General features: G+C 38.4%; 98 protein-coding genes, 7 tRNA genes, 1 riboswitch and 2 other annotated features (1 of these 108 running past the window's edge). Of the genes, 37 read left to right on the top strand and 68 right to left on the bottom strand.

From position 1 onward, the window contains the following. Window positions 1–78 carry the 3' portion of a tyrosine-type recombinase/integrase gene (locus tag ACIQXI_RS00525; RefSeq protein ID WP_402920303.1) on the top strand. Its footprint begins 1083 nt before the window's first position, so 78 of the gene's 1161 nt are visible here — the last part of the coding sequence; its start codon lies beyond the left edge, outside the window; the stop codon is at window positions 76–78. A gap of 355 nt (window positions 79–433) precedes the next feature. On the opposite strand, the gene ACIQXI_RS00520 is transcribed toward ACIQXI_RS00525, so the two are convergent. Then, window positions 434–991: an integrase gene (locus ACIQXI_RS00520; protein WP_402920300.1), complete on the bottom strand. Its 558-nt coding sequence runs from the start codon at window positions 989–991 to the stop codon at window positions 434–436. A 200-nt stretch (window positions 992–1191) separates the two neighbouring features. After that, window positions 1192–1485, bottom strand: a complete 294-nt coding sequence (locus tag ACIQXI_RS00515) for a KGG domain-containing protein (RefSeq protein ID WP_402925600.1) — start codon at window positions 1483–1485, stop codon at window positions 1192–1194. Window positions 1486–2274: 789 nt separating this feature from the next. Here ACIQXI_RS00515 and ACIQXI_RS00510 point away from each other — a divergent pair. After that, window positions 2275–3480 carry an iron-containing alcohol dehydrogenase gene (locus tag ACIQXI_RS00510; protein WP_402920297.1) on the top strand — a complete coding sequence of 402 codons (1206 nt, stop codon included), beginning with the start codon at window positions 2275–2277 and terminating at the stop codon, window positions 3478–3480. Window positions 3481–3601: 121 nt separating this feature from the next. After that, on the top strand, window positions 3602–4411 hold the full coding sequence (locus ACIQXI_RS00505; RefSeq protein ID WP_402920294.1) for a cobalamin-binding protein: 810 nt from the start codon (window positions 3602–3604) through the stop codon (window positions 4409–4411). An 82-nt stretch (window positions 4412–4493) separates the two neighbouring features. Here ACIQXI_RS00505 and tyrS read toward each other — a convergent pair whose 3' ends face one another. Then, on the bottom strand, window positions 4494–5762 hold the full coding sequence (gene tyrS, locus ACIQXI_RS00500) for a tyrosine--tRNA ligase (RefSeq protein WP_402920291.1): 1269 nt from the start codon (window positions 5760–5762) through the stop codon (window positions 4494–4496). Between the two features lie 69 nt (window positions 5763–5831). Continuing rightward, window positions 5832–6034: a binding site (T-box leader), on the bottom strand. Window positions 6035–6136: 102 nt separating this feature from the next. Here tyrS and ACIQXI_RS00495 point away from each other — a divergent pair. Then, window positions 6137–9232, top strand: coding sequence for a transglycosylase domain-containing protein (locus ACIQXI_RS00495; protein WP_402920288.1), 3096 nt, complete (start codon window positions 6137–6139; stop codon window positions 9230–9232). Window positions 9233–9322: 90 nt separating this feature from the next. After that, window positions 9323–10204 (top strand): NAD-dependent epimerase/dehydratase family protein, encoded by an 882-nt coding sequence (locus ACIQXI_RS00490; protein ID WP_402920285.1) that lies wholly within the window; start codon window positions 9323–9325, stop codon window positions 10202–10204. Window positions 10205–10277: 73 nt separating this feature from the next. Here ACIQXI_RS00490 and ACIQXI_RS00485 read toward each other — a convergent pair whose 3' ends face one another. From ACIQXI_RS00485 to acsA, 5 genes are all read right to left on the bottom strand, one after another. Continuing rightward, window positions 10278–11408 carry an acetylornithine transaminase gene (locus tag ACIQXI_RS00485; protein ID WP_402920282.1) on the bottom strand — a complete coding sequence of 377 codons (1131 nt, stop codon included), beginning with the start codon at window positions 11406–11408 and terminating at the stop codon, window positions 10278–10280. Between the two features lie 38 nt (window positions 11409–11446). Further along, window positions 11447–12232: an acetylglutamate kinase gene (gene argB / locus ACIQXI_RS00480; protein ID WP_402920279.1), complete on the bottom strand. Its 786-nt coding sequence runs from the start codon at window positions 12230–12232 to the stop codon at window positions 11447–11449. Beyond that, window positions 12195–13427 (bottom strand): bifunctional glutamate N-acetyltransferase/amino-acid acetyltransferase ArgJ, encoded by a 1233-nt coding sequence (gene argJ / locus ACIQXI_RS00475; RefSeq protein ID WP_402920276.1) that lies wholly within the window; start codon window positions 13425–13427, stop codon window positions 12195–12197. Before argJ ends, argB begins: the two co-directional genes overlap by 38 nt. A gap of 94 nt (window positions 13428–13521) precedes the next feature. Then, the gene (gene argC / locus ACIQXI_RS00470; protein WP_402920273.1) at window positions 13522–14556 is read right to left on the bottom strand and encodes an N-acetyl-gamma-glutamyl-phosphate reductase; all 1035 of its coding nucleotides are present in this window, start codon (window positions 14554–14556) and stop codon (window positions 13522–13524) included. A 233-nt stretch (window positions 14557–14789) separates the two neighbouring features. Then, entirely contained in the window at window positions 14790–16517 is a 1728-nt protein-coding gene (gene acsA, locus ACIQXI_RS00465; protein ID WP_402920270.1) for an acetate--CoA ligase, read from the bottom strand. Window positions 16518–17019: 502 nt separating this feature from the next. On the opposite strand from acsA, the gene ACIQXI_RS00460 reads away from it, so the two are divergent. The 3 genes from ACIQXI_RS00460 to ACIQXI_RS00450 are packed head-to-tail and all read left to right on the top strand — an operon-like array spanning window position 17020 to window position 19483. Next, entirely contained in the window at window positions 17020–17652 is a 633-nt protein-coding gene (locus ACIQXI_RS00460) for a GNAT family N-acetyltransferase (RefSeq protein ID WP_402920267.1), read from the top strand. A gap of 23 nt (window positions 17653–17675) precedes the next feature. After that, window positions 17676–18323, top strand: coding sequence for an acetoin utilization AcuB family protein (locus ACIQXI_RS00455; protein WP_402920264.1), 648 nt, complete (start codon window positions 17676–17678; stop codon window positions 18321–18323). After that, window positions 18323–19483, top strand: a complete 1161-nt coding sequence (locus ACIQXI_RS00450) for an acetoin utilization protein AcuC (RefSeq protein ID WP_402920261.1) — start codon at window positions 18323–18325, stop codon at window positions 19481–19483. The genes ACIQXI_RS00455 and ACIQXI_RS00450 overlap by 1 nt, the downstream gene beginning before the upstream one ends. A gap of 228 nt (window positions 19484–19711) precedes the next feature. Here ACIQXI_RS00450 and ccpA read toward each other — a convergent pair whose 3' ends face one another. Continuing rightward, complete coding sequence (gene ccpA, locus ACIQXI_RS00445) at window positions 19712–20716, bottom strand: catabolite control protein A (RefSeq protein WP_402920258.1); 1005 nt, start codon at window positions 20714–20716, stop codon at window positions 19712–19714. A 182-nt stretch (window positions 20717–20898) separates the two neighbouring features. Then, on the bottom strand, window positions 20899–21984 hold the full coding sequence (locus ACIQXI_RS00440; RefSeq protein WP_402920257.1) for a bifunctional 3-deoxy-7-phosphoheptulonate synthase/chorismate mutase: 1086 nt from the start codon (window positions 21982–21984) through the stop codon (window positions 20899–20901). Window positions 21985–22156: 172 nt separating this feature from the next. Here ACIQXI_RS00440 and ACIQXI_RS00435 point away from each other — a divergent pair, with 172 nt between their 5' ends. After that, window positions 22157–24313 (top strand): cell division FtsA domain-containing protein, encoded by a 2157-nt coding sequence (locus ACIQXI_RS00435; protein WP_402920254.1) that lies wholly within the window; start codon window positions 22157–22159, stop codon window positions 24311–24313. A 221-nt stretch (window positions 24314–24534) separates the two neighbouring features. Here the strand turns inward: ACIQXI_RS00435 and ACIQXI_RS00430 are convergent, their stop codons facing one another. The 9 genes from ACIQXI_RS00430 to ACIQXI_RS00390 form a co-directional block, all read right to left on the bottom strand. Then, complete coding sequence (locus ACIQXI_RS00430) at window positions 24535–25044, bottom strand: YtxH domain-containing protein (RefSeq protein WP_402920251.1); 510 nt, start codon at window positions 25042–25044, stop codon at window positions 24535–24537. A 129-nt stretch (window positions 25045–25173) separates the two neighbouring features. Next, complete coding sequence (locus tag ACIQXI_RS00425) at window positions 25174–25680, bottom strand: DUF948 domain-containing protein (protein ID WP_402920248.1); 507 nt, start codon at window positions 25678–25680, stop codon at window positions 25174–25176. A 113-nt stretch (window positions 25681–25793) separates the two neighbouring features. Continuing rightward, window positions 25794–27107, bottom strand: coding sequence for a UDP-N-acetylmuramate--L-alanine ligase (murC, locus tag ACIQXI_RS00420; RefSeq protein WP_402920245.1), 1314 nt, complete (start codon window positions 27105–27107; stop codon window positions 25794–25796). A 222-nt stretch (window positions 27108–27329) separates the two neighbouring features. Further along, a complete protein-coding gene (locus ACIQXI_RS00415) occupies window positions 27330–30905 on the bottom strand; it encodes a DNA translocase FtsK (RefSeq protein WP_402920243.1) in 3576 nt (1191 codons plus the stop codon). A 209-nt stretch (window positions 30906–31114) separates the two neighbouring features. Continuing rightward, window positions 31115–31729 carry a YtpR family tRNA-binding protein gene (gene ytpR / locus ACIQXI_RS00410; RefSeq protein WP_402920240.1) on the bottom strand — a complete coding sequence of 205 codons (615 nt, stop codon included), beginning with the start codon at window positions 31727–31729 and terminating at the stop codon, window positions 31115–31117. Further along, complete coding sequence (locus ACIQXI_RS00405; protein WP_402920238.1) at window positions 31726–32550, bottom strand: DUF1444 domain-containing protein; 825 nt, start codon at window positions 32548–32550, stop codon at window positions 31726–31728. The genes ytpR and ACIQXI_RS00405 overlap by 4 nt, the downstream gene beginning before the upstream one ends. 73 nt (window positions 32551–32623) lie before the next feature. Next, a complete protein-coding gene (locus tag ACIQXI_RS00400) occupies window positions 32624–33142 on the bottom strand; it encodes a hypothetical protein (protein ID WP_402920236.1) in 519 nt (172 codons plus the stop codon). A gap of 94 nt (window positions 33143–33236) precedes the next feature. Then, window positions 33237–33758, bottom strand: a complete 522-nt coding sequence (locus ACIQXI_RS00395; RefSeq protein ID WP_402920233.1) for a DUF84 family protein — start codon at window positions 33756–33758, stop codon at window positions 33237–33239. 59 nt (window positions 33759–33817) lie between these two features. Next, complete coding sequence (locus ACIQXI_RS00390; protein WP_402920230.1) at window positions 33818–34894, bottom strand: M42 family metallopeptidase; 1077 nt, start codon at window positions 34892–34894, stop codon at window positions 33818–33820. Window positions 34895–35060: 166 nt separating this feature from the next. Here ACIQXI_RS00390 and ACIQXI_RS00385 point away from each other — a divergent pair, with 166 nt between their 5' ends. After that, entirely contained in the window at window positions 35061–35375 is a 315-nt protein-coding gene (locus ACIQXI_RS00385) for a hypothetical protein (protein WP_402920227.1), read from the top strand. Between the two features lie 397 nt (window positions 35376–35772). Here the strand turns inward: ACIQXI_RS00385 and ACIQXI_RS00380 are convergent, their stop codons facing one another. The 8 genes from ACIQXI_RS00380 to pepV form a co-directional block, all read right to left on the bottom strand. Beyond that, window positions 35773–36999 carry a carboxylate--amine ligase gene (locus ACIQXI_RS00380; RefSeq protein ID WP_402920225.1) on the bottom strand — a complete coding sequence of 409 codons (1227 nt, stop codon included), beginning with the start codon at window positions 36997–36999 and terminating at the stop codon, window positions 35773–35775. Window positions 37000–37098: 99 nt separating this feature from the next. Next, window positions 37099–38127, bottom strand: a complete 1029-nt coding sequence (locus ACIQXI_RS00375) for a PTS sugar transporter subunit IIC (RefSeq protein WP_402920222.1) — start codon at window positions 38125–38127, stop codon at window positions 37099–37101. A gap of 500 nt (window positions 38128–38627) precedes the next feature. After that, window positions 38628–39491 (bottom strand): YtnP family quorum-quenching lactonase, encoded by an 864-nt coding sequence (locus tag ACIQXI_RS00370; RefSeq protein WP_402920219.1) that lies wholly within the window; start codon window positions 39489–39491, stop codon window positions 38628–38630. A gap of 15 nt (window positions 39492–39506) precedes the next feature. Continuing rightward, window positions 39507–40154: a tRNA (guanosine(46)-N7)-methyltransferase TrmB gene (gene trmB / locus ACIQXI_RS00365; protein WP_402920216.1), complete on the bottom strand. Its 648-nt coding sequence runs from the start codon at window positions 40152–40154 to the stop codon at window positions 39507–39509. Between the two features lie 77 nt (window positions 40155–40231). Next, entirely contained in the window at window positions 40232–41185 is a 954-nt protein-coding gene (locus tag ACIQXI_RS00360; RefSeq protein WP_402920213.1) for a diacylglycerol/lipid kinase family protein, read from the bottom strand. A 3-nt stretch (window positions 41186–41188) separates the two neighbouring features. Next, complete coding sequence (locus ACIQXI_RS00355; protein ID WP_402920210.1) at window positions 41189–42196, bottom strand: nuclease-related domain-containing protein; 1008 nt, start codon at window positions 42194–42196, stop codon at window positions 41189–41191. A gap of 178 nt (window positions 42197–42374) precedes the next feature. Beyond that, window positions 42375–43229 carry a D-amino-acid transaminase gene (gene dat / locus ACIQXI_RS00350; protein ID WP_402920207.1) on the bottom strand — a complete coding sequence of 285 codons (855 nt, stop codon included), beginning with the start codon at window positions 43227–43229 and terminating at the stop codon, window positions 42375–42377. Between the two features lie 128 nt (window positions 43230–43357). Next, window positions 43358–44761: a dipeptidase PepV gene (pepV, locus tag ACIQXI_RS00345; RefSeq protein WP_402920204.1), complete on the bottom strand. Its 1404-nt coding sequence runs from the start codon at window positions 44759–44761 to the stop codon at window positions 43358–43360. A 358-nt stretch (window positions 44762–45119) separates the two neighbouring features. Between pepV and ACIQXI_RS00340 the strand changes: the two genes are divergently transcribed. Next, entirely contained in the window at window positions 45120–45341 is a 222-nt protein-coding gene (locus tag ACIQXI_RS00340) for a DeoR family transcriptional regulator (protein ID WP_025220342.1), read from the top strand. A 139-nt stretch (window positions 45342–45480) separates the two neighbouring features. Then, complete coding sequence (locus ACIQXI_RS00335; RefSeq protein WP_402920201.1) at window positions 45481–46653, top strand: MDR family MFS transporter; 1173 nt, start codon at window positions 45481–45483, stop codon at window positions 46651–46653. 76 nt (window positions 46654–46729) lie between these two features. Here ACIQXI_RS00335 and ACIQXI_RS00330 read toward each other — a convergent pair whose 3' ends face one another. From ACIQXI_RS00330 to asnB, 4 genes are all read right to left on the bottom strand, one after another. Next, on the bottom strand, window positions 46730–48229 hold the full coding sequence (locus tag ACIQXI_RS00330; protein WP_402920198.1) for a diguanylate cyclase domain-containing protein: 1500 nt from the start codon (window positions 48227–48229) through the stop codon (window positions 46730–46732). Window positions 48230–48394: 165 nt separating this feature from the next. Next, a complete protein-coding gene (locus ACIQXI_RS00325; protein ID WP_402920195.1) occupies window positions 48395–49108 on the bottom strand; it encodes a pseudouridine synthase in 714 nt (237 codons plus the stop codon). An 8-nt stretch (window positions 49109–49116) separates the two neighbouring features. Further along, window positions 49117–50730, bottom strand: a complete 1614-nt coding sequence (locus tag ACIQXI_RS00320; protein WP_402920192.1) for a putative polysaccharide biosynthesis protein — start codon at window positions 50728–50730, stop codon at window positions 49117–49119. Window positions 50731–50951: 221 nt separating this feature from the next. After that, entirely contained in the window at window positions 50952–52799 is a 1848-nt protein-coding gene (asnB, locus tag ACIQXI_RS00315) for an asparagine synthase (glutamine-hydrolyzing) (RefSeq protein ID WP_402920189.1), read from the bottom strand. 197 nt (window positions 52800–52996) lie between these two features. Here asnB and ACIQXI_RS00310 point away from each other — a divergent pair, with 197 nt between their 5' ends. Beyond that, window positions 52997–54247, top strand: coding sequence for a BaiN/RdsA family NAD(P)/FAD-dependent oxidoreductase (locus ACIQXI_RS00310; protein WP_402920186.1), 1251 nt, complete (start codon window positions 52997–52999; stop codon window positions 54245–54247). A 206-nt stretch (window positions 54248–54453) separates the two neighbouring features. Here the strand turns inward: ACIQXI_RS00310 and ACIQXI_RS00305 are convergent, their stop codons facing one another. Both ACIQXI_RS00305 and ACIQXI_RS00300 read right to left on the bottom strand, forming a co-directional pair. Continuing rightward, the gene (locus ACIQXI_RS00305; protein ID WP_402920183.1) at window positions 54454–55146 is read right to left on the bottom strand and encodes an AIM24 family protein; all 693 of its coding nucleotides are present in this window, start codon (window positions 55144–55146) and stop codon (window positions 54454–54456) included. A 322-nt stretch (window positions 55147–55468) separates the two neighbouring features. Beyond that, window positions 55469–56740 (bottom strand): L-lactate MFS transporter, encoded by a 1272-nt coding sequence (locus ACIQXI_RS00300; protein ID WP_402920180.1) that lies wholly within the window; start codon window positions 56738–56740, stop codon window positions 55469–55471. 947 nt (window positions 56741–57687) lie between these two features. Between ACIQXI_RS00300 and ACIQXI_RS00295 the strand changes: the two genes are divergently transcribed. The 6 genes from ACIQXI_RS00295 to ACIQXI_RS00270 all read left to right on the top strand — a co-directional run bounded on the left by ACIQXI_RS00295 (window position 57688) and on the right by ACIQXI_RS00270 (window position 64137). Beyond that, on the top strand, window positions 57688–59175 hold the full coding sequence (locus ACIQXI_RS00295) for an ATP-binding protein (protein WP_402920177.1): 1488 nt from the start codon (window positions 57688–57690) through the stop codon (window positions 59173–59175). After that, on the top strand, window positions 59172–59840 hold the full coding sequence (locus ACIQXI_RS00290; RefSeq protein ID WP_402920174.1) for a response regulator: 669 nt from the start codon (window positions 59172–59174) through the stop codon (window positions 59838–59840). The genes ACIQXI_RS00295 and ACIQXI_RS00290 overlap by 4 nt, the downstream gene beginning before the upstream one ends. 250 nt (window positions 59841–60090) lie before the next feature. Next, window positions 60091–61134, top strand: coding sequence for a DctP family TRAP transporter solute-binding subunit (locus ACIQXI_RS00285; protein WP_402920171.1), 1044 nt, complete (start codon window positions 60091–60093; stop codon window positions 61132–61134). Window positions 61135–61190: 56 nt separating this feature from the next. Then, on the top strand, window positions 61191–62237 hold the full coding sequence (locus ACIQXI_RS00280) for a DctP family TRAP transporter solute-binding subunit (RefSeq protein WP_402920168.1): 1047 nt from the start codon (window positions 61191–61193) through the stop codon (window positions 62235–62237). Between the two features lie 153 nt (window positions 62238–62390). Next, window positions 62391–62888, top strand: a complete 498-nt coding sequence (locus ACIQXI_RS00275) for a TRAP transporter small permease (protein WP_402920165.1) — start codon at window positions 62391–62393, stop codon at window positions 62886–62888. After that, window positions 62869–64137 carry a TRAP transporter large permease gene (locus ACIQXI_RS00270; RefSeq protein WP_402920163.1) on the top strand — a complete coding sequence of 423 codons (1269 nt, stop codon included), beginning with the start codon at window positions 62869–62871 and terminating at the stop codon, window positions 64135–64137. Before ACIQXI_RS00275 ends, ACIQXI_RS00270 begins: the two co-directional genes overlap by 20 nt. Before the next feature lie 34 nt (window positions 64138–64171). Here the strand turns inward: ACIQXI_RS00270 and ACIQXI_RS00265 are convergent, their stop codons facing one another. The 4 genes from ACIQXI_RS00265 to ACIQXI_RS00250 form a co-directional block, all read right to left on the bottom strand. After that, a complete protein-coding gene (locus ACIQXI_RS00265; RefSeq protein ID WP_402920160.1) occupies window positions 64172–65062 on the bottom strand; it encodes a DMT family transporter in 891 nt (296 codons plus the stop codon). A gap of 246 nt (window positions 65063–65308) precedes the next feature. Beyond that, window positions 65309–66520 (bottom strand): amidohydrolase, encoded by a 1212-nt coding sequence (locus tag ACIQXI_RS00260; RefSeq protein WP_402920157.1) that lies wholly within the window; start codon window positions 66518–66520, stop codon window positions 65309–65311. Next, window positions 66517–67767 (bottom strand): amidohydrolase family protein, encoded by a 1251-nt coding sequence (locus ACIQXI_RS00255; protein WP_402920154.1) that lies wholly within the window; start codon window positions 67765–67767, stop codon window positions 66517–66519. The genes ACIQXI_RS00260 and ACIQXI_RS00255 overlap by 4 nt, the downstream gene beginning before the upstream one ends. A gap of 60 nt (window positions 67768–67827) precedes the next feature. After that, entirely contained in the window at window positions 67828–69384 is a 1557-nt protein-coding gene (locus ACIQXI_RS00250) for a glutathione ABC transporter substrate-binding protein (RefSeq protein WP_402920151.1), read from the bottom strand. Window positions 69385–69567: 183 nt separating this feature from the next. Between ACIQXI_RS00250 and nikC the strand changes: the two genes are divergently transcribed. The 7 genes from nikC to ACIQXI_RS00215 are packed head-to-tail and all read left to right on the top strand — an operon-like array spanning window position 69568 to window position 76201. Then, window positions 69568–70470, top strand: coding sequence for a nickel transporter permease (gene nikC, locus ACIQXI_RS00245; protein ID WP_402920148.1), 903 nt, complete (start codon window positions 69568–69570; stop codon window positions 70468–70470). Window positions 70471–70484: 14 nt separating this feature from the next. Beyond that, on the top strand, window positions 70485–71405 hold the full coding sequence (gene nikB / locus ACIQXI_RS00240; RefSeq protein ID WP_402920145.1) for a nickel ABC transporter permease: 921 nt from the start codon (window positions 70485–70487) through the stop codon (window positions 71403–71405). 12 nt (window positions 71406–71417) lie between these two features. Continuing rightward, window positions 71418–72431, top strand: coding sequence for an ABC transporter ATP-binding protein (locus ACIQXI_RS00235; RefSeq protein ID WP_402920142.1), 1014 nt, complete (start codon window positions 71418–71420; stop codon window positions 72429–72431). Further along, a complete protein-coding gene (locus ACIQXI_RS00230; RefSeq protein WP_402920139.1) occupies window positions 72428–73420 on the top strand; it encodes an ABC transporter ATP-binding protein in 993 nt (330 codons plus the stop codon). Before ACIQXI_RS00235 ends, ACIQXI_RS00230 begins: the two co-directional genes overlap by 4 nt. Before the next feature lie 42 nt (window positions 73421–73462). Then, window positions 73463–74206, top strand: a complete 744-nt coding sequence (locus ACIQXI_RS00225; protein ID WP_402920137.1) for a sensor histidine kinase — start codon at window positions 73463–73465, stop codon at window positions 74204–74206. Between the two features lie 27 nt (window positions 74207–74233). Beyond that, window positions 74234–74929, top strand: a complete 696-nt coding sequence (locus tag ACIQXI_RS00220; protein ID WP_402920134.1) for a response regulator transcription factor — start codon at window positions 74234–74236, stop codon at window positions 74927–74929. A 6-nt stretch (window positions 74930–74935) separates the two neighbouring features. Then, on the top strand, window positions 74936–76201 hold the full coding sequence (locus ACIQXI_RS00215) for a permease (protein WP_402920131.1): 1266 nt from the start codon (window positions 74936–74938) through the stop codon (window positions 76199–76201). Window positions 76202–76260: 59 nt separating this feature from the next. On the opposite strand, the gene ACIQXI_RS00210 is transcribed toward ACIQXI_RS00215, so the two are convergent. The 4 genes from ACIQXI_RS00210 to leuS form a co-directional block, all read right to left on the bottom strand. Beyond that, on the bottom strand, window positions 76261–77211 hold the full coding sequence (locus ACIQXI_RS00210) for a hypothetical protein (protein WP_402920129.1): 951 nt from the start codon (window positions 77209–77211) through the stop codon (window positions 76261–76263). Beyond that, entirely contained in the window at window positions 77198–77719 is a 522-nt protein-coding gene (locus tag ACIQXI_RS00205) for a sigma-70 family RNA polymerase sigma factor (RefSeq protein WP_402920126.1), read from the bottom strand. The genes ACIQXI_RS00210 and ACIQXI_RS00205 overlap by 14 nt, the downstream gene beginning before the upstream one ends. A 135-nt stretch (window positions 77720–77854) precedes the next feature. Continuing rightward, a complete protein-coding gene (locus ACIQXI_RS00200; protein WP_402920124.1) occupies window positions 77855–79600 on the bottom strand; it encodes a methyl-accepting chemotaxis protein in 1746 nt (581 codons plus the stop codon). A 227-nt stretch (window positions 79601–79827) separates the two neighbouring features. Further along, window positions 79828–82245 (bottom strand): leucine--tRNA ligase, encoded by a 2418-nt coding sequence (gene leuS, locus ACIQXI_RS00195; protein WP_402920122.1) that lies wholly within the window; start codon window positions 82243–82245, stop codon window positions 79828–79830. Window positions 82246–82336: 91 nt separating this feature from the next. After that, window positions 82337–82548, bottom strand: a binding site (T-box leader). Between the two features lie 255 nt (window positions 82549–82803). Here leuS and ACIQXI_RS00190 point away from each other — a divergent pair. Further along, entirely contained in the window at window positions 82804–83364 is a 561-nt protein-coding gene (locus ACIQXI_RS00190; RefSeq protein ID WP_402920119.1) for a transposase, read from the top strand. Window positions 83365–83397: 33 nt separating this feature from the next. On the opposite strand, the gene ACIQXI_RS00185 is transcribed toward ACIQXI_RS00190, so the two are convergent. The 3 genes from ACIQXI_RS00185 to ACIQXI_RS00175 form a co-directional block, all read right to left on the bottom strand. Further along, on the bottom strand, window positions 83398–85167 hold the full coding sequence (locus ACIQXI_RS00185) for a SulP family inorganic anion transporter (RefSeq protein ID WP_402920116.1): 1770 nt from the start codon (window positions 85165–85167) through the stop codon (window positions 83398–83400). 78 nt (window positions 85168–85245) lie between these two features. Further along, entirely contained in the window at window positions 85246–85593 is a 348-nt protein-coding gene (locus ACIQXI_RS00180; protein ID WP_402920113.1) for an ArsR/SmtB family transcription factor, read from the bottom strand. 134 nt (window positions 85594–85727) lie between these two features. Then, window positions 85728–86918, bottom strand: a complete 1191-nt coding sequence (locus tag ACIQXI_RS00175; RefSeq protein ID WP_402920110.1) for an MDR family MFS transporter — start codon at window positions 86916–86918, stop codon at window positions 85728–85730. Window positions 86919–87202: 284 nt separating this feature from the next. Between ACIQXI_RS00175 and mnmL the strand changes: the two genes are divergently transcribed. Next, entirely contained in the window at window positions 87203–88159 is a 957-nt protein-coding gene (mnmL, locus tag ACIQXI_RS00170; protein WP_402920107.1) for a tRNA modification radical SAM protein MnmL/YtqA, read from the top strand. Continuing rightward, window positions 88156–88734 carry a tRNA 5-(aminomethyl)-2-thiouridylate-methyltransferase MnmM gene (gene mnmM / locus ACIQXI_RS00165; RefSeq protein WP_402920104.1) on the top strand — a complete coding sequence of 193 codons (579 nt, stop codon included), beginning with the start codon at window positions 88156–88158 and terminating at the stop codon, window positions 88732–88734. The genes mnmL and mnmM overlap by 4 nt, the downstream gene beginning before the upstream one ends. 399 nt (window positions 88735–89133) lie before the next feature. On the opposite strand, the gene ACIQXI_RS00160 is transcribed toward mnmM, so the two are convergent. Both ACIQXI_RS00160 and ACIQXI_RS00155 read right to left on the bottom strand, forming a co-directional pair. After that, window positions 89134–90642: an alanine/glycine:cation symporter family protein gene (locus ACIQXI_RS00160; RefSeq protein WP_402920101.1), complete on the bottom strand. Its 1509-nt coding sequence runs from the start codon at window positions 90640–90642 to the stop codon at window positions 89134–89136. 129 nt (window positions 90643–90771) lie between these two features. Next, on the bottom strand, window positions 90772–91578 hold the full coding sequence (locus tag ACIQXI_RS00155) for an alpha/beta hydrolase (RefSeq protein ID WP_402920098.1): 807 nt from the start codon (window positions 91576–91578) through the stop codon (window positions 90772–90774). 135 nt (window positions 91579–91713) lie between these two features. On the opposite strand from ACIQXI_RS00155, the gene ACIQXI_RS00150 reads away from it, so the two are divergent. Further along, the gene (locus ACIQXI_RS00150) at window positions 91714–92226 is read left to right on the top strand and encodes a gamma carbonic anhydrase (protein ID WP_402920095.1); all 513 of its coding nucleotides are present in this window, start codon (window positions 91714–91716) and stop codon (window positions 92224–92226) included. Between the two features lie 323 nt (window positions 92227–92549). On the opposite strand, the gene metK is transcribed toward ACIQXI_RS00150, so the two are convergent. Further along, a complete protein-coding gene (gene metK, locus ACIQXI_RS00145; RefSeq protein ID WP_402920092.1) occupies window positions 92550–93746 on the bottom strand; it encodes a methionine adenosyltransferase in 1197 nt (398 codons plus the stop codon). 255 nt (window positions 93747–94001) lie between these two features. Continuing rightward, window positions 94002–94119, bottom strand: a riboswitch (SAM riboswitch). A 201-nt stretch (window positions 94120–94320) separates the two neighbouring features. On the opposite strand from metK, the gene pckA reads away from it, so the two are divergent. Both pckA and ACIQXI_RS00135 read left to right on the top strand, forming a co-directional pair. Further along, window positions 94321–95907: a phosphoenolpyruvate carboxykinase (ATP) gene (gene pckA / locus ACIQXI_RS00140; protein ID WP_402920089.1), complete on the top strand. Its 1587-nt coding sequence runs from the start codon at window positions 94321–94323 to the stop codon at window positions 95905–95907. Window positions 95908–96000: 93 nt separating this feature from the next. Continuing rightward, a complete protein-coding gene (locus tag ACIQXI_RS00135; protein ID WP_402920086.1) occupies window positions 96001–96957 on the top strand; it encodes an alpha/beta hydrolase in 957 nt (318 codons plus the stop codon). A 211-nt stretch (window positions 96958–97168) separates the two neighbouring features. On the opposite strand, the gene ACIQXI_RS00130 is transcribed toward ACIQXI_RS00135, so the two are convergent. The 3 genes from ACIQXI_RS00130 to ACIQXI_RS00120 all read right to left on the bottom strand — a co-directional run bounded on the left by ACIQXI_RS00130 (window position 97169) and on the right by ACIQXI_RS00120 (window position 99025). Further along, on the bottom strand, window positions 97169–97945 hold the full coding sequence (locus ACIQXI_RS00130; protein ID WP_402920083.1) for an alpha/beta hydrolase family protein: 777 nt from the start codon (window positions 97943–97945) through the stop codon (window positions 97169–97171). After that, complete coding sequence (locus ACIQXI_RS00125) at window positions 97929–98396, bottom strand: NUDIX domain-containing protein (RefSeq protein ID WP_402920080.1); 468 nt, start codon at window positions 98394–98396, stop codon at window positions 97929–97931. The genes ACIQXI_RS00130 and ACIQXI_RS00125 overlap by 17 nt, the downstream gene beginning before the upstream one ends. Before the next feature lie 311 nt (window positions 98397–98707). Next, complete coding sequence (locus ACIQXI_RS00120; protein ID WP_402920077.1) at window positions 98708–99025, bottom strand: transposase; 318 nt, start codon at window positions 99023–99025, stop codon at window positions 98708–98710. 132 nt (window positions 99026–99157) lie between these two features. Here ACIQXI_RS00120 and ytzI point away from each other — a divergent pair, with 132 nt between their 5' ends. The 4 genes from ytzI to ACIQXI_RS00100 all read left to right on the top strand — a co-directional run bounded on the left by ytzI (window position 99158) and on the right by ACIQXI_RS00100 (window position 100884). Continuing rightward, on the top strand, window positions 99158–99304 hold the full coding sequence (gene ytzI, locus ACIQXI_RS00115; RefSeq protein ID WP_402920074.1) for a YtzI protein: 147 nt from the start codon (window positions 99158–99160) through the stop codon (window positions 99302–99304). 64 nt (window positions 99305–99368) lie between these two features. Then, a complete protein-coding gene (locus tag ACIQXI_RS00110) occupies window positions 99369–99530 on the top strand; it encodes a hypothetical protein (protein WP_402920071.1) in 162 nt (53 codons plus the stop codon). Continuing rightward, window positions 99527–99760 carry a membrane protein insertion efficiency factor YidD gene (gene yidD / locus ACIQXI_RS00105; protein ID WP_402920068.1) on the top strand — a complete coding sequence of 78 codons (234 nt, stop codon included), beginning with the start codon at window positions 99527–99529 and terminating at the stop codon, window positions 99758–99760. The genes ACIQXI_RS00110 and yidD overlap by 4 nt, the downstream gene beginning before the upstream one ends. Window positions 99761–99867: 107 nt before the next feature. Further along, window positions 99868–100884, top strand: a complete 1017-nt coding sequence (locus ACIQXI_RS00100) for a metal ABC transporter solute-binding protein, Zn/Mn family (protein ID WP_402920065.1) — start codon at window positions 99868–99870, stop codon at window positions 100882–100884. On the opposite strand, the gene ACIQXI_RS00095 is transcribed toward ACIQXI_RS00100, so the two are convergent. The 6 genes from ACIQXI_RS00095 to ACIQXI_RS00070 all read right to left on the bottom strand — a co-directional run bounded on the left by ACIQXI_RS00095 (window position 100826) and on the right by ACIQXI_RS00070 (window position 108650). Continuing rightward, complete coding sequence (locus tag ACIQXI_RS00095; RefSeq protein ID WP_402920062.1) at window positions 100826–102058, bottom strand: transglutaminase domain-containing protein; 1233 nt, start codon at window positions 102056–102058, stop codon at window positions 100826–100828. The two genes, ACIQXI_RS00100 and ACIQXI_RS00095, sit on opposite strands and share 59 nt — an antisense overlap. Before the next feature lie 239 nt (window positions 102059–102297). Next, window positions 102298–103734, bottom strand: a complete 1437-nt coding sequence (locus ACIQXI_RS00090; RefSeq protein WP_402920060.1) for an o-succinylbenzoate--CoA ligase — start codon at window positions 103732–103734, stop codon at window positions 102298–102300. A gap of 133 nt (window positions 103735–103867) precedes the next feature. Beyond that, window positions 103868–104686 (bottom strand): 1,4-dihydroxy-2-naphthoyl-CoA synthase, encoded by an 819-nt coding sequence (gene menB, locus ACIQXI_RS00085; protein WP_054767225.1) that lies wholly within the window; start codon window positions 104684–104686, stop codon window positions 103868–103870. 64 nt (window positions 104687–104750) lie between these two features. Further along, entirely contained in the window at window positions 104751–105560 is an 810-nt protein-coding gene (gene menH / locus ACIQXI_RS00080; RefSeq protein ID WP_402920056.1) for a 2-succinyl-6-hydroxy-2,4-cyclohexadiene-1-carboxylate synthase, read from the bottom strand. After that, window positions 105548–107272, bottom strand: coding sequence for a 2-succinyl-5-enolpyruvyl-6-hydroxy-3-cyclohexene-1-carboxylic-acid synthase (gene menD / locus ACIQXI_RS00075; RefSeq protein ID WP_402920053.1), 1725 nt, complete (start codon window positions 107270–107272; stop codon window positions 105548–105550). The genes menH and menD overlap by 13 nt, the downstream gene beginning before the upstream one ends. Then, window positions 107265–108650, bottom strand: a complete 1386-nt coding sequence (locus tag ACIQXI_RS00070; protein WP_402920050.1) for an isochorismate synthase — start codon at window positions 108648–108650, stop codon at window positions 107265–107267. The genes menD and ACIQXI_RS00070 overlap by 8 nt, the downstream gene beginning before the upstream one ends. 364 nt (window positions 108651–109014) lie before the next feature. On the opposite strand from ACIQXI_RS00070, the gene ACIQXI_RS00065 reads away from it, so the two are divergent. Then, entirely contained in the window at window positions 109015–109935 is a 921-nt protein-coding gene (locus ACIQXI_RS00065) for a 1,4-dihydroxy-2-naphthoate polyprenyltransferase (protein ID WP_402920048.1), read from the top strand. 144 nt (window positions 109936–110079) lie between these two features. On the opposite strand, the gene ACIQXI_RS00060 is transcribed toward ACIQXI_RS00065, so the two are convergent. The 12 genes from ACIQXI_RS00060 to ACIQXI_RS00005 form a co-directional block, all read right to left on the bottom strand. Continuing rightward, window positions 110080–111006: a dipeptidase gene (locus ACIQXI_RS00060; RefSeq protein WP_402920045.1), complete on the bottom strand. Its 927-nt coding sequence runs from the start codon at window positions 111004–111006 to the stop codon at window positions 110080–110082. Between the two features lie 63 nt (window positions 111007–111069). Beyond that, window positions 111070–111507 (bottom strand): TraR/DksA C4-type zinc finger protein, encoded by a 438-nt coding sequence (locus ACIQXI_RS00055; RefSeq protein ID WP_402925597.1) that lies wholly within the window; start codon window positions 111505–111507, stop codon window positions 111070–111072. 85 nt (window positions 111508–111592) lie between these two features. After that, window positions 111593–112354: a MerR family transcriptional regulator gene (locus ACIQXI_RS00050; protein WP_402920042.1), complete on the bottom strand. Its 762-nt coding sequence runs from the start codon at window positions 112352–112354 to the stop codon at window positions 111593–111595. Window positions 112355–112467: 113 nt separating this feature from the next. After that, window positions 112468–113241: a DUF7683 domain-containing protein gene (locus ACIQXI_RS00045; protein WP_402920039.1), complete on the bottom strand. Its 774-nt coding sequence runs from the start codon at window positions 113239–113241 to the stop codon at window positions 112468–112470. A 93-nt stretch (window positions 113242–113334) separates the two neighbouring features. After that, window positions 113335–114546 carry a diaminopropionate ammonia-lyase gene (dpaL, locus tag ACIQXI_RS00040; protein ID WP_402920036.1) on the bottom strand — a complete coding sequence of 404 codons (1212 nt, stop codon included), beginning with the start codon at window positions 114544–114546 and terminating at the stop codon, window positions 113335–113337. A 188-nt stretch (window positions 114547–114734) separates the two neighbouring features. Then, window positions 114735–114806, bottom strand: a tRNA-Glu gene (locus ACIQXI_RS00035). A 2-nt stretch (window positions 114807–114808) separates the two neighbouring features. Next, window positions 114809–114899, bottom strand: a tRNA-Ser gene (locus ACIQXI_RS00030). Window positions 114900–114908: 9 nt separating this feature from the next. Then, window positions 114909–114985, bottom strand: a tRNA-Asn gene (locus ACIQXI_RS00025). A gap of 4 nt (window positions 114986–114989) precedes the next feature. Further along, window positions 114990–115066 (bottom strand) — tRNA-Ile (locus tag ACIQXI_RS00020). Window positions 115067–115069: 3 nt separating this feature from the next. Next, window positions 115070–115143: transfer RNA gene (locus ACIQXI_RS00015), tRNA-Gly, on the bottom strand. A 5-nt stretch (window positions 115144–115148) separates the two neighbouring features. Beyond that, window positions 115149–115224: transfer RNA gene (locus tag ACIQXI_RS00010), tRNA-Phe, on the bottom strand. Window positions 115225–115252: 28 nt separating this feature from the next. Beyond that, window positions 115253–115328 (bottom strand) — tRNA-Asp (locus tag ACIQXI_RS00005). Between the last annotated feature and the right edge of the window lie 15 nt (window positions 115329–115343).

Genomic DNA, 115343 nt, shown 5'->3' with positions numbered 1-115343 from the left:
GAAACATATGCTCACGTCATTGAAGATGATAAAAAGAAGGTTACAGATGTGTTTGCTGAAGCATTAAAAAATGGGTGAAATCCCCCCTATTTTGGGTGATTTGGGGGAAGAATTGGGGGAACGCTTTTCAAAAGTACCCTTCGTTCTTAGAGGCACAAGGGTTTAAGAAACTATTGAGCACTTCTCTCGTTAATTTTTTAACGTTAGAATGTTTGCGTTTCTTAAACCCCGCAACCTTGATTATTCAAGTGTTTGCGGGGTTTTTGTGTATAATAGCAACTTAACATTAAACATCGATCGTTCCAAGTCAACTTCTGCTAGGTAAATAAACCTAATTAACTGACCATTTTCTATACAAAAAAAGAAAGTCACTCATGATTCAGATGAGTGACTTTAGATGTCAGGCAATCAAACAATCTTGAATGCAGAGTATCTATGCCAACTGCAAAACAGGTTGGCTTACAAGGTTATGGTACGACTGTAAATCTTGTTGAAATAATTTATTATAGGTCGCTAAGCTATGTTGCTTTATATAGTCAAAGTCCTTTTTATCTATTAAATGACAGGTATTATTAAGTTCCCATGCGTTGTTCCATGCCGTTTCCTCGAATTCGATATTCATTTCATGCTCTTCTATAATCATAGATAAAAGGTGCTCGTTACGGTAAATTTCTTTTTTAGTATGTTGTCTTTTCATCTGGAAAATCTCTATTGTTCTTGGAAGGGATGCTTGTAGTGCTTCGCGGTCAACAGCATGACCTAGTTCATGTAAAGTAATAGTTTTTACATAAACATCCAGCGGAAGTGGTATCATTAGCTCATTTCCCGCTTCTTTTAGTCGTTTGGCATCAAATCCTATATAATCACCAATAAAGTTATAACTCATATTAATACCAGAATGATCTTCTTTTATTGCCATCGTTATCCCTACTGTTTGCATAACGGAATGTATTACACTATATAGTTCTTGTTCAATGTTCAATGTTGTCATTATCTCTTTCCTCTTTTCCTCTGAAAACAAGCTAATGATAATTTATTAGAAGCGGATTAAATATATACTAAAATTAGGAGAAATACAACATATTTATCCTGCATTTTTAGAGGAAAGAGTTATTCATCATCAAAAAAGACGTTTGTAGTTTTAAACTACAAACGTCTTTTAGCTTGTTTAGGCTTTTACCTACTATTCAATTAGTTGTTATTATTGTTATTTTTATTACGTTGATTGTGGTTGCCATTGGAGTTATTGCTACGCTGGTTGTTGCGTGCTTCTCCACCTTTACGGCCTATTTCTTCATAAAAATTGTCATCGTGGTTGTCAGCTGTCGCTTCTCCACCCTTACGCCCAATTTCTTGATAAAATTCCTGACCATGATTTTTAGACGTAGCTTCTCCGCCTTTACGTCCAATTTCTTCATAAAAATCATGATCATGATTTTTGGAGGTAGCTTCTCCGCCTTTACGTCCCGCTTCTTCTACAGTCATGTTGTCATTGTTGTTTCTGTTGCGATTGTTTTGCTTGTTAGCCATTATTAATTCCTCCTAATTAATTTTTTTAAGCTATTGACTAGCTCACTATTTATATTCCCAGTCTCTACATGGCTAAACATAGTTTTTAAAAAAATCTATTATTTCCTTTCTTTTTATTAAAAGATTGCTCATTTTCTAATAGCATTACCTATCGCGCAATCGTGATAGAGAGGACGTTTTGACGGAGCGTCAATATTCTAAAGCAGTTTTAATATTTATCAGTTACAGACTATCGTTCGGTTATACGGCGTTCAATGGTTGTCATCATTCATCCTCTATCCTATAAGTTCTTTCTTCTATTAGAAAAAACCTGTTATTGGTAATCTATAAGTTAATTTGAACATGTTCATTCATTACATGTTAATTCATTGTAAATTTTACTGTACATTAAAATAGCAATTCCTCATTTTTTTCACACCATTTACACTATCATTATATTAACAACTAAATATCAGTTATTTACTATTCAACTTATCATGAAAATAGAACACATTTCCAAAAAATATATTTTGTTTTCATACAATAACATTTATTTAAACGTATTCAAATCAACAATCTTACTCCTTATTAACTTTTACTAACCTATAACTCTAGTTACTTTTTTGTGAAATAATAACAGTAAAAATATTTACAATTTTAATAAAAATACTGCTTGAACTTTCAAAAAAAATAGAATAATATGGATTTCGAAAGGTGGTACGCCATCATTCAAGCAATAACAATTTTCTTAAAGGGGTTGGAAATATGTCAGACGTTCTAAAGCAATTTGTAATGCCAAAAACAAACTTATTTGGACCTGGAGCAATTCAAGAAGTTGGTAAACGCTTAAATGATTTAGAAGTGAAGAAGACATTAATCGTAACAGATGAGGGCTTACACAAATTAGGTCTCTCTGAGCAAATTGCTAACATCATCACAGCAGCTGGAATTGATGTTGCAATTTTCCCTAAAGCAGAACCAAATCCAACAGATCAAAACATTGAAGATGGAATCGCTGTTTATCATGCAGAAAACTGTGATTCAATTGTATCCCTTGGAGGCGGAAGTGCACATGATGCAGCAAAAGGTATCGGACTTATTGCTTCGAATGGTGGACGCATTCATGATTATGAAGGCGTTGACAAATCAGAAAACCCGCTGGTGCCATTAATCGCGATTAACACAACTGCTGGTACAGCAAGCGAAATGACACGCTTTACAATCATCACGGATACTGCACGTAAAGTAAAAATGGCGATTGTTGACAAAAACGTGACACCGCTTATTTCGATTAATGATCCAGAATTAATGATTGGCTTACCGCCAGCTCTAACAGCTGCAACGGGTGTAGATGCATTAACGCATGCTATCGAAGCGTTTGTATCGACAAATGCAACACCTATTACGGATGCATGTGCCGAAAAAGTACTTCAGCTAGTTCCTGAATATTTGCCACGTGCATATGCAAATGGTGCAGATTTAGAAGCGCGTGAACAAATGGTCTACGCACAATTTTTAGCAGGTATGGCGTTCAACAACGCTTCCCTTGGCTATGTACACGCTATCGCCCACCAATTAGGCGGCTTCTACAACTTACCGCATGGTGTATGTAATGCAATTTTATTACCGCATGTATGCCGCTTTAACTTAACAGCACGAACTGAGCGTTTTGCTCAAATCGCTGAGCTATTAGGTGAGAATGTTGAAGGCATCAGTAAACGTGATGCTGCTGAAAAAGCAATTTGTGCCATTGAAAAACTGTCTAAAGATTTGAATATTCCAAGTGGCTTCCGTGAATTAGGTGCGAAGGATGAGGATATCGAAATTTTAGCTAAAAATGCAATGTTAGACGTTTGTGCTGCAACAAACCCTCGTAAAGCTACATTAGAGGACATTAAGCAAATTATTGCAGCTGCCATGGGACCTGTTGTCAAATCAGCACAAACACTTGAAGCTGTTGCTCTTTCTTAATATATGGATGAAAAGACGTGTCTCTCTGAGACATGTCTTTTTTTGAGCATACAACAATCGCTTATTGTATGTATGCCTAGTGAAAGCTATACTTTTCTTAAAAAGATATTGGGGGAAAGATATGCGTTTAATTTCAATTTGCCCAAGCAACACAGAGCTTGTTGCCTATTTAGGGTTGACTCATCAGCTTGTCGGGGTTGATGATTTTTCAGATTGGCCGTCAGCTGTGCTGGATTTGCCTAAGTTAGGACCCGATTTATCAATTAATATGGATGCATTAGAGGCATTGCAGCCCGACCTTGTACTCGCATCGCTAAGTGTACCGGGAATGGAAAAAAATATAGAGGCGCTACAAGAAAGAAACATTCCCCACATCGTCTTTAATGCCAACTCATTAAACGAAATTGCACAAGATCTTCTAACACTAGGTATTGCATGTGGCGTAGAAGAGCAGGCAAAAAAAATTGCTGAAGAATATTTACACTTTATCGCACAGCTTGAAACGATTGCCCAAAGCATTCAAAATAAACCAACATTGTATTGGGAGTGGTGGCCTAATCCTATTTTTACTCCAGGTAAAGTCAATTGGCTCACAGAAATTAGCAGTCTAGCAGGGGGACAAAATCTGTTCCACGATATCGAGTTAGCCAATGTCCAAACAGATTGGCAAGAGATTATTCGCCGTAATCCAGATTATATTTTAATGGCATGGGTAGGCGTTGCCTATGAGCGCATTAAACCTGCTCACTTATTGAAGCGCCCAGCTGCCAACGAGTTACTGGCAGTTCAAATGCAACACATCCATGTCATGGAAGAATGGTTGTATTGCCGCCCATCACCTCGATTAGTAGAAGGCGCGCTGAAGCTTGCGCAACTGCTACACCCAGAAAGTTATCAACGAGTAGCACTACCAAGCTTTTTACAATGCTAAAAATCAAAACATCCCCTCGAATATTATGAATTCGAGGGGATGTTGAATTGTGTGGGAATTGTGTGAGTGCCTGGCACCCAAACTACACGAATTTTACCATATGGTATTTTTTCTTACCGCGACGTACAATGCTAAATGCATCTTCTAGGCGATCTTTTGCATCAACCGCATATTCTAAATCCATGATTTTTTCGCCATTTACGCTAATTGCACCATTTGTTACATCTTCACGTGCTTGACGTTTTGAAGATGAAATGCCTGCTTCGACAAGTAAATCTACGATGTTTTTCGCTTCTTTCGCCATTTCAATAGAAGGAACATCTTTAAACGCATCCTTCATTTCCTCTGCAGAAAGTGCTTTTAAATCACCAGAGAATAATGCTGCTGTAATACGAATCGCTTGGTCTAATGCTTCTTGACCATGAATTAAGCGTGTCATTTCCTCTGCTAACGCTTTTTGCGCCTTACGTAAATGTGGCTCTTCTTCAACCGATACAGCTAATGCTTCAATTTCTTCGCGTGTTAAGAATGTAAAGATTTTTAAGTATTTAATGACATCTGCATCCGCTGCGTTAATCCAGAATTGGTAGAACTCGTACGGAGAAGTTTTCTTACTATCTAACCACACTGCCCCGCCAGCTGTTTTCCCGAATTTTGTACCATCTGCTTTTGTTACTAGAGGAATTGTAATACCAAATGCTTTCGTTTCTTCCTCATGTGTTTTACGAATGACCTCTAAACCAGTTGTAATATTGCCCCATTGATCTGAACCACCTACTTGAATGCGACAGTTGTAATGATTGTATAAATGATTGTAATCAATACCTTGAATTAATGTGTATGCAAATTCAGTAAATGAAATACCTGTATCAAGACGGGATGCAATCGTATCTTTCGCTAACATGTAATTAACATTAATTAATTTCCCGTAATCTCGTAAAAATTCAATTGTGCCAATTTCGCCAATCCAATCACGGTTGTTGACTAATTGCGCGCCATTTCCATCTTCTGCAAACTCAAAAATGCGCTCTAATTGGCCTCGAATGGCTTGCACGTTTTTATCAATTTGCTCTACTGTTTGTAGTTGACGTTCTTCAGAGCGACCAGATGGGTCTCCAATCATCCCTGTCGCACCACCAACAAGTAAAATTGGACGGTGACCTGCTTTTTGGAAGCGACGAAGCGTTAATAAAGGCACGATATGACCGATGTGCATAGAGTCAGCTGTTGGATCTACACCACAGTACAAAGAAACAGACTGCTCTGCTAACAGTTTGGCCATGCCTTCAGCGTCTGTTTGTTGGTACAGCAAACCACGCCATTCTAAATCTTGTAATAATTCGTTTGTCATTGTTTCTTCCTCCTAAAATGTTTTTAGAGCGTGTAGACACAAAAAAGTCCCTACACGCAAAATATTGCATGCAGGGACGTTATTAACTAACGCGGTACCACCCGGCTTGAAGATGTCATCCATCTTCCTCTCATTCAATCGCCTTTATCGCAGGCGCGCACGTCTAAGCTCCAAGTACGTAATTCGTCTCTACATTATGACCAGCTTTCACCAACCGCCGGCTCTCTAAACAGGGAATATAGACACTACTGCAAACTCTTCATCACTAGAAAACTATAAGCATTATTCTAAACGATTCTTTTTCAATGTCAATAACTATGTTCGAGACAATTCATTATATGCTATAATAAACAAGATTTTAGGAGGTCGATACCTTGAAGGATTGGATTGAGAAAATCAATGCAAAGATCGATGCATTACTCGAACAAAAATGGATGAAGACATTACGTATTTCAGGCAGCGTTGTCTGGAACTTATTTTTACTATTTTTAGTCTTTGCATTGCTAGGCACAGTATTTGTTGGTTCTGTTGGCGCCGGCTATTTTGCCTCACTTGTTAAGGAAGAGCCTTTGCGCTCAAAAGAAGAATTACGCGACCTTATATTCAATTATGAGGAAACAAGTGAACTTTATTTTGCCAACGATATTTATATTGGGAAATTACGGACAGATTTAGAACGTCGTGAAACGTCTCTGAGCGCTGTAGCACCCGATTTAATTAATGCAGTACTCGCAACGGAAGATGAATATTTCCGTGAGCATAATGGCATTGTTCCAAAAGCCGTTATTCGAGGGCTACTGCAAGATGTCACAAACTCTGCCACGCAGACAGGTGGCTCTACATTAACACAACAACTTATTAAAAACCAAGTGTTAACAAATGAAGTATCCTATGAGCGAAAAGCAAAAGAACTACTACTTGCTATGCGCTTAGAGCACTTTATGACAAAGGAAGAAATATTAGAGGCTTATTTAAATATTATTCCTTATGGTCGAAATGCTACCGGGCGTAATATCGCCGGAATTGAAACAGCAGCTGAAGGTATTTTTAATGTGAAGGCAAAGGATTTAACACTTCCGCAAGCCGCTTACATAGCTGGTATTCCTCAAGCACCTTATACTTACACACCATTTACCAACACAGGTGTGCTAAAAAGTGAAGAAGCTTTAAAACTAGGCATCGATCGTATGAAAACGGTACTCTATCGTATGAGAGAAGCAGGCTACATTACTGAGAAGCAATACAAAGAAGCCCTCGCTTACGATATTACAAAAGATTTCCGTTCGCCAGAAGCACGTCCAGAAGATCGTTATCCTTGGTTAACGTTTGAACTGGAAGAACGCGCGAAGCAAATTATTGCTGAAAAGTTAGCGCAAGAAGATGGCATCGATCCAGAACGCTTAAAAACAGAAAGTAAACTAGAAGAGAAATATTCAATTTTAGCTGACCGCGATGTTCGTTCAAAAGGCTATCGTATTTATTCCACAATCAACAAAGATATGTACGATGCCATGGAAAAAGCGGCTGATAACTTTAAATATTACGGACAAACGTATACAGGCAAAGGCAAAGATCCTGTAACAGGTGAAGAAATCGATGTGCAAATGCCTGTACAGGTGGGCAGTATTTTAATCGAAAATAACACAGGACGAATTTTAAGTTTCCTAGGTGGTCGTGATTTCAAAACGAGTCAAGTAAACCACGCAACTCGCTCTACCCGTTCAAATGGTTCAACAATGAAACCTTTACTTGTATATGCACCAGCAATTGAATACGGTGTGATTGGTGCAGGGAGTCCATTAGTAGACGTCAAATTCTCTATTGGCACTTGGAGTCCGAAAAACTACTCGGCAACCGATGAACGCGGTCTTGTTCCTGCGCGTGAAGCGTTAGCTGACTCTCTAAATATTTCAACCCTACGCCTATATTACGACATCTTAAATAGACGTCCTGCTGAGTTTTTAGCAAAAATGGGCTTCTCGGATTTACAACCTGAAGATTATACAAACCTTTCAACAGGTATTGGTGCTTTAGAAGTAGGTACAACTGTTGAAGAAAATACAAATGCTTATGCAACTTTTGCGAATGGTGGTCAGTTTGTTGATGCCTATATGATTGAAAAAATAGAAGACCAAGATGGTAATCTTATTTATCAACATGAAGCAGAACCTGTACAAGTATTTAGTCCTGAAACGTCTTATATCGTGACAGACATGTTGCGAGATGTATTATCAAAAGGTACAGGGACAGTTGCAAAAAATACATTAAAATTCAATTCTGATTTTGCAGCTAAAACAGGTACTTCACAAAACACGAATGACGTTTGGTTAGTTGGTTATAATCCAAATGTTTCCCTAGGTGTCTGGATGGGCTACGATAAACAACGCTCACTGGATGCATTTAATAATACGTACTTGCAACCGAGTGCCCGCATTAACAAACTATGGGGTACATTAATGAACTCAGTCTATGACGTAGATCCACAACAAATTGATGCCCCAACAAACTTTAAGGCACCAAAAAATGTAGTGACTGCTTCATTCTGTGGTATTTCTGGTCTAGCACCTTCAGCAGCATGTGCGAGTGCAGGACTGGTTCGCTCAGATTTATTCAATGCGAAAGTCTTTTTACCGTCACAACCCGATGATAGCTTAGCGGCTTCGAGCGTTGTAACAATTCAAGGCAAAACATATAACGCACATCCGAATACGCCTGCAGAGTTTGTAAAAGCTAGTGGGGCGGGTATTAACCAAGCCTTTATAAAACGGATGCTAGGTAGACTAGGTGGTAACCCAGCAAGTCTACTGCCTAAAAACTCATCATTATCAAATTCATCTGTATCAGCTGTCGACTTCCCTGCAGATTCTAGTGCACCCGCAGCTGTCACTGCATCTATTCATGGCAACACCCTTTCTTGGAGTGGCTCTTCCAATGATGTAGTAGGATATCGAATTTATAATGTCACAAATGGCGGCAACACCCTTGTTTCTTCGGTATTAGAAGCGACTCAAAGTATGACTGTAGCTAGTGGACAAGCTTATGCAGTTGTCGCTGTAGATATTACAGGTTTAACTTCAGCACAATCCAATGTTGTTTCAACAGGTGGTAGCGAGACAAAACCTGACGAAGACAAAGAAGATGATGGCGATCACCCAACATCGCCAAATGTGCCAATTCCACCGGCCAACGGCAATAACGGCAATGGCTCAAATGGTGGCAACGGTTCCGGTAATAACGGCGGTGGCTCGAATGGCGGCAATGGTTCCGGTACTGGTGGCAACGGCGGTAACGGTGGCAGCGGATCCGGCAATGGAGGCAGCGGCGGTAACGGCGGTAACGGTTCCGGTAATAACGGCAACGGTTCGAATGGCGGTAACGGTTCCGGCAATAACGGCAATGGCTCAAATAACGGGAATGGTTCTGGTAATAATGGAGGGACAACACCTCCAACCGAAACCCCAACCGAATAATCAAATAGGCTTACTACAACGAAATTTCAATTGTAGTAAGCCTATTTTTTTGTCATTATTAAGAGGACAACTAAACAAAGGGGAGATAAAATGAAAATTTTAGTTTTAGGTGGCACTCGCTTCTTCGGAAAAAAATTAGTAGAGCTATGCCTTCAAAATAACCACGATGTGACGATATTAACGCGCGGTCAAAGCGGCAATCCATTTGGCGAACAAGTACAACAGATTACTGCAGATCGCAATGATGCGCAAGCATTAACTCAAGCTCTAGCTAATACAACATGGGATGTCGTTTACGATAATATTTGTTATTGTCCAAACAGTGCTCATGAAATGTCCCAAATATTAAAAAACAAAACGAAAAAGCTTGTGTTCACTTCAACGCTAGCTACATATGAAGCAGATGGTCATATGAAAACAGAAGCTGATTTTAATCCGCATGAATACGAGATTCGTATGGGCGATATTAATGATTTCACATACGGAGAAGGTAAACGTCAAGCAGAAGCTGTCTTTTATCAAGAAGCAACATTTCCTGTTGTCGCTGTGCGTTTCCCTATTGTAGTTGGTGAACATGATTATACACGCCGATTGCATTTTCACGTAGAACACATATTAAATGAACAACCTATTACATTGCCAAATGTTGACGCAAAAATGAGTTTCATTACCGATGAGGAAGCAGCAGCATTTTTATATTTTGCAGGCGTTGCGCCAATTGAAGGTCCCTATAACGCTACAGCAACAGGTACTATTTCATTAAAATCATTACTAGAATTAATTGAAAATGAAACGAACAAACGCGCAAAAGTGTCACTCATTGGTGGTGACGAACATTCTAGGTCACCTTATGGAATTCCAAATCATTGGTATATGTCCAACGCTAAGGCACAAGAGGCAGGCTTTACATTTAGTCAATTAAACGATTGGCTCCCTACCCTTGTCCATACATTGGTGAAACAACTGCAATAAAATATCTTGGGGATAAAAGGAAAAAGTGTTAGATTAACAGTAGTCAACCTAACACTTTTTCTAGTAATCTCAATTATTGCAATATCGTTTTTAGTATTTCTACCGCCTCGTCAATCTCTGTTTTAGACACTGTAAGCGGTGGTAACAATCGAATGACATTTGGTCCTGCCCCTACAAGAAGCAAGCCCTTTTCTTCGGCAGCCATAATATAAGATGCTACCTCTGTATCGCCACAACCAATTCCAAGTAATAATCCTTGCCCTTGCACCGTATAGTTTGTCGGTAAATTAGCTTGTAACTGTTTTACAAAAAACGAAGATATCTCTTGCACATTTGCTAAAAAACTTGGCTCAAAAACGTGATCAAGAATCGTTTCAGCTACACGCATCGCTAAAGGATTTCCACCAAAAGTAGTACCATGAGTGCCCGGACCAAACGTATCATACAAGTCCGCCGTGCCTAGCATTGCTCCTACAGGGAAACCTCCCCCTAAACCTTTAGCTAATGTCACGATATTTGGCTTCAAAACAGTTTGTTCAAATGCATAACGAGTTCCCGTTCTGCCAATTCCCGTTTGCACTTCATCAACAATTAATAAAATGCCTTTGTCATCACATATGTTTGCAATTGCTTCTGCAAATTGTGGTGATACACTATTCACACCACCTTCACCTTGAATCATTTCGAGCATGATCGCTGCAACTGAATCGTCTATCGTTGCTTCTAACGCTTCTACGTCATTAAATGGCAACACTGTAAACTTTTCAACAAGCGGACCAAAGCCATTATGTATTTTGCTTTGACCAGTTGCTGACATTGCTCCAAACGTTCGACCATGAAATGATTTTTCGAAGGTAATAATATGATGTTTGCCTGTATGCTTACGAGCCATTTTAATGGCCGCTTCATTTGCTTCCGCACCACTATTACAGAAAAATGCATACTTTAAATGTGTATTTGCCACTAATTTTTGAGCAACAATCTCCTGCCCAGGAATATCAAATAAATTTGACATGTGCCAAAGCTTTTCACTTTGTTCTTGAATAGCTTTTACGATGGCGGGATGTGCATGCCCAAGACTCACAACGGCAATACCACTTGTAAAATCTAAATACTTCTTACCTTGCGTATCTTCTACAATCGTTCCTCGCCCTTTTACAATTTGTGCACGGCGTTTGCCGTAATTGCCAAATAAAGCGCTCATCCTATCAACCCCTCTTTATCATTATTAAGGATGCCACCTTACAGCATGGCGTCTTCTAATTTTCGTATAATTGTTGTTCCTTCTAATGAATCACCTACGATTTGGACAGAAGGAATACCTGCGTTTAAGCATTCAATTGCTCCTTGTACTTTCGGAATCATACCACCGTAAATATGACCTTCCTCAATCCATTGTGCTATTAACGCAGCTGTTGCTTCCGTTTGATATTCATCTTGAATACGAATACCTGCAACATCCGTCACTAGCAGTAAGCTTTCTGCGCTAATAGCAAGTGCTACTTCACTTGCCACTATATCGCCGTTAATATTTAGCCCTTGCCCTTTTAGATTAACCCCGACACACGCAATAACGGGGACAACTCCAGCCGCGATAATTGATTCTAATAGTGTTGTATTCACCGATTGTACAGAACCTACAAAGCCGTAAATATCTTTGTCTAAAAAATCCGCTACCAGCAATTGTCCATCAAAGCCATTTAGTCCAATTGCAGTAATACCAGCCGTTGTTAACTCATGTACAAGCGCAGGATTCACATGTCCAAGTAATGTAGATTGGACAACCTCCATTGCTGCCTCAGTCGTTACGCGAATGCCATTTAGTGCATAGGATTCAATTTGTCGGGCAGCCAGTTGTCGATTAATAGCAGGGCCTCCGCCATGTGTAATAATCAGTTCGACACCACTATCCTGTAGTTTTTTGAAATTCTTAAAAAATGCCTCGTTTAAGCCTTCCAACGTACTACCGCCAAGCTTTATTACCATGCGTTTACGAGCGGTATGATGCATTGATTTGAACGTAGTCATACGTTAAGTCACATCCCCAAGCATGCCCCTTGCCTTCGCCAATACCAAGTGACACAAAGATTTTCACTTCATGCATCTTTAAAATTTGAATTAATTCATCTTCAGAAAAAGCAATCGGTTCACCGTTTTCTACCATTGTTGCGCCACCAATTTGAATGGTAATTTTGTCAGGGTCAACAATTGCCCCACTGTAGCCAACTGCTGCAATAATGCGTCCCCAGTTTGCATCACATCCAAATACAGCGGTTTTTACTAGTGGCGAACCAACAACTGTTTTTGCAATTTTACGCGCCTCCTCATCTGAAATCGCACCCGCTACTTCAACTTCAATTAATTTCGTTGCACCTTCACCATCTTTGGCAATCATTTTCGCTAAATCTTCTGCTACTGTTTTTAATGTATAGTAAAAGTTATGCCAATCAGGATGTGCAGATGTTAAAGAATTATTGCCAGCTAGACCATTTGCCATCACGACTACCGTATCATTTGTCGATGTATCACCATCTACCGTAATTGCATTAAATGTCTGGTTGGTAATTTCCGATAATGCCGCTTGTAAGACATCTGATTCAATATTGGCATCTGTTGTAATAAAACCTAGCATCGTCGCCATATTCGGTTCAATCATTCCTGAGCCCTTTGCTACACCGGCAATGATAATCTCTTTGCCATCTACCAATGTGCTATAGCTCGTATTTTTCATTACTGTATCCGTTGTTAAGATTGCCTGCGCAAAATCGATAGCACTCTCCAAGTTATCCTTAGGCTCTAATTGTGAGATCCCACTTGCAACTGGCTCCATATTCATAATTTCTCCTATGACACCAGTGGAGCAGACACCGACAAGATTTGCAGCCACTCCTAATTTGTCGGCTGCTAAAGCTTGCATGGATTGTGCATCTATGACGCCTTGCTTCCCTGTGCATGCATTGGCATTGCCAGAGTTTACAATCATCGCCTGTATTTTTTTTGTTGTGTAGACAACCTCTTTTGTTATTTTTAACGGTGCCGCTTGCACCGCATTTGTTGTAAATACACCAGCAACACTTGCAGGTACATCACTAACTAAAATCGCTAAATCTTTTTTCTTATGCTTTAAGCCGCAATGAATACCTGCCGCTTTAAAGCCCTTTGGTGATACAATATTTTTACTCGATAATTTTTTCATTACGTTCGTTGATACCGTTAATGTCATAATCATATTCCTCCTTTAATTGTTTAGGTGCCTTGTTTAGGTGCCTGGCACTCACACAATTCGCAATATTCAAAATTGTTTAGGTGCCTGGCACTTATATAAACAACGGTACAATGTCTAGGCCCGTTGTTTGCGGTAAATCAAATTGCACATTCATATTTTGAATAGCTTGCCCTGCTGCCCCTTTGACTAAATTATCAATAACTGCCACAATCGTGGCACGATTTGTACGGCTATCGACTTTGACGAACATATCGCAATAATTAGAGCCTTTTACACGGTTGGTAGCAAGGCTATTAACATCCGTCACTACCCGTACAAATGGATGATGTTCATATGTTGCCTGTAGGCAAGCAACAAGTTGTTGCTCTGTAATTCCCGGCATTAATGGCGCATAAGCAGTCGATAATATACCACGTGTCATTGGCACTAAATGGGTATTAAATGTAATGGCTGTGTCGACACCTGCAAACATAGAGATTGCTTGCTCAATTTCAGGAATATGTTGATGTCTGTTAGTTTTATAAATAGAGAAGTTTTCATTCACTTCACTAAAGTGTGTCGTTTGCGACGGTTTATTGCCAGCTCCAGAAATGCCACTTTTCGCATCTATGATGAGATAATTTGAATCAATCAGTTGCGCTTTTACTAGTGGTAATAACGAAAGCAGGACCGCTGTTGGATAGCATCCCGGGTTCGCAATAAGAGAGGCATTTTTCACATTCTGAGCATTCCATTCAGTTAAGCCATAAACACTTTGCTGAATAATTTCTAACGGTGCAGCTTTTTTTCCATACCACTGCTCATAGCTAGTTGGATCCTTTAATCGGAAATCCCCTGATAAATCTATTAACCTCGGACCTTTACCAATTAAAGGTGGTAACAGTTCACTTGTTACACCTGAAGGCGTACTAGTAAACACTACATCCAATTTCGCTAATGCATCGTAATCGATTTTTTGTAACGGCCAATCTGCCATCGTAACTAAATGACCATACTTGGAGGAAAATAAGACACCTTCCTCAGTCGATGTAAATAAATCAATATGCTCTACCGCCGGATGATTATGTAAAAAGCGGATAAGCTCCAATCCTCCATATCCTGTTGCGCCAACAATTCCTACTTTCATTACACTCACCTCTAAAATAAGTTAAAAACAGTATACGTCTGCATAATTATTAAGTCAACTGAATTTTTATTTATTACTATTATTTTCTCAATTTTCTGTTACAAGTGTTATAATTTCAAATTTATTCCCGCTAAATAAGAAAAAGAAGGTAGGAACTCTCTCCTTAAACGAAAGAATCCCTACCTCCTATTTATACATGAATTGAATAAAAATAAATTATGTGTTAAAGTCTCTTAATCTTCCATTGTAGAAAGATCACCAGTAGGTAAATTTAACTCCCACGCCTTTAACACACGTCGCATTATTTTGCCGCTTCGTGTTTTTGGCAATTTTTCTTTAAACTCAATTTCCCTCGGTGCTGCGTGAGCCGATAACCCTCTTTTGACAAACTCGCGAATATTTTCACTTAAAGCATCAGACGGCTCCACGCCTTCCCGTAAAGAGACAAATGCTTTAATAATTTCACCACGCACAGGATCAGGTTTACCTATAACCCCTGCTTCAATAATGTCTGGATGTTCTAGTAGCTTACTCTCTACTTCGAAAGGTCCCACACGTTCACCAGCTGTCATAATCACATCATCCACTCGACCCTGGAACCAGAAATAACCTTCATCATCCATGTAAGCCGAATCACCAGATACGTACCATTCACCTTTTAAAAAGTACGATTCGTAACGCGCAGGATTACCCCAAATTTGACGCATCATCGCTGGCCAACCTCTACGTATAGCTAAGTTGCCCATTGTAAATGGTGGCACTTCATTACCGGCATCATCTACAATTGTCGCATGTATGCCAGGTAAAGGTTTGCCCATTGAGCCTGGCTTAATATCCATGCTCGGATAATTACAAATCATATGCGCACCTGTTTCTGTCATCCACCAAGTATCATGAATGCGATGCCCCAACTCTTCACTACCCCAACGGATAACTTCTGGGTTAAGCGGTTCCCCAACAGATAATACATGGCGCAATGATGATAGATCATAATTTTCCAACATGCCACTACCAGCACCCATTAACATACGGAATGCTGTTGGCGCACTATACCAAACTGTGACACTGTAGTCTTCAATAGCTTGGTACCATGCTTGCGGAGAGAATCGCCCACCAACAATGAGCATTGTGACACCGTTTAACCATGGTCCAAAAATGCCATAAGAAGTACCCGTTACCCAACCTGGATCAGCTGTACACCAATAAATATCATTGTCACCTAAATCAAGTACCCACTGCGTTGACTGATATTGTTGAAGCATTGCATTATGAACATGTAATACTCCTTTTGGTGCACCTGTCGAGCCGGAAGTGTAATGTAAAATCATCCCGTCTTCACGATCTACCCACTCTATATCAAACTTAGCAGATGCCTCTTTCATCCGCTGATTAAAGTCTAAAATTTGAGGTGATTCTTCGATATCCGATCCTACTAAAAATACATGTTGCAAGTTAGGAAGTTTAGCTAATGGTACTCGTTCTAATAATTCAGGCGTTGTAACTAGCACTTTCGCATCGCTATCTAAAAGTCGATCATACACAGCACCTTCCATGAATGCTTCGAATAACGGCCCTACAATCACACCCATTTTTAAAGCACCTAATAATGAGAAGTACAGCTCAGGTGAGCGAGGCATAAAAATAAATAAACGATCGCCTTTTTCCAAGTTCGTCGCTGTTTTAAACACATTTGCTGCTTTGTTCGTCAGCCTTTTCATTTCATTAAAAGAAAATGCTTCCTTACGCTTACCATCATTATAATAGAGTGCAACTTTATTTTTCCGAGCAGTTTCGGTATGACGATCAATTGCCTCATACGCCATATTGACTAATCCTGTTTCATGCCAGCTAAATGCTTTTTCAGTTTCTGCCCAATCATGATTTGCAGCTGCCTCCTCATAATTTGGCAAATGATAATGCCCTGTTTTTGCTTTTAATTTCTCCATCGTTTTCATCCCCATGAAATAACCCCTTCCTTTTTGCTTTAGTTCATAAGTAAGCAAATTTCCAACGTACTTACGCTTTCTCTCTGCAATTACGCCCCAACGTAATCGTAGCTGCCTGCCACTTCGTCCGCACTTTGCTTGCGCTACATTAATTCCCCTGAAAGCTCACTATAAAGGACAAAAAAGTGAGCCCCATCCCCTAAACGGAAAATTAAGTTAATAAATGGCAATTGAAACAATTTCGCCATATATTAAAATTCGCTACTTTCTCCAAAGACAAATACGTTATGGAGCATTTGTTATAGAACAGTTTATGCTATCACCTTAACTACAATGCTTAATATAACAACATTTATCTGTTAAATAACAGTTGCAATATAAATCTATTTTACACGAAAATATCCAGAATGTCTCAATATTTTTATTTTTCCAAAAGTATAGTTATAATTCGTAAATTTAAGCGTATTTCCGCTTTAAATCAGCTATAATGGAATTATTAAACTCAGGTGGTGTAATTATGGAACATAAAAAGACTTTTTTTTCTGTTACAAAGGAGACAAAGCATGGTACTGTTTATGTGGAAGGGCCTGTTTCTCCAGAAAAATTAGCTACATATACATTCCACGAGGGATTAGTTGCCTTTAGACCTCCTAAACAACAACAGCAGGCTATTATAGAAATCGCAGGACTCCCTGAAGGCCGCATTATTATCATTCGAAATGACAACATTATCGTAGGCTACGTTACCTATCTATATCCTGATCCGCTTGAACGATGGGCAGAGGACAGAATTGATAATATGATAGAGTTAGGTGCCATTGAGGTCATTCCTGATTATCGTGGGACTGGTGCGGGCAAAGCCTTGTTAGCGGTGTCCTTTATGGGGGATGAGATGGAAGACTACCTCGTTATCACAACCGAATATTATTGGCATTGGGATTTAAAAGGTACAGGATTAAATGTCTGGGATTACCGCAAAATGATGGAGCGAATGATGAGTTCTGTTGGCTTCGAATATTTTGCTACAGATGATCCTGAAATTACATCACACCCTGCTAACTGCCTAATGGCTCGCGAGGGCAAACGAGTGCCTCCTGAAACAATGGAAAGATTCGACCGACTTCGTTTTAGAAATCGCTTCATGTATTAAACCAACACAAAGGGGATACGTATATGATTGTTGAAGAAATAATGAATGATGAGCCTTACACATTGGCTCCGACAAACACTGTTCTAGAAGCGTTGAAATTGATGCGCGAGAAAAAAGTGCGACATTTACCCGTTATCGATAACGAACGTCATGTGCTAGGTGTCATTACGGAGCGCGATATTAAAGAGGCATTACCTTCCTCATTGAAAGATGAACCGGATTCTCCCGTGTTTCGGGCAAAGGTAGAAGATATTATGGTTAAAAACCCACTTGTCGGACACCCACTTGACTTTGTAGAAGAAGTAGCACTAACTTTTTATGAGGCAAAGGTAGGTTGTTTACCCATTGTCTCTGGTGGAAAACTCGTCGGGATTGTGACTACAACCGATTTACTTTACACATATATAGAATTAACGGGTGCCACTGAACCTGGCTCCAAAATTGAAATTCGTGTTAGTGATACACCCGGTGTATTATTCGAAATTACAAAGATTTTTAATTTGCATCATGCAAATGTCCAAAGCGTCTTAGTATATCCTGATTCTGAAAATACCCAAAATAAAATTTTAAGCGTCCGAGTAAAAACACTAAACCCACTTGCTATCATTGAAAATCTTCGCCAAGAAGGCTTTGATGTGTTATGGCCGAATCTACCAGGTGTTTCATTATAATGAAAAATGCTGTCTTTGTTTATTCACCTGAGCAACTGGGTTATAAATTTTCAGATACACATCCTTTTAATCATAAACGCTTGACGCTAACAATGGATTTGCTAAAAAATATAGGGGCACTCGATGAGGTGGATATCGTCCCTGCTCGCATTGCCACTGAAGAAGAGCTTTTGCTTGCACATGATCCGAAATACATCGAAATTGTTAAAAATGCTGGTCATGGTAAACTGAGCGAGGCACAATGTGCAAGCTATGGTATTGGCACTGAAGATACACCAATCTTTCAAAATATGCATGAAGCAAGTGCCCAGCTTGTCGGCGGCACATTAACAGCTGTCGATTATGTAATGGAAGGAAAAGCTCAGCATGCGCTAAATCTTGGCGGTGGGCTACATCATGGTTTCCGTGGGCGAGCATCTGGTTTTTGTATTTATAATGATAGTACTGTTGCCATTCGTTATTTGCAGGAAAAATACAAAGCTCGTGTACTCTACGTGGATACGGATGCCCATCATGGGGATGGTGTACAATGGAGTTTCTATGAAGATCCGGATGTTTGTACTTTATCAATACATGAAACAGGACGTTATTTATTTCCTGGCACAGGTAATATAACTGAACGTGGCAATGGTCAAGGTTATGGTACTTCCTTTAACTTTCCAATTGATGCTTTTACCGAAGATGACAGTTTTTTAGAAATATATGAAAAGGCGATGCGTGAAGTTTTCGAATATTTTAAACCTGATGTTGTGTTAACACAAAATGGAGCCGATGCACATTATTTTGATCCATTAACACATTTGTACGGCACTATAAATATATATAAGGAAATTCCAAAACTTGCGCACAAGCTAGCACACGAATATTGTGACGGAAAATGGATTGCTGTTGGTGGTGGTGGTTACGACATATGGCGTGTTGTGCCAAGGGCATGGTCGATGCTATGGCTAGAAATGACTGATCAACCAATACCAACAGGTGCTTTACCACAAGCATGGTTAGACCGTTGGCAGCCAGAGGCACCCGTACCTTTTATCCCAACATGGGAAGATCCAAATCCTCTCTATGAACCTATCCCGCGAAAAGCGGAAATTGAAGAAAAAAACGCCCAAATGCTAGAAAAAGCGTTACATATTATCCGCACTGAAAAACGCAGTTAGGTGCCAGTCACTTAATCAATTACACTAGTTGTTGGTAGCGGAGGCGGCGACTCCTGCTAAGAACAGCACACATAGTAAGACGCGGGAATTCCTAGCGCGTAAGCGAGGGTTGCGGCTTACTGTGTGCTGAGCGGAAAGCATCCGCCGTAGCGGACAACAACGTTTGCAAGCACATATTTTCCCATAAAAAAACACGCAAATCCTACCATGAGATTTACGTGTTTTTTGTTATTTGCTTTTCACAGATTGTCGATGTTCGATACGGTGCGGTAAGATTACCGCTTCGTCTTCTACAGGCTCTTTATTCATAAGCTTTGTCAGTAATCGCATCGCAACAGCGCCAATGTCATATAGCGGCAGTGCAACACTTGTCAGCTGTGGACGCACCATACGAGCCAACTTCGAATTTTCAAAACTAATGACTTCTATATCCTCTGGCACATTTTTACCAGCATCTTGCGCACCATGAATCAAGCCAATAGCAAGTTCATCGCTACCTGCAAAATAAGCAGTAGGAGGGTTGTCAAGAGCAGATAATGTTTCCCAAGCCTCTAAGCCCATATCATAGCTAGATTCTTCAGCGGCAATTAGTGATTCATCTATACTTATGCCTGCATCTTGCAGTGCTTTTTTATAAGCTTCAAGCTTGAATTTACCATTAATTGTATAAGTAAGCGGGCCGGTTACAAAGCCGATTCGCGTATGACCGTTTTGAACGAGTAACGAAATCGCTTCATAAGCTGCCTGGAAATAATCGATATTAACAGTGGCAATTGTTTGTGATTCATCTACAGAACCTGCAAGTACAATTGGTACAGGAGAATGATCCATCGATTGTTGCATTTTTTCTGTTACTTCATCACTCATCATGACAATACCGTCTACCTGTTTACCTAGCATTGTATCTAACAGCTGCAGCTCTTTATCTTCGTGTTGATCTGAGTTGGCAAGAATAATATTGTAGCGATACATTGTCGCAATATCCTCTACACCACGTGCCAGCTCCGCATAAACATTATTTGCAATATCTGGGATAATCACGCCAACTGTTGTCGTTTTCTTACTTGCTAACCCTCGCGCTACTGCGTTCGGACGATATTCTAATCGTTCTATTACTTCTAATACTTTTTTTCGTGTCGCCGGTTTTACATTTTGATTACCATTGACTACACGAGAAACTGTTGCCATCGAAACATTCGCTTCTCGTGCAACATCATAAATTGTAACAGTCATCGTACGTGCCTCCCTTTTTCCTTTTATAGCCTTATCATACGATAATTTTCGCTCCATTTTCAAGAAGAAGTACGAACACGTAATGAAATTCCAAGGACAAATAGTACTATTATAGACATTTTTTTGTCACGATATAGTAAACACCGCCTGCTTATTGCGCAAGCGGTGTAAAAATCAAATCATTATGCGTGTATTTCATAATTCTTCATGAATTTTTGTAGCGTTTCGTAGAAAGCATCGAATGTTGGAATATCCATTTGTTGTTGTGAATCTGAAAGTGCTACAGATGGATCTGGATGCACTTCTGCCATTACCCCATCTGCACCAATCGCAATTGCTGCCTTCGCACATGGTAATAATAAATCGCGTCGACCAGTTGAGTGTGTTACATCGACGAATACCGGTAAATGTGTTTCTTGTTTTAAAATTGGTACTGCTGAAATGTCTAATGTGTTACGTGTTGCTTTTTCGTACGTACGAATGCCACGCTCACAAAGAATAATATTTTCATTGCCTTTAGACATAATGTATTCTGCCGCATGAATGAACTCGTCAATCGTTGCTGCTAAACCACGTTTTAATAGTACTGGTTTGTTTGTTGCACCAGCTGCTTTTAATAACTCAAAGTTTTGCATATTACGTGCACCGATTTGGATGACATCAATATAATCAAGCGCTTCTTCTAAATGGCCCGGTGTAACAATTTCCGTAATGACACCTAAACCGTATTCTTCAGATACACGCTTTAAAATTTTAAGCCCTTCTAAACCAAGACCTTGGAAGTCATATGGAGAAGTACGAGGTTTGTAAGCACCACCACGGATTAACTTTTCACCTTTAGCTTTAATAGATGCTGCAACAGCTGCTACTTGCTCGTAAGACTCAACCGCACAAGGACCAAATACGAAAGATGGTTTTCCTTGCCCAATTAGCTCACCATTAATATTAATGACAGTATCTTCTGATTTTTTCTTACGTGATACAAGTAATTCTTTCTTTTTATCAGCTTCAAGTTGTTTTAATGCTGTTTTAAAGATTTGTTTAAAAATATAATCAACCGTCATTTGGTTTAATGGACCGTGATTGTGTTCTTTAATTAAATCTAGCATATGTCGTTCGCGTAATGGATCATAGCGATTAACACCTTGTTTTTCTTTAATTTTACCGATTTCATCTACTACAGCTGCACGTTCGTTAATTAGACGAAGAATCTCTAAGTTTAATCCGTCAATTTGACTACGTAAGCTTTCTAAATCCTTTTGGCTCATGCTTCTTGCTCCTCTCCCCATGACAGACACTTTCAGAACTCTGAAATGTATGTTACATTTTTAGATAATAGCATCATTATAATCAATGTTGTGCAGAATGTCACGCATTTTTAATTTAGCGCTTCAACTCGCTAAATTATTTTCAGGTATATCAAGAAAGGAAGCGATTACATTGAGTTCAAAATTATTTGCACTTGATATCGGTACACGTTCTGTTGTTGGCATTATATTAGAAGAAGATAATGACCATTTTCATGTACAAGATATATTAGTAAAAGAACACAAAGAACGCGCCATGGTAGATGGTCAAATACATAATGTCATGTATGTGGCAGAGTTAATTACTGAAATTAAACAACAACTCGAAGAAAAGCATGGTCCTTTATCAAAAGTAAGTGTCGCTGCTGCAGGTCGGTCATTAAAAACAGAACAGGCAAGCGTGACCCTTAATATTCGTAACCGCCCTATTTTCACTGAAGAAGATATTAGTCGTTTAGAGTTACAAGCTGTTCAGCAAGCACAGCAACAGCTTTTACAACATAAAGAGGATACTAAAACTAGTCATTATTATTGCGTTGGTTATTCTGTTCTCTATTATCGCCTAGATGGAGAAGAGATCGGTAGTCTTCTTGATCAGCAAGGCGATGAAGCACAAATCGAAGTCATTGCGACTTTCCTGCCACGTGTTGTCGTCGAATCACTAATAGCTGCCTTAAAACGAGCAAATTTAGAAATGGATGCCCTAACATTAGAACCTATTGCGGCCATTAATGTATTAATTCCTCCTACAATGCGCCGTCTTAACGTTGCGCTTGTGGACATTGGCGCTGGTACATCCGATATTGCCATTACCGATAAAAGTACAGTTGTGGCATACGGCATGGTTCCGACAGCAGGTGATGAAATAACAGAGGCACTTAGTGACCATTATTTGCTGGACTTTCCAGTTGCCGAAGAAGCGAAGCGTCAACTGCACAGTGCTGAGGAAATTTTAATACAAGATATTTTAGGCTTTGATCAATACTATCCTAAAGCAGACGTGCTTACCGCTATTGAGCCAGCTGTGAAACAACTAGCAAAAGCTATCGGTGAAGAAATATTGCGCTTGAATAACCGCACTGCCCCTAAAGCCGTTATGCTTGTTGGTGGTGGTAGTTTAACACCGAATTTAACTACCGAATTAGGCTTAGTATTGAACTTACCAGCAAACCGTATTGCGGTACGCGGTGTGGATGCCATTCAAAATTTAACGAAGGAGGAGCATATTAAAGCATCCCCTGAGTTAGTAACGCCAATCGGCATAGCCATTGCCGCAAAAAAAATGCCGATACAATATATGAGCTTAACGGTTAATGAACAAATTGTACGTTTATTTGAATTAAAGGAAATGACAGTTGGCGATGCCTTTTTAGCAGCCAATATTCGGGCCAAACAATTATATGGCAAACCAGGCCATGGTTTATCTATTAGTGTGAACGGACAAGATATTTTTATACCTGGTGGCCACGGTCAACCTGCCCAAATTTTAGTAAACGGTCAACAGGCCTCTACAAAAACTATAATTAAAACGGGCGATGCCATTTTGCTAATCGAAGGTCAAGATGGTCATCCAGCCTGTGCTACAGTTAGAGACATTGTGGACCAAGCAGTGATTAAAACGGTAACTATTCAAGAAATGCAATATGTAATTGAACCTAAAATTACTGTTAACGGTTCACCTGTATCAATGGATACGGATTTAAATGATCGAGATAGTATCGCATTTGAAATAGCTGAAACAGTAGAAGATATTTTTAAAGCGACGAATAATACACATATGCTGAAGCAATTTGAATCATATGTCATTTATGTCGATGGCAAACCTTTATATTTACCGGCGTTTTCAGCAAATTTATTAATTAACGGAAAACCAGGTAAACTGTCATATGCTGTTCAACATAATGATGTTATTACTTTTTCGCAACCGTCGTTACCAACAGTTCAGCGAATAGCCGATCAAATGAATGTTTTACTGGAGGACAAAATTATCATTCACTTCCAACAGGAACTATTAGAGTTGAAAAAAACGACACATGAAATACTTGTTAACCAAGTTGTTGCGTCGCCACTTTCTACTGTTCCAAATGGAGCAACAGTTGCCATTCACGAAAAAGACCGTAGCCCTTGGGTTTATCAAGATGTTTTCCGCTTTTCTAATTGGCAGTTACCTACATCATTTAAAGGTAATTTTACAATACTCCGCAACGGACAGCTCGCAACTTTTGACACGGAAATCTTCGGTGGCGATCAATTAGAAATTGTACTTGAAGAAGCTCCATTATCATTGTAACAAAGGTAAGAGTTACATTAGTTGTTTGTAGCGGGGGCGGTGACTCCTGCGGGAACAGCACATAATGTAAGACGCAACAAGCCGCGCGCTAGCGAGGGTTGCGGCTTACGGTGTGCCCGCGGAAAGCACCGCCGCAGCGGACATCAACGGCATAGCAAAAAAGTGTTAGATTGATGGCAGTCAATCTAACACTTTTTCTTTACGTTATAGTTTCTTTTATTTTAAGCACGTACTTCTTGCGCTTTATCTTTTTCTTCAATCTTTTGCTCAGCTTTTTCTAGAGCTTCTTCTTTTTTTGAATCAACATCATTGATAAAGTCCTCTAGTGGCTCTTCCCCTTCGAAAGAAACAGTCCCATCATCAAAAACAGTTGGTGCTTTTGCAGATTTAAGTGTTTTCACTTTTTCTACTAATTGCGAAGATTGTTCTTGAATTTGTTTTGATAGTTGCACAGTTTTATCTTTCGCAGTTGTTGAAAAATCTGCACTCTTATCTTTTAAATTTACTGCTTGCACTGCCACATCACTACGTAAATCTTTCCCTGATTTCGGAGCTAGTAGTAGACCTGCAGCTGCACCCACTATACCCCCAACTAACGCGCCAATGACGAAATCTTTCATATTTACACGCTCCTCTTCATAAATCGATTCTTGCGGATTATAAAGCTGTGGCAATGTACTTTCTAGTTGTTGTTCTTTCACTTCGTTAAAGTTTGGCTTTTGTGTAGTCATGGACAATTCCTCCCATTTTATAATCTAATGCGCCTAGACGAATGTATTTCCACTTAGGATGATCTACAATTTCGTCTAAGGCTTTATTTATATTCAGCTGGCTTGAAGAAAGCACCTGCTAAATAATAATTATTTTTTGCGACCCCATTTTCTTTTCGGCTTGTCCGTTTGAACTTGCTCAAAACTATATGCACCTTCAGGCATAATTTCTTGTACTTGCTCAATCACTTTACGTTTCTTCCATTTATCTGCAATGCCCATTGCGACATTACTCCATTGAACAACTTGTGCAATTTTTTCTTCATTTTCCTCAACGCTTTTTGCTATCGATGAAGTTATTTGTTGAACAGATGCATTTAAACCATTTACAGATTCGCCCATTCCTTTCACTGCATGGACAACTGTATTAAGTTGTTCGGATTTTTGTTGAATATCCTCGGCTAGGCTATTCGTTTTAATTAACAAAGAAGTCGTTTCTCGTGTAATCCCTTCCATTTGTTTCTCAATACCAGATAATGTACCAGATAAGCTGTTAAGAATTGATTTGAGCGAAAATAATGTCATGCTGACACTCACACACAAAATTAAAAAACCGATCGCTGCTAATATTGCTGCAATATACAAAATGACTTCCATAAATAGACCTCCTGCTAGTAATAATTCTCTCTTTACTATTACTTACCTTATCTTCGACAAATAAAACTTAAATCCTTCTCAAATTTGAGAAAAAACAGCTTATTCCTTGCGGATTAAGCTGTTTCGTTGTTTTTTAATACATCTTCAAAGGCATCTTGGAACTTGTGAACATCGCCAGCGCCCATAAATAAAAATACGGCGTCTTTATGCTTTGTTAACACATCAATACCTTCAGTTGTAATGACAGCGCTCCCGTCAATAAGAGAAGCTAAATCTTGAATTGAAAGAGCACCTTGTGTTTCCCTTGCAGAACCAAAAATATCACATAAGTATGCTGTATCTGCCAAACTTAGGCTGTCTGCAAAGTCCTGTAAAAATGCTTGCGTACGTGTGAATGTATGTGGCTGGAATATAGCGACTAATTCACGTTCAGGATATTTTTGTCGTGCCGATTGAATTGTTGCACGAATTTCCGTCGGATGGTGTGCATAATCATCGATCAAAACATGATCCCCAATATTCGATTCTGTGAAACGTCTTTTTACACCTTTATAAGTGTTTAAACGTTCTTGAATAATTTCAGATGAAATACCTTCATATTGGCAAAGTGTAATAACAGCTAATGTATTCAACACTGCATGGTCGCCAAATAATGGGATAAAGAAAGTACTATAAAATTCATTGCGCACAAACACATCAAATGTGGTACCTTCTGTTGTTTTTTCAACATTACGTGCCTCAAAATCATTTTCCGCTCCAAATCCATAATAAACAACAGGTACTTTCGCTTGGATACGTTGTAGATGCTCATCATCGCCACATGCAATAATTGCTTTCTTCACCTGTAATGCAAGTGATTGAAAGGCTGCATAAACATCTTCAATATTTGCAAAGTAATCTGGATGATCGAAGTCAATATTTGTCATGACTGCATAATCAGGATTATAAGCTAAAAAGTGTCGACGATACTCACATGCTTCCATGACAAAGAAGTTCGCATTTTCGTGTCCGGCACCTGTACCATCACCGATTAAATATGAAGTTGGTTTATAACCACCTACAACATGCGCCATTAAGCCGGTTGTAGAAGTTTTACCATGTGCACCTGTAATGGCAATTGATGTGTAATTGCCAATATACTCACCAAGAAATTTGTGATAACGGATAATTTCTACACCTATTTCTCGTGCTCTGACTAATTCAGGATGGTCATCAGGAAAAGCGTTCCCTGCAATTACGGTCATACCTTCTTGAATGTTATCCGCATTAAATGTGAAAATTGGAATATTTCGTTCGCGTAACGGTTGTTCCGTAAAGAAATATTTATCAATATCTGAGCCCTGTACTTGTTCACCAGCATCAAATAAGATTTGAGCAAGTGAACTCATGCCAGAACCTTTAATGCCTGTGAAATGAAAAACTGTCATTAATTAAACCCCCCGGGAAATACAATATCCCATCTATCATCTATTAGGTGTATCGTATTTTGTACTAGGTATTAATACCTTTACATGTACAGAAAAATACGTACTATGTTAAAACATCTTGTCTATTATAGCACTATTTATGCACAACGATAAATGTGCAACTTTTCTAAATAAACTAATTTTGACGAAAGTCAGTTAATCTTTACGAAAATACCGCAATTCTTATTCAAACATAGCAATTAAATCTTGTTCGGTAATATAACTTTCACGCGGTTTACTGCCTCTTGCCTCCGACACAAAACCATGCGATTCCAGCATATCAATTAAGCGTGCAGCACGATTATAACCGATATGATACTTGCGTTGAATAAGAGAAGTAGATGCCCCACCTGCTTCATAAACAAAGCGACAGACATCCTCAAACAAATCATCTTGCTCTGCAGTAACCTCTGATTTCTTTAAAAGTTCCTCTTGATCAAAAATATAATCTGGCTCACCTTGCTCACGAACATGATCAATAATCGCTTCTATTTCATCGTCTGTTACAAACGTACCTTGTAAACGTACAGGTGCAGACATGCCATTACCTAAATATAGCATATCGCCACGTCCAAGTAACCGCTCTGCCCCTTGCCCATCTAATATTGTACGCGAATCGATTTGGGAAGATACCGCAAAGGCAATTCGTGTAGGAATATTGGATTTAATAAGGCCTGTAATAACATCCACAGAAGGTCTTTGTGTTGCAACAATTAAATGAATACCACAAGCTCGTGCCTTTTGCGCAATACGACAAATCGCTTCCTCAACATCCGCTGGTGACATCATCATTAAGTCAGCCAACTCATCAATAACAATTAAAATGTATGGCAATTTAAGGCTATGCTCATTATTTTTATCTGCTAATGCATTATAACGTGTAATATCACGTGCACCTGCATGCGCAAATAATTGATAACGGCGCTCCATTTCCTCTACAGCCCATTTTAACGCTGCTGTTGCAGCCTTAACATCTGTAATAACCGGGCTAACTAAATGAGGAATATGATTAAACGGTGCCAGCTCTACCATTTTCGGATCAATCAGCATAAGTTTTAATTCGTGTGGTGCAGCTTTATATAATAAACTCACCAAAATGGAATTAATACAAACAGATTTTCCTGAACCCGTTGCACCGGCAATTAAACCGTGTGGCATTTTACGTAAATCAATTGTGACAGGTTTCCCTGTTAAATCTAACCCTAACGCAGCCTCTAATGGTGAGTCCGATTCAAGGAATGAAGCGCTATTTGTTACTTCCGACAAACGAACAGCTCGTGACACACGGTTAGGAATTTCTATTCCAATTGAGCTTTTCCCTGGAATAGGCGCCTGTATACGAATATCCTTTGCAGCCAAAGCTAATTTTAAATCGTCTGCCAAGTTACGAATTTTACTTACCTTCGTACCATGACTGACTGTAATTTCAAATTGAGTTACAGCTGGACCTTGCATAATCGATTCAATTTGGGCTGAAACTTGGAAATAAGATAATGCTTCTACTAGTGTGTCCCCTTGTTGCTCCATCCACTCCGTATCTTGCGTTTTCTCTTCAGGTGGCTCTAAAAATTCATCCGTTGGTTTTTGATAAACGTGGACAGGTTTAACAGGTTTTATTTCGCTTTCTAAATGTTCGTCTCCATCGGCAATTGGCAAGACATTTGTAGAATGTCCCTCTACCCCAATCGATTTTTCGTCATCGAATTGTATAGCAATGGTTTCTTCTGAATGTTGTACCAGTGGCACATTGTTGTACATAGTTGCTGCACTTTCTTCAACTACCTCATCATTTATAGCAAGATTTTCTTGTGATAACGTATTGTCTACAACCATTATTGACGATGCTTCTTCAACTGCCTCAACTTTTATAGCTGGACTTTCTTCTTGTGGTAGTGAATTTTCTACAATCGTTGTTGACGATACTTTTTCGGTTGTCTCAATTTTTATGGCTGGACTTTCTTCTTGTGATAACGTATTGTCTACAACCGTTGTTGACGATGCTTCTTCAATTGTCTCAACTTTTATAGCTGGACTTTCTTCTTGTGATAACGTATTTTCTACAGCCGTTGTTGACGATGCTTCTTCAACTGCCTCAACTTTTATAGCTGGACTTTCTTCTTGTGGTAGCGCATTTTCTACAGCCGTTGTTGACGATGCTTCTTCAACTGCCTCAACTTTTATAGCTGGACTTTCTTCTTGTGATAATTCGTTTTCTAAAACGACCGTCGCTGCTATTTCGTCTGATGCTGCATTTTCGAATGTCGGCAAAGTTGTCATTGTTGCAACTGGGGACATTGTAATAACTGAAATACCCTCTGTTTCTACCTCTGTTGACGTTGATATTTCACTTGTTTTTTCCACTTCTACCACTTCTGCCGATGCATCAGCCTCAAAGTCATTACTAGAAAACGCCGTGTCTCGTTGTGGTTCTTCAGCAGTCGCTAGGTTTAATGATTTTAATTGTTGTGCAATTCGCCACTTTTCCTTATCTGTTTTTAACATTAAGACATTAAATGGAATGCGGCTCTTTTCTTGCTTCACAGACGATTCTTCTACTATAGCTTGTTGTTCTTCGTCATTCGTTGGCTGAACAACTGTCACTTCCCCAATATGAATCGTGGAATTTTCAATTTGTAATTGTTCCACAACCACTTCTTTTACATGTATTTCTGATTGATCGGCTGATAATTGTTCGACAGCAAGTTCTTGCTGAACTGCTTCTTTAATCTGCTCTTCAAAATTTACGGCAAAAGATGTTGTTTGTGGGATAGGAAGCTCCATTTTGTCTTCCCCTGACATTGAACTTTGCTCATCCACTTCAACTTCTTCAAAGGTAATCGGTTGCTTCGGTGACACTTCTACTGACACTTTCTCTGTTAACTGGTTGTGCTCCGTACTGTCAACATCATCAAATGAAATTAGTTGTTTCGCCTCCGCTGTTGTTGGGCTTTCCTCCGTAATAGCAACTTCAGCAATAACACTTGACTGCTTCCATACAGCTTCACTAGTCGGTTGTATTTCGAGCTGTTCACGTACATCATTTGGGGCTTTGATAGGCTCTTTTTCTTCTAGTATATTTTCAATCGTGTCATTTGTTGTCGCTTCTTTTGTAAACGCAGTCATAGAAGGCGTTTCAGCTTCGTGCTCTTCTTTGCGTTTATTTAATAACTGCTCAATTGGACTAGGTTTGGCAAATCCGTAAACTGGCGATGGCACATCAGTTGGTACAAAGCGTTTGCGATTTTGTTGTAAAAGATCTTCTGTTTTACTTTCCTGTTTCACAACTGGCTCTTTTTGAACAGATTTAGGTTGAGGTTTAGGTTGAGCTTCAACTTGTGCATCGCGAAAAACCATACTTGCTTTTGTCGGGTATTCTTGTTTTGGCTGACTTCGTGTTGTCGTTGTTCTGCCAGTTCTTTTCGATCGATTTTCTAATAATTCACGAATACCAGATACCTCTATATCGTAAACACGAGAATCTGCCATTCGATGATCTAAATGTTTTGGTAAAGATAAATCTTCTATTTGGCTATAAGTGTCGTCCATTTGATTAAACATGTCCTTTGACTGTGAAGCTGAAAGCATCTCTTCTCCATCATCAATTAAAGGAAAGCGAAAAGTCTTTTGTTTGGATGCTTGCGGCGTTTCATTTAATGGCTCTGGCTGATTTGGTAGCTCCTCATACTCTTCATAGTATTCATCATAGTCCATGTCTTCTCTATTTAAAAATTTATCAATCTTCTTTTTAAACCAATTCATGTTGTTTCACTCATTTCTCTTACACTTCATTTATAGCATTGCCTAAGTTTTTCTTACAAAAATAACCTTTTGAAACTATGTACAATGTCCACATCAAAAAGCATACCATAAAAATGATATAGAAACTCGTATTTATAGGCTCAAACAAGACAAAAAATCGTTATACCACCAGCTATTGGTAGTGTAACGATTTTTGGAAAATTATTTAATTAACGAGTTGGTGTTTCAAATGCGCTACCAACTACAGCATCCTCAGGTAAAACTAAAATCCCTTTTTCTGAAGGTGCATTTGGAATAGCTAATTCACGTGCTGAACATAACATACCAAATGAATCAACACCACGTAAATTTCCTTCTTTAATCAGCATACCTGAAGGCATGACAGCTCCGATTTTAGCAACGACTACTTTTTGTCCAGCCTCAACATTCGGTGCACCACATACAATTTGGAGTGTTTGCTCTCCAACATTGACAGAACAAATATTTAATTTATCAGCATTTGGATGCTTTTCCTTTGTTTCTACGTAGCCGACAACAAATTTTGGTGAGAAATCGACATCAAGACTAATTGCTGCGCCATTTTTTTCAATAGCTGCTTCAAGTTGAGCGACAAATTCTGGGGTAACATCCACATTTCCTTGCGCCTCTACTTGCATATAATTGCTAGCATTAAATAAGTTAAACGCTTTAATTTCTCCTGTTTGAGCTTCTTTTAAAATGGCGATATCTCCAGCTCGTTCTACCTCTGTTTTAACAATTGCCTCTGTAGCTAATTGCACTAATAGGACATCTCCTACATGCTCTTTGTTGTAAAATACATTCATTGTTTTTCTTGCTCCTTTTTCACTCTGTTTTTTGCTAGTATAAAGATCGGTTCCAGTTCTCCATCTTCATAAATAAATGATAATGACGTGATTGGCACTGTTCCTACAGTAAAGAAATGCATCGTCATCTGTGCTAATACATCATACCCTGTTTCATTGCGAATATCACCAATAATTAATACATCTTGATGAGGAACGGAAACCGTCATGTCCCCTTCAATTTTTGTGCGCATTTCTTTCAAGAAGCTTTCGTTTAATATGCGACTCGCATCATAGCCGTCATTGGCATTGACAAAATAAAAGTCATTGCCGGCTACTTCATCTTTCTTATAAACAGTCGGTAACTGTTTAACTGAAAACCGTGCCATTTCTCGAATTTGCTCCACCGTTAATTTTAAAGTTTCTAACATCGATTCATCAATAAAGCGATATGTTTGTCCCAAATCAAGCGCATAAAAAATACGTGTTTCAGCCGTATGCTCTGTTGTAATAAATGCATGTCCTTCTTTGGAAGCTTTCGGATAGGAAGTTGCACGAATAACGGGATAAATTTGCCCTGATTCTTTAAAACCTTGTTCTTGCTCTTTTTCCATAGCCGTAAAAGTTTGCTCAATCGTATAAACCACTTCAGCAATGGCAGCCTCTTGTTTTTCATTATATTTTGCTAAAATACCTGGTAAAGAGAGTTCCATCCCTTTACCTATTTTTTTATGATTTAAGCGTAATTTGTCTTGCTTTTTATCATAGTGAAAATCAAATTTTTGCTCACTTAACTGCTTTTTTAATAGGGACACAAGTTGTTCTGACTTTATTTGTTTCATTTCGCTCACGTCCTTTCTTCATAATGAAACGGCTCACATTTTTTGTGAACCGCTATTGTTCTAAACGATGCAATTATTTAATCTTAACTGAATGAACGATTTTCGTCATCTCATGAAGATTATTTTCAATATCTTTTGCTTGTGAAATGGTCGTCATTTTGACTCCACCACAGCTGACTATTAACTCATATTCTTCATTGCTCTCTGTTTTAGATACAGCGGAAAAACCAAAAATGCCATCCTTTTCATAGGTTGTTTCTTTGATAACTTTTTTTGTACTATCTTCTTTTAGCAAATTATAATACAGTTTGCTATCTGCTTTTTCATTATCATTGATAAAAAGAATATACGAATCCGTTCCTTTTGATATTAAAATATTGTAGGCATCTGAACTATCATCAATGTTGAACTTTGCCGGTAAATACAGTTGAATATGTCCAATTTCGTCAGTATGCGCTTCTGGCTCTGCTGCAAAGACCGTTTCCGTTAATTGAAGACCGCTCGCAATTTGTTCATCAACTGATTGATTACAGCCTGAAAGCCCCAATAGTAAAAGCATTAAACCTAGTGCTCGTAGCGGTGCATAAGACATTGCTATCTTCCTTTCATTGCTAACTTTTTTCTATTTTAAAAAAATTCTAGATAAGTTGCAACATCACTGCTCCATTCTCACTAGTTCAAAGACACTATTTTCGAGCTAATGTGAACAAATATTGTCCAACAAGCAAAGAGACAATATGCTCAAACATGGTCTGACGACTCACCAATCCTTGCGTAAAAATACCTACCGCTCCAGCTCCTTGGCGAATATCTAAACGCTGTGTGTATTGTTCCATAACAGGTCCAAGCTCCTTACCTGCTCTTATTTCCTGGGCAATTTCCTGTGGTAAGCGTATTTGTGCACCTGCGGCGGTAAATGTTGTGCCATCAGCTAATGTTAGAGCACCCCAGTTGCAAACATACATCTCCCCAGCAATTTCAGTGACGCCTCCTTCTAGTCCAAAAGATAGAGCTGCGCCTGTAGCTGTTGCAGTATTGTTAGCCCGATTTATCGCACCTAGTCTTGTTTCTTCTGTCGTTATTGGTTGCTCAGAAACTTCTGACGCCGCTTTAACATATGTAAAAGTTATGTTTTCAAAATACTGATTTACAATGGCTTGAACAGCCTGTGTTTTTGCTTTATTCGTTGTACCTATGGCGATTTCCATTCTAATCCTTCTTTCTTTACATAGAAAAAGATGCCCTCAAAGGCATCTTTTCCATTTACTTATACATTAGCGCGAATTGTCTCTAATGTCGAACGATCTGCTTTTTTCACTAATTCAACGATTAATGCTTTGGCCGCAGCATAGTCATCAATATGAATGATTGATGCTGACGTATGAATATAACGTGAGCAAACTCCAATGACAGCACTCGGTACGCCGTCATTCGATGTATGTACACGACCTGCATCCGTACCACCTTGGGATACAAAATACTGATATGGAATATGATTTGATTCGGCAGTATCTAAAATAAACTCACGCATACCGCGATGTGTTACCATCGTACGGTCAAGAATTCGTAATAAAGTCCCTTTACCAAGTTGACCAAATTGATTTTTATCGCCAGACATATCATTCGCAGGAGATGCATCTAGAGCGAAAAATAAATCAGGTTGTATCATATTCGCTGACACTTGAGCGCCACGTAATCCAACTTCTTCCATAACATTGGCACCTGAATATAAATGAGAAGCTAATTTTTCGTTTTGCACTTCTTTCATTAATTCAATCGCGAGACCACAGCCATAGCGGTTATCCCATGCTTTTGCCATAATTTTTTTCGGATTAGCCATTGGAGTAAACGAACATACCGGAATAATGGACTGACCTGGACGTACGCCAAGCGCAATCGCATCTTCTTTATTGTCAGCACCAACATCAATGAGCATATTTTTAATTTCCATCGGTTTTGCACGTTCTGCATCTGTTAGTAAATGCGGTGGAATAGATGAAATGACACCTGGAATCGCACCATTTTTCGTGTATACTTCTACACGTTGTGCTAGCATCACTTGGTTCCACCAGCCACCTAATGTTTGAAAACGAATTAATCCATTATCCGTAATGGATGTTACCATAAATGCTACTTCGTCCATATGACCTGCTACAAGTATTTTAGGGGCATCTGTCACTTCACTATGTTTGACACCAAAAATACCACCTAAATGATCTTGAATAATCTCATCTGAGTACTTTTGTAGCTCACTACGCATAAATGCACGCACAGCATGTTCATTTCCTGGAGCACCCGGTAATTCCGTTAATGTTTTAAATAATTGTAATGTTTCCTCATTCATGTTGACTCTCTCCCCACGAAGTAGAATTTTCTTCCTTGCTTATTGTATCATAATTATTTCAGAAATCGAAATATTGATATATTTCATAAAAGTCCTTTGCAATGAACGTGCATTCACTCTTTGTGCTATGCTAAAATAGAGTTATAGGAAAAGGAGGAAAATACCCATGAAATTACGTGATTTTTTAATTGGTGTTGCAACAGGCCTGGCCGCGGCAGTCATTATTAAAGAAGCCAGTGAAAAAGTTTCTCCGTATGTACCCGCAGGACAAGTACTTGAAAACATAAAAAAGGAATTTAAAAAAGATGCGCCAATAGACGGTTCTTGGATTTATATGAAAACAGATAAATTCACGAATGGATTTATGACAATTCCCGTTTATCGAGGTGGTATTTCACGCATGCACGAAGGTGAAATGCAAACATTCGAGTTCGCAGCCGACGCACGCTCTGGCGTAGTCGTAGAATTAACTCAAGTCTAACATAATAAACTCGCATAGCATGTGGACATTTTGATTAAGATGATCGCCACATGCTATTTTTTTTATTGTTTAATTATATGCGCAACTGCTGGCAGGGATTAATCTTTGCTTCGCGGGATTCTCACCTTGCTTCGCGGAATTCTTCCTTTGCTCCGCGGAATTCTTCCCTTGCTTCGCGGAATTCCTCCCTTGCTTCGCGGAATTACACCCTTGCTTCGCGGAATTACACCCTTGCTTCGCGGAATTACACCCTTGCTTCGCGGAATTCTTCCCTTGCTTCGCGGAATTACACCCTTGCTTCGCGGAATTCTTCCCTTGTTTCGCGGAATTACACGCTTGTTTTGCTTATAAACAAAATAAAAGAAGGTATATTTGGTATACCTCCTTTTAAGTATTCTTATTCTTCTAGCCCTTTATTATTGAAATACTTTTTGTATTTTCGATAGTAGTTTAAATTATTTAATGTAAGTTTTACCCAACGCTTGGCATTCATATCCTTATTGAAGTATAAAGAGTTGGTATACTTTCCTTCACGAATCAATTTTTTCGCTTCAAGCTTTAACTTTTCGTTTGAGGCATATTTAAATAGTACGCCCTTCGGAATAATCATCCATAAATGCTTGTCCTCTACATATGTTAATGGCTGTTCGATATTTAACATATGATCATCGGCTACATATTTCATTAAATTATGTCCGCTTGCCGTTACATAGTAACTTGAACGGCCGTTACGCAAATTAATTTCAAATAGCTTATATTGCTTATCACGAATATCATATTTCATATCGAAATTAGCAAAGCCTGTATAGCCGATATCCTCTAAAAAGTGGCGTACTTGATCCATTAGCTCTTTATCGTACGTTGTAACGATGGCGGCATAGCTACCGATACCTTCTGGCGAGTGCTCTTCTAAAATCGGGTTGCCCAAGCACATTAACTTTACTTTACCGTCTTTACCTACATAAGCATTTAAAACACGCATATAAGAATCATCACCTGGGATAAATTCTTGAATAATCATTGTGTCTTGATAAGTAGAGCTATAGATTGCTTTTAAGATAGCCGTTTTTTCAGCTTCATCATGTGCAACGAACACCTTTTTCTTACCTGGGAATTTACAAGCCCAATATTCTACTGAATTGGACGCTTTAATAATAATTGGGTAGTCGAATGGTGGTGTGAAGTTTTGATAGTTAGCTGCAGTTACTGTCGTTGTTCCTGGATACTTAAAGTTGTACTTCTCACACATTTTATAGAAATTTTCTTTCAATAAAATTTCATCCATCAACGACTCATCAATATAAGGTACTGTAAAATGTTCCTGAAGTGCAGGTTTATTTTTAATGATGAGCTTTGCATAATCATCGCCACAAGCTAGCAGCAGTAATTTCTTATCAGCATATTGTTTTGCTACTTGTGCTAATGCTGGGGCAAATACGTCCTGTTCATTTAAACGATCAATTTCTTGGAACTCCAATATATGACTATCTTGCGTTGCTGTTAAATGTGAACGTCCTAATACAAGTGGCTTAATGCCATATGCTTCATAAAATGCTCGGGCCATGCCGTATGCATTCATATCTGATCCTAATAATACTGGTAAAAATGGTTGCTCCGTTGCCATCGTTATTTCAACTCTCTTTTGTGTTTTAGTATAGCTTTTAGTGTATCACATTTTCCAAAATGTTCACGAAAAAAAAGCCCCCATACGGAGACTTTTCCATTATTCATAATGTACTTTGTAATCATTGGATGTAATCCATTTCAATTTCATCGAGAAGATTCGCAGTAAGATGACATTTAATATAATTGGTAATGCGATAAATAATGTAGTAGCTACAGTGATTGTATAAGGTGTCCATCCGACTAAACTTAAATATTTCAACGGTCCCACAAAACCACCTAAACCGAAACCTGCACTGTATGGGGTACCTACGATTTCAAACAGGCCTGCTAATGCCCCTAATATTCCCGCAGTAATAATCATCGGAAATGCTATTTTGGGTTTCATGAAAAAATTACGCATTTGAATTTTTGCTGAAGCAACATGGGCAATGGCTGTCCCAATATTATTCGCTTTATAACTGGCAATACACATTCCGACCCCAGATGCACAAACACCGAGATTGGCTGCACCGGCACCGATGCCTGATAACATAATAACTGTCGCCACACCGATTGTAGAAATTGGTGAAATAATTAAAATTGAAAAAATGATAGCAATTAGTGACCCCATAACTACTGGCTGTAGCGTCGTTAAATGTTCGATAATTAAACCAACATAGCCTGAGCCCGTACGCACATATGGCAAAATAGCGTTTCCGATTAAACCAGGAACGAACATTGACAGTGCAGGCATTAACAGCAGTGTAAAGTCTTTCAGCTTATTACCTAGAAATTGCACAAATAGCACAGCTAAAGCAGTTGTAATTCCTATATTAATGACAATACCGATACCGGCAATGGTGATTCCTGTGTCGGGATCAATTGTATAGACACCGCTTCCGATAAATGCAGCTAGTCCAACGCTACATGTTTGCACAGGTGTTAATTTAAAGCAAATGCCTGTCATGACTCCAATAATAACAGGTAATAGACTCATTGCTAAAACTGATGTATTTAAAATAATTTCTAACTGAGGTACGTAGGGAATAATTAGTTTTAATATCTCTCCTACTAATGCATTTGGAATTAAACAAACGACAATCCCCATACTCATACCAGTTAGAACATTATTGATAAAATTTTTCATTGTATTTCATTTCCCTTCTGACAATATAGCGCTCATTGATGTTATCTCAGTATATTAATATTAGAGTAATCAGTCAATGCTAAATATTCAGAATTTAGTATGCTAATTATGGTAAACAGCATATTATATTCATAGTCAGAAAGTAGCCGTTTTCAAATAGCTGAATAATGCAAAAATAATATATCGAAATGAAAACAAAAAATAGAATGTATCTTTTATTAGTAATACTACTGCAGTTGATTTCCGCTACGGGCGGACGCTTTCCGCGGGCACACTGTAAGCCGCAACCCTCGCTTGCGCGCGGTCTGTTGCGTCTTACTATGCGTGCGTTCCCGCAGGAGTCGTCTACAGGCAGGTACTTCGTAAACAACAGCCCTCTCTAACGCACAGATGCACGCGTCTTACTCATATAATTTTAATAAAAAAAGACTATAGACAACCGCCAAATTTTTGGGGGCTTGCCTATAGTCTTATATAAAGTTCACAGCTATAACGTAGGATTAAAATGTAATTACAGCTTGTCTGCTGCGTTCTAACTTGTCTACAATTTCCTTACCTGACTCATCCCATTTAATCATACGATAATACGCATCATGGTAAAAAATAAAACTGTAGCCGTTCGCTAAAGCTTCTTTCATCAGTCGTTCCTTAGCAAATACACTTGTCATTGGATAATCATCATAGGCAAGTACCCATAACGGATTTTGATGCGCATGTGTCGGCATAATATCCGCCATATGCAACAACACCTCGCCATTTTGCGATAGTTTAATAACTGCATGTCCATCACTATGGCCACCTGTATGAATCATTTCAATACCAGGAACAACTTCAAACGTACCTTCATACGTTTCTACTAAATGCTGCACAGGCTCCCAGTTTTCTTTCCAATACGTATTTTTTGAACGGATATTCGGCTCACGCATTTCATCCCATTCAATTTTCGTTACATAAATTTTAGCATTCGGGAATGTAGGGACTAATACTTCACCTTCCCATTGTGTAAGGCCGCCTGCATGATCGAAGTGTAAATGCGTCATTAACACCGCGTCGATATCTGCCGTTGTTAAACCTAGTTCTTGTAAACTATCAGCAAGCGTTGATTCTTCTGTTACACCGTAGTTTCGTAATTGCTTTTCATTTAATTTGTTAAAACCGACACCTGTATCAATTATATAGTTTTTTCCATTATATTGAATTAAAATTGGCTCTGTCGGTAACTCAATTTGATTTTTGTCATTTACCGGATATTTACGCGACCAAAGTGGTTTTGGTACTACGCCAAACATTGCACCGCCATCAAGGCAAGTGACACCCCCGTTTAGCCATGATAAAGACATATTGTGAAACTGTAACTGATCCATCCCATACTCCCCCTACTATTTTGTAATAAATTGCGATTCTAAACGATAAATCGGCTGCCCTTTCGCAGAAAATTTCTGCTCGTATTCTGTCATAACATTATCTTCTGGCATATTTGCATGTAGGTCGAGTGATACATACTTCAGTAACATACCGTATTCAGACATGCTTATTAACGAATACTCAAACAGACCACGGTTATCCGTTTTAAAATGGATTTCCCCATTATCCACTAGAATCGACTCATATAATTTCAAAAAACCCTCGTGCGTTAAACGACGCTTTGCATGGCGTAATTTTGGCCAAGGATCTGAGAAATTCAAATACACGCGATCCACATCATTTTTTTCAAAGAATTTATTTAAATCTGCGCCATTTACTTTTAACAAACGTAAATTCGCTGGAGATTTAGCTTCTAAAATATTTTCTAATGCGCAAACGATAACGCTATCATACAGCTCAATACCGATATAATTGATATCTGGATTTTGCAGTGCCATTCCAGTAACAAATTGACCTTTCCCAGTCCCTACCTCAATGTGTAATGGGCGATCATTACCAAAAACAGCTTGCCAATTTCCTTTAAAGTCTTCAGGATTTGGAATAATCACCTCTGGATGATTTGTAATCATTTCCTCTGCCCAAGGCTTATTTCTTAATCTCAATTTTCTTCCTCATTTCTTAATGGTGTAATGATTGATTTTTTAATAGTATAACGTAAAAACGCCACTTTCGCATAAAATTATTGCGAAATGACGTTTTTCGAGTTTTCCAATGTTATACAATTCCACGCTTGTTGTTGTACTGTACACTGCACAATCTTATCCTGACCAATGGTGCCAATATAGTTTCCATCTGTATGACAATCGACGTTTTGATGATGCACGATAATATCAAAATGATTGCTGTGCAAAAAGGTTATTGCCTGAAACTTTGTATGCTTTGCAAAAAAGACAGTCGCAAATATTAATAATAGCTTTATTCTTGAAATGTTGTGGACAATGGTACATTCAATTTTGCCGTCATTCGCTTTCGACTGTGGAGAAATTTTCATACCACCGCCAAAAAACGGTTGATTGCTTGTAGCAACAAACCAAACATTTTGAAAATGAAGTGTTTGATTGTTTGCACGCACTGTTACATCGAAACAAGTAAAGCTGAATAACCCTTTAACAACCGCAGCAGCGTATGATAGTTTTCCTAGCCCTATTTTATTGAGATAGTATTTTAAGCGTGATTTATTAATGAATTTTGTCACATAGGCATCAAAGCCGAGACCTGCATTATTGACAAACTTTTCTTGTTGCATAGTGCCAAGATGAAGTTCACCAATATCCATTGAAACACTATCAAAGTCAGTTGTTACATACACTTCGATTTGTTTGGCATTTTTAAATGTTGGAAAGTATCGTGCAAAATCATTACCAGACCCTGCACTTACTACTCCAACTACTACTGAATGATTATGTACAATGCCACTTACAACTTCATGAACAGTGCCATCTCCACCAACAATAATGATTAACTTGCTGCTGTCATCTTTTCTAGCCCATTGATTGGCAATTTCTTGTCCATGACCTTCATATTGCGTAAACGCAACTTCGTAATTAATGGTTAATTGCTGTTGCAATCTATTCCAAACAAGCTTGCCTTTACCGTTGCCTGCACTTTCATTCACAATAAATAATACATGCATCCGTTAGTCCTCTACTTTGGTAGATGTTTGCGACCAAATATCACGATTAAAAGAGGTTGTTTGAACATTATTTAAAATGGTTTGTGCTGCACGAATTTGCATATGTTTCATCGGTGATGCGACATTTTTTAACGTCTGCATCCATTCGCTATAATTACGACGATCCACCAAGCGCACATTAAATGGTGAACCAGGGTAATCAAAATAGCCATTGCGTGTTAAGATTACTTTGCGTATCGGCATATCCACTTGATCTTGCTTAAACAATTGTGTTAGTACGGATTCCATCCGGCTTAAATTAATCATAGGATTCAGTATTTTAGAATCTTTAGTTCCTACTTTTTTTAACCAGAAGCGGTCACTGCCACCGACATATACCGCTTGATTCTCCGCTTCAAGTACAGTAATACAAATACACTCTGTTGGGGACATCAACACAACATCCAACTCGATTGGTGCTTTTCTCACCTGTAAAATAGGATAATAAAAAACTAAATAATTATCCGGCAAGTTTTGTAGTAAAGTACGTAACAAAGAATCACGCATAAAACGTGGATCTACATAAGATTTTTCTCGAAGTGTAGAGCTTGCCCATTTCATTTGAAAATGAAAAAACTGGTCGATGAACATCCGCTTTAACTCATGGATAGATTGTGGTGCGTAAACAATATTTGGTTCAAATGATAATGTAGTTTCTTCTTCTGGAATTTCATCTTCATCATTCGCAAATTCATTTGTACCATCTATTTGTTCAATATCGTCTTGCACTTCTTCTTTTTGACGCCCCGCAAAGATTTTTTTAAATAATGAAAATCGCTCTTTTTCTTCCAACACTTCATTGTCTTTGTCATTTTCAGTATGTTGCCACTCTGTTAAATCTTCTCCCGATTCCCATTGCCGTTTAATGCGATCCCATTGACTTTTCTTTAAACGTACAAATTGAGTTGGGTATCTCGCTAAATCAATTTGATAGCGTGAAATATAATCTTGTATTTTTACTAATTGTGCCATGTGTAGGTCACTCCATTCTTACTGCCCCATATCAACTTTGCCCCTTGTTAGAGGCTCTCCTTTTTATTTTACATGACGTTTCAGCAGAATACATGCATATTTTGCTCTATAAAAAAGAGCTAGCCTAGTAGCTCGGCTTTTAACCGAGTTTTAGGTAGCTCTTTATAATCACTAATGGTTATTTAGCGTTAATTGATAGTGGTAATTTTGCCTCAAATGCTTTTTGTAATTTACGAGTCCATTCTCCAGGAACTCCCGCACCAATTTGACGGCCATCTACATCGATAACGGGTGTTACTTCAGATGAAACAGAAGACACAATGATTTCATCCATTGCTAGTAAATCACCTTTTGTCATCGGCTCTTCGATTACAGGTAAATTAATTTCAGCTGCACATTTTAAAATAACTTGGCGTGTAATACCATTTAAGATGTAGTTATTTGCTGGGTGCGTATATAATTTACCGCTTTTAATACCATAAACATTTGCAGAAGAACATTCTGTTACCGTATCACCACGGTGTAAAATGGCTTCATAGCAGCCTTTTTCAGATGCTTCTTGCTTCGCAAGTACTGCCCCTAGTAAGTTTAAAGACTTAATGTCACAACGTAACCAACGAACATCTTCCACCAATGTTGCTTTAACACCTTTTTCAAAATTCTCAAGTGAACGTTCGCCAGCTTTCACATTACCTGTTAAAACAGCTGGTACGCTAGCATCCGGGAAGATGTGGTTACGAGACGTCGTACCACGTGTAATTTGAAAATAAACATGACCTGTATCTAAATTATTCTTTTCGATTAAGTCATGTAGTAATTTGTGTAAAACATCTTTTGTATAAGGAATTACAAGGCGAATTTTTTCAGCACTTGCATAGAAACGATCGATGTGTTCTTGAGCTGTGAACATATTGCCGTTATATACTTTAATTACTTCGTAAATACCATCACCAAATTGATAGCCACGGTCTTCTGGTGAAATTGTAATAGATCCTTCTTCAACGATTTGATCATTCCATAATGTGTATGCCATGTTAAACATCCTTTTCATTTTTGAGTTGTTATTTCGCATTTACGGGTACGATGATTCCCATTACACAATGAAGTAAGACAAGACTAGGAAATCAAAGGACATCGTCGTGAAAATTGCATGCCTTCACATTACTTCCCCGCAAGTTCAGCAATAGCTTCAGCGTAAATAGCAGCCGCTTTCACTAATTTTTCAACGATAACGTATTCATCCGCGCGGTGCATAACGTCTGGATCACCAGGGAATAACATGCCGAATGCCACTCCTTTTTTCAATACGCGCGCATACGTACCACCACCTGTTGACAATAGTGGCGTTTCGTTATCTCCTGTTTGACGGCGATAGATACCAGCTAACGTTTGAATAAGCGGATCGTCCTCACTTACATAATGAGGCTTGGAGTTCTCTTGAACATCAAGTGAAAAACCTTTGTCAGCAGCTATACGTTGAGCCTCTGTTATTTTTTCATCAAATGGATACGTTACAGAGTAGCGGAAACTAACAACTATGCTACCTCCTTGCTCCACATCATATGTTACAATACCTGGATTCAATGTCGTTTTGCCCGACATGTCATCTTCAAAATGCAAAGCTAGTGCTTGGCCAAAATGATCCTGATAGAATACATCAACGATAAAATCAACAAATTGCTTACTTGCCTCTGTCGTCAACTCTTGTTGTAAAAATGCTGCAAGGTAAACAGCTGCATTGACACCTTTCTCAGGTTCCATTGCATGAGCTGCTTTTCCTTTGATAGTTATTATATAGTGAGACCCCTCCATTAATAAAGAGCCTTCTAGCTGATTTTTACTTAAAAATGTTTGAAAATTCTGTTCAAATTGTGCAGATACCAATTGAATTGTTGCTTTTGCAAAATCTGGTACCATATTTGAACGCTTACCAGCATTAAATAGTAGTAGCTGCTCTTTCGTTGCATCCCCAGTCTGATGTTGGGAGAATACAAGCGCAGCGATGCCCTTTTCGGCATTAATAAGTGGGAAATCGGCATCAGGTGCAAAACCGATTGATGGCATTTCCTCGTTTTCAAAATAGTGGTCGACACAGCGGAAGCCTGTTTCTTCATCTGTACCGATAATCATACGAACACGTTTGTTTAATTGAATACCTGCATCTTTTACAAGTTTCATACCCATCCATGCAGCAATAGTTGGGCCTTTATCGTCAATTGCACCGCGCGCAAATAATTTGCCGTCTGCAACCGTGCCACTAAAAGGTGGATAAGTCCAATTTGTTTCATCACCGACTGGTACAACATCTACATGACATAAAATACCGAGTAATTCTTCCCCTTGACCCATTTCAATATGTCCAGCATAATTATCAACATTTTTTGTCAGTAGCCCTTCAGCTTGCCCTTTAGCTAACATATATTCTAGTGCTTTTAACGGACCTTCACCAAACGGCACTTCTGTAGATATTGTTTGTTCATCATATACACTATTAATTTGCACAAGCTCTTGCAATTCTTTTATTAATTCATCCTGTCTTTCTGTTGCAGCTTTTAACCAATCCATGTTATGTACCTCCTGTAATTTATAATAAGATTATTCTACTCTTTACAACGAAAAATACAATGATATTTCTAACTATCATTTGCCTATCTTCCCTTTACACTACCACATATAGCATGATTTTCACTAATCTCCACTAAATACAGCGCAATTTTTATGTATATATTGTAAATTTCTATTGCATTGACTAGAAAATCGCCTCGTTTTTTTATATAATAGAGTTATCAGAATTGTTGTTCTGAACATAAAAATTAGAAAAGGGGATGTCTAAGGCAGCTACTTAATAGCCTAAGTGCACTCCGCACATATTGTCGTCCGCTAGTCTTTGCCAAGAGAATTAAGATGAAGGAGTGGTTCATTTATGAAACCAACTACTGATCGAATGCTTAATCGTATTAAAGACGTGTACATGTTTATTTTAGACAAAGGAACCGTGTCTACACAGGATTTAGTCGAAGAGTTTAGCATCACTCCTCGCACCGTTCAAAGAGATTTGAACGTGTTAGCCTTTAACGATTTGGTGATGAGTCCAAGTCGAGGCAAATGGACAACGACGAGTAAAAAAGTAAAATTGACGTCTTAGTTTTTACGCACATTGCGTAAAGCATTTTGTATGGAAAAAGAATGGCCTTTCGTCGGGGTCATTCTTTTTTTCTATTTACAAAGCAACTCACAATCCGTTACACTCGAAACATTCTACATGTTGAGAGGAGGATTTTTATATGAAACTATCCAAAATGTTTCATCCACTTGTATGGATTATTTTAGGTGGAACGATATTTACACGTATTGCGAGCTTTATGGCAATGCCTTTTTTAGCTATTTATTTACATAACGAAATTGCAGCCTCCCCTTTACAGATAGGGTTGACCATTGGAATTGCCCCACTCATTTCCACAGTAGGTGGATTTTTCGGCGGGTATTTAACAGATCGTTTCGGTCGAAAAAGTGTTATTTTACTTACGATACTTATTTGGAGTATTGTATTTTTCGGCTTTGCAACCGCACATTCGATTTGGTTCTTTATCATACTTAATGCACTAAACGGTTTATGTCGCTCGTTCTTTGAACCTTCCACACAAGCATTAATGATTGATTTTACTCCGGCTGACAAACGAAAAAGATTGTTTTCATTACGCTATACAGCTATTAATATAGCTGCTGTAATTGGACCTCTTATTGGCGTGTATATCGCTTCGCTGTCTAGTCCTAGCATTCCATTCATGTTGACAGGTGCTATGTACATTATTTATGCCGTCTTTTTATTATTCGTTTTAAATCGCTATGAAATGCAACAACAAAAAGCTATTACGCAAACAAAAATACTACAAACCTTTACCATTTTGTTAACAAATCGTGTATTACTAAGTTTTATTTTTGGTGCAATTTTAATCAATATTGGCTACTCTCAATTCGATTCCACACTTCCACAACTAATTGAGCTTAAAATTGAAGATGGCGCCAAGCTCTACTCCCTATTAATTTCATTGAATGCCGCGGTCGTTCTTTTATTACAATTACCGATTAGTATTTTTTCAGAGCGTTTTTCATCATCAACCATTCTGCTTATCGGCATTTTGTTCTTTGCAGTTGGTTTAACGTTATTTGGCTTTTCAACGAACTACCCGCTATTCATTTGTGCAATGGTTATTTTTACGATTGGTGAAATATTTGCGTTCCCTACAATGAATGTGTTGATTGATGAAATTGCGCCAGAGACACAAAAGGCCACCTATTTAGGTGCTGCCCAATTTAAAAATTTGGGCGGCTTTATTGGACCTATTGTAGGGGGCTGGCTTTTAACGCACTATATTGACTACATGTTTGTAGTAATTGCTGTTCTTGTATTATGTAGTTCCCTATTTTACCGCTCTAACACACAAAGGGCTGTTTAGTAATTTGCCTCAGCAAAAAGGTACGGGGCATATAGGTTTGCTAATCCTATATGCCTCGTACCTTCACATATTATCTTTATTCTGTTACTGCTACCTCATCATGACTAGAGTATCTGTCTTTCCCTGCTTTCTTAGACTGATATAAAGCTTTATCTGCTCTTTCAAATAAACTTAGCTCAGTTTCCTTTGGGCTTTCACAAATAACGCCGCCCATGCTGACAGAAATAATTGACCATTTCGTATTATCCATATTTTTAATGTTGCGGATTTTCGCCAAAATCGCATGCGCTAATTGCTCCATACACGCTTCATTCGTATCATATAAAACTATAGCAAACTCATCCCCACCAAATCTCACAACAAAGCCTCTTTTTTCTACCACTTCATTTAAAATGTTGGCCGTTTTAATAAGTATTCTATCACCTTCGGCATGACCGAATTGATCATTAACTTGTTTAAAGTTATCCAAATCAATTAATAATAATCCAGGCGTATTGTTTTTTCTTTTATTTAATATTTTATCCATTTTGCTAATATACGTTGCACGGTTAAAGACATTGGTTAGCGGATCGTAAGTTGCTAGTTGAATTGTTTTTGAAAACAATCTATTAATAACAATGAGCATAATAAATGCTGTTACTAATGCAATCATTAGGACAAACCAAAACTGTTTCGTATTATTGGCAAGTGCATTTAACTCTGTATCATTACCATACTTTACATAGACGACCCTTTTTGATGACGCTCCGCGAACTGCTTCGGCTTCATATGGTAAAAAACGATTTGTTTCAATATAGCCATTAGCTAACTTTCGTTGAAATTCAGTTGGCTTCATTGTTCGTAGTGCTTCTTTAAAATGCTGCTGAAATTGTTCAGACTGATTTGCTACAGTAATTCGCGTAGATTCTGTGTCGGAGAAAAATACGCCGCCAGCATTAATCGTTTGAACATCGAGCAAGTCATCATATTTTTCAATAAGATAAGACGATGTTTTCCCAAAATTAAAGGTTTGAAAAACAGGTACTTCGCTTAATTTTAGACCGAGCTCTAATAAATATTTCTTATCTGGTGTTGCTAAATAACTAAATTTACGATATTGACCTGTCGTTGTGGAAATATCAATACCATCTGTATAAAATTGTCCGCTATCTCTTCGTTCATCTAACAATGCGGAAAAATTTTTACAACATAAGGAAAAGTCATAACCTTTATCTTGGTCGAACGTTGTATAAATGACTTTATTTGATTGATCTAATATGTATATATCCATACCATCTTGCTTTTTCATTTGCTGTAAATTCCACGTATCAATATTTGGATTTTTTTCGTAATAGGCTACTAATGCCCGTAGCTGTTGTTCCATCTTATCCGAAATATTTGTATCAAAATAAAAGTGTGCATTATCTACAGCTTGCATATCCGTTAAAATATGATTTTCAATTAATGTTCGGTTACTAGCTTCTTGATTTTCAATATTGGCGATAAGAATTTGCCTATTCACATACGATATGACTGCAACTAGTATTAATGCAAAAGCAATTAAAGATAATAATAATTTAATCCGTAGTTTTTTCATTAACATGCCCTCTACTCATCTTCACTATCATTTTTTTGATTATAAAAATTTTTCGGTACGTCAACTTCCTCCACGTTATTTTATTGATATATCATATTATACAGTTATTGGGACAAACATGTAAAAAAAATCCTCGCTACTAATAATTTAGCACCGAGGATTTCTTTATTCTCTATTTTGTAAGCCTGCCAACTCGTCAGACGTTAACTCACGATATTCACCTAGCGCTAAGCTTTCATCAAGTTGTAAGCTGCCCATCGACAAGCGCTTTAAGTAAATAACACGTTTACCAACCGCCTCAAACATTCGTTTCACCTGATGAAATTTACCTTCTTGTATCGTCAATTCGATTTCGGATAGTGGGCCTGATTTCAAAATCACAAGCTCACCTGGTTTCGTTACATAGCCGTCATCCAGCTCTACACCACGAGCAAATTTCTCGCCGTCCTCCGGTGTCACAATTCCCTCTATTTTAGCATAATACACCTTTGGTACATGCTTTTTAGGGGATAATAAATTATGTGCCAAAACACCATCATTCGTTAACAGCAATAAGCCTTCGGTATCTTTATCCAGACGTCCAACTGGAAATGGTTGAAAATGTTGGTGCAAAGGGTCTAATAAGTCGATTACTGTTTCATCACGTAAATCCTCTGTAGCAGATATGACACCAGGTGGTTTATTCATCATATAATAAACAAATTCTGTGTAGACAACACGTTCGCCATAAACCACAACATTTTGTTGATCTGGATCAACATGCATGGCTGCATCTTTCACATAGGTGCCATCAACAGAAACGGCCTTTTGTTTTAGGAGTTGCTTAACTTCCTTTCGTGAGCCATAGCCCATATTGGCTAGTAATTTATCTAAACGCATAGTTCCTCCTATTTAATTCCTAATTTACTTGTAATACGTGTTAATCGCTCACCAAGTAATTTTTGTGCTAAACCAAGGCGTAATGATAAATAGCCATAAATAGCAACGCCAACTGCCGCACAAATCATAGAGTAAATGAGTGCAGAGAATTTACTATCCACTGGCCCCATAACAAGTTCTAATAGCTTATGAACAATTAATACACCAATTGCCATTGCAGCAGTTAAAAGGGTGATAAGCATGATGCGACGTAGTACCATAATTGATTTATAATTTAATGTTTTTCTCAAAACAACCATATTAATCAAAATGGAAACACTATAGCCGATCGCTGTAGCCAAAATCGCGCCATCTGCCTCTAGCCATCGAATTAACGAAATGTTCAACGCTAACTTAACTAAAATGCCTGATAATAAACTAAAGACAATCCACTTTTGAAAATCAATGCCTTGGAGTAATGCTGCTGTCACTTGGAATAAAGCAAATAAGATAGCCACTGGTGCATAATGCGCTAAAATGGCAGCACCCATTTCACTTTCCGAGTAAAGCAGAAAATAAATTTCATTTGCTAGTAATGAAATACCAACAACAGCTGGTAAGGTAATGAAAATTAATACTTGATATGTTTTATCCATTGCATTACGTAGCGATAAATATTCACCTTGTGTAAAATATTTTGTTATTGTCGGAACAAGCGCACTAGAAAAACCTGTAGCTAGCATAACTGGAATAATAACAACTTTATGTGTTGTAAAATTGATCATCGATAAATATTCATCTGTCACTTTTGCTAAGCCAATGGAACTCATCGCACCGTTAAACGTCACCATATCCACTAATTGGAACAATGGATTGGCCACCCCAACAAACACCATAGGTATCGAATACGTAATGACTTCTTTATAAATATCGGACATCGGTAGTTGTGTTGATGTGATACTTTGACTACGCAATAAATTAAATTCAGGCTGGTATTTTTTCCAATAGTAATAGAGCACCATTAAGCCACCAATCGCTCCAATAAACGCTGCAAATACGGCAAAAGAAACCGCTGTTTCAGGTTTGCCATTAAAGACCACAACGACTAAGAAAGAGCCACCTAATAACACGACAATTCGGACAATTTGCTCCACTAACTGCGAAACTGCTGTTGGTTGCATTTTGTCATAGCCTTGGAAAAAACCACGCCATAAACTCATAAATGGCACAACAATCAGTGCAAAACTGACCCAGCGAATAACAGAAGCAATTTGCTCAACTGTAAATTTTTGCTCATCACTTTTAATCACAAGCTCACCAATCGGTGTTGCCAAAATAAAGAGTGCAGCAAAGGACAAAATACCAGTTATCATCATAATCAGTATGCCTGACTTCATCAGCTTACGTCCTGATTGATAATCGCCCATTGCATTGTATTTGGAAACAAATTTAGAAACAGCAATCGGTGCACCCGAAATTGCTATTGCGAGCATAATTGAGTAAGGAATATAGGCATATTGATAAAGCGCGATATTTTCTTGCCCAACAATCGCATAAAAGGGGAAAACATAAATTAATCCAAGTACCTTGGATAAAAACATTCCTAATGTTAATATCGCAGTACCTTTCATTAAATTGGACATCGTATCCATCCATTCATTAGTAAAATCAAAATTAAAAAGTGAGACATCATCACTTTTGACTCATTAAAACAAGTAAACCAACTGTTATCTTAACATATTTAAAAGAAAACAGATGCATAATTACACTGAAAAGTTTTGCTACTTGCAATTAATCGTAAAGTACTCCCAAAAAAATAGCGGTTCAAAAAATCAAATCGATTCTTTGAACTGCTACTTCTATTTTACATATCAACAAAGAATTGTTTATACCATACTAGGAACACATAAGCTGTCCAAATATAGCGGCCACGATTTGCTTTGCCTTCATAATGTTCATCTAAATAACCCACTAATTGTTTCGTATCGAAAAATTCATTGGCAAAGTCCGTTGTAAACATGTCTTTCACCATATTGTAGTATTTTTCTTCACGTAACCAGTGGCGAATCGGTACTGGGAAACCAAGCTTTGGACGCTTTGCCCATTCTTCTGGTAATTCCTGATGTGCCGCTTGACGAAGCACGTATTTCGTATCAATATCATTTACACGATATCTAGACGGAATATCTTTTGCTAGCTCCATCACTTCTTTATCAAGAAATGGTACGCGTAATTCAATTGAATGCGCCATACTCATTTTATCGGCTTTTAATAAAATATCACCTGGCATCCATAAATTTAAATCTAAATACTGCATTTTAGTGATATCATCATCACCTGGTACTTCATCATAAATACGTTTTGTAATTGTTTGTACAGAAGGACCATTTTTGTAGTCAGGTTTTAGCACATTTAGTGCATCATCCTCGTCCCATACAACCGCTTCCCCAATAAAGCGCTCTTCTACCGTTTGACCGCCCTTTACAAGGAAATGTGTATATTGGTTTTTCGGTAATGCCTCTGCTATACCACGCAATGCTTTACGAAGACCGAATGGCACTTTTTCGTATTTTTGCATTCTTCCTGAGTTCTGGTACCAAGAATAGCCTCCGAAAATTTCATCGGCACCTTCACCAGACAGCACGACAGTGACATCCTTCGCAGCTAGCTCTGATAAGAAGTAAAGCGGCACTGACGATGGATTTGATTGTGGTTCATCCATATGCCATTGAATTTTCGGTAATGCTTCAAAGCACTCATCTGCCGAAATGTATTTTCGTTCATTTTGAATATTTAATGTATCTGATAAATCTTTTGCTAGGTTTGTCTCATTAAACATATCTTCATAATCAGAGAAACCAACAGAGAATGATTTATCTGGACGTAATAATGACGTTATATAACTAGAATCAATACCGCCAGATAGGAAAGATCCAACCTTAACATCACTAATTTGGTGCGCATCGACAGATTCTTTTACTGTTGAACGAATATCTTCAACATATTTTTCAATCGGTGCTTCTTTCGCATGGAATTTTTTATCCCAATATTGCACAATTTGTTTTTGTCCATTTTGGATAACCATATAGTGCGCTGGTGGTAACTTGAAGACACCTTTAAAGAATGTTTCGTCCATTGAAGAATACTGGAATGTTAAATAAGGACGTAATGCGTCTTTATTTAATTCTTTAATAAACGCCGGATGTGGCAAGAAAGATTTTATTTCTGAGCCAAAAATAAATGTTCCATCCGTCGTGTTTTCCGTATAATACAGTGGTTTAATACCGAAGCCATCACGTGCGATAAATTGTAAATCATTCTTTTTATCCCAAATGCAGAACGCGAACATACCGCGAAGCTGCTTGACGAATTCTACACCGTACTGGATATAACCGAAAATTAATACTTCACTATCTGATTTCGTTTTAAACGTATGACCTTTCGCTTGTAGGTCTTCACGTAATTCTTGGAAATTATATATCTCCCCATTGAAAACAAGCACGATGTTGCCATCCGGGCTATAAAGAGGTTGATTTGCCACGTCTGATAAGTCAATAATACTTAAACGACGGAAACCTAACGTTACTTTATCGTCACTATGAATACCACCACTATCCGGTCCACGGTGAATAATCGTATTCATCATATTTTCAATTGTTTGGTGATGATCAATCACATTTGTTCCATTAATATAGCCAATAAATCCGCACATCTATTTTTCACCTCATAATTTAGTGCATAACCTCTACCATCATAGCACGAAAAGCCATTCATTTCATGCTGTCATTATAGATAAAAAATTATAATGCACTTTATTATAATTTTCAATGTAAAGTAGCCGCCCTCTATAAAGACTTCATGTATAATAGGAAAGGTTCCTAAAAAAGAAAAGAAAGTGAGTTCACATATATGTATGATGTTATCGTTATCGGTGGTGGCCCTTCTGGATTAATGGCTGCTATCGCCGCTGGAGAACGAAAAAAGAAAGTCTTACTCCTCGAAAAAGGGACAAAGCTTGGGAAAAAGCTAGCCATCTCTGGTGGTGGTCGTTGTAATGTTACAAACCGTCTACCTGTTGAGGAAATCGTTAAACATATTCCTGGCAATGGCCGTTTTTTATATAGCCCTTTTACTGTTTATAACAATGAAGATATTATTAGCTTTTTTGAAGGCTTAGGCGTGGCTTTAAAAGAAGAAGATCATGGTCGTATGTTCCCTGTATCCAACCGTGCACAAGACGTCGTCGATGCACTGATTCGTCAATTACAACGACTACATGTTGAAGTACGCTTAAATACGCCTGTTAGCAAGTTACTAATGGATGAGGAAAAAATGCTTGGTGTGCGCTTAGCAGACGGTACAGAAGTACGTAGTGAAGCCGTAGTCGTTGCCGTCGGTGGGAAGGCAGTACCACAAACTGGCTCAACAGGCGACGGCTATCCTTGGGCTGAACGAGCAGGTCATAACGTGACCACATTATTCCCAACAGAAGTACCTGTGTTATCGAAGGAAGACTTTATTCAAACGAGAGAGCTCCAAGGATTAGCTTTACGAGATGTCGCAGTATCCGTTCTCAATAAAAAAGGCAAACCACTTGTCACACACCAAATGGACATGCTCTTTACGCATTTCGGATTAAGCGGCCCTGCTATTTTACGTTGTAGCCAGTTTGTCGTCAAAGAGCTTATGAAAACAGGATACGAACCGGTCACAATGCGAATTCAAACACTTGTAGATTACAATGAAGAAACTTGTCTGCAATATTTAAATAAGCTTATTAAAGAAGAGCCGAAAAAAGCTGTGAAAAATGTCTGGAAAGGTGTTGCACCGGAACGATGGTTATTGTTCTTATGCGACCGCGCCAATATTGATGTTCAAGTGACAGGTATTGAATTATCTCAGGACAAAATTCGTGCTTTAGCACATTTACTTGTCAATTTCACAATGACAGTTAGTGGTACGCAATCTCTCGATAAAGCTTTTGTAACAGGGGGCGGCGTCTCTGTAAAAGAAATTGAACCAAAAACAATGGCATCGAAGAAAAAAGCTGGTTTATTTTTCTGTGGTGAAATTTTAGATATTCATGGCTACACAGGCGGCTACAATATTACATCAGCGCTCGTGACAGGACGAATTGCAGGCATGAACGCCGCCTTGTAAAATCTCGATCCCATCTGGCTATGACTAAGTGATGACTCCTGCACAGAACAGCTCACAATGTAAGACGCAGGCATTCTACGCTCGCGAGGGTTGCGGCTTCCGATGTGCCCGCGGAAAGCACCGTCGCTGCGGACATCAACGACATAGAAAAGAGTTAGATTGAATGTAGTCAATCTAACTCTTTTTCATTTTTGTCACTGCTTCTTTTAACTTTCACTAGACAAATAAACTTCTTCATATGGTTGGATAATGACAAACCCTTCGCCCGAAAAGGCCATTTGAATGGATTCACCACTGCCTCGCCCAATAAACGTCCGGAAACTAATATCCGTTTTAAATTCTGGTGTTAAATTGCCTGACCACGCAACAGTAGCATGTGGATCTGTATAAACCGTCTCTCCGGGCTTTACTATTAATGTTAACGGCTCAAAATGAGTTGTAATCGCTACTTTTCCTCTCCCTTGTAACGTTACATTAAATAAACCACCTGACATAATACCAGCCATTTTCCGCATTAATTGTATATCCCAATTAATAGTAGGTTCAAATGCTAATAAGTCATTGCCATTTACACAAAGACTCTCATCTTTCAAATCAAAAATGGTCACTTTTTTCCCTTGATCTGCTAAATAAAGCTGGCCCTTGCCTTTTGCTTTCATCAGTTGTGTTCCTTCACCTGTAAATGCTTTTTTAAACATCTTCGACAGACCATGCTCTAAAACACGTTCGCGTTCAAACTTAATATCGCCTATGTATGAAATCATAGCCCCCATTTTCGACCAGACTTCACCATCTAAATTTACCTCTAGTACTCGTTCCGTTTCTAACTCAAAAAACTCATTCACATAGTCATCTTGTTGTGTAGTCTGAACAAACTCATTTAATGAATATTTCCCCATATCATTCGCCCCCTTCATACCCTTATATACGTCACTAGGCGTAAAAAGATTCACCGCCCAAGCCATCATATATGATATTTCACCAATTTTTTATGGTTAATCATAGTTCTTTATCCGTACAATATCGTTGCAAAATTTCTCTTTTAAAACCAAAATCACTTTATTTACCATAATGTTATTGACAGCAAACTATAGCTGTTATATGTTAGACGAAGATTAATCAAGTGTTGTATAACAATTACTACAAATAAAAACCGCATCAGTGTCATATGCGAAATGACACTAATACGGCTATACTTTCAAGTGCGAATTGAAAATAAAATTATCGTGTAGCGGAGACGTCTCCTACTTTTTGTGAAGCTGCTTTTAATGCTGTTTGTTTACGTACATCTGCACGTAATGTGATTGCAATAATGAATGAAATGGCAATTAAACCTGCAAATATATAAAAGACAGGAATGTAACTGTCATATGCATTACGAATAGTACTCACTAGAAGTGGACCAAATACACCACCTAATGACCAAGTTGTCAGTAAATAACCATGGATCACACCAAGTTGCTTCGTACCAAATAAATCACTTGCGAATGCAGGTAAGTTTGAGAAGCCACCACCATAACAACTAACTACTAAGAAAATAAGTGCTTGGAAAATAATAACGTTTGTCGTATGTGGTAATACGATAAATGTAATAAGTTGTGCTGTAAAGAAAATAACAAAGACGTTTGGACGACCAATATAATCAGACACAGCAGCCCAAATTAATCGGCCACCACCATTGAATAACCCCATTACACCTACCATTGCTGCGGCACCCGCAACTGATAAGCCGACAATTTCTTGTGCCATCGGAGAGGCTACAGAAATCATCATAATACCCGCTGTTACATTTACTAAATGCATTGACCATAACATCCAGAAATGCTTCGTTTTCACAGCTTCACGAGCTGACATAACAGCTAAATCTGTTTTCACTACTTCCTTGCCTTTTTCTGAAGCCGCTTTCATATTCGCAGGCATATAACCTGGTTTTGGCGGCGCTATATAAGAAGCCCCTAAAATCATTAACGTGAAGTAACATGCCCCTAAAATAAAGTAAGTTGTAGAAATGCCGACTGCTTCCATTAAGTTCGCTGCTACTGGTGCAGTAATCAGTGCACCCGAACCAAACCCTAATACAGCCATACCTGTTGCTAAACCACGACGATCTGGGAACCATTTAACTAATGTTGATACAGGTGCAATATAACCAATACCCATACCTAGTCCACTTAGTAAGCCGTAAGTTAGCCAGTACAATGTTACAGAATCCATAGAAATCGCAACACCTGCACCTGCTTGTCCTGCTCCAAACAGTACAGCAGCGACCATAGCAGATTTACGAGGACCCATTTTTTCTACTAAACTACCAAATAGTGCTGCCGAAAAACCAGCAAGCCCCATCATAATTGTAAAGGCAATCGTAACCTTCGTTTCACTCCATCCCATTTCTGTGACAATCGGTAGCTTGTATACACTGTATGCATATGCTCCACCAATCGAAAGGTGAATGGCGATCGCAGATAATGCAATTAACCATCTATTTTTATTCATAAATTCTCATTTCTCCCCTCTTTTGCTACCTGTGAAAATTCTATGAACGTCCATGTAAAACAATTTACCACTTATAATTATTCAAATGCAAGATGTTTTTCTAAAAAATATTATTTCTCCAAAAAGTTTTTTATCCCTTTAGATATCCCGATATCAATACAAACCCTACAGTACGTAAGCAAAAATACGTTTATCGGACAATATCACGAACATATTTTAGCGATAATTATTTTTCTACTGTACTTAATTAGTTATAAAACGTTATTTAAATATAATTATTTTTGTGCATATGTTCACATGCAATCCACTGCTTTTTGCAACCAGTCATGCAAATACAAATTAAAATGCAGCATACTAAAAGAAAATCCGAATAATTGACAGACAGAAATATTAGGGACAAAAGAGAATTTTAAAACGCTAACAAAGAAATTTTTTCCCGCACAAAACATTCACAACGTTTATAAGATAAGTAAACAAACCCACTAATTGATTAAATTGTAAATTATTTTACAACTCTAACTTGTATATTGTCTTTGTCAGATGGTATTGCTAATAATATTTTATTATTCAAATATAAATTTTCTGATATCCAGAAAAATCCCAATTATTCTTATGTCAACAACACTTCTATTACTTTATATAGCAATTGTTATAGAACACAATTGAAACCAATACAATAATCTGTAATTGTATTACAACAAGCACTCTTTTATGTTACTTTATTATAGAATGATAGTCCTATTACATTGCTAGAAAAATGGGTTTTGCTATCTCCGTTTACAAGGAGCCTTCATATCGAAAAATACACAACTGAGGTGATGAAGCTATAAAAGGTTGCTTTTTAGGCATTCCTTTTCATTGTTATGAAAAACATATCATTACGACTAAAAATGTTTATCTTTTCGTTTATTATTGTGATTTTTTCTATTTCGACGAGTGGGGCCATTATGATCCATAATCTAGCCGGTGCTTTAGAAAAGGAATTCGGGGCCCGTGCTATTGCAATAGCACGAACCGTATCTCAGCTTACTGAAGTGCAAAATAATGTAGGGACTAAAGCGGGATTTGACATTATTCAGCCAATAGCTGAACGTATTCGCTTAACAACAGATGTTGATTACATTGTCATTATCGATATGGATCGTATTCGTTATTCACATCCATCTGAAAGTAAGCTCGGCACTGTGTTTGAAGGTGGCGATGAAATAGAAGCTTTCTCTCAACATGAATACATATCTAAAGCACGTGGCGTATTAGGCTATTCCGTTCGAGCCTTCGTTCCTATTATGAATGAGGAAGGTACCAAACAGGTTGGCGTTATTACCGTTGGGCTACTCGCACCAAAATGGTATAACCTTTTAGACGAATATCAATTCGATATATTAGTATCACTATTTTGGGGCCTAGTAATCGGGTTAGGAGGTTCTGTCTGGGTTGCTAACCATTTAAAGCGTCAAACCTTTAACCTAGAGCCTTACGAAATAGCCAGATTAGTAGAAGAACGTTCAGGTATTATCCAAGCGATGGATATTGGTATTTTAGCTACCGATGAATGTGGCAATGTCACGTTTATGAACCGTTTAGCAAGGCAATATACACATTTCTTTGGACAAAAAGCTTCCCGCAAAACATTGTTTAAGGACACATGGCTCGCAGAAGACACTATTCAACAACACGAAATCTACCGACCATTGTTAATGTTCGAGCAAATGTATTTAGTGCGGACAATTCCGATTCGCATTATGGAGCAAAACGCAGGCTATCTTATTATGTTAACCGACCGCAAAGAAGCCAATATGCTTGCCGAAGAATTAACAGGTATAAAAATGCTCGTCGATTCTTTGCGAGCACAACAACATGAATACATGAACCGCCTCCATAGTATCGCTGGCCTTATTCAATTAGAACGCAATGATGATGCTTTAAGCCTTATTATTGATGAAATTACCGATGAAGAGGAACTAATCCAAAGCTTGCATGATAAATTTCAAGATTATTCAATTCAAGGTTTATTACTTGGTAAATTCTCACGCGCTAAGGAACTTGGCGTGGAGCTGACAATTGATGAAAATTCAAATCTCGTGGACTTTATGAGTGGCTTATCGAGTGGCGATATTATTACGATTATTGGCAACTTATTGGATAATGCGATGGAAGCATGCTTTGAATGTGTCAATAAGGATGTGCACTTAACGATTATTGGGGATAAACATTATTTATTTATCGAAGTGCAGGACAGTGGTAAAGGCATTGAAGGCGTACCACATCGCATTTTTGATTATGGATTTAGCACGAAACAAAAAGAAGGACATGGCATAGGGCTTGCCCTTGTCAAACAAATTGTGGAATCCAACAATGGCACAATTCAAGTAGATTCAACTGTTCATATTGGCACAACAATTACAATTAAAATAGGGGTGACGGCAGAACAATGAGCAAACATACAGTTTTTATCGTAGAAGATGATCCAATGGTCCTTGAGGTAAACAAAGGATTCTTAAATAAAATGAGCGGTTTTCAACTTATAGGTGAAGCAGTGAATGGACGTGAGGCTTATGAAAAAATTATCATTCAACAACCCAACCTTATTTTACTTGACATGTTTTTACCAGATATGACCGGCATGGAATTGTTTTTAAAAATTCGAGCACAGCGTATTCCTTCCGATATTATTATGATTACGGCAGCTCGGGACGCACCTACAGTCCAGGAATCACTAAGACTCGGGGCCATCGATTATCTAATAAAACCTTTTCGTTTTGATCGTTTTGAAAAAGCTTTACTGCAATATAAAAATGCTACAAAAAATTTACTAAGTACATCGACAATTAATCAAGAACATATCGATCAGTGGTTAGGCATACAACATGAAATGCATGAACTACCAAAAGGTTTGAACAACATTACAATGGAGCAAATTTTAAGTTACTTAACGACACACCAAGCACCTATTACCTCTGAGCAGCTAGCACAAAATGTTGGCATGGCGAGAGTAACTGTAAGAAAGTACTTAGACTTTTTAGCTACAAAGGGCACTGTCCATATTGAATTAAAATACGGAACAGTTGGACGACCTACCAAATACTATTCGATGAAATGAAATATTTGTGTTGTCCCGACAATTAAAAAGAATCTGCTCTTTTCATGGGTAAAGTCAAATTCCCGCAAAGATTAGCAGATTCTTTCTTTATTGTAAAAGCAACATTTCTTAGTCCCATTCAATAAAACATAACAAATCATTAAATACCATAAATACCAAAACGTTCATTAATACCATAATATTGAGTATTTTGATATTTCAAATAAAATAAAGAACGTTCACATCTTCCATAGAATAGAGGTGAATTTGTATGTGGTGCAATCGCATTTACAGACAATTTGTTAGCGTTATCATTTTGCTGACAGTGCTATTAGTTGCTTGTCAGCAACAAGAATACCCCACAGACAACGAGCAGTTAAGTCATGAAGAACAAATTGTTATTCGATTTTCGCATGTAGTTGGTGAAAACACACCGAAAGGCATGGCAGCAGTGAAGTTTGCCGAACTCGTTAAACAACGTAGTAATGGTCATGTAGAAATTCAAGTCTTTCCAAACGGCGTTCTTTATAAGGATGGCGAAGAAATGAATGCGCTATTACGCGGCGATATTCAGATGATCGCTCCCGCCATATCAAAAATAACAACGCTTGTCCCTGAATGGTCAGTTATGGACTTGCCATATGCATTTAAAAATGCCGATGAAGTGCATACATACGTTGAGAGTGAAGTTGGTCAATCTTTAATGAAGAAACTAAACGATCATAATCTGTTTTCAATAGGCGTTTGGGATAGTGGATTTAAGCAGTTCAGTAACAGCATCCGCCCTATCGAAGAAGTTTCTGACTTAAAAAACTTACGCATGCGCATCATGCCGAGTGATATTTTAGCAGAGCAATTTTCCAGCGTTGGAGCATATCCAAAACGCATTGATTTCAACACCGTTTTCCATCAACTACAAAAAGGCAATGTCGATGGCCAGGAAAATACACTAACGAATATTACAAGTAAAAATCTGCACTCTCTGCAAGATTATTTGACGATTAGTAATCACGGGTATTTAGGTTATTTACTACTTATGAACAACGAATTTTGGCAGTCGTTACCGCAAGATGTGCAAACATTACTAATCGATACATTAGCAGAAGTACAGCGATGGGAATGGCAACTTGCCGAAAAACTTACGGTAGAACGTTTGCAAGAAATGGAAGCTTGCAGTTGTATTAATATTCATTACTTTACAGATGAGGATGTCGAGAAATGGGAGTCTGCATTTGAACCGGTTTATGATTATTACGCCAAAAACTATAGCAAGAAATATATACTTGCGCTACCAAAAAACCAAGCACGGCAATAATTTGGGTTTAAAGGGGATCCTTTTAACTATAATCAAAACTTTAAGGGGGATTTGCAATGAAAAAATGGCTTCTTATGTCACTCATGGCTGTACTTGTACTCGCATTGGCAGCTTGTGGCGGCGATAAAAAAACACCTGCTTCTGCTCCAGCAGCCGAGGGAGATGGTGGTTATACAAAGGACAAACCACTGATCATTAAGTTTTCTCACGTTACATCAATTGACAGCGTGAAAGGGAAAGCAGCTGATGCTTTTGCAAAATTAGTGGACGAGAAAACAGACGGTAAAGTGAAAGTGGAGGTATACCCTTCTTCCCAATTATATGGCGATAATGATGAGCTTGATGCATTAGTATCTGGAAACGTACATATGATTGCTCCATCTGTAACAAAAATGGTGAAAATCGACCCTCGTTGGCAGTATGTGGACATGCCATATCTTTTTGAGAATGAAGAGCATGTTCGTAAATTCTTTAACTCTGACGTAGCTAAAACAATTTTGGAATCCGATCAATTAGCGGCAAATGATATTAAAGGTTTAGTATTCTGGGAAAATGGCTTCAAGCATTTCTCTAATAACAAACATCCACTTGTAAACGTTGAAGATTTTAAAGGTTTAAAATTCCGTGCACAAGCAGGTAAAGTACTAGAAGCGCAATTTAAAGCTTTAAATGCTGGCTCTGCTACCATTTCATTTGGTGAAACATACGCTGCACTTCAACAAGGAACAGTTGATGGACAAGAAAACACATTTAACAACTTTGATACTCAAAAATACCAAGAAGTGCAAAAGTACTTCTCTGTATCAGAACATGGTCGTCTTGACTATGCCATCTTTGTAAACAAACCATTCTGGGAAAAGATCCCTACAGATTTATTAAAGGCGGTCGAAGACTCTTTAGCTGAAGCAACAACATTAGCTTGGGAATTAGCTGCTGAAGAAAATGAAAAATCATTTGAGAACATTAAAAACTCTGGTATTGAAGTAATTGAATTAACAACTGCTCAAAAAGATGCCATCAAAGCTGAGCTAGAGCCTGTTTACGAAGAATTCGGTAAAGCAATTACTGAAGAATTAATTAACGGTATTCGTGATTTAAAATAAGTTCTTCAACAATGAGTGTCGATAAGTAATCGACACTCACTCTTTTTCTTAAAGTAAATCGCTTACAAAATTACAATATCGATTTTTCAACGAATCGACGTTTTACTTTATGATTAGGCAAAAATTTAATCATATTTTTAAGGAGGCATCCGCATGAATGTTTTACATAAAGTTTGGGGCTATTTAGAGGAAATCCTTGCTGGTTTCTTTTTCGTAGCTGGCATAGCACTAATCTTTTACGGAGTTATGATGCGTTATATTTTTAACGAGCCACAAGCTTGGGTAGAAGAATTAGCACGCTACGCCATAATTTGGGGGACGTTTCTTGGTTTTGGTTTAGCACTTCGCCACAATCAACATATCCAAGTCGATATTTTATACGATAAATTAAAACCTTCCAATAAACGAATTTTAGATTTAGTCGCAACATCTTTAAGCATTGTCTTTTGTGTTATTTATACGTACTATGGCTTTATTTTAGTTGAAAATCGTTTTACATCAGGCATGGTATCTCTTGATATTGGTATCCCAATGTGGGTTGTCTATTTGGTCCTACCGATTTCGGGTGTTTTATTTTTATTACGATTTGTAGAACGATTAGTCAACATTTTACGAGGAAAGGACGAAGAATATGCTAATCCTCTTACTTAGTTTCTTTGTTTTATTATTTTTACGTGTACCCGTCGCAGTGAGCTTAGCACTGTCTACGATATTAGTATTCTTTCAAATTGATTTTAATATGAACATGATTCCGCAGCGCATATTTACAGCACTCGATTCTTTCCCAATGATGGCTATACCAGGCTTCGTTCTAGCTGGCGTACTCATGGCACGTGGAGGCATTTCAAAATATTTAATAGAAGCATTACGCGCATGGATTGGTCATCTCCCTGGCGGCCTTGCTGTCGTAACGATTGTTGCCTGTGCTATTTTCGCAGCCATTTCAGGTTCTTCCCCTGCTACTGCTGCTGCCATCGGTTCGATTATGATTCCTGCTATGATTTCAGCGGGTTATAAAAAGCGCTATTCAATGGGGCTTGTAGCTGCCGGAGGTACATTAGGCATTTTAATTCCGCCAAGTGTCCCGTTAATTATTTATGGTATTACATCCGAGCAGTCCATCGGCGAATTGTTCATGGCTGGAGTTATTCCTGGTCTTGCGTTAACTGGCATTTTAATCGTTGCTGCCATCTTTTATGCCAAGCGCAATGGTTTTAAAGGAGATGAGCCTGCCACTTGGGGGGAGCGTGGGCGTAAATCATTAAAAGCCATTTGGGGTGGCTTCTTGCCGATCTTAATTTTAGGAACGATCTATTCAGGGGTTGTCACACCTACTGAGTCAGCAGTAATTGCCGTATTTTATGGATTAATCGTTTCATTATTTGTTTATCGTGAAATGAAGTTAAAAGATTTCCGTGAAGTATTAGTGGAGTCCATTAATATTACAGCGATGATTTTCTTAATTATCGGTGCCGCATCGTTATTTGGATTGTATTTAACGAACGCGCAAGTTCCTCAGCAAGTTGGTGCTTGGATTGCAGAAAGTGATATGAACAAATGGATTTTCATGATTATCGTTAACATTTTATTCTTTATTATGGGGATGTTCTTAGAAGCCGTTTCCATTATTTTAATTACATTACCAATCTTGTTACCAATTCTTGCTCACTTTGATATTAACCTTATTCACTTTGCCATCATTATGACAATTAATATGGAGCTTGGGATGATTACACCTCCGGTAGGGCTGAATCTTTTCGTAGTAAGTGGTATTGCAAAAGAAAAGCTCGGCGAAGTGGTCAAAGGCGTAATTCCATTTATTATTTTAATGATTGTATTCTTAGCTATCGTCGTTCTACTTCCACAATTATCACTATGGTTACCAGAACAAATGAAATAAATAAAGTGCCAGGCACCCGAACAATTCTGAATATTCATATTTGTTTCGGTGCCTGGCACTTCTTATAATATATACTAAGAATAATGCCTATTAGGATGAGCAAGGAACCATAAATTTGAATGCTCGTTGGTAGTTGATTTAAAATAATGGCACTTAGGACCATGGCAATCGCAGGTTCAAAATTTAGCAACAGCGATGCATTGGTCGAGCCTACTTCTTTCATTTTTTTATTCCAAAGTAAATTACTAATACCATGAACGATAATAGCGGACACAATTAAAAGCAACCAATATGGCACTGTCACCTGCAAATTTTGCTGAGACAGTATAGAAGTGCCAAATGGTAGTAACGCAATTAAACCAATGACATTTGTATAAAACGTGATTGCTGCAGCTGACATTCGATGACTAAGGTCATTGACAATAATGAGGAATAAAGCAAAGCTAATCATTGTAATTAAGCTTAGTACTTCACCTTTGCCAATTGATATGCCAATCAATGCACCCTTCGTAATAATCATCGAAACACCAACGAACGAAAGTATCGCACCAATCCAAAAAATAAAATTTCGATATTCTTGATAAATAACTTTATTCAGTAAGGATGTCACAATGGGAGCACACGCTAATATAAGCGCTGCTGTTATCGGCGTAGTATGCTGTAAACTTGCATAAAAACTATAGTGATTAATGGCAACACCTAGAATACCAGCAATCATTAACAATAAAATATCGCGACGTGTTACCGTTGTCTGAACGATTGCTCGCCAGCTTATAGCACCTAAAAAAACAACAATAACGACAAGTCTGTAAATAGCAATGGCGATTGGCTCCCATTGTTGTCCAAAGATTGCGCCAATAATAAAGTTACTAGCCCAAAAAAAGACACAAAAAAATAAAATCATATATGTTGTGAATTGTTTCATTTATTACTCCTCGCATATAAAAAATAATGCCTCATGCCTTGGCAATAGTGGCATACACATTCTTGATCAGCCAAAAAACTTCACGACAATAACTGTCGCCCCAAATAAAAAAACCGCTTCACTTTCCTTTGCCAAGTATCGCTATCACCAGGACAGCGATACTTCCGCACAGGAATGTAAGTGGATTTTCGTCTATATAAAATTATTTCAGGGGGATAATTTTATGAATAGAACGTCACAAACCTTTTAATGAATAAATGTCCCTTTAGACATAAGCGTACGCTCTAAAGGTCTTCTTGCAATGACTTCAGCGCTTGATACTGCGTCAAAGAAGACAAAACTTGCTTCATCGTTTATATTTGGCCACACCTTCTGACCGTTTGTATCTAATGGCGTAATCCCATTTGTAATATATTTCAATGTTTGACGAATCGAACGTTCATCTAATTTTCGAGAAATATCTGCAAACGTCGTTACTTTTTCTAAAATATCACCAGAGCCATATGGACTCCACGAATCAAAAAATCCATCACAACCAAAATGCACATCGACACCATGCTCTGACAGCAAATCAATTGGTGGCATCACGCGATTTATGTTATACGGCACAGTTGACATAATTTTCACTTGTTGCTGTGCAAGACGATTTGCAATTGTATGTTGCTCCATAACGGATACATCACCTAATGCAAAGGCATGACTTATCGCTGTTCTACCTTGATAGTTGGCATCTTCAACAATATCAAGCCATTTATCGATTGTATAGTAACCAACGTGTCCGCCATCATGTAAGTGAATATCCACGTCAACATTAAACTCTTGGGCGATATTCATCGTTTCATATAGAGAGCGTTCTATCGTATTATCGATTCCAGCAGGATCAAGCCCACCAATCATTGTTGCACCGTTGCGTAATGCTTGACGTAGCAACTGCGGTACATCATCTCGTAGCAAGCCATGCTGTGGAAACGCGATAACCTCAGCTGTTACAACATCTTTATAGTCATCCAGTGCGGCTAAAACACCTTCCAAATTTTTTAAACCGATATACGGATCAATATTGACATGCGTACGAATATGATTTGTGCCGTTACTCATAATTTTTTCAATCATTGCAACAGCTCGCTGTTTGCCCGTTGGCGCTAAAATCGGCAGCTCTCGCGCTTCATGCGCTAATCGATCTTTTAAATTTTTTGATGGTATAACAGCTTTCCAAGGCAATGATAAGTAGGTTTTATCTAAATGATTATGCATTTCCTTAAAAGCAGGTAATAGAAGTTTACCTTTCATATCGGTAACGTTTTGTGATGCCTCGATTGTTTGTGTTGCCGGAATAATTTGTGAAATAACACCTTCAGTAATCTCTAGGTGAAAAAGTTCCACCTTTGTTCCAACTGTATCATTATCTTTAATATACTCTCCTGTTTCAAGTAGAACATTTGTCAGCCATTGCTTCATCTGAATTCTCCTTTCAGCTCTCCGACTTCCTGCTGGTGAATAATGTTACCTTGTGAAATAACCGTTGAAATTGGACATCTTCTAGCTACGACATGTGCTGTACTAACGCCATCTACCAATAGCATATTTGCTACATCCCCAACCTTCGGCCATATACGTTCACCCTTATCATTCAGTGGTGTTATCCCGCCAGAAGCATATTTCCAGGCACGACTTAAAGCATATTCATCCATGAAACGGAATCTTTCCGCCATTACATTTAATTTTGTAATGGTATTACCCGTACCATATGGCGACCAATGATCCGTTAAACTATCATGTCCTACCGACACTTTTACCCCTTGATCATATAAATATGGAATTGGAATTGTCGAGCGATTCATGCCAATCGGTACTGTTGTTGTCACATCCATTTGCACCGCAGCCATTGCTTGTACTAGATTTTCTAATTGTGGCTGTGCTAAATCTGCCAGTGCCATTGCGTGACTAATTGTCACTTGCCCCTCTTTTTTAGCCTGCTTTGTTAAATCAATCAACTTATAAAATTCAAATTCGCCTAATGTATTGGCTGTATGAATATGAATATCGATACCAGTATTATAGTCTTGCGCAATTTGCATTGTTGTTTGTAATGATTTTTCAATATCTCGGTCCACAATCGATGGATCCACGCCGCCAACTAATGTAGCCCCCATTGTCATGGCCTCACGTATCAATCCTTCTACATTCGAACGAAGCAAACCATGCTGTGGAAAGGCTACAATATCATACGTAATTTGGTCCTTATATTTGTCTAACACTTGCTTTGTAATTTCAATATGTTTGGTGCCAATTTGTGGGTCCACATTACAATGTGACCGAATATGTGTATGCCCTTGAGCAATAAGCCATTTCACCATTTCCTCAGCACGATAAGCCGCCGTAGGTAATTGCTTCGGTAACAATGTATGCTCTTCCTCAATACGTGTTAATATGCCTTTTGTAATCGGTCTTGGTGCTTGCCATTCCCCACCAAAATACGTTTTATCGATATGAATATGCATTTCTCGGAAGGAAGGCACTAATAATTGTTGTTGCGCATCCAAAACTTCCATATTTTCAGTAACTACGATATTTTTGCCGACCTCTTTTACATGCCCATCGTCAATTAGGACATCATAAATAGCTGTACGAGTTGCGACAATGTGCTCATTTTCATGTTCAAAAGCTTCTTCTAATCTGACATTTTTCAGCAATAGTGTGCTCATCGTTTACTCTCCTCATTTGTATGTTAATGATTAGTAATAAAACAAGTTCATTCCATGCCTTTATTGGACAATTTCAACGCTACTAAGCATTGTGTAATTCGATGCATCCAACCAAAAGCCCTTTACCGTATTACTATAAACAGCAATGTGTTCATAATTGCGAACAGGAATATAGACCGCCTCATCTAGCTCTAATTGCATCGCTTTTTTGTAGATGTCATTACGACTAGCTTGGTCTGATTCCGAACGACCTGCTTCTATTAGTTTATCAATTTCTGGGTTACTATAATAGAAATGATTTCCTGGTGCACCCATTGAAGCTGTATGGAACAAATTGTATTGGTTATAGTCAGCATCCCCAGTAGCATTACCCCAGCCACTAATAAACATTTGATGATGCTCTTTCGTAATTTCTGAAATAAATGCACCATATTCCATTACTTGAATTTCAACGTCTAAGCCAATACCCTTTAATTGAGATTGCACAACTTCAGCCATATTGATGCGCTCTTTACGATCACTTGTAAGTAATTTCATTTTCGTGCCTTCTTTAATGCCTGCTTCTTTTAACAATTGTTTTGCTTTGACAACGTCATAATCATAAGCTTTTGTTTCGCTTGAATAACCGATTACTTTCGGGCTCATCGCTGAATTAGCTAGTGTTCCTACATTATTATAAATACCGCTAATAATAGCTTCACGATCGACTGCATAACTAATTGCCTGACGTACTTTAACATTTGATAATAATGAATCTTTGACATTAAAGCCGATAAACTCAACTGCTAGCCCTTCTGTACGGAATAAGTTCATTGTTGACGAGTTTTCAATTCGATCGATATCCGTAACTGGTACTTGGTCGGCAATATGTGCTTCACCACTTTCAATCATCGCTAAACGCGTTGAATCTTCAGGTACGATTTTAAATGTTACTTTATCTATTTTCGGTACAGTACCCCAATAGTCTTTATTCGTATTTAATGTAATCGCTTGACCTGATTTCCATGATTCAAAAATAAATGGACCTGTTCCCACTGGATTTGTCGCTAACTGGTCTGCCGCATCCGCAATGGCTTTCGGACTAATAATGCTACCTTCTTGGCTTGCTAAAATTGAAAGCAACGGTGCATATGGATTTTTTAATTTTAATGTTACGACATACGTATCATCCACTACGACTTCACTAATCATGGATAGCTTATCGCGTTGTGGTGAGCCTGTCGCTGGATCTAAAATACGATTAAATGTCGTTTTCACAGCTTCTGCGTTAAATTCCTCGCCATCATGGAATTTAATGCCTTCGTTTAACGTAAATGTCCACGTTAACTCGTCCTTTTGCTCCCAAGACTTTGCTAATAACGGCACAATGTTGCGATCTCTATCAAACGCCACTAATGTTTCATAGACTTTACCATGAATAATATTTGCTGAAGGAATATCCGTAATAAAGTGCGGATCTAGACTTGTAGCATCTGAAGCCCTTAGGACAATCAGTTCTCCCCCTACACTTTTTGCACCTTCCTTTGAACCTTCTTCGCTTTTGTTACTTGCAGTAGAACAAGCCTGCAATAGCGCGACTGTCAGAAGTGCTAATAATAACCATTTCATTTTCTTCATATAAACTACTCCTCCTTAATTAATTATTGCTTACATTTCGAATTATAAAGAAATAAAATACCCTTGTTTTTTAAAATCTTTACTTGTTTTTTAAATTTTCTGACTAATCTGCATTAGAATATTTACTTTCTGTGCGCTTTTCAATAAATTGATAACACATCTATTAAAAAAGGAGAAATCATTATGGAAAAAGTAACGACAACGATGGATCAGTCGATTTTATTGGATGCGCGCAAAGCATCTCGAAAAAAAAATATGATTAATTTTGTCAGTAAAATTAAAAAAAATAAAGCGGCAGTTGCAGGTGGCATCATCATTCTTCTTTATCTCATTATGTTTCTTATCGGCCCATTCTTCGCCCCGTATGATCCGTACGATGTGCAATTAGATCAAAAATTACAAGCACCTAGTTTGGAGCATTTAATGGGGACAGATGATAAAGGACGGGATATTTTTAGTCGAATTTTATACGGTGCACGCCTTTCTATTGGTGTCGGTTTTTCAGCCGTACTTTTCGGTGGCACGATTGGTACATTGCTCGGGCTTATAGCTGGCTATTACGGCAGATGGATAGACTCCATCATCAGCCGTATTTTAGATATCATGCTAGCCTTCCCTGGAATTTTACTAGCTTTAGCTATTGTTAGTGCATTAGGTCCTAGTCTTATCAATGTCACAATAGCAGTTGGCTTTTTCTCTATTCCAATGTTCGCTCGTATCGTACGAGGTTCCACAATGGAAGTGAAGAAATTGGAATACATTGATGCTGTTCGAACACTTGGTGCAAATGATGTAACGATTTTGGCAAAACATGTTTTCCCTAATATTTTATCACCGATTATTGTGCAGGCCTCTATGCGTTTAGCGACAGCTATTTTATCTGCGGCGGGCCTATCATTTTTAGGTTTAGGTGCGCAGCCTCCATCACCTGAATGGGGTGCCATGCTATCCAATGGTAGAGATTTTATTTTCACTGCACCTTATATGGCGCTGTTCCCCGGCTTAATGATTTCGATACTTGTGCTCGGTTTTAACTTGTTCGGAGATGGTTTACGAGATGCACTTGACCCTAGAATGAAAAATTAAAGGAGTGTAGCGATATGACACTATTTATAGTAAAACGAATTGCCCAGATTATCCCGGTTACATTAGGTGTAACACTCGTTGTGTTTTTAATTATGCAAATGATTCCTGGTGATCCAGCCTTAATTTTAGCAGGAGAAGGGGCTTCTAATGAAACCGTTGAAGAATTACGTGAAAATTTAGGATTAAACAAGCCTCTTTATGTTCAATACGGTGAATATATTAACAATCTTGTCCATGGGGATATGGGGCACTCATTAAAAAATAAACAGCCTGTCCTTGAGGAAATTTCAACACGTCTACCCATTACTATTGAGCTTGCATTTTATAGTATTTTAATCACCATTGTGCTCGGTCTTATAGCCGGTATTATTTCCGCAATACGTCCCTACTCTATGTTAGATGTCGGTTTAATGATTGTAGCGTTATTAGGGATTTCGTTACCAAGCTTTTGGCTAGGAATTTTATTAATGTATGTATTTTCAGTACAGCTACAATGGTTACCTGTAGCTGGATGGGAAAGTGCAAAACATATAATTTTACCTGCCATTACACTGGGTGCTGGTGGTGCTGCCATTGTAGCTCGTATGACCCGCTCCAGCATGCTTGATGTGGTCAATCAAGATTATATTCGTACAGCAAAAGCAAAGGGTTTAAAGGGTTACGTTATTATTTTAAAACATGCTTTACGCAATGCATTAATTCCTGTTATTACAGTGGTCGGTCTACAGTTTGGAACATTACTTGGTGGAACCGTTTTAGTAGAATCGGTTTTCGCTGTCAACGGACTTGGTCGGATGATCGTCGATGCGATTCGTACACGAGATATACCAGTTGTACAAGGGGGCGTCCTTGTCGCTTCTTTAATATTTGTCATAATTAATCTATTTGTCGATATTTTATACAGAATATTTAATAAACGAATGGATTTAAATTAGGGGGGAAATGCAATGAAACAAGATACTGTATTGGAAGTAAAAAACTTACAAACATACTTTTATTCCAGTGAGGGGGTTGCCAAAGCGGTTGATGGTGTATCATTTACACTTCATAAAGGTGAAACTTTAGGCATTGTAGGTGAATCAGGCTGTGGAAAATCTATGACTTCCCTGTCCCTTCTGAGACTAGTCCCATCACCCCCAGGTAAAATTATTAATGGTGAAATACTACTAAACAATACCGATTTACTGAAATTGTCTGAGGAAGAACTTCGCAAAATAAGAGGTAATAAAATCTCAATGATTTTCCAGGAGCCAATGACGAGCCTCAATCCGGTATTAACTGTTGGTGAACAAATTGCTGAAACAATACGCTTACACCAAGGCTTGTCTCGCAAAGAAGCATGGCAACAAGCAGTGGAAATGATTCGCTTAGTCGGTATACCCGCTCCTGAAAAAAGAGCGAAGCAAGAACCTTATCAACTAAGTGGTGGTATGCGCCAACGAATTATGATTGCTATGGCTTTAGCGTGTACACCCGATGTATTAATTGCCGATGAGCCGACTACTGCGCTAGATGTAACGATTCAAGCACAAATACTCGATATTATTCGAAACTTGCAACAACAATTAGGCATGAGCATTATTTTTATTACACATGATCTCGGTGTGGTAGCAGAAATTTGCGATAAAATTGCGGTGATGTATGCCGGCCAAGTAGTAGAAGAAGGGGCAACCGACAGTCTGTTTGCAAAGCCACTTCATCCTTATACTACTGGCTTAATTCAATCGTTGCCAAAGCTCTATGAAGATCAACAAGAGCTTTCGACCATTCACGGCACAGTACCGAGCCCCTATCATTATCCGATTGGCTGTCGTTATGCAGAACGCTGCCCATTTGCTACAGCGCTCTGTCGTCAAAAACAACCAGAACTTATTACGGTTGAGCCGGATAAAAAGGTAAGATGCTGGATGTATAGTGAAGAGTGGCAAGACGAATCAGCGAAGGAGGAAATGATGGTATGACATTGAAAGACAACACGCAACCACTATTACAAGTAAACGATTTAAAACAACATTTTTTCTTAAAGAAAGAAAAACTCTTTAGTGCGCAGCAAGTTGTAAAAGCTGTAGATGGCGTTTCTTTTGATATTATGCCAGGAGAAACATTGAGCATCGTTGGTGAATCAGGCTGCGGGAAATCGACAACAGGTCGTGCGATTTTACGATTGGATGAACCAACATCAGGTGAGGTATTATTGTTCGGCAAAAATTTAGTCACGATGAACAAAAAAGAACTGCGCGTGGCAAGAAAGGATATTCAAATTATTTTCCAAGATCCTTATGCATCTCTTAATCCACGAAGAACGATTCGTAAAATGCTGACGGAAGCCATGTCCATACAAAAAATTGTTCCACCTGCGCAACAGGAGGCTCGCATGCTCGAATTAATGGCACTCGTTGGTTTACGCCCAGAATATCTCGAGCGTTATCCACATGAATTTTCAGGTGGGCAGAGACAGCGTATCGGTATTGCACGAGCTCTTGCTGTTAATCCAAAAATTATTATTTGTGATGAATCGGTTTCTGCATTAGACGTATCTATTCAAGCGCAAATATTAAATTTACTAAAAAAATTGCAACGCGATTTAGATTTAACATTTTTATTTATTTCACACGATTTAAGTGTTGTTCGTCATATTTCTGATCGGATTATGGTCATGTATCTTGGAAAAGTGGTTGAAATCGCTGATAAGCATTCCCTGTTCTCTCAACCACTTCATCCTTATACGAAAGCATTATTTTCGTCTATCCCAATTATCGATAAGCAACATCGTAAGGAACGCATTATTTTGAAAGGTGATATTCCATCACCGCTAAATCCCCCTACCGGTTGTAGCTTTCACACACGTTGTCCATTTGCAACCGATACATGTAGAACTGAAATACCAGCCCTAAGGGACATAAGTGCTACGCATAAGGTAGCTTGCCATTTTGCAGAAAATTTAGTTTAATGTTATTTACACTTATAAAAAACAGGAGAGGTCCATTTCGTTATGTTACAACTAGAAACATTCAACATTTATATTCTCCTATGTGTAATTGCTCCAATTATTGGAGCTTTTCTGCTTACATTTATTTTTATATTTGAAAAACAGATTGATAGTCTTGAAGAAGAAAAAAGACATTTGGAGCTTGAGCAAGATTTACAACGTGCAAATATTTTACAGCTCAATCAACAAATTCAGCCGCATTTCTTTTTTAATGCTTTAAATTCTTTGTTAAGCCTAGCACGCATTAATCGTAAAGAAGATTTAGTTGCGGGCATTGAAGCTTTAGCCACGTTTTTTAAATTTAAATATAATGATCATGATGTGTTAATCGCATTAAAAAATGAAGTCCAATTTGTTGATAGCTATTTAAATATTCAACAGCTACGCTTTGGACATCGTTTAACAATACGCAAATTTATCGATAATGAAGCACTTGCTGTCAAAATTCCGCCGTTCATTTTTCAAACAATTATTGAAAATGCCTTTAAACATGGCTTTGAAAAACACGTTGGGCCTGCCGAGCTGTCCATCTATATAAAAAAAATGGACAAGTTTTTATTGATTGAAATCACCAATACACAGCCCAATAATACGGCACTTCAACCTACGGAAGAAGAATTACAGCAAGGCTATGGGCTTGAAAATGTTCAAAAACGTTTAGAACTTATTTATGGACTTGAAAATATGTTGTTTTCGACCATAAGTGAGGAGCAACTCTATACTGTTACTATTCATGTACCTGCATAAGCTATCGAAGTAGAAAGGATGAACAACATGAATATTTTAATCGCCGATGACGAGCCGTTAGAGTTAGAACAAATGATTTATTTATTAAAGCCACATTTTCCAAATTGGAAGTTCCATACTGCTCTTGATGCTTCTCAAGCGCTACAATTAGCTAAAAAACATCGTATGACCATTGCCTTTCTAGACATACAAATGCCTGGAAAGGATGGTATTACGTTGAGCAAGGAATTAAAGGAGCTTTATGAAGTAGATATTATTATGGTGACAGCATTTCAGACCTTTGCATACGCACAGCAAGCATTGCGTATTGGGGTGAAGGATTATTTAACGAAGCCTGTTATTGCCAGTGAATTAAATGATATCGTCGAAAAATATAAAGCATGGAGCTCTAACCATGATGCCATTCAAAGTGCCCTGTCATTTATTCATGAAAATTATCATGAAAAACTAACACTCAATATTATTGCAGAAAAAATCCATTTAAATCCAAGCTATTTAAGCCGTAAATTTTTAGAGGAACAAGCGATTGGCATTAACGAGTATATTAATAATTATCGCTTAGAGATGGCGATTAAAAAGATGAATGATAATATGGAGGCGAGTATGTCCTCTATTGCAGAAAGCTGTGGTTTTAATAGTCAGCATTATTTCAGTGTCGCTTTTAAGAAAAAATACAATCAGTCGCCACGTCAATATAAAGTATCACAAAAGTATAGAGGGTAGTAAAAAATGTATGTTAAAAAACGTTCACTTCTCGTCCCGCTAGCAAGTTTAAGTACTACAGCCGGCGTTATTGCCATATTAGCAAGATGGATAAGCGGTAATTTTTTACTTTCCTCTCCATCTGCTCTTATTTCATTCGGTTTTATGGCCGGTATTTGTTATACAGTTGCAACAGCCATTGCGTTTATCGTACTTGGTTCTTTTTTAAATAAAAGCGGCTATACACAAAGCCCGCACCAACAAAGTTTTTTATTAATGAAAATGCAAGACAAACTAAGTGGCATGAATTTATATGTAGTAAGACTGTTTTATTTACTATCAGGCATTGAAATTTGGCTTATTCAATTCATTAGTATTAGTGTGTTATCAACGATTATGTTTAATATCCCTGTGCCGTTTACATTGGCTTTATTTTTAATTGGGATGTTAGCATTCGATCGTTTATTGTCTATAAAAGGGATATTATGGTTAGATACTTTATTTATCATATTGTTATTTTCTTTACTCATTTTTATCCCGATTTTTTATTTTGTACAAAATGGCGCAAGCACTGTTTACGAAGGCATTCGCTTATACCATCCGTATTTGTTTTACTTTAAAAACAGTGAAATTATGTTATTTTATGTTGTTATTCAGTTAGCTATTTTAGGGCAAGTGTTGTTTGATAAATCGACTTGGTATTTAATTGCCTTTATTAAACCTAAAAAAGTACGCCGTAGCTTATTTTCCTCAGGTGTCGTTTTAGCATTATTAACATTATCCTTTACAGCCATCTTAATGATTGCTTTGTATAGCGGTTCTTATGGTCAATTTCAAATTTTGATATTAACTTTTTTATATGAAGTACAGCCTGGTTTTCTAACTTTTGCCTTTCTCGTGATTACGTTGTTGGCTATTATCACTACACTACTTGTAGAAATGCGCGCAACAAAGCGATTTTTTTCTACAAGGAGACCGTATTATTACTATTTAATAGGCTTGTTACTTTTACTTTTTAGTGTATTTATATCCATTAAAATGACGATTTTAACTGTGATATATAGCTTTGCCTTTATCCATATTACAATCTTGCCTTTTATCTTATTGCTGTTATTTTCAAATCGCACGATTCATAAACAAAATTGGTTCGCCATTTTGTTGTCGATGGCTATTGGTATTGCTGTGGGCCTCCACTTTAGTTTTTTATATGGCTTAGCCGTTAGCTTTCTCGTGTCATGCATCTTGCAATTCTTGCTACAGCAGACTAGTCGTGTTCCAACGGCAGACGATTAGCACAATGATTTACATAATAAACAAAAAAGATGCTTCGCAAGCGTGCGAAACATCTTTTTTCAGTTATTGAACCAAATAACAAAAGCGATAAATACAATAAGTAAGTAAACAGCATTTGTTATCGCCACATAATGTCGTTTTTCATGGCGTCCGAAGTAATATTCGGTTGCTATAAGTGTCAACATCGAAACTAAAATAAGCACAAAGTCAGCGGCAATAAAGATAATCCACTGTTTCAAATTAAATATTGCAAGCACAATAAAGCTAAAGAACTTCAAAATAATTGCCGTTTTCTGATGCTTGTCAGTTACATACTTCGGCTCTTTTGGAATATTAAATTTCCAGCGAACGGCTCTTTCAACCACCCAAGCTCCAAAAAGAATTAAAACTAATATGACCATCATTGCAATAAATCCTCTAGGGCTAAATTCTACCACCTTAAAAATAAAGTCTGTAAATGCCGTTACAGCTTGTTCATCATTAACTTTATAAAAGGTATTTGTTTTTACATCGAGAAAAGCAAGTTGTTGCATATTCCTATACAATGTTATCTTTACCGATTGCCCATTGCCGAATTCTACCCACATATTATTTATTACGTGATAATCATCATTTTTATGTGCTACAACACCATGTTGAAGGACGTTTTCAATGAGCTTCGCCTCTTCCCCTTTTCCGTACTCTTGTTGGCCGATAACCCAACCCGTTCTCCCTGCTTTAAATGAATATTCATTCCGATTTGATGCAATAGATAATTGTTGTATTTGCTCATTTTGTGCTAGTTCAACGATGGAAGCATGCTGTGGATACACTGTTTGCTGTAATGGCCCAACGACGAATAAAAACAGTAACGTCACGATTGCACCAACAATCATGGCGGGATATTGCCAATGGCGATTTTGTTTGTGCTGTTGTTGTTCGGCACTGTGCACAATACGTTCTTGTAATGCCTTTGTAAATCGTGGTGCTTCTCCTAGTTCCTTATCCAGCTTGTTTTTAAAAGATGTCATCTCCTAGCACCTCCCAATCACATTGTTCGAGTTTGTTTTGTAGCAGTTGTCTTGCTCTACGCAATCTTGTCTTTACTGTATTGTCAGTACTGCCTAGCACCTCTGCTATTTCACGTACTTTTAATTCTTGATAATAATAAAGAATTAACACTTCTCTATAAGAAATGGGTAGCTCAAATAAAGCTGCTTGCAACGTCACTCGCTCCTGTGCTTGAATAAGATCTCTTTCTGGCGTTCTTTTACTTGCACCAAAATGCAGCTTGCCAAATAGTTGATGGCGTTTATTTTTCCAGCTTCTTAAATAATCATGGCTTTTATGTACTGTAATTTTCACTAAATAGGTTTTAAGCGAAGCTCTTTGTTCAAAGCGATCCTGTTGTAAGTAATAAGCGAGAAATACATCTTGGACGATTTCTTCAGCAATCGACCAGTCTCGCACATATAAATAAGCCACACGCAGGCAATACTCGCCGTGCTCTGCCATGATGGCTGTTAAATGCTCACTCAAACGAGCCCCCCCTTTATCATTCACCCTATAGTCGTAATCAAATAGCAATTGGTTTCACTAAAATGAAAAAAGTGTCCAAATGACGGACACTTTTTGTTTACCTATTTTTTGCTAAACCCAATACTGCATTATTCTTTAGATTTTAAAATGATTAATAGCATTAAACATTTCTTTAGAGCTGTTTTCTAATTCTTCAACAACAGACTCTAAATTATGAACAATCGCCATTTGTTGATCAGATGCTTGCGCAACACTTTCCGCACGATCAGCATTCATAATAATAACATTATTCATTTGTTCAGCTGATGCCAATACTTCTTCTGAGCTTGCTGACATTTGTTCAATTATAGCGGAGTTTTCTTGTATTTCTTGGTTAACACTTTGGACTGCTTGTAAGATCATCACTAATGCTTGACCAATTTTGCCTACTTCTTCGCTACCATCTTTCACGCTTGTAGCACTTGTTTGCATTTCTTCCAATGCTTTCGTTGTCGTAATGCTAAAGCTTTGTAATTGATTTTGGATATTTTCAGCCGACACACGTGACATTTCAGCTAATTTTCGTACTTCATCTGCCACCACGGCAAAGCCTTTTCCTGCCTCGCCTGCTCGCGCCGCTTCGATTGCTGCGTTTAATGCGAGTAAATTCGTTTGGTCGGCAATACTTGTAATAACAGCGACCATTTCTTCAATTGAGCGGAATTGTTTACCCATCTCCGTAACATGATCGGATGTAGCAAGGACTGAATTTTCAACTTGTTGGATTTTCATCACGACATTTTCAGAGTCTGCTACTCCTGTTTGGACACGCTCAGTAATATCATTCGATGATTCTGCTACATTTGTTGTAGCATCTGCCATACGCTGAATGCCTGACACCATTTCTTCCATTGCACGCACAACTTCTTCATTGTTTGCACGTTGCTGTTCGCTTCCACTAGCAATTGTCACGATACTATTTGCTACTTCGCCATTAGAACTGCTTACTGTTGCTGTTGAAGTTTGTATATTATCAATCGCTTGTTGTAAATTGGAAGCTGTTCCGTGAATCAAGTGGAATGTTTCCTTTAATTTGTACATGGATTGTGTAAATGCTTTGGCAAAAGCAGATATTTCATTATTCCCTGCTACTTTAATCGATTCTAGACCTTTTTCAGCACTGCGAATATCGCCATCTGCGAATTGTTCCGCAACCTCTTTCAATACTACTAGCGGTTGTAATAGACGATTTGTATAAAAACGAATAATAGCAATTAAAATAATACCGCCAAGCAATAAAATAACGACGATAAATGGAATCGTTTGTTTTAATACATCGCTTTGCACAGCTTGTACCTCATTTGCCATCATATCTACACCGACAAAGGCAACTATCTCCCCAGCACTATCTTTTAATGGAGTAATCGCAGACATTAACGAACCATATGTTTCACTTTTTTGAATATCTGAATAATAACCGTTATTATCAATTGCCTTTTGACCATCGTTATATGTAAGGACTTCAGATGGATCCCCCATAGCGCCAGCCATTTCTTCATCTAACGGTAAACCGTCGACTAAAAATTTCAAATTTTCCCCCTCTGTTGGTGGATATAACACATAAGCATATAACAGACCATTATGTATACGTAATGTATTTAATTCTTCTCGCAACTCTTTATATAACGTTGAATCCTCTGATTCGATTAATTTTTTATACGCTTCTACATCTAATAATGAGGCAATTGTTTGTGCTTTTGATACGCCATCACGACCGATTGCCCCTTCAACGGAATTATTAGTATTCATATATAAAATACCGATCACTAACCCTACAATGAGGATTACGACAACACTTGCGAACAATAATACTTTATCGCTCAATCTTTGTGACTTTTTCATAAATATGCTCCTTTTCTCATCGTTTTTATTACTATATACATAGAGAATTTTAACCTTTATCAACGCCAAAAGATACATATTTTGCTATAAAAATATAAAATAATATCTTTTTTACCCATCTTTTGTCAATAAATGTCGTTTTATTTTACCTATTCATCGGCATTTGTCGACAAAAAAAACCGTGAAGTACGCTAACTTAAAGCGTATTCCACGGTTCTTCCTATTCATTATTTAACAACGATATTAACAAGTTTACCTGGGATGACAATAATTTTCACCAAGTCTTTACCTGTCATATATTCTTGTACCTTTTCGTCAGCTAATGCTACTTTTTCAATTTCTTCTTTTGAAGCATCTTTTGCAACGATAATTTTCGCACGCACTTTACCTGCTACTTGCACAGCAACTTCTACTTCATCGTCTACTAGCTTAGACTCATCGTATGTTGGCCATTGTTCGTAAGAAAGTGTTGCTTCATGACCTAATAGCTGCCATAGTTCTTCTGCAATATGTGGTGCGATTGGTGCTAGCATTTTCACAAATCCTTCAGCGTAAGCTGTTGGAAGGACTTCTGCTTTGTAGCAATCATTAATGAACACCATCATTTGTGAAATTGCTGTATTGAAACGAATACCTTCGTAGTCTTCTGTTACTTTTTTCACTGTTTGGTGATATGACTTTTCTAGGAACTTATCGTCAGAAGCTTGAACCTTCGTTGATAATGTACCATCTTCTTCGTTAACAAGTAAACGCCAAATGCGGTCTAAGAAGCGACGTGCACCATCTAAACCATTCGTAGACCATGCAACAGAAGCTTCCAATGGACCCATGAACATTTCATAAAGTCTAAGTGTATCTGCACCGTGAGATTCAATAATTTCATCTGGATTCACGACATTGCCCTTTGATTTAGACATTTTTTCGTTTCCTTCACCAAGAATCATCCCTTGGTTAAATAATTTTTGGAACGGCTCTTTCGTGTGCACAACACCTAAATCGTATAGTACTTTATGCCAGAAGCGTGCGTATAGTAAGTGCAATACTGCATGCTCTGCGCCACCAATGTAAATATCAACTGGTAACCAACGTTTTAGTAACTCCGGATCCGCAATTGCTTCTGTATTGTTTGGATCGATATAACGTAGGAAGTACCAACTAGAACCTGCCCATTGTGGCATTGTATTTGTTTCACGACGACCCTTCATACCTGTTTCAGGATCTACAACATTTACCCAATCCGTAATATTCGCTAATGGCGATTCCCCTGTTCCTGAAGGACGGATATTATCCGTTTTCGGAAGCATTAATGGTAATTCTGCTTCTGGAACTGGCGTCGTTGTGCCATCTTCCCAATGAATCATTGGGATTGGTTCGCCCCAATAACGTTGACGAGAGAATAACCAGTCACGAAGACGGTAAGATATTTTTTTCTCTCCAACACCTTTTTGCTCTAACCATTCAATGGCTTTCGCGATACCATCTGCTTTATTTAAGCCATTAAGGAAGTCCGAATTAATGTGGTGACCGTCCCCTGTAAATGCTTCTTTGTCGATATCGCCACCTTCAAGTACTGCAACGATGTCTAAACCAAACTCTTTGGCAAATTCATAATCACGTTCGTCATGAGCAGGAACCGCCATAATCGCGCCAGTACCATATGTTGCTAACACATAATCGGCAATCCAAATCGGTACTTTTTTGCCGTTAATAGGATTCACTGCATACGCGCCAGTAAATACACCTGTTTTTTCTTTCGCTAAATCTGTACGTTCTAAATCAGATTTCATTTTTACTTTTTCTAGATACGCCTCTACAGCAGCTTGTTGTTCAGCTGTTGTAATTTCAGCTACTAGTTTGTGCTCTGGCGCAAGTACTGTATACGTAGCTCCAAATAATGTATCAGGGCGTGTCGTAAAGACCGTAAAGTTTTGATCTGATCCGTCAATGCCAAATGTTACTTCTGCACCTTCAGAACGTCCAATCCAGTTACGTTGCATATCTTTAATCGATTCTGGCCAATCTACTTCTTCTAAATCATCGATTAAGCGATCCGCATAAGCAGTAATTTTCAGCATCCATTGTTTCATTGGACGACGTTCTACCGGATGTCCCCCACGCTCAGATTTGCCATCAATGACTTCTTCATTTGCTAATACTGTACCTAATGCCGGGCACCAGTTTACAGCGACTTCATCTACATAGGCCAAGCCTTTTTTATATAATTGGATAAAAATCCATTGTGTCCATTTGTAGTAGTCAGGATCTGTTGTGTTAATTTCACGATCCCAATCATAGCTAAATCCTAGTTCTTGAATTTGGCGCTTGAATGTTGCAATATTTTTCGCCGTAAATTCTGCAGGGTCATTCCCTGTATCTAATGCATATTGCTCAGCAGGTAAACCGAATGCATCCCATCCCATTGGATGAAGAACATTATAGCCCTGCATACGTTTAAAACGTGAAAGAATATCTGTTGCTGTATATCCTTCTGGATGCCCTACATGAAGACCCGCTCCTGATGGATATGGGAACATATCAAGTGCATAAAATTTCGGTTTATCCGTTTCATTTTCTGTTTTGAATGTTTTGTTGACATCCCAATATTGTTGCCACTTTTTTTCAACTTGTTGATGATTAAAGCTCATACTATTTCCTCCTTATATATGTTCAATACCACTTATCGTAAGAATTAACAAAATATTTAAAAAATAAAAAAACTCGCCCCTTCCTTTGTCAGAAAGGGACGAGAGTATTCTTATCTCCCGCGGTACCACCCAAATTAGTGATTCACTCGGCTCAAGCTTCCTTAACGCGGAAAGGACGGCACACATAACACTTATGTACGCAGACTCAGCAGGCGAGTTCAATTTGCATCCCTACTAGCTTACACCAACCGCTAGCTCTCTAAAAAGAACCACAAATTTACTATTCCTCATCAATGTCTTTACATGTATTGCATTTATTCTAATAGAAAGTCCCAAAAAGCACAAGCCTCTTTTTATTACGGTGCCTGGCACACACACAATTCTCACACAATTTACAAAAAATTTATTTCCCTTGGTTTTGTCATAGTGTTTTTAAAATTCCAGCCTTTACGCGTGAAAAAAATTAATAAATGATTAACTTTAAAAATTTTCATCTATTTGACGTCATTTCCAATCATTTTTATGCTTAAGAAAACGTCAAAAGGAGGAACTATTTTCGTGCCAAGAAAAAAACGACTTTGGTCTCCAGATCATTATCATCATGTAGTCATGCGCGGCAATAATCGTCAAATTATTTTTTTGAATGTTGCTGATTACGATGCTTTTTTTCGTGTTCTGCAATATGCCTATCAAAAATACACATTTAACATCGTTGCCTATTGCATTATGTCTAACCACTATCATCTGCTAGTGCGTTCAGCTGAAGTACCACTCGGAAAATTGATGGCGGTCATTAATTGGCGCTATAGTAATTACTTTAAAAAGAAATATGAATATTGCGGGCATTTGTACGAGAGCCGCTATTTTGCGGACCTTGTTCCCTCACAACTAGATATGCTAAGTGTAAGTCGCTATATCCACCGCAATCCTATTTCAACTGCACCACCTATCGTTGACAACATGGAGGATTACCCATATAGCTCCTATCGTCACTATAAGCATAATACACCATCCATCTTCCCCTTCCTTGATACCAGTATTCTCAATAGTTACATATCTCAAACATCGCAATCTTCACTTTCTTATTGCGGTTATTGCGAAGTACAACAAAATGAATAATGTGCCTAGCACCAAACAAAAAAGCTCCACACTTTATCGTGTGGAGCTTTCACTAAATTGACCTAAATTTTCAGAATTGTTTGCGTGCCTGTCACTCGTTAAATTTACGCATTCACGGAAGGCAAAGTGTTGGCAACCGATGCATTTATTCAAATCTAACTCTGTTAGTGCCCTGTTAATCGCTTCTCCCGTATGTTCATAAAAATTATTATCTCCTATTTGATCGTAAATACCATTCCGCATGAGTGCTGCTTTTAAATCTGCTTGCACACCCGTTACTAAAACTACGCCACCACGTAGCGTGAAGTTTTCCACGATTTGACTAAAATAAGCTGCACCAGTAGCATCCACAAAAGGCACTTTCCCCATACGTAAAATTAAGATCTTTGGATGGTCATGCATTGCAGGTAGTAATGTTTGTTCAAAAGTTTGAGCCGCGCCAAAAAATAGTGGACCTTCAATTGTATACATACTAATTTGTGGACAGTCATGCTGTGGATTAACAACTTGTCGCTGTACCTTACCACTCATCTTTGTATGATCTGGTAACACTTTATGAACAACTAGTTTCTCACTCATTCGTTTAACAAACAAAACAATGGCTAAACCGAGCCCTACTTCTACTGCAATTGTTAGACTGGCAAAAATCGTTAGCAAAAATGTAATGATTAAAACAAGTGAATCGCCTGATTTCACTTTCATAATATGAGCAAAATGCTTGCGCTCACTCATATTCCAAGCAACAACCATTAACATTGGTGCCATACTAGCTAATGGAATATGTGAAGCAAAAGGCGCTAATAACAATAATGTTACTAACACAAAAACACCATGAATAATTCCAGACATTGGGGACGCTGCCCCCGTTTTAATGTTTGTGGCAGTACGCGCAATTGCCCCTGTAGCCGGAATTCCTCCAAACAACGGTGTAACGATATTCGCTATCCCTTGTCCTACAAGTTCACGATTGCTATTATGCTTACTATTTGTCATTCCGTCAGCAACGACCGCTGATAAAAGTGACTCAATGCCACCTAACATCGCAATGACAAATGCAGGCCCTATTAACAATTGCAATCGTTCTAACGTCAATTCAGGTATCTTAAATTCTGGTAGTGTATTTGGAATTTGACCGTATGCTGAAGCAATTGTTGCCACTTGCCCTGAAAAGAAGAAAGTAGCAACAAGCGTTGATACAACAATACCGACTAATGCGCCAGGCACTTTCGGAAAAATTTTAGGGGTTACTACTATCATAGTAAAACAAATGATAGCGATAAAAACACTGTAAAAATTAGTTGCACTAATATGTACAAAGAGCTCTTTCATATTAGCGATAAAGTATTCATGGCGCGTAATATTCGTCAGACCTAAAAAATTGGCAATTTGGCCAGTAAAAATAATAACTGCAATTCCCGCAGTAAAACCTATCGTAACAGGGCGGGGAATAAATTTTATGAGCGAGCCTAGTCTAAAAATGCCCATTAAGCATAACAAGACACCTGCCATTAAACCCGCAATCAATAAATTTTCATAGCCATACGCTAACACGATACTTAATAAAATTGGCACGAATGCACCAGTAGGTCCACCAATTTGATACTTTGAACCTCCAAATAGTGAAATCAATATCCCTGCAATACACGCTGTATAAATGCCGTATTCTGGTTTTACTCCTGAAGCAATAGCAAAAGACATTGCCAGCGGAATCGCTACTATACCAACGATAATTCCAGACAATAAATCCTTTTTAAAATGATCAACTGAATACCCTTCAAACCGACCTGTAAACAGTGATGTCATACAGTAATCTTCCCTTCGAAATAATAAGTTCTTCGAATCCAGTTCGTTTTTTTAATATGGGAAAATGAACATAAAATCTCACATAATCTCTTCATCATTTTCGCTAACAGTCATTTCTTCTAATCTTGAAATAGTTTGAATTAGATGATTGTTAAAAATGTCTTTAGCAATACTCAACAACTCTACAATCATTGGGTCACTCAAAGAATAGTAAACCTTTTTCCCTTCCTTCAAGCCGTAAACAATGTTTTTCGCCCGTAATACACTAAGTTGCTGTGACACAGCCGAGCCCTCTTTTTCTAAACAACTTTGAATCTCATTCACACTTTTCTTACCATCTACTAACAATTCAAGAATTCTAATTCGTAACGGGTGTGCTAATGCTTTAAAAAAATCGGCTTTAAACTGTTGTAAGCCTTCCTCCACCTTCATCCCCCCAATTTCATCTATACATATTCAAATATTTGAATATGTATGATTGTATCCCTTTAGCAAAGCAATTTCAATCTGCAAAATAAAAAAGCGAATGATTATCTCATCCGCTTTGCTGTAAATTGTCTTTAATTTTCAGAATTGTTTGCGTGCCTGTCACTCAACAGCAATGGTCGGTCATAGATAAGGCATGGGAAAATGCCTATTAATACAATGACCACTAATATAGAAACAAGTGCAATCATTCCGAACTGATCTACCATAATACCGCCGAACAATGGTCCAATCATCCGACCTGCCGTTGCCGCACTATTAATAATGCCTTGGTAAAACCCTTCGCGCCCTTTAGGTGCGAGCTGATTGGCGATTGTCGGTAACGCTGGTGTATAAAACATTTCACCAAATGTTAAAACGACCATTGCAGCTGCGAACATTTTAAAATCTCCTGCAAAAGCGACGATACCAAAAGACGCTGCAATAAGCGTTATACCAAATACTAATTGTCGCTTTAATTGATTTTCCCAACGGCGCACAAGCGGTGCAATTAGCGGCTGCCCAGCCACAATAAGTAGTCCATTAATCGTCCAAAGTAAACTATATTGTTTTAATCCTAAACCTAAATCCTGCGTATAGGAAGAGATGGTCGCACTCCATTGTGAGTAAGCTAGCCAACATAACACAGAAGATGAACTTAAAATTAACAGTGCATAAAATGGTGCTTTATTTGTAATACGTTTACTCTCACTAACTACATTTTTCAGAGCAACATCTTGTGAATCGATTCTTCTAAAGGTAATCAAAGCAATAAAGAAAAATAGAATATACATCGCTAAATTAACAATAAAAACATAATCAAAACGATAATCCGCAACAATTCCCGCTAATGCCGGGCCAACGGCAACACCTAAGTTTTGTGCTAAATAAATAGCATTAAATGCCTTACGCCCGCCCTCAGGCCAAGCTGCTCCTGCTAACGCAAACATTCCTGGGAAAACAATGCCTCCGCTAAAACCAAGGACAGTTAAAAACCACACATAATGCGGCCAACCATGCCAAATCGTTAAACCGACTAACGAAGCAACGGTCAACAGAATACCAATCATTATCGATTTATAGCCGCCAATTCTATCAAATAAATAACCACCTAATAGATTACCTAAAACACCTGCAGCTGAATTAAGCATTAAGACAAAGCCTGCCATGGCAAGCGACTTTCCTAAATAATCATGCATATAAATGGCATTTAAAGGCCATAAAAAAGAGTTGCCCGTCGTGTTCACAAGCATACCGATAATTAAAAACCAAACACTTTTTGGCATATCCTTGACCTCCATTATTTCGTTTCTCTAAATAGCTAGTTTATGCTGAAAAGTAAAAAAGTACAAGGAAAATAAATTTACCCTTTCTTCATAAAAAAATCCTTATTTTTAACCGCATTGCACTCGTTTCAATAGCCATCAACTGCCCTTCCACAATCCTATAAAATCTCATCGTACATTTATATAAATCCATTAAAATAACAACCAATGCTACATATTAAAATTCTTATCCATGACGGAACCATAAGCACATGATAAAATATAACGTTAGAGGAGTGAAATACATGACAGAAACAAACTTTCCTTTTCCCTCAGAGGGGAAAAGATATTATACATGGAATCGCTATTTACGTGATCAATTCGGTCATAAAGTATTTAAAGTAGCGTTGGATGCAGGCTTTGATTGCCCAAACCGTGATGGCACTGTCGCATTTGGCGGTTGTACATTTTGTAGTGCTGCAGGCTCAGGAGATTTTGCTGGTAATAAAGTAGACCCTATCGAGGTGCAGTTTGCTGAAATTCGCGATAAAATGCATGAAAAATGGAAGGATGGCAAGTATATGGCTTACTTCCAAGCATATACAAATACCCATGCTCCACTTCCTGTCTTAAAGGAAAAATTTGAGGCAGCATTAGCGCAAGAAGGCGTAGTAGGACTTTCTATTGCAACACGTCCTGATTGCCTTCCAGATGATGTTGTTGAATATTTAGCTGAATTAAACGAACGCACTTATTTATGGATTGAACTTGGACTACAAACCGTACATGAAAAAACAGCAAATCTTATTAATCGTGCACATGACTATGCAACATACGTAGAAGGTGTTGAAAAATTACGTAAACATGGAATTCGTGTGTGCTCCCATATCATTAATGGTCTGCCATTAGAAGATTACGATATGATGATGGAAACTGCTCGAGCAGTTGCAAAACTCGATGTCCAAGGCATTAAAATTCATTTACTTCACCTGCTAAAAGGGACGCCAATGGTCAAACAATATGAAAAAGGTATGCTTGAATTTTTAGATCAGGATGTGTATACAAAACTAGTAGCTGATCAGTTAGAAATTTTGCCACCACAAATGGTCATTCATCGTATCACAGGTGACGGACCAATAGATTTAATGATTGGCCCAATGTGGAGTGTCAATAAATGGGAAGTATTAAACGGTATTGATGCGGAGCTAGAACGACGTGGTAGCTGGCAAGGTAAGTTTTATCATGCCGAGGTACCAAAATGAAGCTTCAACGCGTCTTGCAATACGCCCAACAGTTATTAGTGGAGACAATTAAAGAAGGCGATACAGTTGTAGATGCTACCGCAGGAAATGGGCATGACACATTATTTTTAGCCCAGCTCGTTGGGGATCATGGACAAGTTTATGCGTTTGATGTGCAAAAAAATGCCGTCGACGCAACATTGCATCGTTTACTTGATAACGCGTTAGAACATCGCGCCCTTGTGTTACATACTGGGCACGAAAATGTAGCCAAACATGTCCAAAAGCCAGTTGCCGCTGCTATTTTTAATCTTGGCTATTTACCAGGTAGTGACCATGATATTGTTACAAAACCGAATACAACGATTCTAGCTATTCAAGATTTACTACAACTCCTCCAAATTGGAGGTTTAATTGTGCTAGTCATTTACCATGGTCATCCAGGTGGTAAGGCAGAACGTGACGCTGTTATCGAGTATGTAAGTCAGTTACCACAAAAATATGTACATGTATTAAAATACGAATTTTTAAATCAACAAAACGATCCACCATTTGTTATTGCCTTAGAAAAGATGAAAGACTTGCCTACCAACTAACATATGTAAAAGCCCGAAATAAGCAACATAAAATTTCGGGCTTTTTCTTTTCCCCTGAATATAGCGAAACAGCAAGCATTATGATGCAATACCGTTCAACATCGAAAATATTGTTCCTCTATAATTTCAAGCTAGCGTGATAGCACTCTAGTTAAACAGCGTAATAAAAAGTGCTTTCTATAAGAGCACTCCCGAAACATTGATTTCCGCTACGAGTGGACGCTTTTCGCAGGCACAAAGTAAGCAGCAAACCTTGATAACGCGTGATTTGTGGCTTACTTTGTGAACGGTCCTGCAGAGTTCGCCCGCCCTCTTTCCCTACCTAGGAAATAAGGGCAAATCACTGATGTCTTTACTAAAAAACAAAAGTCCTCTCAATGAGAGGACTTTTGTTTTGCCTTATGATTTATTGCGCTTATCATTGTAATCAATCCAGAAATCTGCACCTTTTATTCCTAGTTTACGAGGATCAAAAACAGGGTCTTTGCCTTCTTTTTTCTGTTTCTCGTAATCTCTTAATGCGACGATTGCAGGTTTCATAATAATTAAGATGGCAATGACATTAATCCATACCATTAAGCCTAAACCAACGTCCCCCATTGCCCATGCAAGATCCGATGTACGAATCGTCCCAAAGAATGTTGCGATTAAAAAGGCAAACTTCGCTATCCAAATAAAAATCTTTTCGGTTTGGCCCGAGAATAAATAGGCCACATTGGTCTCTGCTATATAGTAATACGCCATAATTGTTGTAAATGCAAAGAAGAATAAAGCGATTGCTACGAAGCCTGAACCAATGCCAGGTAATGAAGATTCCACCGCATATTGTGTATACGCAGCACCTTCTTTAATACTTTTAGCAAACGTAATTTGTTCATCACCTGTCAGCCCGTTTTGATTAAATTCTCCAGTGTAAATAAACGGATCTGTACCTTCAGCAGCCTTTTCATTCTGCACATTATACATACCTGTAAATAAAATCATAAATGCAGTAGCTGAACAAACTAATAATGTATCAATGTAGACAGATGCTGCTTGCACAATACCTTGTTTAGCAGGGTGTGAAACTTCAGCTGCTGCTGCTGGATGCGCTCCAGTTCCTTGACCAGCTTCATTTGAATAAATACCACGCTTAACTCCCCAAGCGATCGCCGAACCAATAATACCTCCAAACATTTCTTGCGCACCAAAAGCACTAGAAAAAATTAATGAAAATACAGCAGGTACTTGTGAAATGTTCATGAAAATAATAACGATTGCCATCAAAATATAAGCTAAAGCCATGAACGGTACAACTACTTGTGCAACATTTGCAATCGATTTAACACCACCGAAAATAATAGCTGCTAATAAAACAATAATAATGATTCCTGTAATCCAAGATTCCATTCCGAAAGCGTTTTCAACAGCAACCGAAATTGCATTCGATTGAACGCCAGGCATTAATATTAACATAGCGATTAGCGCTGCCACCGCAAAAATTACAGCAAACCATTTTTGGCCCATTCCTTTTTCAATGTAAAAGGCAGGACCCCCACGATATTCGGTATCTTTCTCTTCTTTATAAATTTGCGCTAATGTCGACTCAACATATGCCGTCGCCGCACCGATGAAGGCAATGGCCCACATCCAGAAGATTGCTCCAGGCCCCCCCATAGCGATTGCAGTTGCCGTACCAGCAATATTACCTGTACCAACACGACCTGATAATGCAATCGACATTGCCTGGAAAGAAGAAATTCCTTTTTCTGATTTTTCCCCTTTAAACATTAAGACGAACATATCCTTGATAAGTCTTACTTGCAGGAAACGTGTAATAATCGAAAAGAACAAACCAATTAATAAAATACCATAAATAAACCACGGTCCCCATAAAATACTGTTCAGAAAACTTACAATACTTTCCATTTTACCCCTCCCAAAATATGAATATTGTTACTTTAAGACATTATAGTATTACATTTTTCTGAAAATTACAACATTATTTTTAAGTTACTATACATCTTATTCAACAATATTTTTCGGGAGGGAAACATTCTATCGAATTATATATCCAATTCTACGCATCGCATTATTAACAAAATCTCTAATATAGAGAAAAATCTCTTCTCGCTCTACTTCATGGAAAAGATTATGGTAGCACTTCGCCCATTCTTTAAACTGAAATTCAGCAAATTCTTGCTGATGAAGCCAATTACGTGTTTGTCTCGTTTCAGTAATGCTATCCCTTTCACCAGTCATAATTAGCATCGGCGTATTCGGAAACTCAGCTTTCGGCATGATGGCCAAATTACGCATCATTTGTTGCAGTTCACGATACCACTTAACTGAAATTACCGACATAAAAGGAAACTCATCCTGCATTTCCTCTCGTCCCTCAATACTACGTGTTAATTTCTCAAACGTAATATCGTGTGTCATTTTAACGCTTGCTGTCAAAGCACTTAAGCTCGTTAATGCATTTGATAGTTTACCTGGTTGTAAATTCAAATGTAGCCACGGCGATGTTAAAACAATTCCTGCACACTCGTATTTTCTCTTATGCATCGTATGAAGTATTAACGTTGCTCCTAGTCCATGTCCTATTAAAAACACTGGCAAATCATATGAAAAAGCATTTTCAATTAAATGCCTTGTATATTTGTTGTATTCCTTAAAGTCCTCATCATGGACACGAGATAGTTTTGCATTTGCCCCATGATTCGGTAAATCCCCCATGACTACGTGGAAGCCTTCCATTCTGAGTTTTTCAATAAGCCATGCGTACCAACGGTGATTTTCATATGCACCGTGAACAATAGCAATCACAGCTTTCGCTTGTCCATCAGCTTCCCATTTCCACATTCACATAGTCCTCCTAAATAAATAGTTACACAATAATTATAACGAAATATGCTCGTTATTATAAAATTATATTTGCATAAAATTGCGTATTTGATACGATAATACTACATCAAAGTAAGAAAAGAGGCGATTAGCATGATTTATCCGTATAAAGACAAAACACCTTCTATCGATCCATCTGTTTTTATTGCTGACTTTGCAACCATTACTGGTGACGTAACAATTGGAGCCGAGACAACAATTTGGTTTAACACCGTGATTCGAGGCGATGTGTCTCCAACAATAATCGGTAAACGCGTAAGTATCCAAGACCTTTGTTGCCTACATCAAAGTCCAAAATTTCCATTAATAATCGAAGATGAAGTAACCGTTGGGCATCAAGTGACATTACATAGCTGTACAATTCGAAAAAATGCGTTAATCGGTATGGGATCAATCGTGTTAGATGGGGCAGAGATAGGAGAAGGTGCATTTATTGGTGCGGGTAGTCTTGTACCTCCAGGTAAAATTATTCCCCCTAATTGCTTAGCATTAGGACGTCCAGCTAAAGTTGTACGAGAATTAAATGCTGAAGATAAAGCAGATATGGAACGTATCGTCCGAGAATACGTAGAAAAAGGACAATATTACAAATCTCTTCAAAAATAATGGATACTAAAGTAGTGAGAACTGCCGATTTCGGTGTAAGTTGCTTGCATAACAAACACTGTTATATTGGAGATAAAATAAATTCGCGAATCCCTTCCAAGATAAAGCGCTAGCATGCTTAGCGTAAAAGGATAGACGCGAATTTTTTTTGCTATTCATTGCCTTAACACTGCGTCTTGATATTCCAAGCTCATTCATAAAAGTGCCTTTTAAAATCTGTGATAACCGCTCTGCTAAAAGCAAATAAAAAAGGGGCACTATAACAGCCCCTTTCAATAAAACATTTGCGCACGCTTTTCACAAAATGCTCTTTACAAAACAGCTTATAGACTAGCTTTTGCTCTTAATGCATCAGCCTTGTCCGTATTTTCCCAAGGTACATTTAAGTCAGTACGACCAAAGTGACCATAAGCCGCCGTTTGTTTGTAAATTGGGCGACGTAAATCAAGCATTTTAATAATGCCTGCTGGACGTAGATCAAATAGTTCGCGCACCCATTTTACGATGTCGCTTTCACTTACTTTACCAGTACCAAATGTATCAACAGCAATGGATACTGGTTGTGCTACACCAATTGCATAAGCAAGCTGTACTTCAGCACGTTCTGCTAAACCAGCAGCAACGATATTTTTCGCCACATAACGTGCTGCATAAGCAGCTGAACGGTCTACTTTTGTAGCGTCCTTACCTGAGAAGGCACCACCACCATGGCGCGCATAACCACCGTATGTATCCACGATGATTTTACGACCAGTTAGTCCAGCATCCCCTTTTGGACCACCAATAACAAAACGGCCAGTTGGGTTAATGAAATATTTCGTTTCAGCATCTAATAATTCATTAGGTACTACTGGTGCAATGACGAATGCTTTTAAATCTGCTTGAATTTGCTCTAGAGTTGCTTCTTCATCATGTTGCGTCGAAATAACAATTGTATCCACACGAACTGGAATGTTATTTTCATCATACTCGATTGTCACTTGTGTTTTACCATCTGGACGTAAATATGCTAATTCACCTGATTTACGTACTTCTGTTAAACGACGTGCTAATTTATGCGCTAAACTAATTGGTAAAGGCATTAATTCAGGTGTTTCATTACATGCGTAACCAAACATTAACCCTTGGTCACCTGCGCCAATTGCTTCGATATCTGCATCTGTCATTGAGCCTTCACGTGCTTCTAAAGCTTGGTCCACACCTTGAGCAATATCCGGTGATTGTTCACCAATTGCTACTAGTACTGCTAAGTTTTCAGCATCAAAGCCGTATTTGCCGCGTGTATAGCCGATTTCTGCTACAGTATCACGCACAATACCTTTAATATCTACATAAGTAGAAGTAGTAATTTCCCCTGCTACTAATACTAATCCAGTTGTGACAGTTGTTTCACACGCTACACGTGCATTTGGATCTTCCTTTAAAATAGCATCTAAAATTGCATCCGAAATTTGGTCACAAATTTTGTCTGGATGTCCTTCTGTTACGCTTTCTGATGTAAACAATCGACGGTTTGTCATTTAGTTTTCCTCCTATTACTCTTACAAATAACATTTGCGAAATGAATACGGTACTCATTACCCATGTCAAGTTCGCTCCTAAAGGATTGAACTTCCAAGCCGTTGTTGCTTTTAACATGAGGATTTCGAAAGATCCGTCATTATAATAAGGAAAGAATTGTATATACTTACCTTTACATTCATTATGAAAATAAAAAAAATCCTTTTCTCACGTACTGTACATGAGGAAAGGAATAATGACTTCATAACCTTTCACTCTTATCGTTCAAGGGTTATCCCCTTGCATCAGGTTGGCACCAGCGCATGTCGTGAATAGTTCATGCAGGTTGCCGGGTTTCACAGGGCCTGACCCTCCACCAGCTCGGGATAAGAGTATCCGTTCAATTTCCCATCTTACGTAAAAGGTCGAACGTTGTCAATTATTTTATGACATTTTGCAGAAAAGTATTCAAAACTCGAAAATAATTTTTGAATTAGTATAGATTATTAAGGCAATTGTGTTATACTATTTTTGAAATTAAGAAAAACTCCTTCATAACGAGGGAATATTATAAAAAAGGATGGTATTTAATCGATGAATTCAGTAGAAATTGCAAACGAACTGAAGGAATTATTAAACGGCGGGAACATTAACGTTCAACTTTCAGTACCACAATTAGCGGAAAAAGCTACATCTCGTGGTGAGGCTATGTTAACAGTAGATGGCGCAGTTCGTGCAGAAACTGGCAAATACACTGGTCGTTCACCTAAAGATAAATATACGGTAGAAGAAGAAAGCACAAAAGATCAAATTGACTGGGGAAAAGTAAACCAACCAATTTCTTCCGAAGTGTTTGATAACTTATATGTAAAAGTAGTTAAATACTTAAAAGAACGTGACGAATTATTCGTATTCAAAGGCTTTGCAGGTGCTGACAAAGATTCACAATTAAGCATCCAAGTAATCAATGAATATGCATGGCACAATCTTTTCGCCCATCAATTATTTATCCGTCCAACTAAAGAAGAATTAGCTTCTCATGTGGCTGACTTCACAGTTATCTCAGCTCCTAACTTTAAAGCTGATCCAGCTGTTGATGGTACAGCTTCTGAAACATTCATCATTGTATCACTTGAAAAGAAAATTATCTTAATCGGTGGCACTGAATACGCTGGTGAAATGAAAAAATCTATTTTCGGTATTATGAACTACCTATTACCTCAACAAGGCATCCTATCTATGCACTGTTCAGCAAACGTAGGTGAAGCTGGCGATGTGGCATTATTCTTCGGTTTATCAGGTACTGGTAAAACAACATTATCAGCTGATCCTGACCGTAAATTAATCGGTGATGATGAGCACGGCTGGTCAGACAATGGCGTATTCAACATTGAAGGCGGTTGCTATGCAAAAACAATCAACCTTTCTGCTGAAAAAGAACCAGAAATCTACAACGCAATCCGCTTCGGTTCTGTTCTAGAAAACGTAGCTGTAGATCCTGAAACACGAGTTTGTGACTACGATGATGGTTCATTAACAGAAAACACACGTGTTGCTTACCCAATTCAATTTATTGAAAATATCGTTGATCCATCTGTTGCAGGTCATCCAAAAACAATCATCTTCTTAACAGCGGATGCATTTGGCGTTTTACCTCCAATCAGTAAATTAACAAAAGAACAAGCAATGTATCACTTCCTAAGTGGTTTCACTTCGAAACTTGCAGGTACTGAACGTGGTGTAACAGAGCCAGAACCAGTATTCTCTACATGCTTCGGTTCTCCATTCCTTCCACTTCCAGCAACGGTTTATGCTGAAATGTTAGGGCAAAAAATCGACGAGCACGGCGCACAAGTATTCTTAGTAAACACTGGTTGGACTGGTGGCGAATACGGTACAGGTAGCCGTATGAAACTTTCATACACTCGTACAATGGTACGTGCTGCAATCGATGGCAAACTAAATAATGTGGAAACGACTCAAGATGCTGTATTCGGCTTACACATTCCGACAGCAGTTGAAGGTGTACCATCAGAAGTGCTAAACCCGCGCGATGCATGGGCAGACAAAGCCGCTTACGATGTGAAAGCTGCTGAACTTGCTGCTTTATTCAATGACAACTTCAAGAAATTCTCAAATGTTTCTGAAGCAATCACTAAACTTGGTGGTCCATTAAAATAATGTTGTGCCGAAGGGAACGATTTATTCGTTCCCTTTTTCTTTACCCCTCTTCTATAAAAATAACACTATTATAGATGGTTTAGGAGGATACATATGAACAAAAAATACAAAATATTAATAGGTGTCGTCATGTCATTAATCATCTTGTTTATTGGGGCTGGTTTTATTGCTGGCAATTATTTTTATAACCTAGCGTTAAATCCAAAATCTGATAAATCAGCTGTTCTCGATGCACCACATAATTTAATTGCTACAAACCCGAAAGAAGTGAAAGAGAATGAGGCACGTGAAAAATGGTTTAACAGTCATTATGAAGAAACAACTATACAATCAGTCGATCAACTTAAGCTACATGCCTATTCCCTTCTAAATGAAAATAAAACAAATAAATGGGCCCTTATTTTCCATGGTTATTCCAGTGATGGTTTACAAATGACTAAGTATGCAAAACACTTTTATGATATGGGCTATAATGTACTCATTCCCGATGCAAGAGGTCATGGAAAAAGTGAGGGAGACTATATTGGAATGGGCTGGCATGATCGACTCGATGTCGTGTCATGGATAGACAACACTGTTCAATCACAAAATGATGCAGAAATTGTTCTTTATGGGGTTTCAATGGGAGGTGCTACTGTCATGATGGCATCAGGCGAAAAACTCCCTTCCAATGTCAAAGCAATTATTGAAGATTGTGGTTATGCTTCTGTTTGGGGAGAATTTTCATATCAACTAAAAGCCATCTTCCATTTACCAGCCTTTCCAATTATGTATTTTGCATCAGCTGTAACAAAAATGAAAGCTGACTATACACTTGGCGAAGCTGATACAGTTAAACAGGTGGCTAAATCACAAACACCAATGCTATTTATACACGGCAGTGACGACACATTTGTCCCTTCTTCTATGCTTGATGAAGTATTTGAAGCGGCCAATGTGCCAAAAGAAAAACTTCTTGTTGAAGGTGCTGGACACGGGCGCGCTGAAAGTGTTGCAGGCACAACCTACTGGGAAACAATTCAATCTTTCTTAAGCAACTACGTAAAATAAAAAGTGCCAATAAAAGGTGCCTGGCACTCACACAATTCCCAATACTAAATTAGTAAAAATCCACTGTAATTTCTGTGGCAATGTCCAAGATACCAGATGCAATAAACCAAGTATAACAAGGTTTCATCTTATCTTGCAGCCACAGAACGAACCCTGGATTTTTATTATTTAGAGCCTCATAAAGTGCCAGGCACTCATACAATTCAGCGGGTTACTGTTTTTTCATCCATTCGCACAATGCTCGCACCGTTTCACGATTTTGCGCAGGTGGGTACTGGTGTGCAAATCGGTAATCATACCAAGTTTCATATTTTTTGTTGGCATCCTCTAAGTAAAATGCTAATTGTCTTGCATGCTCAATATCAACATTTTCATCCCGATAGCCGTGAATAATAAGTACCGGTGCTGTAATCTGGTCAATTTCAAATAAAGGTGTGCGTGCATCATAAGCTTCCGGTACACGATTAGGCGTTCCCCCAATGACACGTTTCATCATGCGACGCATATCGGCACGTTCCCAATAGGTAGCTGTTGCATCAGAGACACCAGCCCAAGAAACAACCGATGTGATATCCTTACGCAAAATGGCTGTCCACAGTGCCATAATACCGCCGCGAGAAAAGCCAAACACATGAATATGATCATTGCAAAACTGCTTTAATACATCAACTCCATGTACTGCATCATATCGATCCTGTCCTGCAAATTCATCTCGTCCTTCCCCACCGCGATTCCCTCGATAGTAAGGGGCAAAAACGATAAAGCCTTGAGCGGCAAACTGTGCAATCCGCGCTGGCCTCACCATACCGATGCTTTGCATCCCACCACGTAAATATAAAATACCATCATATGTACCTTCTGCTTTAGGCTCCGCTAATAAGCCTTTGACCCGTAATCCAAGTGATACATAAGTTATTTCCGTTAAGCGAATAGCTGGATTTGGTGAAGGGTATGGACGTTTTTCAACAATTTCACCATTGATTGTCAACGTGCTTCAGCTCCTCTAGCATTTTTAGCATGCCTTCATCCTTCATATGAAAGCTTAAATTTGGATGGTTGGCAAATTCTTCATCAGTGAGCCAGACCATACCCGCTGTCTCTAAATCAAACGCTACCTTGTCCTGACTAACAAATTGCGCAGTGAACACTGTTTTACAAAACAGTACTTCTCCGTGAACAGCGTATTCTGCAAACCAACGAAGATTTTTCACATGCACGCCAGTCTCTTCATATACTTCTCGCACAGCGGCTTGTTCTAATGTTTCACCAGGTTCTACCTTCCCACCTGGTACTTCCACTCCACGACGCTTATGAATTGTACATAACCATTTATGCTCATGCTTTAAAAAGACAAGGACGTGTTTCGGATCAACTTGAAACTCACCTTTTGTAAAGCTTAAATCCACTTGGTAACCATTTAAATCTGTAAATGAAAACATTCTAATCCACTCCTCGTATTATATTGTAACGAATGTATTCATTATGTTCTTCGTCTTATTATTTCGTAAATTGCGAGGTCATATAAAGTTCCTCCCACTACTTCAATAAGTAACCTAAGCAATTATATATGCTTCTGCGAAAGTGACATATACAAAATATGTAATCGATTTTGGAATTGCCCTGCTACTATGATATTGCACATTATCCTCAACAATCAACTTATAAGTTGACTAACCACCTGAAAATTAGCTATCGTAGGTTTGGCATAAGTGCTCTATCCTTTGTAATAAAAAAATGTCTAGCTAATTCGCTAGACACGTTTATTAAAATAAGGGAGCTGCTCTACAAATTCCTTTGTATCGTCATCCCCATATTCATGGATAAGAGCGTAAATTTTCTTTAAACGTAAATCTAATTCATCATTTTCTCTGTCCAAATGATATTGCAAATAGGGCAATTGTGCGCGCCAACCATTAGCAATTTCTAACATTTGCATTTGTTGAAATATTTTTTCAAAAACATCCAATGCTTGTCGATCTACATTAAGCTCAAAATTCCATTGTCCCTCATATGGATTTGTATAATACGTTTTCTGGGCAAGTGAAAAATAGACACGCTGACGATCCATATAAACCACCCCTTTTTCCTTAGTATGGTGGCAAAGAGCTTGTTTTATTCGCTGGAATGTCAAACTTCCTTCACAACTAAACTAGAGCTTCTAATTTATAATAGGTATAATGAATAAGAACGGAGTGATACAATGAGTTTAATCTCGCTCTTAACACTAGCCATTATTATTGTTATGTTGATAACAATCGCTACAATTGTCAGTGTGAACCGTGCTTATGCCTTTAAACATACGGTAGATGACAAGCCGAAAAATAGTTTCCATCACCATGATGAATAGTCCAAATTTGGACAAGTTGTCGTAACATCTCTTATACTTTTAAATAGAATTTGGAGTGAATACAATGGGTGTGCCATTACCAATAATAATTATGATTGCGATGATGATGCTCATGTTTGGCATCTCTGTCATTGTTATTCTCAAGAAAAAAGGCGATTTTTTTACACAAACAATTGATGCTAAGCCTGAGCAAACCAATACACATCACAAGGATGGTCAAGCATGAAATATCCCTTTATATGGCTCATTCAGTTTTACAGAAAATTCATCTCACCTATGACGCCACCAACGTGCCGCTTCCACCCAACTTGTTCTTCCTATGGACTCGAAGCTTTTCAAAAACACGGTGCTATTAAAGGTCTGATATTAACCGTTATCCGCATATTAAAATGCCAACCACTTCATCCTGGTGGCTTTGATCCTGTGCCTGAAAAATGGCCTTCGAAAAAGAATTAATTTTCGGAGGTCATTTTTTCTTGTACTTTTTTCTGATGTGCGTTATTATAGTAACTGTTAAAAAAACAAATCGTAATCATTACTATTTGAAAGAGGTATCTATTATTATGAAAAAAGTGTTTCTATTTTTCTTAGTTACTGTGCTAGCCCTATTTACAGCTGCCTGTGGTGATAAATCATCAACATCGAAACAAAGTGCGGATAATCAAGACAAGTTATCCGTCTATACGACTGTCTATCCATTAAGTTACTTTACAGAGCGTATCGGTGGCGACTACGTAGAAGTGTCTTCAATTTATCCACCTGGCTCCAATGAGCATACTTTCGAGCCTACACAAAAGGATATGATGAAATTAGCCGATGCGGATGTATTTTTTTATATTGGCTTAGGTTTAGAGGGCTTTGTTGAAAATGCTAAAAAGACATTAGCCAATGAGGATGTCACAATGGTCGCTACGGCAGCTGAACTTTCCGATGAACAATTAGCAATCAGCACTGGTCATTCGCACGACGAGGAAGACGAAGCTGACCATGAACATGGCGCTACGGAGGAAGATCATCACCATGACGAAGATGGAGATCACGAGCACGGTAGTGTTGATCCACATGTATGGCTGTCACCTGTTATTAGTCAAGATTTAGCATTATCGATTAAAAATACGTTAGTTAAAAAAATGCCAGCACAAGAAGCAACATTCACAGCCAATTATGAAGCATTAGTAAAAGAGCTACAAGATTTAGACAACGACTATAAAGCGATGGCTTCTGCAACTAACAGCAAAACTTTCTTTGTGTCACACGCTGCATTTGGTTATATCGCAGGTCAATATGGCTTCACACAAGTGCCAATTGCCGGTTTAAACTCACAAAATGAACCTTCCCAAAAAGAACTAACAGCAATCGTTGATAAGGCAAATGACTTAAATATTCATTATATTTTATTCGAGCAAAATGTTTCTTCTAAATTAGCCGAGGTCATTCAAAAAGAAGTGGGTGCGCAATCACTTGTATTGCACAATTTAAGTGTATTAACTAGCGACGATGTAAAAAATAATGAAACGTACTTTACTTTAATGAAGAAAAATATGAAGACTTTAGAAACTGCTCTAAATGAACAAAAGTAGTACACTGTCCTGAAGAAGGAGGTGCCCCGTAATGCATAGGGGACACCTCCTTTATTATGACGTATTTTTCTTGTGGCATTCTCTTTTCAGTCTTAACAAAGCTTTTTAGCTTTTTGTAGCCCACTATCGCATTAGTCTTCACAATGAGTGGACGAAGGGTCATGTTGCTTTCTAACATGACTTTTTCATTTTCTATATTAAAAACTATTTGAACAGGCTTGCTGCTACCTTGATCGTTATTCGATAATAGAGGCGTCTTCTCTACTATTTGCTCTAAAAGAAACGTTCGGTTTTCAAGCAAAGCTAGCCCCCTATTAATGTTAAAAGCATTCATTAATGGTTTTGTCAGAACTTCAACCCTACTTTTTTGCTGCCAATCTGCGTATTTTTCACTTGTAGCCGCTGGAAAACTTGCATAATCCCATGTGTGATCTTGCGCTAATTGTTTATCAGATACAAGGAAATAGTTATAACGTACCTCACCCATATGATCTGGCAAAGGATCATCCCATGTAACGTCAACATGATACCACGCATTATCAAGCTTTACTAACACCCACGCATGTAATTGTTCTCCTACTTTACCTGGTACATATTGTACTTCAAAGCCAAGCATTTCTAACATCCGATAAAGCACTAAAGCATAGGCTTGACAGACACCCTTGTTTTCGGTAAGCAACGTATAAGGGGAATATTGACTTCCTACACTATCTTTTGAATACTCAGAAGTTAAGACGATATAATCATGTGCAGCCTGTATTTTCTCCAGTTCGCTTAGTCCATGCATCGATGCAACAATAGTTGTCAATGATTGTTCTACAAATGCCTCCTCTTCCTGTGTAATATGATAGGTAAAACGAAATTGAATGACAATATTATTGGCATAGCCATCGTACTTCCATTGAAAACTGGAAATATTGGCGTAAATATATGGATCTGTAATAGCATGTTTTATAAGCGCTGTTAGTTGGTCTTTTAATTCAGATGTTTTACCAGTGTATCGAATATCAAATTCAGTTGATAATTGCATCACTTCATTCTGAATTTGCTGTTGTAATGTTTCTATTGAATTAGCTGTTGCGATATTGGGTTGTTCAGTATTTGCGAATACTTGCACATGACTCATTTGCAAAACAAATAATATAATGACAACATTATATATATATTTTCTCATATGAGTCATTCTCCTTTACTAAATAGTTTATGCCTCCCTATTAATTATTATGACAAGTGCCTGGCACCCAAACAATTTTGAATATTCAGAATTAAGTGGTCAAAAATCCACGTACGCCTGCAGCGACGCACAAAACGTAAGCTGCAACTAGCTCAGCATAGCGAAGGTTGCAGCTTACGTTGTGCCCACGAATAGCATAGTGGATTTTTATGAATTAAGTATATCTAAATAGAGATTTATTATTCTTTAAGTAATGCGGCTAATTTTCTTCTTAGCAACTTATTGGCTCCATTACGTGGAAGTTCATCAACGACAATAAATTGTTTCGGTACTTTATATTTAGCAAGATTGTTCTCGCAATACTGCTGTAATACTCCCAATGCCAGCTGTTCTTTTAACACGACAAAAGCGATTGGCACCTGACCCCATTTATCATCCTCGACGCCACAGACACCCGCTTCCTGAACAGCAGGATGCGCCAATAAAACATTTTCAACTTCTGCAGGATAAATATTTTCACCACCCGAAATAATTAAATCTGCGCGCCGATCGACGACGAACAAATAGCCTTCCTCATCTAGATAACCAATGTCTCCCGTATGAAGCCACCCTTCTTCGGTAGCACTTCTCTCTGCAAAGCGACCGATATAACCCGGAGTAACATGTGGCCCACGAATACAAATTTCGCCCTCTCCATGTTCATTTGGCATATCAATTTTGATTTGATTAAAAAATAATGGCTTGCCCGCTGAACCAATTTTTTTCATCGCGTCTTCACTAGCCAACGTTGCCGTTTGCGATGATGTTTCTGTCATGCCATATGTTTGGGCTACGGCTAAATGTAGCGCACTTGCTCTTTTTAAATAATCTACAGGTACAGGCCCACCACCTGCTAGCATTAATTTAAAGTGAGGTGAAGCTCGTACTTTGTTGCGCTCAAGTGTATTGAGTATGCGCTCCAACGTAACTGCTACCACTGACATATGTGTGACATCGCCATTACCAATATTTTGCGCGATAGCCTCTACATTAAACTGCTCATAGAGATGTACTTTATTGCCATATAACAACGAGCGTACTAAAATGGAAAAACCGCTTATGTGGAATAATGGTACTGCACACAACCAAACATCATCAGCCTGTAAGCCAATATTAAGAACTGACGCTGTTGCACTTGCCTGGTGGTTGCCAACCGTTTGACGAACGCCCTTAGGGAAGCCTGTCGTGCCAGACGTATACATAATCGATGTTGTTTGATTGAGTGACCATTCTTTAGCAATTTCAACTTGCTGCTCCTTACCCTCTTCAACTGCTGAAAATACATGGTAAAAGATATCTTGTGGTAATTTTTTTACATCCTCATCTGCTACTAGTACAAGTTGTGCTTGTGAATCTTCGAGTTGATAGGCAATTTCAGCTTGAGACAATCGACGATTCAGCATGACCATTTCACATTGTAAATGCATACAAGCATACATCATGACGACCAGTGCTGGTTTACTCGGTCCCATGATTGCAATGCGATTCCCTGGCTTTAAACCAAGTGCAGTTAATTGTCGAGCTCGTTGTAATGAAAGCTCGTTTAATTGTTGAAATGTCCATGTTTGTCCTTCATATGTGAGCGCGTTGCGCAATGGCGTTACATACGCACGCTGTAAAATCCAGTTTGGGTACATTCTTTGCTTCCTCCGATCATTTACACTGATAATGGTACCGCTTTTTCCATCAGCGGTCTATTCGTCTGTCTTTCCCTTAAAACAACAAAAGCTCGTATCTACTAAGAGATACGAGCCCACCATCATTTCCGAATCAAGGGAATCTTGGGAATTGACCAAAGTCTGGTTGACGTTTTTCTTTAAATGCGTCGCGACCTTCTTTTGCTTCATCAGTAGTGTAGTAAAGAAGTGTAGCATCGCCTGCCATTTGTTGAAGTCCAGCTAAGCCATCTGTATCAGCATTCATTGCTGCTTTTAAGAAGCGTAGAGCTGTTGGTGACATTTGTAGCATTTCTTCACACCATTGCACTGTTTCGTCTTCCAATTGTTCGTAAGGAACAACTGTATTGACTAAGCCCATATCAAGCGCTTGTTGTGCATCGTATTGACGGCAAAGGTACCAAATTTCACGCGCCTTTTTGTGACCGATAATACGTGCAAGATAGCCTGAACCGTAACCAGCATCAAATGAACCAACTTTTGGACCAGTTTGTCCGAAACGCGCATTGTCTGCTGCGATTGTAAGGTCACATACAACGTGTAATACGTGTCCTCCACCGATTGCATAACCTGCAACCATCGCTACTACTGGTTTTGGAATAACACGGATTAAACGTTGTAAATCAAGTACGTTTAAGCGTGGGATTTCATCGTCTCCTACGTAGCCACCATGGCCGCGTACCTTTTGGTCCCCACCTGAACAGAAAGCGTGTTCGCCTTCACCTGTTAAAATAATAACACCAACATTTTTATCATCGCGGGCACGAGAAAATGCATCGATCATTTCCATTACTGTTTTAGGTCGAAATGCATTGCGCACTTCTGGACGGTTAATTGTCACTTTGGCAATACCGTTATAAAACTCATACTTAATGTCTTCGTAAGTATGTAATGTAGTCCATTGACGTGTCATGGAAATTACCTCCTATTTTATAAAATTCGCCTTATACTGACACAAGGCGCTAACGTAAAAAACATTACGTTAAATACTCATTTACTATTGTAGCAAATTCAGCTGGATTTTCCACATGAATTGCATGCCCAACGTCATTTACTGTTATATGTTTTCCATTTTTTAATAACGCTTTCATTTCCAATGCAATATTACAAAATTTCACATCAAGCGAACCAGTAATTAATAGCACAGGTAATGCTAAACACGTTAAATTATCCCAGTTCGACGATTGTCTGCCCGTTCCAATTCCTCGTAAACTGTTTGCCAAGCCCTTTTCACTTTGAGACAAACGCTCTGTTCTCACTGCTTGTTTTACAGTTTGAGCTAAACGTTTTTGCGATGCAAACAAAGGGATATTTTCCCACGCATTAACGAATGACTGCAAACCATTTAGCATAATTTTATTCGCCAACACCTCATCACGCTCACATCGCTCATAACGTTCTTTTGCAGTACGTAAACCAGGAGAAGCACTTTCCAACACCAACTTGTCTACACGGTGAGGATATGCGAGCGCATAGGATAAAGCTATACGCCCCCCCATTGAATAGCCTAGCAATGTAAAATTCTCTAAGTGTAATTGATCAAAAATCTCTTCTAAATCAAGCAGTTGTTCAGCCATGGCAAAGCGGCTTACTTGCTCAGGTACTGCTGTTTGACCATGTCCGATTAAATCGATCGCCACGATACGTATATGCGAAAGTTCTTCCGCTAAATTCCGCCATGTAGCAGTACTTCCTGTAAAACCATGCAGAGCAACGATTGTCTGCTCTGCTGCTTCATTCCAGATATCTACATGTGTCTCTAGACCACGAATCATTAGCTTTGCCATGCTTTTAACCCTGCATTAATACGATTCCAAAGCGCTCGATGGGCATATACATTTTCTTCTCGATCGGTAAAAATTTCTATTAAGCGTAATGGACTTTTCTTTACCGTGTTAAATTTCGGCACTAACTGTGCAATATCTTCAACACAAATGTAGTCCATATCGTACATACGCGCAATGTCACGGAATTCAAGAGCAGTTGGTGTACCAAATAGATTTTCGTAATGTTCTTCTACCGTTGATTGTGGTAAGTAAGAGAAAATACCGCCACCATCATTATTCATCACTATGATGGTCATATTACATGCTTGATAGCGTGACGCAATTAGGCCGTTGACATCATGTAAAAAGGCTAAATCCCCAATAAGTAAAAATGTTTCACGACTATTTCCTTGACTGAAGCCCATTGCAGTGGATACAACACCGTCAATGCCATTAGCTCCACGATTCGCAAAAATGCGAATATCCTTTGCCGTTGCCATTAAAAATGTATCGATATCACGAATTGGCATACTACTGCTAACAAAAACATCACTGCCATTTGGTACTAATTCCAGCAAACGACTTACCATTGCCCCTTCATCAATTGCTCCTTCGGCATAGTGCTCAATGTACTCCAGTGCAATATCATTAGCATCTTGCCATTCTGCTAAATACGCCGCTTCTAGCGCAGTTTCAGTAATGTCTAAGTGTACGAGCCAGTCGCCAATGCTTGCATGCAGAAAATGAGTGGATACCCCTGTAGAATCACGGAACATCGGGTCTTCATCAACAACAATATAAGCTTGTGGCTGTGATTTTGTAATAAATTGCATAACAAACTTCGATACAGGCTGCGCTCCTAAGCGAAGTACTGTTTCAGGTTCAACAAGCGCTTTAAAGTCCTCGTTTTTCATAATGGCATCATATGTCGTCACAACATATGGTAGACAATCATCTGGCACCGAAGTTCGCATATTCGATAAACTCTCAACGATGACAGGCCATTTTAATTTTCGCACAAACTCCCACATCAAAGTTAAATCTGTTCCGAGTGGCAGTTCCCCAACAATAATAAATCCTTTTGTCGTTGCTCTTAAAATAGATGCTAATTCTAACTGTGCATCGATCGGCGGTGTTAACTGTCCAATACTACTTTGCTTAAACGTAACAGGCGGAAGCTCCTTCAGAAAATCAATAAGCAATGGTTCACGGAATGGTACATTAAGATGTACTGGTCCGAAAGGTGCACTTGTTGCAATGGCAACTGCACGTGCAATATGACGCTCGATAAATGGTAATGTCGGTGCAGCACCGTCTGCTAGCGGGAAATCAACACTCCATTTTACATGAGCCCCATATAAATTTGTCTGATTAATGGCTTGTGGTGCCCCAACCTCACGTAATTCATGTGGACGGTCGGCTGTGATAACAATTAGTGGTACTCGTGCATAGCTCGCTTCCACAATTGCTGGATAATAATTAGCCGCAGCAGTTCCTGATGTACATAACAGTACGACAGGCTTAGCAGTAGATTTAGCAATCCCAAGTGCAAAAAATGCAGCTGCGCGTTCATCTACTTGTCGGTACATCGTCAATTGCTTTGATGAAGCAAAGGCATAGGCTAATGGTGTCGAACGTGATCCTGGACTTACAACAACATGTTGGACACCTGCCTGTACAAGTGATGCAACCATTTTATACACGTAATCAGTCAATATTTTTCGTTCACTCATGTACTTGTCCTCCTAACGCTCGAAGCATTGGACGGAATTTCACTAATGTTTCCTCATATTCAGATTGTGGCTCTGAATCAGCTACAATACCGCCACCAGCATATAAATAAGCTTTATCTTTAATGAGAGCTGCTGAACGAATCGCAACTGCGAATTCCCCGTTGCCCTCTGCATCTAACCAACCTATTGGCGCAGCATATAGTCCACGATTCATCGGCTCATATTTACGAATAGCACTCATAGCCTCTATTCTAGGCACACCACCTAAAGCAGGCGTTGGATGTAAATGTTTCGTTAACTGCAAAATCGTTGCTTCGTCATTTAACTGCCCTTCAACAGGTGTATATAAATGTTGGATATCTCTAATTTTTAATAAGCGTGGTCCATCAGGTATTGTCATCTCAACACAGTTTTTACGGAACGTATCTGCAATCATGTCGACTACATATTGATGTTCGCCACCGTTTTTCGGATCATTTAACAAGCTTTGTCCATAAGCCTCATCTTCTTCAGGCGTTTTACCTCGTTGAATCGATCCTGCTACACATGATGAGTATGCACGACCACTTTCCACTTTTACAAGACGCTCTGGCGATGCGCCGAAAAATAACAAATCATGCCACTCTAACCCAAATAAATAGCTTTCTGGCTGTTCATCAATAATTTGAGCTAATACTTGCGGCGACGTTACTTGTTCCTTAAATTGCAGGGCGAGTGAGCGAGCAATAACCACTTTAGCTGCCTGCTTTGCCTTTATAAGCGCTGTCACCTGATCGATGGACGCTAAATATGGGTCCTTATAAGGCTCGAAATAATTAGTTATCTCAGGTTTCGCATACATCTTTACTTGTTCAACTTGCGCAGCATCGATTAATTGATTTCGCTCGTTACGTAGCGCTTCAAATTGTTCTTCTGCTTGCGTAGCTTGTGCGATAAGGTGAATACTTACAAAGGCTTTGTCATCGCGTAATACAAGCTGATACGTTGCCAAGGCAAAATAAGCCTCTGGGAAGTCTGTCCACTCTCCATTGACACTATTTTGCGGGTCGAATGTAAAACCGCCGAACAAAATTGGTTGTAGTTCAGCCTGCCCTTTTACGCAATTTTTCGTTATACTTTTCCATTCAGCTTCTACAGCATCAAAGCGGTCATTTTTTGCGTTATTTTGAATTGTATGGGCATGTCCTAGCCCCACTAATGTCATTGTTTTTTCTCTATTTTGCCAATAAAATCGTTCACCTTTATAACGCTCCTCACCCGCCGCATAAAATGCAAGCGCTGATAAGCGACTTACTTCGATTGTTTCCATATAAAAATGAAGGTTTTGGCCCAAAGAGTCCACTTCTACTTCTGTGGCTTGGTACCACTTCTGTTGCATGAAAATTACCTCCGTTATTGCAATGTACATAATCCATTATGTTTTCGCGCTACAGTACGTGTTGCTGTTACTTGCACGTATTTAATATCATACGTCTGTCGTGGCGATTTCACACACAAAAACACCTGAGACATCCGTCTTTCGCATTACTTGTTGCGCTAAAATAGCCGTCCTATATGTTTGACGGCTTCTTTGTTTCAAGTGCTACGATAAGCTTATTTTATCTTCCCATCTCTTAAATGCATGTACTATTGTATCATTTTTTTAAACATAACTGTATGTAATAAGCTGTGAACCTATCCATTTTCTCTTTCTTCGTATAAAATAAGAAGAGTCTACAATAGTTGAAGGAGAGAAAGACCTTATGACCAAAGTCATTGAAGCTGATAGGGGTTTTAAAGTTTGGTGGCATTTAACGCGCCCACATACTTTAACCGCTTCATTCGTTCCAGTATTTTTAGGAACAGCAATTGCGCTTGCAATTGAAAAAGAAACAATTCATTTCGGACTATTTTTTGCTATGCTAATTGCGAGTATGCTCATTCAAGCAGCAACAAATATGTTCAACGAATATTATGATTACAAGTTAGGATTAGATAACGAACATTCTGTCGGCATTGGCGGCACAATTGTCCGTCATGGAGTCCAACCGAAAACAATTATGATCATTGCCTTAAGCTTTTATGCAATAGCCATGCTACTTGGCATTTATATTTGTGCCTCAACATCTTGGTGGCTTGCTGCAGTTGGACTAGTATGTATGCTGATTGGTTTTCTATATACTGGAGGACCGTATCCTATCGCCTACTCGCCATTTGGAGAGCTTGTTTCAGGTGCAGTTATGGGGATGGGTATTGTCTTAATCGCCTTTTATATTCAAACACTAACGATAACTTTAGATGCAGTATTACTGTCTGTTCCGAGTATGATTTTAGTTGGTGCTATCATGCTTTCGAACAATATTCGAGATATCGTTGGCGATACAGAAGGTGGACGTAAAACACTTGCTATCTTAGTGGGCCGTGACCGTGCTATTTCTGTATTATCAGGCTTCTTCATTGTTTCGTACCTTTGGGTTATTGCATTAGTTGCCATTGATGGTATTACTTTTTGGTCGCTAATTATTTTCCTATGCATCCCGAAACCACTGCGAGCTATCCAAATTTTCCGCGATAAAAAAGAAGCCAAGGAAGTAATGCCAGCGATGAAATTCACAGCGCAAACAAATACATTCTTCGGATTCCTACTCGGAATCGGTTTATTAGTAAATTATTTCTTTTATTAATGTGGACAAGTTGTGATTACTGTCGTTGATTTCTGCTGCGTGCGGACGCTTTCCATCAACTGAACATGTCAATAGAATTAAAAAAGACCAAAGGCATCCAGAAATAAACTTCTTGATGCTTTTGGTCTTTACTATAAAGCAACTTTACTTGGTTGCCGCTCTTTTGATATACTGCCTAAAATTATTGTGTGCTATGCCACGCACTTCGTTATCTGCAAAATGCTCACGTAAATGCTCTAATACATTTTGCACCTCACCTGCATGCGCAAGACCATTGACCGTCATATCTATCCCATCAAAATCAGAACCGAGCCCAAGATGCTCAATCCCAACGATGCTCGCTAAATGCTTTACATGTACAATTAAATCATCCATCGTTGCATTTTCTCCAATAAAACGTGGGAAGTAAACTATATGAATATGACCTCCATGCTCGACAAGAGCTTTAGCCTGTGAATCGGTTAAATTACGTGGATGGTCACAAATCGCACGTGCATTGCTATGGCTGGCGATAAGATGCTTTGCTAGCGGCAGCACATCCCAGAACCCTTGCTCATTTAAATGCGATACATCGATAATGATATCCCGCTCATTTAGCATCTTGACAACTTCCTTACCAAATGGCTTTAAACCAAGACTAGCATCCTGTTCAGCTCCGTAACCTACAGCATTCTCTTCATTCCATGTTAGACCGACTAGCATAACACCTGCATCCAATACAGCTGAAAGCTTCGTTAGATCATCGCCTATTGCACTACAACCTTCTAAGCTTAATATCGCGCCTATTTCATGCGGTGCCAACGTATCTAGTTGTAACCAGTCTGTAATATGCACCATACCTTCCGTTTGTAATACTTGTGTATGAAAGGCTTCAATTTGCCGCATTACCTCTAAAAATTGCATATTTTGTGGTAGCGCAGGGTCAATAAAAATCGCAAAGACTTGTGCCTTTACTTGCCCTAGTTGTAATCTTTCTTTATTCGCATGTAACCTTACATCATCCGCAAATTTTGGCGCTTCAAGTGTCGTTAGCTTATACAATACATCACAGTGTAAATCAATTACTTCCATGTTATCACCTCATACAGTTATTATACTGTTCAAGGGAATAAATGGGAAGGAATGCGTGTATCTTTACATTCTATCTGCTGGTGTATCTGACGAGCCGAATTCCTCTAGCTCTTCAAAATCATCAGATTTAGGTAATGAAGATAGTACTTCTTCTTCTACTGGTCGTAGTAAATCATCTCGTTGCTCCGCATGCTCTACACATGTTAATGCATGTGGCATCGCTTCTAAGCGACCTAGCGGAATTTCTTCGCCACATTCCGAGCACTTGCCGTATGTTCCATCTTCTATTGCTTGAAGGGCCTGTTGTATTTCCTCTGCATGATCACTGCGATGCTCATCAATAGCCATCTCTGTAAGTTGGTCTGTTAAATCACTTGCATTATCTGCTGGATGATTATCGTAATTGGAGAGCTCTGTTGCCTGTGGTCGCTCTGATTCCTCAAGTTGCTGTTCGATTTCATGTAATTCCTGCTGTAATTGTTTTTTAAACTTCTCAATCATCTGTTGTTCCAAAAAAATCGCCTCCTCATACTTTTATTTTTTCCTTAATTGTGATTTCCAAAACATCCGTATGAGAAGGTTTCTTTTAGATTTGTGTATATTCTTGAATGACATCATGGAGAAATTGACTAGCTCCTGCTGCTACATGGTTATCGTAATAAGCAGTGAAACGATCATCCGCTATATACATTTGCGCTAAACCAGCATGTGCTTCCTTTGAATATTGCGGCCATGAAAAGCTCAGCCATCGCTTATGAAGCTCTGCAACTTCCATCGAAATATCATTCTTTACATCGCCAATAGCCATTGCTTCTTTTAAACGTTCAAATAATTGCTGTTCTAGTTGTTGCATCGCCTTATACTGCTCCTCTGTTAAATTTCTAAACTTTGCATTCGCTGCATCCACGGTTTCTTGACCGTAGTTGGCACGAATTTCTTGACCATATTGTTTTTCATTTTCTTCAATTAACTGTTGTTTAAAGCCTTCAAATTTCTCTTCGTTCGTCATTGGACGTTCCCCCTCAATCGATTGGATTGTTTGTTCCACTGTTTTTAATAATTGATCTAGCTGTTTTTTTCGTTGCAGTAAAGCATCGCGGTGTGTTTTTAATGCAGCAGTATGTTGAAAATCCGGTGCGTGAATAATATTGTGAATCATTTCTAGCTTCATATCCAGCGCTCGATAAAACAATATTTGCTGCAGCATATCGACTTCATGCTGCCCATAAAAGCGATAGCCTGCCTCATTCGTTCTTGCCGGCTTTAGCAAATGAATTTCATCGTAATAGCGCAATGTTCTCGTACTAACCCCTGACAATTTAGCAAGTTGCTGAATCGTATATTCCATTACTTTCACCTCCATATCCATACTGTAAACCTTGACGTAGCGTTAAGGTCAAGGGCTATTTAAATAAAAAAAAAAAGCTGTGGCCACTTTACTACCTGCCACAGCGCTTACCATCAATCCCCCGCACATAGATAATATTGATACTTATTCATATCCATTTTATGTTTTAACTTTTTTTGAAAAAACGGTTGGTTACTCGCTGTAATTGGAAAGACCCCGACAACTGGATGAATATTTGACAGGTGCAATATTTCCCTATATTCCTCTAGTGAAATGTCTATTAGTATTTCCTCGCCTACTACGGTATCTTCATGAAATGGCGTCCACATGATCATTCTTTCGATGCTCTCTTCACGAATATAAAATGGAGAAATCATTTCTTCTACAAATAAATGATGTTCCCGCGCAAATTGTAATGGTTCCTCTTGGTAATGATTGGTTCCAATAAACATATAATAGTCATCTCCAAAATGGACAAAAAAATCTGCAGCGATGAAATGACAAAATAGAAAACCCCGTAACACCATTTTGGCAATGAGCGGAATTTGATCAATCGTTACCTCTTGATCTTCTTTTAAGTGAAGATTGTCAAATTTTTCATCATACAATTGGTTATACAAAGCAGAATCTAACCCTACATCAATATAAGTCGTGTTAATCATTGTTAATGATTTTATATCATTGACATGTAAAAACTTCATGATTGTAGCAATATAAGCAGTTTCGACCTCTATATAATTTTCTACTGTAAAGATTTCACCATCGATTGTCTTCCCAATATGAGATGGACTTGTCCATTCCACGTCCTTCGTGTAATGCCCCTCATTATTTCGGAAGTCAGGATTATATTTCGTTATTCTCCATTGGTATTTTATGTGATTACTCACTTAAATCACCTCTTGTCCAATAATCATCGTGTCATGTCCATTTTTTTATAATATAAAAAAGCATCTCAATCAACCGAGAGATGCTCACTTGTACTATTTTGCATACTTACCATGCCACACAATATTTCGGTAGTTTTCTACGTCCGTGTCTCCCTCTGTATTCACAAATAGTATGTTTGATTGTTTATTTAACTGCAAAGCTGCCTTTAAATCTTGGTAATCCTTATTTGTCATTAATTCATAAAAACATCCGAACGGGGCTGCGCCTGATTCACCTGCAATGATGCGTTGATCCGAAGCAAGGGGGTTCGCTAGTACACGCATGCCAGTTGCAGCTACAATTTCATTACAACTAATACTAACTGTCGTATAGGTTTTTAAAATATCCCACGCCATAGGATTTGGTTCTCCACATGCTAACCCTGCCATAATCGTTTGCATGTCGCCACCGACAGTAACAAATTGCTCCGTTCCCTGTTTAAAACTTTCATAAAAACAATTCGCTGCGTCTGGTTCTACTAAAACAAATGTTAATTGTTTTCCATAAAAATGTTGCAGAAAAGCAACGACTGCACCTGCGAAGGAACCAACTCCAGCCTGCAAAAACACATGGCTTGGTGCTTCTTCCAACTGATCGACCGCTTCTTTCGCTAAAGTTGTATAGCCTTGCATAATCCATAAAGGAATTTCTTCATAACCATCCCACATCGTATCCTGTATGATAACCCAGCCATTTTCTTCTGCCAACTGCGACGTATAACGGACCGTATCATCATAATTCATTGTTGTGATTTCCGCATAAGCTCCTTCATTCTTTATATTTTGCAAGCGTTCTTCTGCACTGCCAGCTGGCATATATACTCGCGCTTTACAACCTAGTTCCCTAGCAGCCCATGCAACACCTCGCCCATGATTGCCATCTGTCGTTGAAATAAAGGTTAAATCGCCTAGTTGTTCTTTTATTTCAGGCGACTTTAATTGTTCAAATGACAGTTCATCAATATGTTTACCTAGCAATTTCGCAACATACTGTCCTATTGCATAAATGCCCCCTAAAACCTTAAATGCATTTAATCCAAAGCGAAATGACTCATCTTTAACGAAAATTTTATTGACCTCTAAATGGGATGCTAAATAATCTAATCTTCGTAAAGGCGTTTTTTCAAACCCTTCATATGTATGTTGAAATCGTTCTACACGATGCACCTGTTCCAGTGTAAAATGTTGTAGTGTAGATGCCACACTGTCTATATTGTCCTGTAAAAAATATTGTCGATTATATTCCCATTTCAAGTTGCTACTCATACATATCCCCCTCTATTTATTGTCTACTACTATATTACCTGAAAATTCAATTAAATAAAAATAATAGTATGCAACAATAAATAAGCATACAGTGCATACGTTGTAGATGCTAGACAGTTCGCTACCAAACTTTCAATCCAGTAAAAAAAAGCAGTAAATGTGATATTCACATTTACTGCTTTTTAGTATGACCCCTACGGGATTCGAACCCGTGTTACCGCCGTGAAAGGGCGGTGTCTTAACCGCTTGACCAAGGGGCCAATGGCGGAGAAGGAGGGATTTGAACCCTCGCGCCGGTTACCCGACCTACACCCTTAGCAGGGGCGCCTCTTCAGCCTCTTGAGTACTTCCCCACAAAAAAATGGCTCCGAAGGCAGGACTCGAACCTGCGACAACCTGATTAACAGTCAGGTGCTACTACCAACTGAGCTACTTCGGAATAATGGTGGGCCTAAATGGACTCGAACCATCGACCTCACGCTTATCAGGCGTGCGCTCTAACCAGCTGAGCTATAGGCCCATTTGGAGCGGGTGATGGGAATCGAACCCACGACATCAGCTTGGAAGGCTGAGGTTTTACCATTAAACTACACCCGCGTGTATGGTGGGTCAGGACGGAATCGAACCGCCGACACTTAGAGCTTCAATCTAATGCTCTACCAACTGAGCTACTGACCCATATACTTTTACTGAACCTATTTTAAAATGGCGGTCCCGACCGGGATCGAACCGGCGATCTCCTGCGTGACAGGCAGGCATGTTAACCGCTACACCACGGGACCATTTGGTTGCGGGGG

Origin of the sequence: Lysinibacillus sp. NPDC097195 (assembly GCF_044762075.1) — a bacterium.
Lineage (GTDB): Bacteria > Bacillota > Bacilli > Bacillales_A > Planococcaceae > Lysinibacillus.
Note: the sequence above shows the minus strand (reverse complement) of the source record. Positions and strands in the feature narration are given on the sequence as shown.

What these genes read in the sequence shown, in the direction of transcription:
- asnB (WP_402920189.1), bottom strand. Translation starts at nt 52,799, where the DNA reads ATGTGCGGATTTATTGGCTATATTAATGGAACAAATGTGATTGATCAT.
- ACIQXI_RS00110 (WP_402920071.1), top strand. Translation starts at nt 99,369, where the DNA reads ATGGGTGTGCCATTACCAATAATAATTATGATTGCGATGATGATGCTC.
- ACIQXI_RS00150 (WP_402920095.1), top strand. Translation starts at nt 91,714, where the DNA reads ATGATTTATCCGTATAAAGACAAAACACCTTCTATCGATCCATCTGTT.
- ACIQXI_RS00225 (WP_402920137.1), top strand. Translation starts at nt 73,463, where the DNA reads ATGTTACAACTAGAAACATTCAACATTTATATTCTCCTATGTGTAATT.
- ACIQXI_RS00175 (WP_402920110.1), bottom strand. Translation starts at nt 86,918, where the DNA reads ATGCCAAAAAGTGTTTGGTTTTTAATTATCGGTATGCTTGTGAACACG.
- dat (WP_402920207.1), bottom strand. Translation starts at nt 43,229, where the DNA reads ATGGCATACACATTATGGAATGATCAAATCGTTGAAGAAGGATCTATT.
- ACIQXI_RS00355 (WP_402920210.1), bottom strand. Translation starts at nt 42,196, where the DNA reads ATGGCACAATTAGTAAAAATACAAGATTATATTTCACGCTATCAAATT.
- ACIQXI_RS00060 (WP_402920045.1), bottom strand. Translation starts at nt 111,006, where the DNA reads ATGGAAGTAATTGATTTACACTGTGATGTATTGTATAAGCTAACGACA.
- ACIQXI_RS00325 (WP_402920195.1), bottom strand. Translation starts at nt 49,108, where the DNA reads ATGCGTTTAGATAAATTACTAGCCAATATGGGCTATGGCTCACGAAAG.
- metK (WP_402920092.1), bottom strand. Translation starts at nt 93,746, where the DNA reads ATGACAAACCGTCGATTGTTTACATCAGAAAGCGTAACAGAAGGACAT.
- ACIQXI_RS00360 (WP_402920213.1), bottom strand. Translation starts at nt 41,185, where the DNA reads ATGCATGTATTATTTATTGTGAATGAAAGTGCAGGCAACGGTAAAGGC.
- ACIQXI_RS00505 (WP_402920294.1), top strand. Translation starts at nt 3,602, where the DNA reads ATGCGTTTAATTTCAATTTGCCCAAGCAACACAGAGCTTGTTGCCTAT.
- ACIQXI_RS00335 (WP_402920201.1), top strand. Translation starts at nt 45,481, where the DNA reads ATGAAACTATCCAAAATGTTTCATCCACTTGTATGGATTATTTTAGGT.
- ACIQXI_RS00275 (WP_402920165.1), top strand. Translation starts at nt 62,391, where the DNA reads ATGAATGTTTTACATAAAGTTTGGGGCTATTTAGAGGAAATCCTTGCT.
- ACIQXI_RS00320 (WP_402920192.1), bottom strand. Translation starts at nt 50,730, where the DNA reads ATGTCCAATTTAATGAAAGGTACTGCGATATTAACATTAGGAATGTTT.
- ACIQXI_RS00220 (WP_402920134.1), top strand. Translation starts at nt 74,234, where the DNA reads ATGAATATTTTAATCGCCGATGACGAGCCGTTAGAGTTAGAACAAATG.
- ytpR (WP_402920240.1), bottom strand. Translation starts at nt 31,729, where the DNA reads ATGAATGTATTTTACAACAAAGAGCATGTAGGAGATGTCCTATTAGTG.
- nikB (WP_402920145.1), top strand. Translation starts at nt 70,485, where the DNA reads ATGACACTATTTATAGTAAAACGAATTGCCCAGATTATCCCGGTTACA.
- ACIQXI_RS00290 (WP_402920174.1), top strand. Translation starts at nt 59,172, where the DNA reads ATGAGCAAACATACAGTTTTTATCGTAGAAGATGATCCAATGGTCCTT.
- ACIQXI_RS00305 (WP_402920183.1), bottom strand. Translation starts at nt 55,146, where the DNA reads ATGGGGAAATATTCATTAAATGAGTTTGTTCAGACTACACAACAAGAT.
- ACIQXI_RS00485 (WP_402920282.1), bottom strand. Translation starts at nt 11,408, where the DNA reads ATGAGCGCTTTATTTGGCAATTACGGCAAACGCCGTGCACAAATTGTA.
- argC (WP_402920273.1), bottom strand. Translation starts at nt 14,556, where the DNA reads ATGAAAGTAGGAATTGTTGGCGCAACAGGATATGGAGGATTGGAGCTT.
- ACIQXI_RS00280 (WP_402920168.1), top strand. Translation starts at nt 61,191, where the DNA reads ATGAAAAAATGGCTTCTTATGTCACTCATGGCTGTACTTGTACTCGCA.
- ACIQXI_RS00065 (WP_402920048.1), top strand. Translation starts at nt 109,015, where the DNA reads ATGACCAAAGTCATTGAAGCTGATAGGGGTTTTAAAGTTTGGTGGCAT.
- argB (WP_402920279.1), bottom strand. Translation starts at nt 12,232, where the DNA reads ATGACTACGTTCAAATCAATGCATCATACCGCTCGTAAACGCATGGTA.
- ACIQXI_RS00160 (WP_402920101.1), bottom strand. Translation starts at nt 90,642, where the DNA reads ATGGAAAGTATTGTAAGTTTTCTGAACAGTATTTTATGGGGACCGTGG.
- pckA (WP_402920089.1), top strand. Translation starts at nt 94,321, where the DNA reads ATGAATTCAGTAGAAATTGCAAACGAACTGAAGGAATTATTAAACGGC.
- ACIQXI_RS00510 (WP_402920297.1), top strand. Translation starts at nt 2,275, where the DNA reads ATGTCAGACGTTCTAAAGCAATTTGTAATGCCAAAAACAAACTTATTT.
- ACIQXI_RS00095 (WP_402920062.1), bottom strand. Translation starts at nt 102,058, where the DNA reads ATGAGAAAATATATATATAATGTTGTCATTATATTATTTGTTTTGCAA.
- ACIQXI_RS00100 (WP_402920065.1), top strand. Translation starts at nt 99,868, where the DNA reads ATGAAAAAAGTGTTTCTATTTTTCTTAGTTACTGTGCTAGCCCTATTT.
- ACIQXI_RS00400 (WP_402920236.1), bottom strand. Translation starts at nt 33,142, where the DNA reads ATGTCTTATGCACCGCTACGAGCACTAGGTTTAATGCTTTTACTATTG.
- acsA (WP_402920270.1), bottom strand. Translation starts at nt 16,517, where the DNA reads ATGGGGATGAAAACGATGGAGAAATTAAAAGCAAAAACAGGGCATTAT.
- ACIQXI_RS00200 (WP_402920124.1), bottom strand. Translation starts at nt 79,600, where the DNA reads ATGAAAAAGTCACAAAGATTGAGCGATAAAGTATTATTGTTCGCAAGT.
- ACIQXI_RS00235 (WP_402920142.1), top strand. Translation starts at nt 71,418, where the DNA reads ATGAAACAAGATACTGTATTGGAAGTAAAAAACTTACAAACATACTTT.
- ACIQXI_RS00255 (WP_402920154.1), bottom strand. Translation starts at nt 67,767, where the DNA reads ATGAGCACACTATTGCTGAAAAATGTCAGATTAGAAGAAGCTTTTGAA.
- mnmM (WP_402920104.1), top strand. Translation starts at nt 88,156, where the DNA reads ATGAAGCTTCAACGCGTCTTGCAATACGCCCAACAGTTATTAGTGGAG.
- ACIQXI_RS00380 (WP_402920225.1), bottom strand. Translation starts at nt 36,999, where the DNA reads ATGGCAACGGAGCAACCATTTTTACCAGTATTATTAGGATCAGATATG.
- murC (WP_402920245.1), bottom strand. Translation starts at nt 27,107, where the DNA reads ATGACAGTTTTTCATTTCACAGGCATTAAAGGTTCTGGCATGAGTTCA.
- ACIQXI_RS00050 (WP_402920042.1), bottom strand. Translation starts at nt 112,354, where the DNA reads ATGGAATATACGATTCAGCAACTTGCTAAATTGTCAGGGGTTAGTACG.
- ACIQXI_RS00270 (WP_402920163.1), top strand. Translation starts at nt 62,869, where the DNA reads ATGCTAATCCTCTTACTTAGTTTCTTTGTTTTATTATTTTTACGTGTA.
- ACIQXI_RS00395 (WP_402920233.1), bottom strand. Translation starts at nt 33,758, where the DNA reads ATGGAAATCGCCATAGGTACAACGAATAAAGCAAAAACACAGGCTGTT.
- ACIQXI_RS00375 (WP_402920222.1), bottom strand. Translation starts at nt 38,127, where the DNA reads ATGAAAAATTTTATCAATAATGTTCTAACTGGTATGAGTATGGGGATT.
- ACIQXI_RS00265 (WP_402920160.1), bottom strand. Translation starts at nt 65,062, where the DNA reads ATGAAACAATTCACAACATATATGATTTTATTTTTTTGTGTCTTTTTT.
- ACIQXI_RS00440 (WP_402920257.1), bottom strand. Translation starts at nt 21,984, where the DNA reads ATGAGCCAAAAGGATTTAGAAAGCTTACGTAGTCAAATTGACGGATTA.
- ACIQXI_RS00185 (WP_402920116.1), bottom strand. Translation starts at nt 85,167, where the DNA reads ATGACATCACTGTTTACAGGTCGGTTTGAAGGGTATTCAGTTGATCAT.
- ACIQXI_RS00300 (WP_402920180.1), bottom strand. Translation starts at nt 56,740, where the DNA reads ATGAATAAAAATAGATGGTTAATTGCATTATCTGCGATCGCCATTCAC.
- ACIQXI_RS00520 (WP_402920300.1), bottom strand. Translation starts at nt 991, where the DNA reads ATGACAACATTGAACATTGAACAAGAACTATATAGTGTAATACATTCC.
- ACIQXI_RS00310 (WP_402920186.1), top strand. Translation starts at nt 52,997, where the DNA reads ATGTATGATGTTATCGTTATCGGTGGTGGCCCTTCTGGATTAATGGCT.
- menH (WP_402920056.1), bottom strand. Translation starts at nt 105,560, where the DNA reads ATGGCAAAGCTAATGATTCGTGGTCTAGAGACACATGTAGATATCTGG.
- ACIQXI_RS00405 (WP_402920238.1), bottom strand. Translation starts at nt 32,550, where the DNA reads ATGAAACAAATAAAGTCAGAACAACTTGTGTCCCTATTAAAAAAGCAG.
- ACIQXI_RS00250 (WP_402920151.1), bottom strand. Translation starts at nt 69,384, where the DNA reads ATGAAGAAAATGAAATGGTTATTATTAGCACTTCTGACAGTCGCGCTA.
- ACIQXI_RS00120 (WP_402920077.1), bottom strand. Translation starts at nt 99,025, where the DNA reads ATGGATCGTCAGCGTGTCTATTTTTCACTTGCCCAGAAAACGTATTAT.
- menB (WP_054767225.1), bottom strand. Translation starts at nt 104,686, where the DNA reads ATGACACGTCAATGGACTACATTACATACTTACGAAGACATTAAGTAT.
- ytzI (WP_402920074.1), top strand. Translation starts at nt 99,158, where the DNA reads ATGAGTTTAATCTCGCTCTTAACACTAGCCATTATTATTGTTATGTTG.
- ACIQXI_RS00425 (WP_402920248.1), bottom strand. Translation starts at nt 25,680, where the DNA reads ATGGAAGTCATTTTGTATATTGCAGCAATATTAGCAGCGATCGGTTTT.
- mnmL (WP_402920107.1), top strand. Translation starts at nt 87,203, where the DNA reads ATGACAGAAACAAACTTTCCTTTTCCCTCAGAGGGGAAAAGATATTAT.
- ACIQXI_RS00285 (WP_402920171.1), top strand. Translation starts at nt 60,091, where the DNA reads ATGTGGTGCAATCGCATTTACAGACAATTTGTTAGCGTTATCATTTTG.
- tyrS (WP_402920291.1), bottom strand. Translation starts at nt 5,762, where the DNA reads ATGACAAACGAATTATTACAAGATTTAGAATGGCGTGGTTTGCTGTAC.
- ACIQXI_RS00125 (WP_402920080.1), bottom strand. Translation starts at nt 98,396, where the DNA reads ATGTTTTCATTTACAGATTTAAATGGTTACCAAGTGGATTTAAGCTTT.
- ACIQXI_RS00340 (WP_025220342.1), top strand. Translation starts at nt 45,120, where the DNA reads ATGAAACCAACTACTGATCGAATGCTTAATCGTATTAAAGACGTGTAC.
- ACIQXI_RS00385 (WP_402920227.1), top strand. Translation starts at nt 35,061, where the DNA reads ATGAAATTACGTGATTTTTTAATTGGTGTTGCAACAGGCCTGGCCGCG.
- ACIQXI_RS00370 (WP_402920219.1), bottom strand. Translation starts at nt 39,491, where the DNA reads ATGGATCAGTTACAGTTTCACAATATGTCTTTATCATGGCTAAACGGG.
- ACIQXI_RS00460 (WP_402920267.1), top strand. Translation starts at nt 17,020, where the DNA reads ATGGAACATAAAAAGACTTTTTTTTCTGTTACAAAGGAGACAAAGCAT.
- ccpA (WP_402920258.1), bottom strand. Translation starts at nt 20,716, where the DNA reads ATGACTGTTACAATTTATGATGTTGCACGAGAAGCGAATGTTTCGATG.
- ACIQXI_RS00090 (WP_402920060.1), bottom strand. Translation starts at nt 103,734, where the DNA reads ATGTACCCAAACTGGATTTTACAGCGTGCGTATGTAACGCCATTGCGC.
- ACIQXI_RS00455 (WP_402920264.1), top strand. Translation starts at nt 17,676, where the DNA reads ATGATTGTTGAAGAAATAATGAATGATGAGCCTTACACATTGGCTCCG.
- ACIQXI_RS00055 (WP_402925597.1), bottom strand. Translation starts at nt 111,507, where the DNA reads ATGATTGAGAAGTTTAAAAAACAATTACAGCAGGAATTACATGAAATC.
- ACIQXI_RS00260 (WP_402920157.1), bottom strand. Translation starts at nt 66,520, where the DNA reads ATGAAGCAATGGCTGACAAATGTTCTACTTGAAACAGGAGAGTATATT.
- yidD (WP_402920068.1), top strand. Translation starts at nt 99,527, where the DNA reads ATGAAATATCCCTTTATATGGCTCATTCAGTTTTACAGAAAATTCATC.
- ACIQXI_RS00210 (WP_402920129.1), bottom strand. Translation starts at nt 77,211, where the DNA reads ATGACATCTTTTAAAAACAAGCTGGATAAGGAACTAGGAGAAGCACCA.
- ACIQXI_RS00515 (WP_402925600.1), bottom strand. Translation starts at nt 1,485, where the DNA reads ATGACTGTAGAAGAAGCGGGACGTAAAGGCGGAGAAGCTACCTCCAAA.
- ACIQXI_RS00450 (WP_402920261.1), top strand. Translation starts at nt 18,323, where the DNA reads ATGAAAAATGCTGTCTTTGTTTATTCACCTGAGCAACTGGGTTATAAA.
- ACIQXI_RS00070 (WP_402920050.1), bottom strand. Translation starts at nt 108,650, where the DNA reads ATGCAACAGAAGTGGTACCAAGCCACAGAAGTAGAAGTGGACTCTTTG.
- ACIQXI_RS00330 (WP_402920198.1), bottom strand. Translation starts at nt 48,229, where the DNA reads ATGAAAAAACTACGGATTAAATTATTATTATCTTTAATTGCTTTTGCA.
- ACIQXI_RS00295 (WP_402920177.1), top strand. Translation starts at nt 57,688, where the DNA reads ATGATCCATAATCTAGCCGGTGCTTTAGAAAAGGAATTCGGGGCCCGT.
- ACIQXI_RS00215 (WP_402920131.1), top strand. Translation starts at nt 74,936, where the DNA reads ATGTATGTTAAAAAACGTTCACTTCTCGTCCCGCTAGCAAGTTTAAGT.
- argJ (WP_402920276.1), bottom strand. Translation starts at nt 13,427, where the DNA reads ATGACATTAACGGTATCAACGAACGTAATGAAAAAATTATCGAGTAAA.
- ACIQXI_RS00390 (WP_402920230.1), bottom strand. Translation starts at nt 34,894, where the DNA reads ATGAATGAGGAAACATTACAATTATTTAAAACATTAACGGAATTACCG.
- ACIQXI_RS00430 (WP_402920251.1), bottom strand. Translation starts at nt 25,044, where the DNA reads ATGACTACACAAAAGCCAAACTTTAACGAAGTGAAAGAACAACAACTA.
- ACIQXI_RS00490 (WP_402920285.1), top strand. Translation starts at nt 9,323, where the DNA reads ATGAAAATTTTAGTTTTAGGTGGCACTCGCTTCTTCGGAAAAAAATTA.
- ACIQXI_RS00135 (WP_402920086.1), top strand. Translation starts at nt 96,001, where the DNA reads ATGAACAAAAAATACAAAATATTAATAGGTGTCGTCATGTCATTAATC.
- menD (WP_402920053.1), bottom strand. Translation starts at nt 107,272, where the DNA reads ATGAGTGAACGAAAAATATTGACTGATTACGTGTATAAAATGGTTGCA.
- ACIQXI_RS00415 (WP_402920243.1), bottom strand. Translation starts at nt 30,905, where the DNA reads ATGAATTGGTTTAAAAAGAAGATTGATAAATTTTTAAATAGAGAAGAC.
- ACIQXI_RS00155 (WP_402920098.1), bottom strand. Translation starts at nt 91,578, where the DNA reads ATGTGGAAATGGGAAGCTGATGGACAAGCGAAAGCTGTGATTGCTATT.
- nikC (WP_402920148.1), top strand. Translation starts at nt 69,568, where the DNA reads ATGGAAAAAGTAACGACAACGATGGATCAGTCGATTTTATTGGATGCG.
- dpaL (WP_402920036.1), bottom strand. Translation starts at nt 114,546, where the DNA reads ATGAGTAGCAACTTGAAATGGGAATATAATCGACAATATTTTTTACAG.
- pepV (WP_402920204.1), bottom strand. Translation starts at nt 44,761, where the DNA reads ATGGATTGGTTAAAAGCTGCAACAGAAAGACAGGATGAATTAATAAAA.
- leuS (WP_402920122.1), bottom strand. Translation starts at nt 82,245, where the DNA reads ATGAGCTTTAATCATCAACAAGTTGAAAAAAAGTGGCAACAATATTGG.
- ACIQXI_RS00230 (WP_402920139.1), top strand. Translation starts at nt 72,428, where the DNA reads ATGACATTGAAAGACAACACGCAACCACTATTACAAGTAAACGATTTA.